111 protein-coding genes, 1 tRNA gene and 4 pseudogenes (2 of these 116 only partly in view) are annotated in these 113954 nt (G+C 71.0%); 74 read left to right on the top strand and 42 right to left on the bottom strand.

The genetic code is table 11. The annotated features are described in order from the left end of the window. A protein-coding gene (locus tag RKD05_RS01135) for a hemolysin family protein (protein WP_424707504.1) crosses the window boundary here: on the top strand, positions 1–814 show its 3' portion. Its footprint begins 248 nt before the window's first position; the window shows 814 of its 1062 coding nt (coding positions 249–1062); its start codon lies beyond the left edge, outside the window; it ends in the stop codon at positions 812–814. A gap of 111 nt (positions 815–925) precedes the next feature. Here the strand turns inward: RKD05_RS01135 and RKD05_RS01130 are convergent, their stop codons facing one another. Beyond that, positions 926–1984, bottom strand: a complete 1059-nt coding sequence (locus RKD05_RS01130; RefSeq protein ID WP_424707502.1) for an NADH:flavin oxidoreductase/NADH oxidase — start codon at positions 1982–1984, stop codon at positions 926–928. A 29-nt stretch (positions 1985–2013) separates the two neighbouring features. On the opposite strand from RKD05_RS01130, the gene RKD05_RS01125 reads away from it, so the two are divergent. The 7 genes from RKD05_RS01125 to RKD05_RS01095 all read left to right on the top strand — a co-directional run bounded on the left by RKD05_RS01125 (position 2014) and on the right by RKD05_RS01095 (position 11318). Beyond that, positions 2014–2865, top strand: coding sequence for an ADP-dependent NAD(P)H-hydrate dehydratase (locus tag RKD05_RS01125; protein ID WP_424707501.1), 852 nt, complete (start codon positions 2014–2016; stop codon positions 2863–2865). Between the two features lie 114 nt (positions 2866–2979). Beyond that, positions 2980–4284 (top strand): hypothetical protein, encoded by a 1305-nt coding sequence (locus tag RKD05_RS01120; RefSeq protein ID WP_424707500.1) that lies wholly within the window; start codon positions 2980–2982, stop codon positions 4282–4284. Positions 4285–4293: 9 nt separating this feature from the next. Then, entirely contained in the window at positions 4294–4617 is a 324-nt protein-coding gene (locus RKD05_RS01115) for a thiamine-binding protein (protein WP_424707498.1), read from the top strand. A 184-nt stretch (positions 4618–4801) separates the two neighbouring features. Next, the gene (locus RKD05_RS01110) at positions 4802–6082 is read left to right on the top strand and encodes an MFS transporter (RefSeq protein WP_424707497.1); all 1281 of its coding nucleotides are present in this window, start codon (positions 4802–4804) and stop codon (positions 6080–6082) included. A 245-nt stretch (positions 6083–6327) separates the two neighbouring features. Further along, positions 6328–7437, top strand: a complete 1110-nt coding sequence (locus RKD05_RS01105; RefSeq protein WP_424707496.1) for an NAD(P)-dependent alcohol dehydrogenase — start codon at positions 6328–6330, stop codon at positions 7435–7437. A 2-nt stretch (positions 7438–7439) separates the two neighbouring features. After that, positions 7440–8930, top strand: a complete 1491-nt coding sequence (locus tag RKD05_RS01100; protein ID WP_424707494.1) for an aldehyde dehydrogenase family protein — start codon at positions 7440–7442, stop codon at positions 8928–8930. A gap of 18 nt (positions 8931–8948) precedes the next feature. Next, positions 8949–11318 (top strand): acetyl-CoA acetyltransferase, encoded by a 2370-nt coding sequence (locus tag RKD05_RS01095; protein ID WP_424707492.1) that lies wholly within the window; start codon positions 8949–8951, stop codon positions 11316–11318. A gap of 16 nt (positions 11319–11334) precedes the next feature. Here RKD05_RS01095 and RKD05_RS01090 read toward each other — a convergent pair whose 3' ends face one another. Further along, positions 11335–12240, bottom strand: coding sequence for a LysR family transcriptional regulator (locus RKD05_RS01090; RefSeq protein ID WP_083896697.1), 906 nt, complete (start codon positions 12238–12240; stop codon positions 11335–11337). Positions 12241–12482: 242 nt separating this feature from the next. On the opposite strand from RKD05_RS01090, the gene RKD05_RS01085 reads away from it, so the two are divergent. Beyond that, complete coding sequence (locus RKD05_RS01085) at positions 12483–14885, top strand: CoA transferase (RefSeq protein WP_424707491.1); 2403 nt, start codon at positions 12483–12485, stop codon at positions 14883–14885. Positions 14886–14906: 21 nt separating this feature from the next. Here RKD05_RS01085 and metX read toward each other — a convergent pair whose 3' ends face one another. After that, on the bottom strand, positions 14907–16112 hold the full coding sequence (gene metX / locus RKD05_RS01080; protein WP_424707490.1) for a homoserine O-acetyltransferase MetX: 1206 nt from the start codon (positions 16110–16112) through the stop codon (positions 14907–14909). A gap of 95 nt (positions 16113–16207) precedes the next feature. On the opposite strand from metX, the gene RKD05_RS01075 reads away from it, so the two are divergent. Further along, complete coding sequence (locus RKD05_RS01075) at positions 16208–16906, top strand: SDR family NAD(P)-dependent oxidoreductase (RefSeq protein ID WP_424707488.1); 699 nt, start codon at positions 16208–16210, stop codon at positions 16904–16906. Positions 16907–17176: 270 nt separating this feature from the next. On the opposite strand, the gene RKD05_RS01070 is transcribed toward RKD05_RS01075, so the two are convergent. Next, positions 17177–18499, bottom strand: coding sequence for a bifunctional o-acetylhomoserine/o-acetylserine sulfhydrylase (locus RKD05_RS01070; RefSeq protein ID WP_424707487.1), 1323 nt, complete (start codon positions 18497–18499; stop codon positions 17177–17179). Positions 18500–18646: 147 nt separating this feature from the next. Here RKD05_RS01070 and RKD05_RS01065 point away from each other — a divergent pair, with 147 nt between their 5' ends. Together RKD05_RS01065 and RKD05_RS01060 are read left to right on the top strand one after the other, a co-directional pair. Beyond that, a complete protein-coding gene (locus RKD05_RS01065) occupies positions 18647–19429 on the top strand; it encodes an SDR family oxidoreductase (protein WP_424707486.1) in 783 nt (260 codons plus the stop codon). Further along, the gene (locus RKD05_RS01060; RefSeq protein ID WP_424707485.1) at positions 19430–20533 is read left to right on the top strand and encodes a hypothetical protein; all 1104 of its coding nucleotides are present in this window, start codon (positions 19430–19432) and stop codon (positions 20531–20533) included. Positions 20534–20557: 24 nt separating this feature from the next. On the opposite strand, the gene RKD05_RS01055 is transcribed toward RKD05_RS01060, so the two are convergent. Continuing rightward, positions 20558–22045, bottom strand: coding sequence for an MFS transporter (locus tag RKD05_RS01055; protein WP_424707484.1), 1488 nt, complete (start codon positions 22043–22045; stop codon positions 20558–20560). A gap of 60 nt (positions 22046–22105) precedes the next feature. On the opposite strand from RKD05_RS01055, the gene RKD05_RS01050 reads away from it, so the two are divergent. The 3 genes from RKD05_RS01050 (at position 22106) to RKD05_RS01040 (ending at position 23967) form a co-directional block, all read left to right on the top strand. Then, positions 22106–22609, top strand: a complete 504-nt coding sequence (locus RKD05_RS01050; protein WP_424711756.1) for a phosphoribosyltransferase — start codon at positions 22106–22108, stop codon at positions 22607–22609. Then, positions 22606–23292, top strand: coding sequence for a uracil-DNA glycosylase (locus RKD05_RS01045; protein WP_424707482.1), 687 nt, complete (start codon positions 22606–22608; stop codon positions 23290–23292). The genes RKD05_RS01050 and RKD05_RS01045 overlap by 4 nt, the downstream gene beginning before the upstream one ends. A 63-nt stretch (positions 23293–23355) precedes the next feature. Beyond that, a complete protein-coding gene (locus tag RKD05_RS01040; RefSeq protein ID WP_424707480.1) occupies positions 23356–23967 on the top strand; it encodes an N-acetyltransferase family protein in 612 nt (203 codons plus the stop codon). Between the two features lie 7 nt (positions 23968–23974). On the opposite strand, the gene RKD05_RS01035 is transcribed toward RKD05_RS01040, so the two are convergent. The 9 genes from RKD05_RS01035 to RKD05_RS00995 form a co-directional block, all read right to left on the bottom strand. Continuing rightward, positions 23975–24301 carry a protealysin inhibitor emfourin gene (locus tag RKD05_RS01035; protein WP_424707479.1) on the bottom strand — a complete coding sequence of 109 codons (327 nt, stop codon included), beginning with the start codon at positions 24299–24301 and terminating at the stop codon, positions 23975–23977. Then, a complete protein-coding gene (locus tag RKD05_RS01030; RefSeq protein WP_424707477.1) occupies positions 24288–25346 on the bottom strand; it encodes a M4 family metallopeptidase in 1059 nt (352 codons plus the stop codon). The genes RKD05_RS01035 and RKD05_RS01030 overlap by 14 nt, the downstream gene beginning before the upstream one ends. A 74-nt stretch (positions 25347–25420) precedes the next feature. Beyond that, a complete protein-coding gene (locus RKD05_RS01025; RefSeq protein WP_424707476.1) occupies positions 25421–25882 on the bottom strand; it encodes a hypothetical protein in 462 nt (153 codons plus the stop codon). A gap of 38 nt (positions 25883–25920) precedes the next feature. Next, positions 25921–26712, bottom strand: a complete 792-nt coding sequence (locus RKD05_RS01020) for an ABC transporter ATP-binding protein (protein ID WP_424707475.1) — start codon at positions 26710–26712, stop codon at positions 25921–25923. After that, entirely contained in the window at positions 26709–27515 is an 807-nt protein-coding gene (locus RKD05_RS01015) for an ATP-binding cassette domain-containing protein (protein WP_424707473.1), read from the bottom strand. Before RKD05_RS01015 ends, RKD05_RS01020 begins: the two co-directional genes overlap by 4 nt. Further along, a complete protein-coding gene (locus RKD05_RS01010; protein WP_424707472.1) occupies positions 27512–28381 on the bottom strand; it encodes an ABC transporter permease in 870 nt (289 codons plus the stop codon). Before RKD05_RS01010 ends, RKD05_RS01015 begins: the two co-directional genes overlap by 4 nt. Continuing rightward, positions 28378–29328, bottom strand: a complete 951-nt coding sequence (locus RKD05_RS01005; RefSeq protein WP_424707471.1) for an ABC transporter permease — start codon at positions 29326–29328, stop codon at positions 28378–28380. Before RKD05_RS01005 ends, RKD05_RS01010 begins: the two co-directional genes overlap by 4 nt. Then, positions 29325–30836: an ABC transporter substrate-binding protein gene (locus RKD05_RS01000; protein WP_424707470.1), complete on the bottom strand. Its 1512-nt coding sequence runs from the start codon at positions 30834–30836 to the stop codon at positions 29325–29327. The genes RKD05_RS01005 and RKD05_RS01000 overlap by 4 nt, the downstream gene beginning before the upstream one ends. A gap of 122 nt (positions 30837–30958) precedes the next feature. Beyond that, positions 30959–31876, bottom strand: coding sequence for an alpha/beta fold hydrolase (locus RKD05_RS00995; RefSeq protein WP_424707468.1), 918 nt, complete (start codon positions 31874–31876; stop codon positions 30959–30961). A gap of 123 nt (positions 31877–31999) precedes the next feature. On the opposite strand from RKD05_RS00995, the gene RKD05_RS00990 reads away from it, so the two are divergent. From RKD05_RS00990 to RKD05_RS00980, 3 genes are all read left to right on the top strand, one after another. After that, a complete protein-coding gene (locus RKD05_RS00990; RefSeq protein ID WP_424707467.1) occupies positions 32000–32515 on the top strand; it encodes a carboxymuconolactone decarboxylase family protein in 516 nt (171 codons plus the stop codon). After that, positions 32512–33222, top strand: a complete 711-nt coding sequence (locus RKD05_RS00985) for a tyrosine-protein phosphatase (protein WP_424707466.1) — start codon at positions 32512–32514, stop codon at positions 33220–33222. The genes RKD05_RS00990 and RKD05_RS00985 overlap by 4 nt, the downstream gene beginning before the upstream one ends. Positions 33223–33289: 67 nt before the next feature. Continuing rightward, complete coding sequence (locus RKD05_RS00980) at positions 33290–33754, top strand: SIP domain-containing protein (protein WP_424707464.1); 465 nt, start codon at positions 33290–33292, stop codon at positions 33752–33754. Positions 33755–33784: 30 nt separating this feature from the next. Here the strand turns inward: RKD05_RS00980 and RKD05_RS00975 are convergent, their stop codons facing one another. From RKD05_RS00975 to RKD05_RS00960, 4 genes are all read right to left on the bottom strand, one after another. Beyond that, complete coding sequence (locus tag RKD05_RS00975; RefSeq protein WP_424707463.1) at positions 33785–34240, bottom strand: Fe-S oxidoreductase; 456 nt, start codon at positions 34238–34240, stop codon at positions 33785–33787. Next, positions 34237–35049 carry an arginase family protein gene (locus tag RKD05_RS00970; protein ID WP_424707461.1) on the bottom strand — a complete coding sequence of 271 codons (813 nt, stop codon included), beginning with the start codon at positions 35047–35049 and terminating at the stop codon, positions 34237–34239. Before RKD05_RS00970 ends, RKD05_RS00975 begins: the two co-directional genes overlap by 4 nt. 62 nt (positions 35050–35111) lie before the next feature. After that, a complete protein-coding gene (locus RKD05_RS00965; protein WP_063258075.1) occupies positions 35112–35864 on the bottom strand; it encodes a PspA/IM30 family protein in 753 nt (250 codons plus the stop codon). Between the two features lie 91 nt (positions 35865–35955). Continuing rightward, positions 35956–37974 carry a TPM domain-containing protein gene (locus tag RKD05_RS00960; RefSeq protein ID WP_424707459.1) on the bottom strand — a complete coding sequence of 673 codons (2019 nt, stop codon included), beginning with the start codon at positions 37972–37974 and terminating at the stop codon, positions 35956–35958. A gap of 123 nt (positions 37975–38097) precedes the next feature. Between RKD05_RS00960 and RKD05_RS00955 the strand changes: the two genes are divergently transcribed. The 4 genes and pseudogenes from RKD05_RS00955 to RKD05_RS00940 all read left to right on the top strand — a co-directional run bounded on the left by RKD05_RS00955 (position 38098) and on the right by RKD05_RS00940 (position 42189). After that, entirely contained in the window at positions 38098–38931 is an 834-nt protein-coding gene (locus RKD05_RS00955; RefSeq protein WP_424707457.1) for a DUF3097 domain-containing protein, read from the top strand. A 74-nt stretch (positions 38932–39005) separates the two neighbouring features. Continuing rightward, positions 39006–39726: pseudogene (gene trmB / locus RKD05_RS00950) on the top strand (tRNA (guanosine(46)-N7)-methyltransferase TrmB). Beyond that, entirely contained in the window at positions 39723–40595 is an 873-nt protein-coding gene (locus tag RKD05_RS00945; protein ID WP_424707456.1) for a CPBP family intramembrane glutamic endopeptidase, read from the top strand. The pseudogene trmB and the gene RKD05_RS00945 overlap by 4 nt, the downstream one beginning before the upstream one ends. 268 nt (positions 40596–40863) lie before the next feature. Continuing rightward, on the top strand, positions 40864–42189 hold the full coding sequence (locus RKD05_RS00940; protein WP_424707455.1) for a hypothetical protein: 1326 nt from the start codon (positions 40864–40866) through the stop codon (positions 42187–42189). A 60-nt stretch (positions 42190–42249) separates the two neighbouring features. Here RKD05_RS00940 and RKD05_RS00935 read toward each other — a convergent pair whose 3' ends face one another. Beyond that, a complete protein-coding gene (locus tag RKD05_RS00935) occupies positions 42250–42516 on the bottom strand; it encodes a hypothetical protein (RefSeq protein ID WP_424707454.1) in 267 nt (88 codons plus the stop codon). 110 nt (positions 42517–42626) lie between these two features. On the opposite strand from RKD05_RS00935, the gene RKD05_RS00930 reads away from it, so the two are divergent. From RKD05_RS00930 to RKD05_RS00920, 3 genes are all read left to right on the top strand, one after another. Next, positions 42627–43802, top strand: a complete 1176-nt coding sequence (locus RKD05_RS00930) for a sensor histidine kinase (protein WP_424707453.1) — start codon at positions 42627–42629, stop codon at positions 43800–43802. A 135-nt stretch (positions 43803–43937) separates the two neighbouring features. Continuing rightward, positions 43938–44441 carry an SRPBCC family protein gene (locus RKD05_RS00925; protein WP_424707452.1) on the top strand — a complete coding sequence of 168 codons (504 nt, stop codon included), beginning with the start codon at positions 43938–43940 and terminating at the stop codon, positions 44439–44441. Beyond that, on the top strand, positions 44438–45913 hold the full coding sequence (locus RKD05_RS00920; protein ID WP_424707451.1) for a phytoene desaturase family protein: 1476 nt from the start codon (positions 44438–44440) through the stop codon (positions 45911–45913). The genes RKD05_RS00925 and RKD05_RS00920 overlap by 4 nt, the downstream gene beginning before the upstream one ends. A gap of 62 nt (positions 45914–45975) precedes the next feature. Here the strand turns inward: RKD05_RS00920 and RKD05_RS00915 are convergent, their stop codons facing one another. The 3 genes from RKD05_RS00915 to RKD05_RS00905 all read right to left on the bottom strand — a co-directional run bounded on the left by RKD05_RS00915 (position 45976) and on the right by RKD05_RS00905 (position 47033). Next, the gene (locus tag RKD05_RS00915; RefSeq protein WP_022880282.1) at positions 45976–46137 is read right to left on the bottom strand and encodes a hypothetical protein; all 162 of its coding nucleotides are present in this window, start codon (positions 46135–46137) and stop codon (positions 45976–45978) included. Between the two features lie 181 nt (positions 46138–46318). Then, positions 46319–46663, bottom strand: a complete 345-nt coding sequence (locus tag RKD05_RS00910) for a hypothetical protein (protein ID WP_424707449.1) — start codon at positions 46661–46663, stop codon at positions 46319–46321. A 1-nt stretch (position 46664) separates the two neighbouring features. Continuing rightward, positions 46665–47033 (bottom strand): hypothetical protein, encoded by a 369-nt coding sequence (locus RKD05_RS00905; protein WP_424707448.1) that lies wholly within the window; start codon positions 47031–47033, stop codon positions 46665–46667. 115 nt (positions 47034–47148) lie between these two features. Here RKD05_RS00905 and RKD05_RS00900 point away from each other — a divergent pair, with 115 nt between their 5' ends. From RKD05_RS00900 to RKD05_RS00880, 5 genes are all read left to right on the top strand, one after another. Next, the gene (locus tag RKD05_RS00900) at positions 47149–47703 is read left to right on the top strand and encodes a MarR family winged helix-turn-helix transcriptional regulator (protein ID WP_424707446.1); all 555 of its coding nucleotides are present in this window, start codon (positions 47149–47151) and stop codon (positions 47701–47703) included. Next, a complete protein-coding gene (locus RKD05_RS00895) occupies positions 47700–47879 on the top strand; it encodes a hypothetical protein (protein WP_063258062.1) in 180 nt (59 codons plus the stop codon). Before RKD05_RS00900 ends, RKD05_RS00895 begins: the two co-directional genes overlap by 4 nt. 74 nt (positions 47880–47953) lie before the next feature. After that, the gene (locus RKD05_RS00890) at positions 47954–48307 is read left to right on the top strand and encodes a hypothetical protein (RefSeq protein ID WP_424707445.1); all 354 of its coding nucleotides are present in this window, start codon (positions 47954–47956) and stop codon (positions 48305–48307) included. 33 nt (positions 48308–48340) lie between these two features. Then, positions 48341–48973, top strand: coding sequence for a hypothetical protein (locus RKD05_RS00885; protein ID WP_424707444.1), 633 nt, complete (start codon positions 48341–48343; stop codon positions 48971–48973). Positions 48974–49216: 243 nt separating this feature from the next. Further along, positions 49217–51664: a bifunctional lysylphosphatidylglycerol flippase/synthetase MprF gene (locus tag RKD05_RS00880; protein WP_424707443.1), complete on the top strand. Its 2448-nt coding sequence runs from the start codon at positions 49217–49219 to the stop codon at positions 51662–51664. Here the strand turns inward: RKD05_RS00880 and RKD05_RS00875 are convergent, their stop codons facing one another. Further along, entirely contained in the window at positions 51665–51901 is a 237-nt protein-coding gene (locus tag RKD05_RS00875; protein ID WP_424711755.1) for a DUF5684 domain-containing protein, read from the bottom strand. A gap of 45 nt (positions 51902–51946) precedes the next feature. On the opposite strand from RKD05_RS00875, the gene RKD05_RS00870 reads away from it, so the two are divergent. The 4 genes from RKD05_RS00870 to RKD05_RS00855 all read left to right on the top strand — a co-directional run bounded on the left by RKD05_RS00870 (position 51947) and on the right by RKD05_RS00855 (position 54010). Further along, positions 51947–53182: an exonuclease domain-containing protein gene (locus RKD05_RS00870; RefSeq protein WP_424707442.1), complete on the top strand. Its 1236-nt coding sequence runs from the start codon at positions 51947–51949 to the stop codon at positions 53180–53182. After that, positions 53179–53619 carry a hypothetical protein gene (locus RKD05_RS00865; protein WP_424707440.1) on the top strand — a complete coding sequence of 147 codons (441 nt, stop codon included), beginning with the start codon at positions 53179–53181 and terminating at the stop codon, positions 53617–53619. Before RKD05_RS00870 ends, RKD05_RS00865 begins: the two co-directional genes overlap by 4 nt. Before the next feature lie 75 nt (positions 53620–53694). Continuing rightward, on the top strand, positions 53695–53868 hold the full coding sequence (locus RKD05_RS00860; protein WP_156496058.1) for a hypothetical protein: 174 nt from the start codon (positions 53695–53697) through the stop codon (positions 53866–53868). 66 nt (positions 53869–53934) lie between these two features. Further along, positions 53935–54010, top strand: a tRNA-Arg gene (locus tag RKD05_RS00855). A gap of 197 nt (positions 54011–54207) precedes the next feature. Here RKD05_RS00855 and RKD05_RS00850 read toward each other — a convergent pair. Together RKD05_RS00850 and RKD05_RS00845 are read right to left on the bottom strand one after the other, a co-directional pair. Beyond that, on the bottom strand, positions 54208–54708 hold the full coding sequence (locus RKD05_RS00850; protein WP_022878302.1) for a hypothetical protein: 501 nt from the start codon (positions 54706–54708) through the stop codon (positions 54208–54210). Positions 54709–54804: 96 nt separating this feature from the next. Beyond that, a complete protein-coding gene (locus RKD05_RS00845) occupies positions 54805–54969 on the bottom strand; it encodes a hypothetical protein (RefSeq protein ID WP_022878303.1) in 165 nt (54 codons plus the stop codon). 204 nt (positions 54970–55173) lie between these two features. Here RKD05_RS00845 and RKD05_RS00840 point away from each other — a divergent pair, with 204 nt between their 5' ends. Genes RKD05_RS00840 through RKD05_RS00825 form a run of 4 tightly spaced genes read left to right on the top strand, consistent with a single transcriptional unit; the run spans position 55174 to position 57932 of the window. Next, positions 55174–55428 (top strand): DUF6458 family protein, encoded by a 255-nt coding sequence (locus tag RKD05_RS00840; protein ID WP_063258056.1) that lies wholly within the window; start codon positions 55174–55176, stop codon positions 55426–55428. A 34-nt stretch (positions 55429–55462) separates the two neighbouring features. After that, positions 55463–56599, top strand: a complete 1137-nt coding sequence (locus RKD05_RS00835) for a serine/threonine-protein kinase (RefSeq protein ID WP_424707438.1) — start codon at positions 55463–55465, stop codon at positions 56597–56599. Beyond that, on the top strand, positions 56596–57078 hold the full coding sequence (locus tag RKD05_RS00830; protein WP_424707436.1) for a hypothetical protein: 483 nt from the start codon (positions 56596–56598) through the stop codon (positions 57076–57078). The genes RKD05_RS00835 and RKD05_RS00830 overlap by 4 nt, the downstream gene beginning before the upstream one ends. Positions 57079–57122: 44 nt before the next feature. Further along, the gene (locus RKD05_RS00825) at positions 57123–57932 is read left to right on the top strand and encodes a transglutaminase-like domain-containing protein (protein ID WP_424707434.1); all 810 of its coding nucleotides are present in this window, start codon (positions 57123–57125) and stop codon (positions 57930–57932) included. A gap of 126 nt (positions 57933–58058) precedes the next feature. On the opposite strand, the gene RKD05_RS00820 is transcribed toward RKD05_RS00825, so the two are convergent. After that, positions 58059–58601 (bottom strand): hypothetical protein, encoded by a 543-nt coding sequence (locus tag RKD05_RS00820; protein ID WP_424707433.1) that lies wholly within the window; start codon positions 58599–58601, stop codon positions 58059–58061. Between the two features lie 138 nt (positions 58602–58739). Between RKD05_RS00820 and RKD05_RS00815 the strand changes: the two genes are divergently transcribed. Then, positions 58740–60404: an arginine--tRNA ligase gene (locus RKD05_RS00815; RefSeq protein ID WP_424707432.1), complete on the top strand. Its 1665-nt coding sequence runs from the start codon at positions 58740–58742 to the stop codon at positions 60402–60404. Positions 60405–60406: 2 nt separating this feature from the next. Beyond that, positions 60407–61177 (top strand): DUF2993 domain-containing protein, encoded by a 771-nt coding sequence (locus tag RKD05_RS00810; RefSeq protein ID WP_424707431.1) that lies wholly within the window; start codon positions 60407–60409, stop codon positions 61175–61177. 5 nt (positions 61178–61182) lie between these two features. Here RKD05_RS00810 and RKD05_RS00805 read toward each other — a convergent pair whose 3' ends face one another. Continuing rightward, positions 61183–62274 carry a hypothetical protein gene (locus RKD05_RS00805; RefSeq protein WP_424707430.1) on the bottom strand — a complete coding sequence of 364 codons (1092 nt, stop codon included), beginning with the start codon at positions 62272–62274 and terminating at the stop codon, positions 61183–61185. A 251-nt stretch (positions 62275–62525) separates the two neighbouring features. Here RKD05_RS00805 and lysA point away from each other — a divergent pair. The 6 genes and pseudogenes from lysA to prfA all read left to right on the top strand — a co-directional run bounded on the left by lysA (position 62526) and on the right by prfA (position 70673). Further along, positions 62526–63957, top strand: a pseudogene (lysA, locus tag RKD05_RS00800) (diaminopimelate decarboxylase). Continuing rightward, positions 63954–65285, top strand: a complete 1332-nt coding sequence (locus RKD05_RS00795; protein ID WP_424707428.1) for a homoserine dehydrogenase — start codon at positions 63954–63956, stop codon at positions 65283–65285. The pseudogene lysA and the gene RKD05_RS00795 overlap by 4 nt, the downstream one beginning before the upstream one ends. Before the next feature lies 1 nt (position 65286). Next, positions 65287–66369 carry a threonine synthase gene (gene thrC / locus RKD05_RS00790; RefSeq protein ID WP_424707426.1) on the top strand — a complete coding sequence of 361 codons (1083 nt, stop codon included), beginning with the start codon at positions 65287–65289 and terminating at the stop codon, positions 66367–66369. Then, the gene (gene thrB / locus RKD05_RS00785) at positions 66366–67298 is read left to right on the top strand and encodes a homoserine kinase (protein WP_022879667.1); all 933 of its coding nucleotides are present in this window, start codon (positions 66366–66368) and stop codon (positions 67296–67298) included. The genes thrC and thrB overlap by 4 nt, the downstream gene beginning before the upstream one ends. Positions 67299–67451: 153 nt before the next feature. Continuing rightward, positions 67452–69578 (top strand): transcription termination factor Rho, encoded by a 2127-nt coding sequence (gene rho, locus RKD05_RS00780; RefSeq protein ID WP_424707424.1) that lies wholly within the window; start codon positions 67452–67454, stop codon positions 69576–69578. Positions 69579–69596: 18 nt separating this feature from the next. Continuing rightward, positions 69597–70673, top strand: a complete 1077-nt coding sequence (gene prfA / locus RKD05_RS00775; RefSeq protein WP_424711753.1) for a peptide chain release factor 1 — start codon at positions 69597–69599, stop codon at positions 70671–70673. Between the two features lie 41 nt (positions 70674–70714). Here prfA and RKD05_RS00770 read toward each other — a convergent pair whose 3' ends face one another. The 3 genes from RKD05_RS00770 to cysK form a co-directional block, all read right to left on the bottom strand. Continuing rightward, positions 70715–72118 (bottom strand): amidase, encoded by a 1404-nt coding sequence (locus RKD05_RS00770; RefSeq protein ID WP_424707422.1) that lies wholly within the window; start codon positions 72116–72118, stop codon positions 70715–70717. Between the two features lie 145 nt (positions 72119–72263). Beyond that, complete coding sequence (epsC, locus tag RKD05_RS00765) at positions 72264–72833, bottom strand: serine O-acetyltransferase EpsC (RefSeq protein ID WP_424707421.1); 570 nt, start codon at positions 72831–72833, stop codon at positions 72264–72266. 1 nt (position 72834) lies between these two features. Next, positions 72835–73773 carry a cysteine synthase A gene (gene cysK / locus RKD05_RS00760; protein WP_424707419.1) on the bottom strand — a complete coding sequence of 313 codons (939 nt, stop codon included), beginning with the start codon at positions 73771–73773 and terminating at the stop codon, positions 72835–72837. Between the two features lie 99 nt (positions 73774–73872). On the opposite strand from cysK, the gene prmC reads away from it, so the two are divergent. From prmC to RKD05_RS00680, 16 genes and pseudogenes are all read left to right on the top strand, one after another. Further along, positions 73873–74757: a peptide chain release factor N(5)-glutamine methyltransferase gene (prmC, locus tag RKD05_RS00755; RefSeq protein ID WP_424707418.1), complete on the top strand. Its 885-nt coding sequence runs from the start codon at positions 73873–73875 to the stop codon at positions 74755–74757. Between the two features lie 39 nt (positions 74758–74796). Then, positions 74797–75537, top strand: a complete 741-nt coding sequence (locus RKD05_RS00750) for an L-threonylcarbamoyladenylate synthase (RefSeq protein WP_424707417.1) — start codon at positions 74797–74799, stop codon at positions 75535–75537. Further along, positions 75534–76706, top strand: coding sequence for an MraY family glycosyltransferase (locus RKD05_RS00745; protein ID WP_424707416.1), 1173 nt, complete (start codon positions 75534–75536; stop codon positions 76704–76706). Before RKD05_RS00750 ends, RKD05_RS00745 begins: the two co-directional genes overlap by 4 nt. Then, positions 76703–77191, top strand: a complete 489-nt coding sequence (locus RKD05_RS00740) for a hypothetical protein (protein WP_424707414.1) — start codon at positions 76703–76705, stop codon at positions 77189–77191. The genes RKD05_RS00745 and RKD05_RS00740 overlap by 4 nt, the downstream gene beginning before the upstream one ends. Positions 77192–77496: 305 nt before the next feature. Beyond that, the gene (gene atpB, locus RKD05_RS00735; protein WP_022878096.1) at positions 77497–78216 is read left to right on the top strand and encodes a F0F1 ATP synthase subunit A; all 720 of its coding nucleotides are present in this window, start codon (positions 77497–77499) and stop codon (positions 78214–78216) included. 45 nt (positions 78217–78261) lie between these two features. Further along, positions 78262–78496: pseudogene (atpE, locus tag RKD05_RS00730) on the top strand (F0F1 ATP synthase subunit C). Positions 78497–78527: 31 nt separating this feature from the next. Continuing rightward, entirely contained in the window at positions 78528–79088 is a 561-nt protein-coding gene (locus RKD05_RS00725; RefSeq protein ID WP_424707412.1) for a F0F1 ATP synthase subunit B, read from the top strand. Further along, entirely contained in the window at positions 79088–79879 is a 792-nt protein-coding gene (locus tag RKD05_RS00720) for a F0F1 ATP synthase subunit delta (protein WP_063258035.1), read from the top strand. Before RKD05_RS00725 ends, RKD05_RS00720 begins: the two co-directional genes overlap by 1 nt. Positions 79880–79940: 61 nt before the next feature. After that, a complete protein-coding gene (gene atpA / locus RKD05_RS00715) occupies positions 79941–81572 on the top strand; it encodes a F0F1 ATP synthase subunit alpha (RefSeq protein WP_424707410.1) in 1632 nt (543 codons plus the stop codon). 25 nt (positions 81573–81597) lie between these two features. Continuing rightward, positions 81598–82497, top strand: coding sequence for a F0F1 ATP synthase subunit gamma (locus tag RKD05_RS00710; protein ID WP_022878091.1), 900 nt, complete (start codon positions 81598–81600; stop codon positions 82495–82497). A gap of 22 nt (positions 82498–82519) precedes the next feature. Next, positions 82520–83968 carry a F0F1 ATP synthase subunit beta gene (gene atpD / locus RKD05_RS00705; protein ID WP_424707409.1) on the top strand — a complete coding sequence of 483 codons (1449 nt, stop codon included), beginning with the start codon at positions 82520–82522 and terminating at the stop codon, positions 83966–83968. 1 nt (position 83969) lies between these two features. Further along, positions 83970–84230 carry a F0F1 ATP synthase subunit epsilon gene (locus RKD05_RS00700; RefSeq protein WP_424707408.1) on the top strand — a complete coding sequence of 87 codons (261 nt, stop codon included), beginning with the start codon at positions 83970–83972 and terminating at the stop codon, positions 84228–84230. A gap of 70 nt (positions 84231–84300) precedes the next feature. Further along, positions 84301–85050 carry a YaaA family protein gene (locus RKD05_RS00695; RefSeq protein ID WP_424707407.1) on the top strand — a complete coding sequence of 250 codons (750 nt, stop codon included), beginning with the start codon at positions 84301–84303 and terminating at the stop codon, positions 85048–85050. A gap of 114 nt (positions 85051–85164) precedes the next feature. Beyond that, the gene (locus RKD05_RS00690) at positions 85165–85851 is read left to right on the top strand and encodes a large exoprotein (RefSeq protein WP_424707406.1); all 687 of its coding nucleotides are present in this window, start codon (positions 85165–85167) and stop codon (positions 85849–85851) included. Positions 85852–86012: 161 nt separating this feature from the next. Further along, positions 86013–86786: a PP2C family protein-serine/threonine phosphatase gene (locus RKD05_RS00685; RefSeq protein ID WP_063258030.1), complete on the top strand. Its 774-nt coding sequence runs from the start codon at positions 86013–86015 to the stop codon at positions 86784–86786. Positions 86787–86833: 47 nt separating this feature from the next. After that, complete coding sequence (locus tag RKD05_RS00680; RefSeq protein WP_063258029.1) at positions 86834–88354, top strand: APC family permease; 1521 nt, start codon at positions 86834–86836, stop codon at positions 88352–88354. Positions 88355–88401: 47 nt separating this feature from the next. Here the strand turns inward: RKD05_RS00680 and RKD05_RS00675 are convergent, their stop codons facing one another. Further along, positions 88402–89385, bottom strand: a complete 984-nt coding sequence (locus RKD05_RS00675; protein ID WP_063258028.1) for an asparaginase — start codon at positions 89383–89385, stop codon at positions 88402–88404. 81 nt (positions 89386–89466) lie between these two features. Between RKD05_RS00675 and RKD05_RS00670 the strand changes: the two genes are divergently transcribed. Further along, entirely contained in the window at positions 89467–89937 is a 471-nt protein-coding gene (locus RKD05_RS00670; RefSeq protein WP_063258027.1) for an OsmC family protein, read from the top strand. A 26-nt stretch (positions 89938–89963) separates the two neighbouring features. After that, positions 89964–90443, top strand: coding sequence for a hypothetical protein (locus RKD05_RS00665; protein ID WP_424707404.1), 480 nt, complete (start codon positions 89964–89966; stop codon positions 90441–90443). Between the two features lie 87 nt (positions 90444–90530). Here RKD05_RS00665 and glpK read toward each other — a convergent pair whose 3' ends face one another. The 3 genes from glpK to RKD05_RS00650 all read right to left on the bottom strand — a co-directional run bounded on the left by glpK (position 90531) and on the right by RKD05_RS00650 (position 94725). After that, the gene (gene glpK / locus RKD05_RS00660) at positions 90531–92042 is read right to left on the bottom strand and encodes a glycerol kinase GlpK (protein WP_424707402.1); all 1512 of its coding nucleotides are present in this window, start codon (positions 92040–92042) and stop codon (positions 90531–90533) included. Between the two features lie 86 nt (positions 92043–92128). Then, positions 92129–92887 carry an MIP/aquaporin family protein gene (locus RKD05_RS00655; protein WP_022878081.1) on the bottom strand — a complete coding sequence of 253 codons (759 nt, stop codon included), beginning with the start codon at positions 92885–92887 and terminating at the stop codon, positions 92129–92131. 119 nt (positions 92888–93006) lie between these two features. Next, on the bottom strand, positions 93007–94725 hold the full coding sequence (locus tag RKD05_RS00650) for a glycerol-3-phosphate dehydrogenase/oxidase (RefSeq protein ID WP_424707401.1): 1719 nt from the start codon (positions 94723–94725) through the stop codon (positions 93007–93009). 110 nt (positions 94726–94835) lie between these two features. Between RKD05_RS00650 and RKD05_RS00645 the strand changes: the two are divergent. Together RKD05_RS00645 and RKD05_RS00640 are read left to right on the top strand one after the other, a co-directional pair. Continuing rightward, a pseudogene (locus RKD05_RS00645) lies at positions 94836–95231 on the top strand (sugar-binding domain-containing protein); the annotation flags it as partial. A gap of 133 nt (positions 95232–95364) precedes the next feature. Then, positions 95365–95802 (top strand): sugar-binding domain-containing protein, encoded by a 438-nt coding sequence (locus tag RKD05_RS00640; protein WP_424707399.1) that lies wholly within the window; start codon positions 95365–95367, stop codon positions 95800–95802. Between the two features lie 15 nt (positions 95803–95817). On the opposite strand, the gene dhaM is transcribed toward RKD05_RS00640, so the two are convergent. The 4 genes from dhaM to RKD05_RS00620 all read right to left on the bottom strand — a co-directional run bounded on the left by dhaM (position 95818) and on the right by RKD05_RS00620 (position 98950). After that, a complete protein-coding gene (dhaM, locus tag RKD05_RS00635; RefSeq protein WP_424707397.1) occupies positions 95818–96537 on the bottom strand; it encodes a dihydroxyacetone kinase phosphoryl donor subunit DhaM in 720 nt (239 codons plus the stop codon). Next, positions 96534–97169, bottom strand: a complete 636-nt coding sequence (gene dhaL, locus RKD05_RS00630; RefSeq protein ID WP_424707396.1) for a dihydroxyacetone kinase subunit DhaL — start codon at positions 97167–97169, stop codon at positions 96534–96536. The genes dhaM and dhaL overlap by 4 nt, the downstream gene beginning before the upstream one ends. Then, entirely contained in the window at positions 97166–98161 is a 996-nt protein-coding gene (dhaK, locus tag RKD05_RS00625) for a dihydroxyacetone kinase subunit DhaK (protein WP_424707395.1), read from the bottom strand. The genes dhaL and dhaK overlap by 4 nt, the downstream gene beginning before the upstream one ends. An 87-nt stretch (positions 98162–98248) precedes the next feature. Further along, positions 98249–98950, bottom strand: coding sequence for a lysophospholipid acyltransferase family protein (locus RKD05_RS00620; protein WP_424711751.1), 702 nt, complete (start codon positions 98948–98950; stop codon positions 98249–98251). 350 nt (positions 98951–99300) lie between these two features. Between RKD05_RS00620 and RKD05_RS00615 the strand changes: the two genes are divergently transcribed. Both RKD05_RS00615 and dxr read left to right on the top strand, forming a co-directional pair. Beyond that, positions 99301–100089, top strand: a complete 789-nt coding sequence (locus RKD05_RS00615) for an FKBP-type peptidyl-prolyl cis-trans isomerase (protein WP_424707393.1) — start codon at positions 99301–99303, stop codon at positions 100087–100089. Positions 100090–100098: 9 nt separating this feature from the next. Further along, on the top strand, positions 100099–101181 hold the full coding sequence (dxr, locus tag RKD05_RS00610; RefSeq protein ID WP_424707392.1) for a 1-deoxy-D-xylulose-5-phosphate reductoisomerase: 1083 nt from the start codon (positions 100099–100101) through the stop codon (positions 101179–101181). A gap of 174 nt (positions 101182–101355) precedes the next feature. On the opposite strand, the gene RKD05_RS00605 is transcribed toward dxr, so the two are convergent. Further along, the gene (locus RKD05_RS00605) at positions 101356–103014 is read right to left on the bottom strand and encodes a Mur ligase family protein (RefSeq protein WP_424707390.1); all 1659 of its coding nucleotides are present in this window, start codon (positions 103012–103014) and stop codon (positions 101356–101358) included. Positions 103015–103112: 98 nt separating this feature from the next. Between RKD05_RS00605 and RKD05_RS00600 the strand changes: the two genes are divergently transcribed. Then, positions 103113–104429, top strand: coding sequence for a M50 family metallopeptidase (locus tag RKD05_RS00600; RefSeq protein ID WP_424707388.1), 1317 nt, complete (start codon positions 103113–103115; stop codon positions 104427–104429). A gap of 85 nt (positions 104430–104514) precedes the next feature. On the opposite strand, the gene RKD05_RS00595 is transcribed toward RKD05_RS00600, so the two are convergent. After that, a complete protein-coding gene (locus RKD05_RS00595) occupies positions 104515–106413 on the bottom strand; it encodes an anthranilate synthase family protein (protein ID WP_424707386.1) in 1899 nt (632 codons plus the stop codon). A gap of 204 nt (positions 106414–106617) precedes the next feature. On the opposite strand from RKD05_RS00595, the gene ispG reads away from it, so the two are divergent. Further along, on the top strand, positions 106618–107769 hold the full coding sequence (ispG, locus tag RKD05_RS00590; protein ID WP_424707385.1) for a flavodoxin-dependent (E)-4-hydroxy-3-methylbut-2-enyl-diphosphate synthase: 1152 nt from the start codon (positions 106618–106620) through the stop codon (positions 107767–107769). A gap of 66 nt (positions 107770–107835) precedes the next feature. Next, positions 107836–109047 (top strand): benzoate/H(+) symporter BenE family transporter, encoded by a 1212-nt coding sequence (locus RKD05_RS00585; RefSeq protein ID WP_424707383.1) that lies wholly within the window; start codon positions 107836–107838, stop codon positions 109045–109047. Positions 109048–109054: 7 nt separating this feature from the next. Here RKD05_RS00585 and pcp read toward each other — a convergent pair whose 3' ends face one another. Further along, complete coding sequence (gene pcp, locus RKD05_RS00580) at positions 109055–109693, bottom strand: pyroglutamyl-peptidase I (protein ID WP_424707382.1); 639 nt, start codon at positions 109691–109693, stop codon at positions 109055–109057. Further along, on the bottom strand, positions 109693–110517 hold the full coding sequence (locus tag RKD05_RS00575) for an NADH:ubiquinone oxidoreductase subunit 4 (chain M) (protein ID WP_424707381.1): 825 nt from the start codon (positions 110515–110517) through the stop codon (positions 109693–109695). Before RKD05_RS00575 ends, pcp begins: the two co-directional genes overlap by 1 nt. A gap of 105 nt (positions 110518–110622) precedes the next feature. Here RKD05_RS00575 and RKD05_RS00570 point away from each other — a divergent pair, with 105 nt between their 5' ends. The 3 genes from RKD05_RS00570 to RKD05_RS00560 form a co-directional block, all read left to right on the top strand. Then, entirely contained in the window at positions 110623–111156 is a 534-nt protein-coding gene (locus RKD05_RS00570; protein WP_424707379.1) for an RNA polymerase sigma factor, read from the top strand. After that, on the top strand, positions 111153–112292 hold the full coding sequence (locus tag RKD05_RS00565) for a hypothetical protein (protein WP_424707378.1): 1140 nt from the start codon (positions 111153–111155) through the stop codon (positions 112290–112292). The genes RKD05_RS00570 and RKD05_RS00565 overlap by 4 nt, the downstream gene beginning before the upstream one ends. 70 nt (positions 112293–112362) lie before the next feature. After that, positions 112363–113954, top strand: the 5' portion of a protein-coding gene (locus RKD05_RS00560; RefSeq protein ID WP_424707377.1) for a proline--tRNA ligase. 205 nt of this gene lie beyond the right edge of the window; 1592 of the gene's 1797 nt are visible here — the first part of the coding sequence; it begins with the start codon at positions 112363–112365; the stop codon falls past the right edge of the window.

Below are 113954 nucleotides of genomic sequence, written 5' to 3'. Positions count from 1 at the left end.
CCACCTCATCGCCGAGCCGCTGGGGCTGACCGGGCTCTCCGAGGCCGCGGTGGACGTCGCAGGCTTCATCGTCGCGCTGCTGCTGGTGTCGTACCTGCACGTCGTGTTCGGCGAGATGGTGCCGAAGAACCTCGCGTTCTCGCTGCCCGACCGTGCCGTGCTGATGCTCGCTCCGCCGCTCGTGGCGGTGTCGAAGGCGTTCTACCCGATCATCGTCGCGCTGAACTGGACCGCGAACCACATCGTTCGGCTGTTCCGCGTCGAGCCGAAGGACGAGGCGACCTCGACCTACACGCTCGACGAGGTCGCGACGATCGTGAACCAATCGCGTCGCGAGGGCGTCCTGGACGATGCGGCCGGAACGGTCACCGCGGTGGTCGAGTTCACGGAGAAGAAGGCCGCCGACATCGCGGTGCCGATGGCGGACCTCGTCACGCTCCCCGAGACGACGACGCCCGCCGAGATCGAACGGGCCGTCGCCCTGCACGGGTACTCGCGCTACGTGATCGTCGATCCGCACGGACACCCCACCGGGTACGTCCACCTCAAGGACGTCCTCCGCGTCGCCGAAGGCCCGGAGGACGAGGCCCGCATGGCGCGGCCCATCCCGGCCAAGCGCATCCACCACATGGTGTCGGTGCTCGAGACGACCGACCTCGAGGACGCGCTCGCACTCATGCGGCGCTCGGGTCGGCACCTCGCCCAGGTCCGCGACGAGAGCGGCGAGGTGCGCGCGGTGCTCTTCCTGGAGGACGTCATCGAGGAGCTCGTGGGCGAGGTTCAGGATGCCACGGCCCGCCGCCGCTACGCCTGACGGCGGGGAGCGGCATCCGGGGTCCCTCGCACAAACTCAGCGATCCGCCCATCGTCAGCGCCCCATAGCGGGTCGCGGCGGAGGACGTGCGGATCGCTGAGGTTACGCGGCTCAGTAGGCGCGCAGGTACTGGGCCGGGGCGGGGAGGTCGGCACCGAGCTCGACCGCGGCGCGGAGCGCGTAGTGCGGGTCGCGCAGCCACTCGCGGGCCGAGAACACCGCGTCGGCGCGGCCGTCGGCGACGACCGACTCCGCGAGATGCGCGTCGTCGATCATGCCGACGGCGGCCACGAGGATGCCGGTCTCGCGGCGCACCTTCTCCGCCAGCGGCACCTGGTATCCGGGGCCGGGCTGGATGCTCTGATGCGGCACGAGTCCGCCGCTGGAGATGTCCACGAGGTCGGCGCCCGCCGCGGCGACGCGCTGGGCGGCGCGGACGGTGTCGTCGATGTCCCAGCCGCCGTCCGCGGCATCCGTGCCGGAGAACCGGACGAACACCGCCGCGTCGGGCGCGGCCTCGCGCACCGCGGCGGTCACGCGCTCGAGGAGGCGCACGCGTCCGTCGAACGATCCGCCGTACTCGTCGTCGCGGTGGTTGCTGAGCGGCGAGAGGAACTGGTGCAGCAGGTACCCGTGGGCGGCGTGCACCTCGAGGACCTCGAAGCCGGCCGCGACGGCGCGACGAGCGGCATCCGCGAAATCGGTGACGATCTTCTCGATGCCCGCGGCGTCGAGCTCCCGCGGCTCGGCGAAGCCGGGGTAGGCGATCGCCGAGGGGGCCACCGTCTCCCAGCCGCCGTCTTCGGAGGGAACGGATCCGCGGCCCCCGGTCAGCGGCGACGTCGTCGACGCCTTGCGCCCCGCGTGCCCGAGCTGGACGCCCGCGACCGCACCGCGCGCACGGATCGCGGCGACGATCGGCGTCCAGGCCTCGACCTGCGCGTCGTTCCAGAGCCCGACGTCGTCGGGGGAGATGCGGCCCTCGGGCGAGACCGCGGTGGCCTCGGCGATCACGAGCCCTGCACCGCCGGCGGCGAACTGCGCGAGGTGGACGTGGTGCCAGTCGTTCGGGATGCCGTCGACCGCGCTGTACTGGCACATCGGCGAGACCCACAGGCGGTTGCGCGTCTCGATACCGCGGATGGTCAGGGGAGTGAAGAGGGTGCTCACGTCGGCCTCTCTCGTTCTAGGGTGACGCCATGACGGCGAGGGACTGGACCGGGCACGATGCGGCCCGCACACTTCGAAGGCCAACGGACGCCGACGACAAGTATTCCCGCGGCGTCGTCGGACTCCGCACGGGCTCCACGCGGTACCCGGGGGCCGCGGTGCTCGGCGTCGAAGCCGCCTGGCGCACCGGCACCGGCATGGTGCGGTACATCGGTCCCTCGCGGGCGCAGGACCTCGTCCTGCAGCGGCGGCCGGAGACCGTGACCGCGGACGGCCGGGTGCAGGCGTGGGTGATCGGATCGGGCACGGATGCCACCGAGCGCGATGCCGAGGAGACGGCGGCGCTGCGCGGCATCCTGTCCGGAGTCGTGCCGGTGGTGACGGATGCCGGTGCGCTCGACCTCGCGCCCGGGGCCTCGGCGCCGGTCGTCGTGACACCGCACGCGCGGGAGTTGGCCCGGCTGCGTGAGGCGCTCGGTCTCGACCCCGAGGCGGCCGAGGGCGACGACGCGCGGGAACGGGCGGCCGCGGAGACGGCGGACGCCCTGCGCGGGGTCGTGCTGTCGAAGGGGGCCGTGACGATCGTGGCCGCGCCGGGCGGGTGGGCGCGGCGCATCGCGACGGGGACGCCGTGGCTCGCGACCGCGGGCACGGGCGACGTGCTCGGCGGCGTGCTCGGGGCCGTGGCGGCGGGGGCGAGCGCCGCGGGGCGCACCTCGCTCGACGATCTCGCGGCGTGCGCGGCGACCGCCGCGTGGCTGCACGGCACGGCGGGAACCGTCGCGGCCGCGGGCCGGGGCGCGGCCGGCGGGCCGATCACGGCGCTCGACGTCGCGGAGGCGCTGCCCCGGGTGATCGCGGGCCTGCTCGTCGCCCCCTGACGGACTCGATCCCATAACGGTTGCCCGCCGCCAGGCCCGGGACGCCGCGTCCGCGGGCGGTCGACGGCGTCCGCTCGTCCGGGTCGTTCAGGGACGCCCGCTTAGGATGATCCGGTGGTGAGGCGTGTCGTCGTTCTGTTGCTGGCGTTCGTCGCCGTCCACGTCACGGTGGGGATTCTGGGCTTCCAACAGCCCAACGAGCCCATGGGCGACGTGTATCTGGTGTACGAACCGTGGTCGCGCTGCGCCCTCTTCGGCGGTGTCGACGTCACGTCGTGCACGCGGTCGATCGGGTGGGAATGGCCCGGCATCACCGAGAAGTGGATCTACCCGCAGCTCGCGTTCCTGCCGATGACGTTCGCGTGGGTGTTCGCCTGGGCGACCGGCTACACGCAAGCCTGGGCGATCACCGTGTCGCTCGCGAACCTCGTGGCCTTCGTCGTCCTCGTCGGCTCGGGGCGTTCGCGCGGCCGCGTCATCGCCGCGGTGTTCTGGCTCGCCGCGATCCTGCTCATCGGCCCCGTCGGCCTCTACCGCATCGACGGGATCACGGTTCCGTTCGCGATCCTCGGCAGCATCTGGCTGGTGCGGCGGCCGTTCGTGGCATCCGTCCTCCTCTCCATCGCGATCTGGATGAAGGTGTGGCCCGCGGCGATCCTGGCCGCCGGGTTCGTCGCCATCCGCCGGCGCCTCGCGCTGGTGTGGGGAGCGGTCGCGGTGTCGCTCGCGACGATCATCCCCGTCGTGGCCCTCGGCGGCGCGCCGTACGTCTTCGGGTTCGTGGGGGATCAGACCTCGCGCGGCATCCAGATGGAGGCCCCGGTCGGCGGGCTGTACATGTTCCTGGCGTCGTTCTACGTCCCCGGATCGCAGGTCTACTACGACGGCACCGTCCTGACCTTCCAGGTCTCGGGCCCCTTCTCCGACATCGTCATCGCGGCGATGACGCCGATCATGCTGCTCGTGATGCTCGCCGTCCTCGTCGTGGGGGCGCGGAAGATGTGGCTCGGCGCGACGTTCCTGAGCGTCTTCCCGCCGCTCGCCCTGGCCCTCGTCACGGCGTTCATCGCCCTGAACAAGGTGGGCTCGCCGCAGTACTACGTGTGGCTCTTCCCGCCGGTGGTGCTGGGCCTGATGCTCGACCGCCGTCGGTGGTACGGATTCGCGGCGCTCACCCTCGCGATCGCCGGGGTGACGCAGTGGGTCTACCCGCTCGTGTACGACGGGCTCATGGCGACCAACCCGGCGCCGTTCCCCGTGTTCCTGCTCGAGCTGCGGAACCTCCTCGGCGTCGTGCTGATGGTGTGGGCCATCGTCCGCGTCGTGCGCGTCCGCACCGGCCGCGTCGCGCGCCCCAAGGATCTGCGCGAGTGGGTCATCGGGCGCCGCTCGGTTCCCGCGCGGGTCTCCGCGACCTAGGCTCGGACCATGCTCATCGCGTTCTCTGTCGCCCCGTCCGGAGTCGGTGCCGTCTCGTCGGAGAACCCCGACGGATCCGTGCACGATGCCGTCGCCGCCGCGGTGTCGGTCGTGCGCGCGTCGGGGTTGCCCCACCGCACGACCTCGATGTTCACCGAGATCGAGGGGGAGTGGGACGAGGTGTTCGACGTCGTGAAGCGCGCGACGGACGCCGTGCTGCCCTACGGCTCCCGCGTCTCGCTCGTGCTGAAGGCCGACATCCGCCCCGGCCGCACCGGCGAGATCGACGGGAAGATCGAGCGCCTCGAGCGCGCGATCGACGACGCGTCCTGAGGGCCGGCGCCGCGTCGGCCCGCTGCGCCGCGTTCCGGCATCCCGCATAAACGCCGGTTCTCGGCAGAAACGCTCGGTCCGGGCGTTTCTGCCGGGCGATCGCGTTTATGCCGATGAAGACCGGATGCCAACGGCGCTCCGAATCGATTCGACACAGGTGGCCGCGGGCCGCTAGCATCGCGGAGTGACCTCTTCGACGACCTCGAAGGGCGCGGCGACGCGGGCGCTCCTTTCTCTCGCCATCGGCAGCTTCGGTATCGGCATGACGGAGTTCGTCGTGATGGGCCTTCTGCCCAACATCGCGCGCGACCTCCTCCCTTCCGCCTGGGCCGCCTCGCCCGACGACGCCATCGCGCAGGCGGGCTGGCTCGTGTCGCTGTACGCGCTCGGCGTGGTCGTCGGTGCGCCGACGATCGCGGGGTCGGTGGCCCGGTTCCCGCGGCACCGCGTGATGATCGTGCTCGCCGCCGCCCTCGCCTTCTTCACCCTGCTGACCGTCATCGCCCCGACGTTCGAGCTGGTCGCGGCATCCCGGTTCCTCGCGGGGCTCCCGCACGGCGCCTACTTCGGCATCGGCGCGCTCGTCGCGGCCGACGCCCTCGGCCCCGGCAATCGCGCCAAGGGCGTCGCGTTCGTGCTCACCGGTCTCACGATCGCCAACGTCGTCGGTGTGCCCCTGGGCACGCTGCTCGGTCAGCAGGTCGGGTGGCGCGCGGCGTTCGCCGTCGTGGCCGGCATCTTCCTGCTCGCGACGCTCAGCATCGCCCTCTTCGTGCCCGCCCATCCCGGGATGCCAGGACGCCGACTCCGCGACGAACTCCGGGTGTTCCGCCTCGGCCAGGTGTGGTTCGCGCTGGGCATCGGCGCCATCGGGTTCGGCGGCTTCTTCGCGATGTACAGCTACATCGCGCCCATGATCACCGAGGTCGCGGGGCAGCCGGAATGGGTCGTGTCGTTGGTCCTCGTGATCGTCGGGCTCGGGATGACCGTGGGGAACGTCGTCGGCGGCAGCCTGGCCGACAAAGACCTGCGGTTCTGGCTGCGCGTGGGGCTCATCTCGCTCGCCGTGGCATCCATCGGTCTGGCGCTCACGGCCGAGTGGATCGTCAGCCTCGTCGCCTTCGCGTTCCTCGTGGCATTCTGCGGAGCGGCGCTGAGCCCGGCCATCCAGACCCGGCTCATGGACGTCGCGGAAGACAACCAGTCGATCGCGGCGGCACTCAACCACTCCTCGCTCAACATCGGCAACAGTCTCGGTGCGTTCCTCGGCGGCCTCGTCATCGCCGCCGGCTTCGGCCTCGTCGCCCCCGCGTGGGTGGGTGCGGCGCTGGCGCTCGCGGGCCTCGTGGTCGCGCTCGTCTCGTACCGCGTGGAGGACCGCAGCGGTCGTCACCCTGGACACCGGATGCCGGCGGCCGAGGCCGCGACCACGGCGATCACCGGCTCGATTCCGACGCAGGGTTGACCCCGGCGCGCGGCCCCTCCCGACGGGGCCGGTCGGCGTCGTGCAGGATCGGTCCGCTGCGTCGGACGTGAGCGCACGGCATCCACGTGCGACCCGCGGAGCGGGCGTCTGTCCCTCTTTGCGCTGGGCGCGCACCGCGAGCGCGACGAGAGTGAACGCACGGTCGCGGTCACCCGGGGCCGTTCAGTTCCCGCGTCGGCGGGGCCCGCCCGAGGCCCCGCCGCGCCATCGAAGGAGAGGGATCGATGAAGATCGCCGCCGTTGTCTCCCGCGGAGCAGACACTCCGCTCTCGGTCGAGAGAGTCGTCCTCGACGACCCGCGCCCGGACGAGATCCTCGTCCGTATCGTGGCGGCCGGGGTCTGTCACACCGACATCGTCACGCGCCACTACTTTCCGGACGGGGTTCCGGTCGTCCTCGGCCATGAGGGCGCAGGGATCGTCGCCGCGGTCGGGAGCGATGTCACGAGCGTCGGCGTCGGTGACAAGGTCATCCTCAGCTATCGCAGCTGCGGGTCGTGCGATCCGTGCGCGCAGGGTCACCCGGCGTACTGCGCGCGTTTCGCCGAGATGAACGTCTCGGGCGGACGCGGCGACGGCACGACACCGCTCCACGGCGCCGACGGCTCGCCGATCGCGGGCGGCTTCTTCGGGCAGTCCAGCTTCGCCGGATATGCGCTTACGACCGAGGCCAACACCGTCCGGGTGCCCGCGGACACCGACCTCGCCGTCACCGCGTCGTTCGGGTGCGGCATGCAGACCGGAGCGGGAGTCGTCGCGAACGTGCTCCGGCCCGGGCCCTCCGACAGCCTCGTCGTCTTCGGCACGGGTGCGGTCGGCATGGCGGCGATCATGGCCGCCCGCGCCCTGGGGGTCGGCACGATCGTCGGGGTCGACCTGTCGGAGCAGCGGCTCGCGCTCGCTCGCGAGCTCGGCGCCACGCGCGTCGTCTCCGGTCTCGCGGACACGCTCGTCGAGGACCTGCGCGCGGCGACCGGCGGGGGCGCGACGCACGCCCTCGACACGACCGGCAATGCGGGCGTCATCCGCAGCGCCACCGAGGCGCTCGGCCCTCTGGGCCAACTCGTGCTCGTCGGAACGGGCGGGGCGGAGTTCGCCGTCGACTCGACCGCCTTCATCGGGGCGGGCAAGACCGTCCGCGGGAGCATCGAAGGGGATGCCGATCCCCACCGCTTCATTCCTCAGCTGCTGCGCTGGCACGACGAGGGACTCTTCCCCGTCGAACGCCTCGTTCGCACCTACCATTTCGACGCGGTCGAGGACGCCATCGCCGACAGCGTCGCCGGAACGACGATCAAGCCCGTCCTGGTCTTCAGCGAAACCGAAGGAGAGTGACCATGTCCACGACCGTGTCGACCACCGAAATCCTCGTCGATCCGTCCGGGGAGCGCCTCGCCGACGTGCTCGCCCGTCAGCGCGCCGCGCACCGTCGCGACGGCATCCCGGATCTGGAGACACGACTGTCCCGCATCGACCGCCTCGCCCTCGCGATCCTCGAGCACGTCGACGAGATCGTCGAAGCACTCGACGCCGACTTCGGCAACAGGCCGGCGCTCGCGAGCCTGCGGTCCGACATCATCGGCGGGGTGAGCGAGGCGGAGTACCTCCGCGCCCACCTCGAGGAGTGGATGCGCCCCTCGGCCTCGCAGGCGGGTCCCGAGATGGGGATCCCGGTGACCCTCGAGCCCCGCCCGGTGGGGGTCGTCGGCGTCATCGGGCCGTGGAACTTCCCCGTGGGTCTCGTCATCCAACCGGCGCTCGAGGCGCTCGCCGCCGGAAACCGGGTGATGATCAAGTTCTCGGACATCCCCGAGCGGACCGGGGCGGTGGTGGCGCGGGCGGTGGCCTCGCGTCTGGACCCGGACGAGGTCACCGTGGTCCTCGGCGGGCGCGAGACCGCGGTGGCGTTCTCGGAGCTCCCGTTCGACCACCTCTTCTTCACCGGTTCTCCCGCCGTCGGGCGGGTGGTCGCCGCGGCGGCCGGACGCAACCTCGTGCCGGTCACGCTCGAGCTCGGTGGGAAGAACCCCGTGCTCGTCTCGGCCGAAGCCGACATCGCCGAGGCTGCGGCTCGCGTCGCGGCGGCCCGGATGAACAACGGCGGCCAGCTGTGCCTGTGCCCCGACGACGTATACGTTCCGCGCGCGCAGGCCGACACCTTCGTCGAGGCCTACTCCGCCGCGATCCGCGCGGCGCTTCCGGAGTACGCCACCAACCCGGACGCGATCACCATCATCAACGACGCGAACTTCGCCCGCGTGACCCGCCTCCTCGACGACGCGCGCGCTCGCGGGGCTCGGGTCGACGCCGTTCCGACCGGCGCCGGTGACGACACGCTCCCGGATGCCACGACCCGGCGCATCGCGCCCACCATCGTGCGGGATGCCACCGACGACATGCTCATCTCGCGCGAGGAGATCTTCGGACCCGTCATCGTCGTGCGTCCCTACGACGATGTCGCCGAGGTCATCGCCCGCATCGCCGACGGCCCGCACCCCCTGGTGGCGTACTACTACGGCCCGGAGGGCACGGAGTTCCGCCGCTACGTCGACGAAACGGCATCCGGGGGCGTGACTCGGAACGACCTGGCGCTGCACCTGATGGTGCCCGATGTGCCCTTCGGGGGGATCGGGACCAGCGGTACCGGCGCGTATCACGGCAAGGCCGGCTTCGACACGTTCAGCCAGGTGCGTCCCGTGGCATCGCCCCTGCTGCCGTTCTCGATCGCGCAGACCGTCGGAGCCCCGTTCCCGGAGCCGGCGCGGGAGGAACAGCGCGCACAGATCGAGGCGCTGCGGGCGACCGTCGCCTCACGGGTCGCACGGTAACGGAGAGAGGAAGAGCACATGGATCGGATCGACGAACGCACCCCCGTCCTCATCGGCGTCGGACAGGTCATCGACCGCCTCGACGGCGACGGCTACGAGGCCCTCTCCCCGGTGGACCTGGCCGCGCGGGCGTCCGCGCGCGCACTCGCCGACACCGGGATCGACGCGGCCGCCGTCGCCGCGGCGATCGACACGGTCGCCGGCATTCGCCAGTTCGAGATCTCGGTCCCCGGTGCTCGTGCACCGCTCGGGAAGTCGGACAACTACCCGCGATCGGTGGCCCGGCGCATCTCCGCCGAGCCTCGCCGCGCGATCCTCGAGGTGGGGGGTGGGCAGGGGCCGCAGCACCTGGTCACCGAGCTCGCCGCCGAGATCGCGGCGGGACGCAGCCGGGTCGCCCTCGCGTTCGGCTCTGAGGCGATCTCCACCGCGCGGGCGCTCGCGAACGCCCCCGAGCGGCCCGACTTCACCGAGCACGTCGAGGGCGACCTGGAGGATCGGGGCTACGGGCTTGCCGGTCTGGTCTCGATGGAGGGCACGAACCACGGTCTGAGCGACGCCCCCAGCCAGTACGCCGTCGCCGAGAACGCCCGCCGTGCGCGACTCGGCCTCTCGCGCGCGGAATACGCGGCGCGGATCGGCGAGCTGTTCGCCCCCTTCACCCGCGTCGCCGCCGACAATCCCTTCGCGGCAGCCACTGTCGAGCGTTCCGCCGCCGAACTGGTCACGCCCACCGCCGCGAACCGTCCGATCGCCGATCCCTACACGCGGTACGTCGTGGCCCGAGACCAGGTCAATCAGGGGGCGGCCGTGCTCCTGGCATCCGTCGAGGCCGCCCGCGCGCTCGGCGTGCCCGAGAGCGCCTGGGTCTACATCCACGGCCACGCCGATCTGCGCGAGCGCACGCTGATGGACCGGGTCGATCTCTCGAGCAGTCCGGCCGCGCGGCGCGCGACCGCCCTCGCGCTCGACATGGCCGGCGTCGGCACGGGCGACGTGGACGCGTGGGACTTCTACAGCTGCTTCCCGATCGCCGTCTTCAACGTCGCCGTCGACGCCCTCGGCCTCGAGCCGGACGACCCGCGCGGGCTCACTGTGACCGGCGGCCTGCCGTTCTTCGGCGGAGCGGGCAACAACTACTCGATGCACGCCATCGCGGAGATGGTGCACCGGGTCCGGAGCCGCCCCGGATCCTTCGGGTTCGTCGGGGCCAACGGCGGCATCCTGAGCAAGTATTCGGCGGCGGTGTACTCCACGACGCCGCGGAACTGGCAGGACGACCGGTCGGCCCCCGTGCAGAGAGAACTCGACGCCGTCCCCGCGGTCCCGCAGACCTCCCGCCCCGCGGGGGCGGCGACCATCGAGACCTTCACGATCGTCCACGCGCGCGACGGTGCGGCCACCGGCATCGTCATCGGCCGCCTCGACGCGACGGGCGAGCGTTTCCTCGCGCGCGGGTGGGACGGCGACGACGCCCTGCTCGCTCTCCTGTCGTCGGAGCAGCCGATCGGGCAGTCGGTGTGGGTCACGCCGACGGGCCCGGGGAACAGGGTCGCGGTCGATCGACGGGATGCCGAGCGGTTGCAGCCCCCGCGCACGCCGGCGCTGCGCGACGACTACGCGTATGTGCGGGTGGAACGCGACGGGCATCTGCTCACCGTCACGATCGACCGCCCCGACGCCCGCAATGCGCTCTTCCCCCCGGCGCACGAGGAACTCGCCGAGGTGTTCGACGCGTTCTTCGCCGACCCCGACCTGTGGGTGGCGATCCTCACCGGCGCGGGGGAGCAGGCCTTCTGCGCGGGCAACGACCTCGTCTACTCCGCGACGGGCAAGCCCAACTACCTCCCCCTGAGCGGGTTCGCCGGGCTGACCAGTCGCCGGGGGATGACGAAGCCCGTCATCGCCGCGGTCAACGGCTTCGCGATGGGCGGGGGCTTCGAGACCGCTCTCGCCTGCCACCTCGTGGTCGCGGACGAGACCGCGCAGTTCGCCCTCAGCGAGGTGCGCGTGGGGCTGATCGCGGGAGCGGGGGGCGTCGTCCGGCTGCCGCGGATGCTCCCCGAGAAGCTCGCCAACGAACTGATCCTCACCGGACGCCGGATGGGAGCCCTCGAGGCGCAGGATCGCGGCGTCGTCAACCGGGTCGTCCCGGCGGGCCAGGCCCTGGACGGGGCGCGCGCGCTCGCGGACGAGATCCTCGGCGTGTCCCCGACGTCGGTCCGGTTGTCGTTGCAGGTGATGGAGGAGACGCGCGGGATCGCGGACGTCGTCGACGCGGTCGTGCATCGATCGGGCGCGTTCGACGAGCTCATGTCCAGCGCGGATGCGATCGAGGGGATCTCCGCCTTCGCGCAGAAGCGCGCCCCGCAGTGGAGCAACCGCTGATCGGCGCCGTGCCGGCTCAGCCGATGTAGGGGAGGGCGCCGTCCCGGGGACGCAGTCGATCGACGATCCGGCGGAGCGGGGCGGCGTGCACGGTGTCCCGCTCCCGCCAGGCGAGTCCGACCACGGTGTCGAGTTCGCCGTCCGCGAAGGGATACACCTCGAGCTGGTCGAAGTCGAACAGCCGTGACGTCGGGAGGTCGCCGCCGCGGCTGATCAGCATGATCTGGCCGGTGCGGGCCATGCGGCCCTGGATGCCGACGATGTCGCGCAGATCGATCTCCTCGACGGATTCGATGCCGGCGCGTTCGAACGCGTCGCGCATCCGTCGCATGGATGTCGGCTGCATGAGGAGGGGCAGCGTGAGCACGCGCCGACCCGCGAGGTCCGCGAGGCGCAGGGGGCGCCCGAGGTCGAGCGTCGGGTCGGCGAGCGACGCGACCGCGAACGAGTACTGCGCGAGCGGGACGCTCGCGATGCCCGCGGCATCCACGGGCAGATGTACGAGCGCGATGTCGATGTCGCCGTGCCGCAGCGACTCCAGGAGCACCGACGACAGGTCCGAGACGAGGTCGTTCGTCTCGCCCCCGACCTCGGCGACGGCGGCGATCAGGCTGTCGGTGAGGCTGCGGGACGTCCACGGCGTGGCCCCGAACCGCAACCCGCGCCGCGAGCCCGAGACGAGGGATGCCGCTTCGTCGGCCTGCGCCACGATCTCGACCGCGAGCGGGAGGAACCGGTCGCCGAGGTCCGTGCGGTCGAACTGGTGGTAGTTGCGGCGGAACAGGTCGCCGCCGACCCTTCGCTCCAGATCGCGGATGGTCCGGCTGAGCGGCGACGGGGTCACGTGCAACTCCTCGGCCGCAGCCGCGATCGTGCGCTGCCGTGACACGGCCACGAATGCCCTCACCTGCGAAAGCTCCACGCGCTCACTTTACGGACGCGCGGCCCTCCCCGCGTCCGCCGTTCCGCCCCGCGGCGCGCAGGATTCGTCCGCTGCACCGTGCTCCGATCGGCAGGTCCACCCGCGTCCGACAGCACGCCGACGCGTACCGGTGCGCCCGGTCGGCGCAGTCGTTGTTTGCGCTGGGCCTGGGCGTCCGGCGGCGAGAGGCTCCCTCCGCAGCCCGTGATGACGCGGGCCGGAACACGCACAAGGGAGTGGCCATGGCCGAACGGCGCACGGCAGGAGCGAACCTGCCTCTCACCGGCATCCGTATCCTCGACGCGGTCGACGGACCGCTCCAGACGGTCGGGAGGATGCTGTCCGATCTCGGTGCCGAGGTGCTCCGCGTGGAGCGCCCCGGCGGTTCTCCCGCCCGCGGCGCCGGCGTCGTCGTCGAGGGGCAGAGCCTGACGTTCGCGCTGCGCAACGCCGGCAAGCGCAGCGTCGAACTCGATCTTGCCGACGACGCGGGGGCGGAGACCTTCGCCGCGCTCGCCGCGACCGTCGACGTCGTCCTGCGCGACGGCGAGACCATCGCCCGGTCACCGCGCGCCGACGACCTGCGCGCGCGGAATCCCCGGCTCGTGGTCATCGATCTGAGCGACTTCGGCGTCACCGGGCCGCACGCCGGGTGGCGGGCGACGCCCGACGTCCACGCCGCCCTCAGCACCGTGCTGTCGCGGTCCGGTCTCCCCGATGTGCGCGAGCCGCTGCTGCCGCCGGAGTTCCTGCTGTACGAGTCCGCCGCCGCGCAGGCCGTCTGGGTGGTGCTGCTCGAACTCGCGCACGTGCGCGCGACCGGTGAGGGCGACGTCGTCGACTTCTCCGTGCAGGAGGCGCTGATCCAGATCCTCGATCCGGTCTTCGGGGTGGGCGGTTCGGCTCGGGCCGGCGTCCCGCTGAGCGATCTCCCGCGCGGCCGCCCGGACGCGCGCCACCTCTACCCGATCTTCCCCGCGAAGGACGGCTGGGTGCGCATCTGCGTCCTCGCGACGCGCCAGTGGCGCGGGATGTTCGAGTGGCTCGGGCGCCCCGAGGAGTTCGCCGACCCGTCGTTCGACCAGATCCGTCACCGTTTCGCCGCGGCCGGGCGGCTCTATCCGCTCATCGGGCGCCTGTTCGCCGGGCTGACGGTCGCCGAGGCCGTCGCGCAAGGTCAGGAGCTGGGCGTTCCCACGGCGGGTCTCTCGGATGCCGCGGCGGTGCTGCGGGAGCCCGCTTTCCGCGAGAACGGATCGTTCCGCGACGATTCCGCCGTCCTGCCGGGAACCCTCGTCCACGACGGGTGGTTCGAGATCGACGACGAGCGCGCCGGCGGACGAGGTCCTGCGCCGGTGCCGGACTCGACCGTTCCGCCGGGGGAGCCGGGACTCCGGATCGCGGCCGACGCTGAGCGGGGGCGGCGCCCGTTCGCCGGGCTGCGGGTGCTGGATCTGGGCGTGATCGTCGTCGGGTCCGAGCTCGGCCGGCTGTTCGCGGACTACGGCGCCGACGTGATCAAGATCGAGTCGAGCGCATTCCCCGACGGCGCGCGCCAGTCGATGACGGGCGACGTCATGAACGAGAGCGTGGCGTGGGGTCTGCGCAACAAGCGCAGCCTCGGCCTAAACCTGCGCTCGGACGAAGGCCGCGCGCTCTTCGCCCGACTGGTCGCGGTGAGCGACGTCGTGCTGACGAACTTCAAGCCCGGGACCCTGGCATCCCTGGGCTTCGACATGGAGGCGCTGCGCCGACTGAACCCCGGGATCGTGCTGTCCGAATCGAGCGCCTTCGGGAACCACGGCTCGTGGAGCCGGCGCCTCGGGTACGGGCCGCTCGTGCGGGCCAGCGCGGGGCTGTCGACACTGTGGGCCTACCCGGGCGACGGCGACGGCTTCAGCGACGCGATCACGATCTTCCCCGACCACGTCGTCGCGCGTCTGAACGCCGCGGCGGTGGTCGCACTGCTCCTGCGGCGCGACCGCACGGGCGAAGGCGGGCGCGTCAGCTCTGCGCAGGTGGATGCGATCTTCGGCGCGATGGCCGACCACCTGGCCGCGGCGGCCGCCACATCTGGCAGCGGGCCGCGGGCGGAAGGCAACGACCGTTCCGGCGATGCGTTCCGCGGTGTCTTCCCCGCCCGGGGGGACGACGACTGGGTCGTGATCGACGCCGAGGGGGATGCCGCCTTCGCCGCAGTCGCGACCGAGATCGGCCGTCCCGACCTCCTCGCCGACCCCGCCCTTGCGGCCGCCGCCGACCGGTGGGCCGCTCGGGACCGACTGCGCGATCTCCTGGGGGCGTGGACGGCGGATCTTCCCGCGCGCGAGGCCGCCGAACGGCTCCAGCGCGCCGGTGTGCCCGCGGGTGCCATGCTCCGCGCGGACGACATCCGCGAGGACCCGCACCTCGTCGAGCGCGGGGTGTTCGGTCGGCTCGTGCAGCCGCAGCTGGCGAGCCCCGTCGTGACGAATCTCGGCGAGGCGCGCACCCGGACGCTCCAGCCGCCGCTCACCGGACCCGCACCGCTCGCCGCCGAGCACACCCGCGAGGTCCTGTCCGAGGTCCTGGGGCTCTCCGATGCCGAGATCACTGCCCTCCTGGCGAGCGGCGTCCTCGAGGAGGCCCTGGAACCGGCGCGGTGACGCGGCCCCGCGGCATCCGGATCAGGCGGAGAACAACCGCCGCAGGTGATGGTCGACGGCGGCGGTCTCGATGAGGAAACCGTCGTGGCCGAAGTCGCTCGAGAGGACCACCGCCTGATCCCCGTCGAGCGTGTTCCGGATGCCACGGGCGATGCGGTGCTGCCCGTCGACGGGGAAGAGTCGGTCGGTGTCGACCCCGAGCACGAGGGTCGTGGCCGTGACACGGCGCAGGGCGTCCTCGACCCCGTCGCGATCGCGTCCCACGTCGTGGGAGTTCATGGCCTCGGCGAGCGTGAGGTAGCTGTTGGCGTCGAAGCGGCGGGTGAACTTGTTCCCGTGGAAGTCGAGGTACGACTCCACCGCGAAGCGCCCGCCGTGCCCGAGCGGACTCACGCCCGACTGCCACGACCGCTGGAACCGCTGGTTCAGCTCGGTGGGGCTGCGGTAGCTCAGCATCGCCATGCGCCGGGCGAGGGCGAGCCCGCGGTGCGGCCCGTCGCCGTCGGCGGCGTCGTAGAACGCCCCGCCCGCGAAGCGCGGGTCCATCCGGATCGTGTCGGCCTGCACCGTGTTGAGGGCGATCTGGTCGGCCGTCGTGACCGGCGGGGAGGAGAGGATCGCGGCGCGCTCGACCCGGTCGGGGTGTCCGACCGCCCATTCCAGGGCGTGCATACCGCCCATGGATCCGCCGATGACCGCGGCCCAGCGGTCGATCCCGAGGGCGTCGGCGAGCAGCGCCTGGGCGCTCACCTGGTCGCGGATCGTCAGATACGGGAACCGCGCGGCCCACTCGTAGCCGTCGGGCGCGATGCTCGCCGGTCCCGTCGAGCCCTGGCATCCACCCAGCATGTTCGGGGCGATCACGAACCAGCGGTCGGTGTCGATCGCGGCGCCCGGCCCGACGAGGTCGCTCCACCAGCCGGCGGTGGGGTGTCCCGGACCCGCGGAACCGCGGACGTGGCTGTCGCCGGTCAGCGCGTGGAGGACCAGGACCGCGTTGTCGCGGGCGGGGGAGAGCTCGCCCCACGTCTCGTACGCCAGGCGGAAGCCGGGCAGGCGCTCGCCGTTCTCGGTCCGGAACTCGCCGAACGCCGCGAAGCGCCGATCGCCGACCGGGTCGCCGTCGCGCCACGCGCCGGTCGCCGGCGGCCGGCCAAGGAGGGACCGGGCGTCGGCCTCCGTGATCGGCGCCGACGGCACCGTGTCTTCGGAGATCTGCCAGTCCATGGCATCCATTCTCCCGGGTCGCATTGCCCGCGAAGCGACTGTTACGGGCTTGTCCAGCCCCCGTTCGCGGCGCGCCGTGTCGGCATGATCGGGGCATGGCGAACTTCCTCCTCATCGCGGCCTCGAGCGACATCGGCGGGGCCACGGCCCGACGCCTGCGCGACGCGGGCCATCGGGTGATCACGACCGCCCGAGATTCGTCGGTGATCGAACCCGACATGATCCTGGATGCCACCGACTTCGACGCCGTCGACCGTGCCGTCGCCGACGCGGGGGAGCTGGACGGCATCGCGGTGTTCGCGGGCTCGATGCTGCTCAAGCCCGCGCACCTGACGTCACGCGAGCAGTACGACGGCATCGTCGCCGCGTCGCTGACGACGGCCTTCGCGGCGGTGCGCGCGGCGGGGAAGCGGATGCGCGGCGGCGGTTCCGTGGTGCTGACGTCGTCGGCTGCGGCGCTGGCGGGGCTCTCGAACCACGACGCCATCGCGGCGGCGAAGGCCGGGGTGATCGGCCTGACGCTGTCGGCCGCGGCGAGCTATGCGAGCCAGGGGCTGCGGATCAATGCCGTCGCCCCGGGACTCGTGCAGACGCGATTGACCGAGGGCCTGACGGCGAGCGAGACGTCGCGCAGGGTGTCCGAGGCGATGCACCCGCTCGGCCGGCTCGGCGAGCCCGACGACGTCGCCCGGGCCGTGGAGTTCCTCCTCGACCCCGCCAACGCGTGGGTCACGGGCCAGGTGCTGGGGGTCGACGGCGGCCTCGGCAGCCTCCGCCCGCGACAGCGCGTCTGACCCGGGGCTGCAGCCGCGCCGGATCGGTGACGAGCGGAGGACATGGGAGGAAGGGAGGACGCCTCCCGGCGTGTCTGTCCTCCCTTCGCCGAATCTCCTCCCTTCGTCCCCGGGTCGCGAGCCTTCGCGCGGGCCTTCGCCCCGGGCAGGGAGGGACCGTGGATGCCGTGCAGCCCGGGTCCCGCGGGGCGGCCGATGCCCCGCGCGCCGGGCGGGAACGCGACGACGCCCCGACCCGGCGGACCGGGGCGGGGCGTCGCAGGGGGCGCGTCAGGCGCGGGCGGCCTCGGACAGGCGCCGCGCGGCGGCGAGGGCCTGGTCGAGGTCGGCCTTGAGGTCGTCGATGTTCTCCAGACCCACGGACAGGCGCACGAGGCCGGGCGTGACGCCCGACGTGAGCTGCTGCTCGGGGGTGAGCTGCGAGTGCGTCGTCGAGGCGGGGTGGATGACGAGCGAACGCACGTCGCCGATGTTGGCGAGGTGGCTGAACAGCGTCAGCGAGTTGACGAACTCGCGACCCGCCTCCACGCCGCCCTTGAGCTCGAACGACAGCACCGCGCCGACGCCCTTGGGGGCGTAGTTGTTGGCGGCGGCGTACCAGGGCGAGGTGGGCAGGCCCGAGTAGTTCACGCTCGCGACGTCGTCGTGCGCCTCGAGCCACTCGGCGATCTCCTGCGCGTTCTGCACGTGGCGCTCGATGCGCAGCGACAGCGTCTCGAGGCCCTGGATGAGGAGCCACGCGCTGTTCGGCGAGATGGCGGCACCCAGGTCGCGCAGCAGCTGCACGCGCGCCTTGATGATGTACGCCAGGCCGTCGCCCACGGCCGTCGTGTACGAAGCGCCGTGGTACGACGGGTCGGGCTCGGTGAGGCCGGGGAACTTCTCGACGTTCTGCGACCACGCGAAGGTGCCGCCGTCGACGATGACGCCGCCGATGGTCGTGCCGTGTCCGCCGATGAACTTCGTGGCCGAGTGGATGACGATGTCGGCACCGTGCTCGAACGGACGGATCAGGTACGGGGTCGCGATCGTGTTGTCCACGATGAGCGGCACGCCGCTCTCGTGCGCGACGTCGGCGACCGTGCGGATGTCGAGCACGTTGATCTTCGGGTTGCCGATGGTCTCGGCGAAGAAGAGCTTCGTGTTCGGGCGGACCGCCGCGCGCCACGCCTCGGGGTCGTCCTGGTTCTCGACGAACGTCGTCTCGATGCCGAGCTTGGCGAGGGTGTACTTGAACAGGTTGTACGTGCCGCCGTAGATCGAGCTCGACGAGACGATGTGGTCGCCCGCCTGCGCGATGTTCAGGACCGCGAACGTCTCCGCCGCCTGGCCGCTCGCGACCAGGAGGGCGCCGGTGCCCCCCTCCAGCGCGGCGATGCGCTGCTCGACGACGTCCTGCGTGGGGTTCTGGATGCGGGTGTAGATGTTGCCGAACTCCGCCAGCGCGAACAGGTTCGCGGCGTGGTCGGCGTTGTCGAACACGTACGACGTGGTCTGGTAGATCGGCGTCGCCCGGGCCTTGGTCACGGGGTCGGGCTGTGCGCCGGTGTGGATCTGCTTGGTCTCGAAACGCCAGTTCTCGGGTGCCGACACGGCTGCTCCTCAAGTCTTCGGTGACCGCGACGGATGCCACGGCCTCCAGCGAGCGTAGGCACCCCGGATCAGCGCGACAACAGGCGGGACACGGGCCGTAATGTACGCGCGCGACCCGTGTCATCGGCCGCCGGTAGCGTGGATGCCATGACGAGACGTGCTGTGGTGACCGGGGCCAGTTCGGGGATCGGCGAGGCGACCGCCCGCGAGTTGCGGGCGCGCGGCTGGGACGTGGTGGGCGTGGCCCGGCGCGCGGAGCGGCTGGCGGCGCTGGAGGCCGAGACCGGGGTCGTGGCGCACGTCGCCGACCTCACCGACGGCGACGCGGTGGCGACCCTCGCCGGGTGGCTGGAGGAGACGGGCGGCGTCGACGCGCTCGTCCACGTCGCCGGCGGCGCGCGCGGCACCGACCGTGTCGAGGACGGCGACCCCGAGCAGTGGCGCTGGATGTTCGAGGCGAACGTCCTGTCGGGGCAGCGGCTCGTGGCATCCCTTCTCCCGCTCCTGCGGCGCGCGGCCGACACCGAGGGCCACGCCGACCTGCTGTTCGTCACGTCCACCGCCGCCCAGACCGCCTACCCCGGCGGCGCCGGCTACAACGCCGCGAAGGCGGGCGAGCACATGCTCGTCGCGGCCCTGCGGCAGGAGCTGAACGGCGAGCCGTTGCGCGTCATCGAGATCGCGCCCGGCATGGTGCGGACCGAGGAGTTCACGCTCAACCGACTCGGGGGCGACCAGGAGGGGGCCGACAAGCTGTACGAGGGCGTCGAGGCACCGCTCGTGGCGGAGGACGTCGCGGACGTCATCGCCTACGCGCTCGACGCTCCCGGTCACGTCAACCTCGACCTCGTGACCGTGCGGCCGGTGGCGCAGTCCGCGCAGCACCTGCTGGCGCGCGGGCCGCTGCGCGTGCGTGGTGCGGAGAGCTGAGTGGGGTCGGGCGCCGAGGCCACCCGCCCGTTGAACGTCGACGCGCTCCTGGCGCGGCCCGACCGCGGCGAGGTACGGCGCTTCTGGTCCGCGTTCCGTGCGAACCACCCGCGGGTGAGCGGCGTGGGATCCCGCGTGCGGCGGGCCGTCCTGCGCATCGGCGCAGCCGTCGGTGCACTCGCCACCTTCACGATGGTCTTCGGCACCGTGCGAGCGCTGAGCGGTGGCGCACAGCGGAGTCCCGAGCAGGTGATCGGCATGGTCACGGTCGGCGTGCTCGTGGTCATCGCGTTCTGCGTCCTGCTGTGGGCGGCCGTGCGCACGAGTGGGCGCCGCCTGAGTCCGCGTCAGCAGTGGGCGCTGAGCCGGTTCGCCTCCGACAACGCTCTCGTCTACGCGCCTGAGCCGGTCGTCGGGGGACTGACGCCGTGGCAGCGGCGCGGGCGCCTCGTCGTCGACCGCGCAATGCGGTCGACGGCGCCCGCCGGGCGCACCATCGAGTGGGCCGACTACGAACTGCGCCGCGCCACGAGTGCGTCGACGCACACTCAGTTCGGCGGGTGGATCGCGATCGGACTGCGGCGCCGATTGCCGCACATCGTCGTGCGCGCGACGGATCGGGGCGCGCGGATGCTGTCGACCGCCGCCGTGCCCGACGACTCGCAGCGTCTGTCGCTCGAGGGCGACTTCGATCGGCACTTCACGCTCTACTGCCCGTCCGGCTACGAGCGCGATGCGCTCTACCTGTTCACCCCGGACGTCATGGCGACCGCCATCGACGACGGGGGCGGGTGGGACATCGAGATCGTCGACGACGTGCTCCTGCTGGTGCGCCCGCGGGGCGTCATCACGACCGATCCGGACGAGTGGGTGCGCCTGGTGCGCACGGCCAACGCCTTCGCTGGTCAGGTCGAGCAGTGGGAGCGGTGGCGCGACGATCGCGTAAGGGTCGTGTCGCCGCCCGTGACCGGACTGGACCCCCGGGACACCGCCGTCGCCCGCCGCGGCCGGCGCCTGCGGACGAGGTGGAGCCCGGCGACCTGGATGTGGATCGCCTTCGCCGTCCTCATGGTCGCGACGATCGTCGCGGGCAGGTACCTCTGACGACCCGGTCGGGATCGGATGGACTCAGCCCACCGCGGTCGGGGCGACCGTCTCCGACTCCGCGTCGGCGAAGGCGACCTTCGGCACGAAGAAGAGCAGGACGGCGGCCAGGAACCCGCCCGCCGCGCAGATCGTCCACACGGTGATGTATCCCGCGAGCGGTGCCGCGGTCGCGGCGACGGCCGCGCCCGCTCCACCCGCGAGCACCACTCCGAAGACCGCCGACGACATCGTCCCGCCGATGGTCTTGGTGGTGTTGGTGAGCGCGGATGCCACGCCCGTCTGCCCGCGCGGAGCCGCGGCTGCGGCCGCCGCCGGCATGGCCGCGACGAGCGCGCCCGAGCCGAGGCCGGCGATCGCGAGGCACAGCAGCACCTCCCACAGCTCGGTGTGGAGGGGGAGGAGCAGCAGGTAGCCCAGGCCGACCAGGGCCGCGGCGCCGATCAGCACCACGCGGGGACTGGCGCGGCGCGAAGTGACGGCGAACACGATCGCGCCGACGATGAGCGAGACGAGGTACACGCCGATCACGTTCGAGCGGTCGGTGGCATCCAATCCGAGTCCGTAGCCGAGCGAGCGGTCCGTGCCGGCGTACGTCGCGAGCGGACCCTGGGCGCCCAGGAGACTGATGCCGACCAGGAACGACGTCGCCTGGACCGGCCACATCTCGGGGCGGCGGAGCACGCGGATGTCGACGGTCGGGTCGGGGCGCCGCAGCTCGAACCGGACGAACACGACGAGCAGCACCGCTCCGACGACGAGCAGCGGGACGATGACCGCGGGACCGGGACCGGCGGGAAGCCGCACGAACGACAGCGCGCCGGTGAGGCACAGCAGGGCGGCCGCGAGGAGCACGAACCCGCCGATGTCGAGGCGCCGGGTACCCGGCATCCGCTCCGACTCGGGCACGCCGAGCCAGATCACGAGCGACACCAGCGTGACGGCGATCGCGGGGATCATCAGCGCCACCCGCAGGTTGCCGCCCGTGGCTGCGAAGAGGCGTCCGGCGGCGAGGGCACCTGCGATCGCGCCGACCTGGAGGCCCACGACGAGGAGTCCCGCGGCGCGGCGCGTCTGGGAGACGCCGCGGCTCTGCCGCCGGCCGCGGTCGAAGATCAGCGCGATCTCCAGCGGCAGCCACACGACGTAGAAGCCCTGCAGCGCCCACGCGGCGAGGAACGTCGGGAACGTGTCCGCGAACACCAGCCACCAGCTCGCCGCCGCCGTCGCGAGCGCGGAGATCAGCAGGATGCGCTTGTGTCCGAACACGTCGCCGAGTTTGGCGAGCACGGGGAGGACCAGCGCCGACAGCAGCAGCTGCGCCGCCTCGAACCAGTTGACGTCGGCGTCCCGGATACCGAGGTGCACGACGATGTCGGGGAGGAGGGGCACGTAGTACCCCTGCAGGATGCCACTGGCGAACTCGACCAGCACGAACCACCCGATGAGTCCCGCGGTCACCCCGAGCGCGGACCCGCGCACCCGACCGACCGCGCCGGAGACGCGCGACATGGCGCGAGGCTAGCACCGCCCGGGGGACACCCTAGGGTGAAAGGCACACGAAGAGAGGGGATCCGCGTGGCGGAGACGACGACCGACGAGCGCGAGCGACTGACCTGGGACGACTTCGGGGTCGCGACGCGCGACATCTCCCGGGCGATCGTCGCCGACGGCTTCCACCCCGAGGTGGTGGTCGCGATTGCGCGCGGCGGACTGCTGCCCGGCGGTGCCATCGCGTACGGCCTCGGCGTCAAGAACTGCGGCGCCCTCAACGTCGAGTTCTACACCGGCATCGGTACGGTGCTCGACGCCCCCGAGGTGCTGCCGCCCGCGCTCGATCTGTCGTACCTCGCGGGTCGCCGCGTTCTTCTCGTCGACGACGTCGCCGACAGCGGTCGCACGCTCGACCTCGCCGTGAAGCTCCTCGACCGACACGGCGCCGAGGCCCGTTCGGCCGTGATCTACACGAAGCCGACCACCATCATCACGCCCGACTACGCGTGGAAGGACACGTCGCTCTGGATCGACTTCCCGTGGTCGTTCCAGGGATCGGTGCACGAGGAAGACGCGGCGTGACGGCCAAGTCGCTCGCCGAACTCGCCGACGCGGGCCTGATCGACTCCTCGTGGGTCGAGCCGCTCGCTCCGGTGGCGGGCGACATCGCCGATATCGGGGCACGGCTGCGCGCCGAGGGGAAGCCGTACCTGCCGGCCGGTGACCTCGTGCTGCGGGCGTTCCGGACCCCGATCGACGCCGTTCGCGTGCTGATCGTCGGTCAGGACCCGTACCCGACGCCGGGGCACCCGATCGGCCTGTCGTTCGCCGTGGACCCGCACGTGCGGCCGCTGCCCCGCAGCCTGTCGAACATCTACCGCGAACTGTCGGAGGACCTCGGCATCCCTCGCGCGCCGCACGGCGACCTCTCGGCGTGGGCCGGGCAGGGCGTGATGCTGCTGAACAGGGTGCTCACCGTCGCCCCCGGCGCCCCGGCATCCCACCGCGGGTGGGGGTGGGAACGCGTCACGGAGCACGCGATCCGCAGCCTGGTCGCGCGGGACGCGCCGCTCGTCGCCGTGCTGTGGGGGAGGGATGCCACGAACCTCACGCCGCTCCTCGGCGACACCGCGATCGTGTCATCGGCGCACCCGTCGCCGCTCTCGGCCAGCCGCGGGTTCTTCGGTTCCCGGCCGTTCTCGCGGGTGAACGCGCTGCTCGAGGAGCAGGGCGCCGCGCGCGTGGACTGGCGCCTGCCCGCCTGACGCGCGGATCCGCGATCCGCGGGGTTACCCGCGCGAAACCGGCGCCCCCGTAGAGTGGCTCGCGTGCTGGAAGAGGAGTACGAGAAGAGTCGGCGGAGGCTGCCGACGCACCTGCGGCGTGCACCGGAGCCGGAGCGACCGTTCTCGTACGTGATCCGACCGGCGACCGAGGGCGACATCCCCGACATCCGCGAGATCTACAACTACTACGTCCGCAACTCGGTCGTGACGTTCGACGAGAAGCCCTGGTCGATCGCTAAGTGGCGCGAGAAGTTCGAGAAGCTGAAGCAGATCGACCTGCCGTTCCTCGTCGCCGAGGCGCCGAGCGGGCAGATCCTCGGCTACGCGCTCGTGCAGCCCTGGCAGTCGAAGTCGGCGTACCGGTACACCGTCGAGAACTCGATCTATCTGGGCCAGGCGGCCTCCGGCAAAGGCCTCGGACGGGCTCTGCTGGAAGCGCTGATCGACGCGTGCGCCGAGAAGGGGATCCGCGAGATGGTCGCGGCCATCAGCGACAAGGGGGCGGAGGCGTCGATCGCCCTGCACGAGAAGCTCGGGTTCACCGAGGTCGGCCGGATGGGGCGCGTCGGCTTCAAGTTCGGCCGATGGCTCGGCGTCGTCTACCTCCAGAAGAGCATCCCGTCGAAGAAGAAGCGCCGGAAGCTGTTCGGCTGACGTCGGGTCAGCGCCCGCCCCTCTTCGGCGTCGCGGACTGACGGACCTCGTCGACGAGCGCCCGCCACGGCCCTTCCACCTGTCCGTCGCCCAGCTGCGCCCGGTGTGCCCGAGCGTCGCCCTCGTCGACTTCGATGCGCCACTGGTAGCGGTCGGCGCCGGTGGATGCCGCGGGCACGGCGTCCCACGGGCAGCTCTCGACGAGCCGCCGCCAGTGCGGTCGGTGATCGGGTTCGGGTTCGGCCCGCCACTGCTTCGACAGGCCGGCGATGCCGCCCGAGCGCACCACGACGATGACCATCCGGTCGTCGCCGCTCGTGTCAGGCTCTGGCATCCTTCGCGACGCCCACCCCTGCCCACGCGGCGCGGACGGCGTCGACCTCCTCCGACGTCCCACCGTACTCCGCGGTCGCCGTGGCGAGCGTGGCCGCCGCGAACGCTGCGAAGTCGGCGGCGGGCAACAGTGACCCGGAGGTCAGCGTCCGGTACCAGATCGACCCTGCCCGCTCCCACGCGTGGCCGCCGAGCCGGCTCGCCACGAGGAAGAACGCGCGATTGGGGATGCCGGAGTTGATGTGCACGCCGCCGTTGTCGTCGGAGGTCTCGACGTAGTCGCGCATGTGCCCGGGCTGCGGGTCCTTGCCCAGCACGTCGTCGTCGTACGCGGTGCCCGGCGCCGACATCGAGCGCAGGGCCGTCCCCTGAACGGCCTCGGCGAAGATGCCGGCGCCGATGAGCCACGAGGCCTCGTCGGCGGTCTGCCCGAGGGCATGCTGTTCCGCGAGAGCGCCGAACACGTCCGAGAGGGACTCGTTCAGCGCGCCCGACTGCCCCTGGTACTCCAGGCCGCCGGCGGCCTCGGTCACGCCGTGACCGAGCTCATGGGCGATCACGCTGAGCGACCGCGTGAAGCCGGTGAACACGTCGCCGTCACCGTCGCCGAAGACCATGCGCTCGCCGTTCCAGAACGCGTTGTCGTAGTCGTCGCCGAAGTGCACCGTCGCCAGCAGCGAACCGCCCGCGCCGTCGATGCCGTCGCGCGCGAACGCGTCCCAGAAGAAGTCGAACGTCGCGCCGAGCCCGTCGTACGCCTCGTCGACCGACCGGTCGCCGGTGGGGCCGTCGTCCTCGGTGCGCACCCGGCGGCCGGGCAGCCGCTCGGTGTTCGCGGCATCCGAGATCACGCGATCGGGCGCGGGGACGGTCTCGGCCACGAGCGCCCCCTCGTCGATGGACAGGCGCAGCCGTGTGCGGACGGGGCGCGCGGGACGCGGGACGGTGAGGGTCTTGCGGGCCGCGGCCGCGGCCCGCGCGAGGCGCGGATCGTCGGTTGTCGCGAGCCGATCGAGGAGGAAGGGGGGAACGATGCCGGGGGTCATGCGGCGAGGCTAACGCGGGCCACCGACACATCGGTACTCACGTGGCATCCCTTGTGGAGAACCGGCGAGCGAGGTCAGGCGTACACCTCGGCGAAGAACGTCGTCGTCGCGGCGGCGCGCACGTCGATCCTCACGGAGGTCACGCCGGACAGAGGTGCGGCGTCGTCGCCGATCTCGATGCGGTGGGCCTGTTCGTCGCACGCGATGTCGGTCTGGAGGCCGACGCCGGAGCCCTCGGCGCTCACGGCGATCTCGACGGATGCCGTTCCCCCGCCGAAACAGCGGATCTCGGCTGCGCTCGCGGTCGTCGGCTCCTCCGACCCGAGGGTCACTCCTTCGGGTGTACCGCCGACCGACGCCGTCGTGTCCCCCGTGAGCCCCATGACCGAACCCCAGACGCCGGGACTGTCCGAGCGCGCCGCGGAGACCTGCGCCAACCACGTCTGCGCCGCGGCGTCGTCGACGTCGTCCGCCGCGCATCCGGAGAGCAGGACGGCGAGCGCGCAGACCGGGCCGACGCGGAGGAAGCGCTTCATGCGCTCACCCTAACGCCCCGTCCCCTCGCCGTCGGGCCTCACGCGGGGAGGGTGGGCACCGACGCGAGCAGCTGTCGCGTGTACGCCGCCTGCGGCTGCAGGAGGACCTTCTCGGTCGGTCCCTGCTCGACGATCCGGCCGTCCTTCATCACGACGACCTCGTCGCACACGTTCTGCACCACCCCGATGTCGTGCGAGACGAGTACGAGCGTCAACTGCTGCTCGGCACGCAGGTCGGCGAGGACCCGCAGGATCTGCGCGCGCACCGTGACGTCGAGGGCCGACAGCGGCTCGTCGCCGACGAGGATGCGCGGGCGGTGCACGATCGCGCGGGCCAGGGCGATGCGCTGGCGCTGGCCCCCCGAGAACTGGTGCGGGAAGCGGTCCGCGGCATCCCGGTCCAGACCGACCTGCTCCAGCACCTCGCGCACCCGCGCGCGTCGGTCGCCCTCGACGCCGAGCGCCCACAGCGGCTCCCCGACGATGCGGCCGACGCTCATGCGCGGGTCGAGCGAGGCGTACGGGTCCTGGAACACGATGCCGGTGCTCCGCCGCAGCCAGTGCAGCGAGCGCGCCGAGCCGCGGGCATCGACGGGGCGTCCCTCCACCTCGACGGTGCCGCCCGTGGGGATGTCGAGCCCGAGCAGGAGGCGCACGAGGGTGGACTTGCCCGACCCGGATTCGCCGATGATCCCGACCGCCGTGCCCGCGCGGACCGAGAGATCCACATCCTGCAGGCCGGCGGTGCGTTCGGCGCGGCCGAATCCGCGTGTGCGGGGAGTCAGGTACGTCCGGGACAGGCCCCGGGCGTGCACGATCACGTCGCTCACGGTGCGCCCTCCTCCCCGCGTCGGATCTCCGGATGCCACAGCGTCGCGGTCGCGTCCCGCAGCAGCGCCCGCGTGACCGGCGACGCGGGGGAGCGCAGCAGCTCCGCCACCGCGCCCTCCTCGACGACGCGTCCGTGCTCCAGCACGACGGCGTGGGTCGCGACCTGCGCGAGGACCGCGAGGTCGTGCGTGATGAAGACCAGCGACATCCCGGCATCCTGGACAAGAGAGCGCAGGAGCGAGAGGATGCCGGCCTGGATCGTCACGTCGAGCGCGGTGGTCGGCTCGTCGGCGATGAGCAGCCGGGGACGGCACGCGAGGGCCATCGCGATCGCGACGCGCTGGCGCTGGCCGCCGGAGAGCTGGTGCGGATACCGCGACACGATCCGCGCGGGGTCGGGGAGCGCGACGCGTTCGGCCTCCGCGACGGCGCGGCGGAGCGCCTCGCGCCGCGAGACGCCCTCGTGGATCCGGATCGACTCGCCGATCTGACGCCCGACGGTGCGGATGGGGTTCAGGGCCGTCCGCGGCTCCTGGAAGACGATGCCGATGTCGTCGCCGCGCAGACGGGCGAGCTCGCGGTCGGGGAGCCCGAGGATCTCGCGGCCGTTCCAGCGGATGCTTCCCGTGGCGCTCGCGGCATCCGGGAGCAGGCCCAGCACCGCGAGGGCCGTCAGGGACTTGCCGGACCCGGATTCGCCGATGAGTCCGACCCGGGCGCCGTCCGCGACGGTGAAACTCACGCCGTCGACGACCGCACGCCCCCCGATCTCGATGCGCAGGTCCTCCACCTCGAGGCTCACGCGACCACCCCCGGGACGTGCGTCCGGGCCTGCGGCGTCCGGTCGGAGAGGGTCGGATCCGCGGCCTCGCGCAGCGCGTCGCCGAGCAGGTTCAGACCGAGCACCGTGAACGTGATCGCGAGGCCGGGCCAGACCACCGTCAGCGGGTGGACCGAGATGTACGACTGGAGGTCGCTCAGCAGCACTCCCCACGACGGCTGCGTGATCGGCGCACCGAACCCGAGGTAGGACAGACCGGCCTCCGCCAGCACCGCGACGGCCATGCCCCACGACAACTGCACGATGAACACCGGCGCGACGTTCGGGAGCAGATGCCGGACGAGGTTCTGCGCGGGGCTGAGCCCGCTCGCGCGCCCGGCCAGCACGAAGTCGCTCTGCAGCACGCGGCGCAGCTCCGGTCGCGTCACGCGCGCGATGTTCACGCCGAACCCGATCCCCACCGACCAGATGACGACCGCGAGCGATCCGCCCCAGACGGCGGTGATCATCATCGCGATGATCAGCACGGGGAACGCGACGAGGATGTCGACGAGCACCGCCACGCTCTCCCGCACCCACCGCGCCGTGAGAGCGCCGAGGGCTGCGAGCGCGAGACCGAGGAGGGATGCCACGACCCCGGCGCCCACCGCGACGACCACGGTCGTCCGAGCCCCCGCCATGAGCAGGCTCAGGAGGTCGCGCCCGCTGCCGTCGGTCCCGAGGACGTGCGGCCAGGACGGGTCGGTCCAGCGGGCGCGCGCGTCGACGGTCCCGGGATCGAACGGGGTCCAGACGAGCGAGACGATCGCGGTGAGGAGGATCACGGCGACGACCAGGATGCCGAAACGCCCCGTGCCGATGCCCCACAGGCGACGCAGCGTCCTCATGAGGCCTCCCGCTGACGGGGGTCGAGCAGACGGTGCACGAGGTCGACGAGGAAGCCCACCACGAGGACGAAGCCGGTGAGGGCGAGCAGCTCGCCCTGGACCTTGGGGAGATCCCGGGCCGCCACGTCGGCGACGAGCATCCGCCCGATCCCGGGGAGCGTGAACAGCTGCTCGATCACCACTGCGCCCACGATGATGCCCGCGATCTGCAGGCCGAGGACGGTCACGACGGACAGACCGACGTTGGGGAGGCCGTGCGACAGCAGGGCGCGCGTGCGCGTGAGGCCCTTCGCTGCGGCGGTGCGGACGTAGTCCTGTCCCATCGCCTGCAGCGTCGCGCTGCGGACGAACCGCAACAGCATCGCGCCCTCGACGACGCCGATCGTGACGGCGGGGAGGACGAGCGCGCGGATCGCCGCTGCCGGGTCGCGCCACCCCGAGCGCGGGAAGCCCTGCGGCGGCAGCCACCCGAGCCACACGGCGAAGACGACGACGAGCATCATGCCGGCCCAGACCACCGGGACCGCGGCCAGCGCCTGCGCCCCGACGCTCAGGGCCGTCCCGTCCGCGCGACCGCGGCGCAGCGCCGACAGCACGCCGAAGGGGAGACCGACCACGAGGGCCACCGTGAGCGACATCGCGGCCAGCGGGACGGTGACCTGGGCCTTGTCGGCGAGCTCGGAACCCACCGAGACGCCCGTGATGAGCGACGTGCCCAGGTCACCGCGCAGCACACCGCCGATCCAGTCGCCGTACTGCTGCCAGAGCGGCAGCGTGAGCCCGAGCTTCTCGCGCAGCGCGGCGATCTGCTCGGGCGTCGCCTGCGTCCCGCCGAGGAGCAGCGCGACATCACCGGGGAGGACCCGCAGCGACAGGAAGATCAGCACGCTCGACACGGCCAGGCCCAGAACGAGCAGGCCCAGCCGTGTCAGCGCGTAACGGGTCACTCCGACGAGACCGTCACGCCCGCCAGCGGCAGACGCACGTTGAGGGAGTTCTTCGGGAAGTTCGCGACGTTGTCGGCCACCGCGGTGAGCGGGGTGGAGAGGAACAGCCAGTCCGCGGCATCCTCGTCGGACACGATGCGCGCGGCCTCCGCCAGGTAGTCGGACGACTGCTGCTCGTCGGTCGTGGCGAGGGCCTGCGCGTACAGGCTCTGCACCTTCGGGTTGTCGTAACCGAAGTAGTACGTCGGGTTGGCGAAGTTACCGAAGTCGCGGGCCTCGACGTGGCGCACGAAGCTCAGGTCGTAGTCGTGGTTGGTGTAGACGTCCTTCAGCCACGTGGGGAAGTCGACCGACTTCACCTCGAGCTTCACGCCGACGTCGGCGAACGACGACACCAGGAACGTGGCGATCGTGCCCGGGTAGACGCTCGGGATCGTCAGCGTCAGCGACAGGTTCGAGGCGCCGGCCTCGGCGAGGAGCTGACGGGCGCGGTCGGGGTTGTACGAGATGCTGCCGGAGAGGTCCTCGTAGCCCGGGTCGAGCGGCGGGATCGGGCCGTACAGCGGCTGGCCCGAGCCGAGCGTATCGATGAGCGCCTGGTGGTCGATCGAGAGGCGCAGCGCTTCGCGCACGCGCTGATCGTTGAGGGGCGCACGCGCGTTGTTGAAGGCGAGCGTGCCCTTGTCGGTGGTCAGACCCGACTCGATGTGGAAGCCCGCGGCTCCGTCGAGCTGGCCCTTCAGCTCGGGGTCGATCTCGAGCGCCGCGTCGACGTCGCCGCTGACGGCCGCGTTGATGGCGGCGCTCTGGTCGGGGATGTAGTCGAGCACGACCTCGGCCACGCCGGCCTTCTCGCCCCAGTAGGCGTCGTTCCGGGTGAGCGTCAGGCTCTGACCGGTGTTCCACGACGAGACGGAGAAGGGCCCGGTGCCGTTCGTCGAGGTCTCGAAGTTGGTGGTGTCGTTGCTCTTGAAGATCAGCCCGGCCCGGCCGGTGAGCGCGAAGAGGAAGTTGATGTCGGGCTGCGCGAGCGTGATGACGACCGTCGTCGGATCGGTCGAGGTGATGGAGGCGACCCCGGCGAGGTCGCCGCTGCTCTGGACGGACGCGTCGTCCTTCGCGGTCTGGAGCGACGTGACGACGTCATCGGCGGTCAGCGCGCTGCCGTCGTGGAACGTCACGCCCGGACGCAGGGTGAAGGTGTAGGTGAGGCCGTCGGGCGACACCTTCCAGTCCGTCGCGAGCTCGGGGACGATGGCGTTGCCGTCATCGCCGTTGCGGGTCACGAGGCCCTGGTAGACGTTGTCGACGAGCGCCTGGTCGAGCGCGGCGCCGCTGGTGTGGCGGATGTCGAGGTTCGACGGTTCCAGCGACAACCGGACGGTCAGGGTGGCGTTCGGGTCGGGGACGCCGGTCGCCGTGGGCTGGGACGTCGTCCCGGTGCAGGACGTCAGCAGGAGAGCTCCGATCAGGAGCGCGCTCGTGGCGAGAGCGGTACGGCGCAGCATTGCGGGAGTGTCCTTTCGCAAGACCCACGGCATCCGAGTGCTGTGGAGCCGTGGGGTGGGGTGGATCCAGCCTACTTTCACCCGTTGCTCCGGGTGCCCGTGTGACCTCCCGCGACGCGCTCTCAGGCGCGCTCGAGCCGTTCGCGCACCAGCGCCGCGAGGCTTATGGGGTCCTCCTCCTGGACGTTGTGCCCGGTCGCCACCGTCCGGACTTCCGCGTCCTGCGCCCGCCGGACGAGTTCGTCGGCGTCGTCCGCCGTGACGAAGCCGCGCTCGCCGCGGACGAAGAGGATCGGGGCGCGGACCGCCTCGATGTCGTCCCAGCCGGTCGATGCGAGCACCGCCCGCACGGCATCCGGGGTTCCGAGGTCGGCACCGCTCGCCGCGGCGGCCGCGGCCAGGTGGGCGAAGTGATGCTTCCACTCCACACGCCCGTCCGGGCGCACGCGGGTGTTCAGGAAGACGCCGCGTTCTGCGGCCTCGCGCGCGCCTCCGAGCCCGAACGACAGCGCCTTCTCGACGAGTTCGTCGCGCGTGGCCCAGTCGGTGGGGCCGGCGAAGAAGGCGCGCAGCTGGGCCGGGCCGCCGCTGGGATCGATGCCGGGCGTGATGTCGACGATCACGACCTGCGCGACGAGATCCGGACGGGATGCCGCCAGGGCGGCGGCCGTGAGGCCGCCCAGCGACTGCCCCACGACGACCTGCGGACGGTCCGTCCACGCTTCGAGCGCCGCGGCGACATCGGGCGCGAGCACCCGACCGACGTAGGCGGCATCGTCACGCCACGACGAGTCGCCGTGCCCCGCGAGGTCGAGCGCGAGGGCCGGCACGCCCAGGTGGAGGAGCGTCGTGTCCCACGTGTGCGCGTTCAGTCCCGCGCCGTGCAGGAACGTGACGACCGGCGGGGCGTCGCCCCAGCGCAGCCCGCTGAGGGTGCGTCCGTCCGGCAGCGTGAGGCTCACCCGGGCGACGGGCAGGACGTCGACGCCGGCGCCGGCGGCCTGGGCGGGGAGGAAGGAGAACTCGTCGGTCTCGGGCATGCCGCCCAGCCTTCCACCCGGTTCCGTCGGTCGCCAGCGCGCGGACTCCGACGGACACACGGGACCCTCCGGGATTCGGATGCCGCCCGGCCCGGCGTCCGAGGACCGCCCTAGGCTGTCCGCATGAGCGAGGAACGACGCGTGCACCTGTCGAAGAAGGCTCCCGAGGCGTATGCCGCGCTGCGGTCGTTCTCGAAGGCCGTCGGGGGCGTCGCGGCCGCCGCGGGCATCGACGCGCGGCTCCGCGAGATCGTGCAGATCCACGCGTCGCAGCTCAACGGCTGCGCGTATTGCGTCCGCGTCCACGTGGACGGGGCGGTGGCGGCGGGGGTGGATGCCGACACCATCGCGCAGATCGCGACCTGGCGCGAGTCGGGGGTGTTCGACGAGCGGGAGCGCGCGGCGCTCGAACTCACCGAGTCCTTCACGTTCATCCACGAGGACGGCATCCCCGACGAGGTGTACGACCGGGCGGGCGGCATCCTGAGTGAAGCGGAGTACGTCGCGCTGAGCTGGATCCTCGTGGCCATCAACGCCTTCAACCGCGTCGCGATCGCCGGGCGGTACCCGGTGCCGCCGCGCGGCGGCGCCGGTGCCGCGCCATCGCCGGTGGCGCCGGGGGACGGGCGGAGCGCGTGACCTCGCTCGTCTCGGGTGCGCTGAACTTCCGCGACGTCGGCGGACTGCCCGCCGGCGAGGGACGCACGCGTTCGGGGGTGCTCTACCGCTCCGGCAACCTCGTGCGCGTCGACGACGCCGGACTGCGCACGCTCGACGGCCTCGGCCTGCGGCGCATCGTCGACCTCCGTGACGACGACGAGGTGAGGTGGGAACCCAGCCGGCTCGACGGCCTCGACGTCGAGGTGCGACGGGTTCCCCTGTTCCTGGGGTCGGTCGAGTCGTTCTTCGAGCGGGACGTGAGTCTGGGCGAACTGTACGACGAGCTCGTCGAGGGTTCCGCGGACCGCATCGTCGACGCCGTGCGCCAGATCGCGGGCGCGCAGCCCGTGCTCATCCACTGCACCGTCGGCAAGGACCGCACCGGCGTCACGGTCGCGATCGCGCTCGCCGCCGCCGGGGTGGACCGGGACGCCGTGGTGGAGGACTACGCCCGCACCGAGGGGCTCCTCCCCGCAGAACGCAATCGTCGGGTGGTGGCCGGCATCCGGTCGCTGCATCCCGAGATCCGGCACGCCGAGGAGCTGGCCACCCGCTCTCCGGCACCCGTCATGCGGGCGCTGCTCGAACGACTCGACGCGAGGTACGGTTCGCCCGCCGACTTCCTGCGGACGCACGGTCTGACCGAGGTCGAACTCGATCGACTGCGAGCCGCGCTCATCGAGTGACGGCCGCGCCTCCAGGGGCTCTACACAGGTTAGGCAACCCTTCATCGCGGGTATAGTGGATGCCATCATGTCCACCTCCGCCGAGCACAACACCACCGCCTGCCGCTCCTCGCGCCACACGCGCGTGCAGCACCTCATCACGGCCGACGAGACGTCGCTCGCCGAGATGGAGGCGCTCCTGGCGACGCTGCCGATCTGCTCGACCGGCCGCATCTTCGTGGAGGTCCCCGACGCGTCGTGGATCACCACGATCTCGGCGCCGGCGCGGATGACGGTGACCTGGCTTGACCGCTCGCGTCGTGCGGGGGCTCCCGGCACGGGTCGGGCGTGCGCGCCCGGTCAGGCTCTGACGCGGGCCGTCTCGGGGTGGGCCGGCGAGATGCTGTGCTGCGACGATGACGCCACCCGCATCTTCCTGACCGGCGGGTACCTCGGAACGGCGGAGATCGTCGACGACCTCACGTCGCGTCACGGCGTCGACGCAGCCGCGATCCACACGCCGGAGCGCTTCGGTCTCGCTACCGCCCGCTGAGGTCCTGCGCCGCGACGCGCGGCCCGCGTTTCACGCTCCGCGCGGGACGTAGTTCCCCTCGACCAGCCCGGCTTCGATCTCGAAGCGGTTTCGCAGCGGATCCCGCCCCGCGAAGAGGTACAGCACCGGCATGAGGAAGCCGTAGCGGCGCCACTGGCGCGCGTGCACGGCCTCGTGCCCGAGGACGGCGTCGCTCGGGGGCACGTCACCGGTCAGGAAGCAGTCGCCGACGCACACCCCGCCGCGCGGGAACGCCCACGACGGGAGCCCGCGGAAGACCCAGAGGCCGTTGCGGCGCTCGATGCGCCCGGTGCTCCACAGCGAGCCCCAGACCCAGCCGACCGTGCGGCCGTACCAGAACCCGACGCGGCTGACGGGGGAGTCCAGCAGCACCGACGGGATGAAGCGGTCGAAGCGGCGGCCTCGGGCGACCGCGCGGTCGGCGCGCTCGCGCCACCCGGCGGGCGGACGGGGGATCGGGCTCACGCGAGCGCGCCGATCAGCCGAAGGATCGTGCCGAGGTCGTCGACCGCCGCGGCCGGAGACGACGGGAAGAACTCCGAGATCGTGGCGCCCGCGAGGGGCACCCGCTCGCGAAGACGGCGGAGGGATGCCACGATCTCGGCCGCCGTGACACCGAAAGGCACGGGGCTCGCGACGCCCGTGATCTCCGACGGATCCAGGACGTCGAGGTCGATGTGGACGAAGACGCGGGAGGCGCCCGTCGCGGCGACGGCCTCGGCCAACGCCTCGGGGTCGGCGAGATCTGTCACGCCGACCGTGCGGATGCCGTGCTCCTGCACGAACCGCTCCTCCTCGGCATCCCAGGCCCGGGTGCCGGCGAGCACGACGCGGCCCGGGTCGATGCCCGGGGTGAGGCGGACGACCGGCTCTCCCTCACCGAGGATGCTGCGCAGCACCATTCCGGTGAAGGCGCCGCTGGGGGAGGACGCGGCGACGTTGAGGTCGGGATGCGCGTCGATCCACACGAGGGCGAGGTCGTCACCGGCGATCGCGGACACCGCGCCCAGCGCGACGCCGCAGTCGCCCCCGATCGTCACGACGGGCTCGGAGCTCGCGCGGACGGCCTCCTCGATGCGCTCGCGCATGCGCACGACGGCGCTCAAGCGGTGGATGCCGCTGCCCTGGGAATCGCCGGCCTCGCGCGGGGCCTCCAAGAAGGTCGTTGCGGCGCGCGGCAGGTCGCCGGCGATGGCTTCGGCCCCGTCGATCAGCTGCATCGCGCGCGAGGACGACGAGCCCTGCCACTGCGGGGCGATCACGAAACGCGTCATGGCCTGCCTGTCGGAAGGAAGGGAGGAGCGCACCGCCGGACGGCGGTGCGCTCCGGGGGTGATCAGATGTCGGTGCTGGGAGCGTCGATCGCGGCGCGCTGCGGGCCGCCGGTCTTCAGCGCGGCCAGACGCGCCTCGACCTCGGTGAGCTCGCCCACGTCCTCGAGCGCGTTGAACTGCGCGTCGATGCTGGACGCGGCCAGTTCCTGCTTGCCGGCCGCGAGGGCCTCCTCGCGGCGGATCTTGTCCTCGAAACGCCCGAGTTCGCTCGTCGGGTCGAGGACGTCGATCGACTTCACGGCGTCGTGGACCTTGTTCTGGGCCTCGGCGACCTTGGCGCGGGCGAGGAGCTCGCTGCGCTTCGACTTCAGCTGCTCGAGCTTGGTCTTCATGCCGTTGAGGCCGTCCTTGAGCTTGTCGACGACCTCGGTCTGCGACGCGATCGTGGGCTCGGCGGCCTTGGCCTCGGTCTCGGCGGTGATCTGGCGCTGCAGCGCGATCTTGGCGAGGTTGTCGAACTTGTCGGCCTCGCTCGCGTTGCCGGCGGCGCGCAGTTCGTCGCCCTTGCGGCTCGCGGCGAGCGCCTTGTTGCCCCACTCCGCGGCGGCCTGGACGTCTTCCTGGTGGTCGCGCTCGAGCAAGCGCAGATTGCCGATGGTCTCGGCGATCGCGGACTCGGCGTCGGCGATCGAGTTGGAGTAGTCGCGAACGAGCTGATCGAGCATCTTCTGCGGGTCCTCGGCCTGGTCGAGGAGCGCATTGATGTTCGCGCGGACGAGGGTCGAGATCCGACCGAAGATGGACTGCTTGGCCATGCGGGATTTCCTTCCTGAGGCGACCCTGTCGAGTCTGGTGCCGGTTTCTACGAGTTTTCTGTGACGACCCGGGGAAGTCGGGGGAGGAGCTTCAGAAGCGACCCCCTCCCGCGCGAGAGCGTGAGCCGCCGGACGAGAAGCCGCCCGAGCGCCCGCGCGATCCGCCGCCTCCGCCACCGAAGCCGCCGCCGCCGAGCATTCCGCCCAGACCTCCCAACCCGCCCCCGCCGAAGCCTCCACGCGATCGCGATCCGCCGAGGAGCGCGTTGACGGCGATGCCGCCGAGGATGGCGCCCATCATGTCGCCTCCGCCTCCGCCGCTTCCGCCGCCGAACGCGCCGACGTCGTTCTGCGCCAGCGACGCGGCCTGCCCGGCCAGGGTCGCGGCGCGCTGGGCCGACTGCAGTGCGGCCGCGGGGTCGGCGGCTCGCAGCTGCTCGGCCTGCACGAGCGCGGCGCCGGCTTCGGCCAGCCGCGTCCGCGCGGTCGGCCCGACGGCGCCGCGACGCGCGGAGATGAAGTCCTCGGTGGCGGACACCTGCGCCCGGGCCTGCACGAGAACGCCGTCGAGCTGCGACTCCGCGCGCTGACGCCGCTCCGCCTCATCGCGCGCGGCGCCGAGCACGGCGTCGATCGCGGTGTTGCCCTGCTCGAGCGCGGCCAGCGCCTGGAGTGGAGACGTCCTGGGCGGGGCGAGCGCTGCGCGGCCGGCGTCGAGCTGCGCCCGTGCGGTCGCGACCGCGCCGGCGATGCGGCCGTCCGCGTCGGGGAGGGCCGCGGCGGCGGCGAGATCGCCCTCGATCTCGGCGATCAGATCCGCGGCGCGCTGCTCGGCGGCCGCGAGATCGGTCGCGAGCGACGGAATGGCCTTCTCGAGCACTTCCGCCTGGGCGACGGCGGCCTCGCCCGTGCGGATGGCGACCGCGGCCTCACCCGTCGAACCCGCGGCTATCGCCTGATCGGCCGCGGCGAACTGCTGCGTCGCCACGTCGAGGCGCGCCCGTGCCTGGCTCGGGTTGTCGGCGATCGATCGCAGGGCGTCGTCGGCGTACCTCTCGCCGAGGGCTGCCAGAGCGCTCGCCGCGCCCTCGAGGGCGGCCGTCGCAGCGGCCTGCCGCTCGCGCGCACGGGCCAGCGCGGCCGGAGCGTCGGCCTCCAGGGCGCGGAGCTCGTCGAACGCGGCGGCCTTGGCATCCAGGGCTTCGTCCGCCGAGCCGCACAGGTGGAGGATCTCGGTGTATCCGGCGCGTCGCTGGTCCTCGGTCTCGGGGACGTCGTCGTCGAGCTGCTGCTGGATCGTGAAGGCGCGGTCGAGGTCGGCCTTCGCCTGGGCGAGCGCCTCGGCGTACGGCGCGGCGGCCGCATCGCCGAACTGGGCGCGCGCGAATCCGAGCTCCTGCTCGCTGGTCTTGAGGGCGTCGTCCGTCGCGACGAGCGCGGACCCGGCGCGGCGCGCGAGGTCATCGGTGCTCTCGGCGGGGGCCGTCTTCGCGGTCGCGCGGCGGCGTCGGAGGAACAGCCACAGCAACCCGCCGCCCAGGGCCAGCACGAGGAACACCACGAGCGCGATCAGCGCGACGTCGGGTCCGCTGCCGGCCGGGGTGGGCGGCGTCGGCTTCGTGGCCTGGGCGGCCGCGGTGATCCCCGTCGCCGCCGCTTCTGCGGCCCCGGCGTAGTCCCCGGCTGAGAGGGCCGGTTGGATGCGCTCCTGCTCGATGGCGGTGAGCTGGTCCGCCGTAAGGGCTCCGGCATCCACGTTCCCGGAGAGGTAGTACGCCCGCCCCTGCACGGACACCGCCAACAGGTACTGGTGGGGGCCGAGGTTGTTGCGGTTCGCCGTCTCGTTCGCCCAGTCCGCCGCGGCCGTCGGTTCGGTGAAGTCGTCGACGAAGACGACCCACATGTCGAGCCCGGTCTGCTCCGCGAGGCGCAGCATCCGCGACTGCACCTCCGCCTCCTGCCCGTTCGTCAGCACGTCGGCCTGGTCGAGGACGTAGCTGGACCCGAGCGGAGGAGGCGGCACGGCCCACGCCGGTGCGGCCAGACCGAGGACGGACACCGCCGCGACCACCAGACCCGCAATGATCGACGCCGCCTTCGGCTTTCGCATGCATCCCCCTTCGGCGCTGAGGCCCCCACTCTATAAAGCCCCTCGGACACCCGGGAAGGCTCGGCGCGTCCGCCCTGAGCGCACGGGCGCGGCGCATAGGCTCGGGCGTTCGGAGGTACCCCCATGGACGATCGTTACGGCACCGACGTGCTCGCGCGCGGCTGGCGCGACGCCGGTCGGAAGAAGGCCGCCCAGGTCGCGGCATCCGTCGATCTCGTCGTCGAGGTCGCCGGCGACGGATTCTGCGGAGCGGTGACCCGTCTCGAAGGCATGCACGTCGAGCTGGAGGACCGCCTCGGCAAGCGTCGGCTCTTCCCGCTGGGCGGCGGGTTCCTCGTCGACGGCGAGCCCGTCGTGCTCGTCGCGCCCGCGGCGGCGCCGAAGGGACGCACACGGACGGCCTCCGGGTCGTTCGCCGCCTCGGACCAGCGCGCCCGCACGGCACGCGCGAGCCGGATCTTCGTCGAGGGCAAGCACGACGCGGAGCTCGTCGAGAAGGTGTGGGGCGCGGACCTCCGCGCCGAGGGGGTGGTCGTCGAGTTCCTCGAGGGCGTCGACCTCCTCGAGCAGACCCTGGATGCCGAGCCCCCGACGGCCGAACGCCGGTACGGCGTGCTCGTGGACCACCTCGTGCCGAACTCGAAGGAGTCGCGCATCGCGGAGAAGATCGCGCGGGGCCGCCACGGCGCCCACGTGCGCATCGTCGGCCACCCGTTCGTGGACGTGTGGCAGTGCGTCACCCCCCGCGCGCTCGGGATCGCCGCGTGGCCCGAGGTGCCGCGCGACATCGAGTGGAAGGTCGGGGTCTGCCGCGCTCTCGGCTGGCCGGCTGAGGAGCAGGCCGACCTCGCCCGGGCGTGGCAGCACATCCTGTCGCGCGTGACGACCTTCCGCGACCTGGAGCCGGCTCTGCTCGGCCGGGTCGAGGAACTCATCGACTTCGTGACCGTCCCGTGAGCGGCCGGAAGCCGCGCGAGCAGTCGCGCGACGAGCAGGGCGGACCCGACGGGGCCTCGCCTACCCTGGATGCTATGGAGACGCCCGTGTACCGCGACCGTCCGGTGTCGTTCGTGCGCCGCAGCGGTCGGATGTCCGAGGCGCAGGATCGCGCGTGGGCCGAGCTCTCGCCGTTCTACCTCCTGCCGGTGGAACGGGATGCCGCGGCCACCAGTGTCCGGCCCGGCTCGGCCGTCGACCCCGCCGAGGTCTACGGGCGCCGGGCTCCGCTGATCGTCGAGATCGGCTCGGGCCAGGGCCACCAGATCGTCGCGGCCGCGTCGTCGCGGCCCGACGCGGATTTCCTCGCCGTGGAGGTGTTCTCGGCCGGTATCGCGCGCACGATGCTCGATGCCGACCGCGCGGGGCGCCCGCAACCTGCGGCTCGTCGAGGCCAACGCCCCCGAGGTGCTCGAGCACCTGCTCCCGGCGGCATCCGTCGACGAACTGTGGGTGTTCTTCCCCGATCCGTGGCACAAGAAGAAGCACACGAAGCGCCGCCTGGTCGCGCCCGAGTTCGCGCGCATCGCCGCGCAGGCGCTGCGGCCCGGCGGAACGCTGCGGCTCGCCACCGACTGGCAGGACTACGCCGATCAGATGCGCGCGGTCCTCGACGCCGCGCCCGACTTCGCGCGCGCGTTCGCGGGGGAGTGGGCCGACCGCTTCGACGGCCGCGTCCTGACCGCTTTCGAGCGCAAGGGGATCCGGGTCGGCCGCGACATCCGCGACCTCGCCTACACGCGCCTCGCGCCGTGACCGCGCACGCCGCCCCGCCCGAGCGCGTCCGCCGCACGTGGACGTCCGCGCTCGTGCCGACGGCGTTCGTGTGTCTCGCCGCTCCCGTGCTGTTCGTCGCCCAGATCGTGTGGCTCGGGTGGATCGTGCTGGCGGTGGCCGTGGCATCCGCGGTGCTCGTCGACCGACGCGCGGGGACGCCGATCGTGCCGGATCGGGATGCCACGCCCCGGCCGAGCGTCGCGCGCGACGTGTTCCTGGTCGCGCTGGGCCAGTTCGTGGTGAGCCTCATCCCGCTGAAGGCCGAACTCGACGACGCCGCGTTCGTGCGGTTCACCCTCGGCCTCGGCGGCGCGGTCGTGCTGCCCTACGTGATCTCGCGGTTCGTGTTCCGCGACCGCGCGATCGGCTTTCCCTGGCGCGGCGGAGGCCGCTGGACGTGGTGGCAGTGGGCGTGGCTGGGAGGAGTGCTGGTCCTCGGCTGGCTGATCCTGCCGTTCTACTTCATCACCTCGGGCGTGTACACGAACTGGCCCGTGGTCGACACCCCGTCGCTCATCGGCCGGCTGTTCGTCGGCGTCGGCGCGGTCGGCATCTGGGACGAGCTCTTCTTCGTCTGCACCGTGTTCGTGCTGCTCCGCCGCCACCTTCCCGACCTCACCGCGAACGTTCTGCAGGCGGTCGTGTTCGTGTCGTTCCTGTGGGAGCTGGGCTACCAGGCGTGGGGGCCGGTGCTGACGATCCCGTTCGCCCTGGTCCAGGGTTTCCTCTTCCTGCGCACCCGCTCGCTCGGCTACATCGTCACGGTGCACCTGCTGTTCGACGCCGTGGTCTTCGGCGTCCTGGTGCACGCGCACAACCCCGGTTCCCCGTCGCCGTTCCTGCTCTGACGGCGCCCGCGCGAGGGTTCCCCCACCGATAAACGCGATCCCTGGCAGGAAACGGGTCGGGACGACGTTTCTCCCCGTGAATCGCGTTTATCGCGTGGGGGTGGGGGCAGCACGGGCGCCGCCACGGGGCCACTGACCAGGCCATTTCCTGAATGTCAACCGGGAAGACGGGTTGACGGCATCCGGTACGATTTGGGCCAATGCACTTGTCCGGGCCGGACACCGTCGTCAGTAGCCCACTTCTTCCTCCCTGTGTGAAAGGTTCCGAGTGAGCGCACCGCCGAGCGAGCTGGTCCCCACGGTCCGACCGGCCCCCACCGACGATCGCCTCGCGCCGCTGCGCGACCGCGGGCGGCGTCTCCTCGACTCGCGTTTCGCGCGCGCGCTGCGCCAGTACGGCGAAGACGTGCTGCGCGCTCCGCAGGGCGTGCAGCCCATCGAGCGCGGTTCCTTCACGCGTGTGCTGCTGCTGTGGGCCATCGCCCGTACGGTGAACTTCGGTCTCCTCTGGGGCTTCTACTCGATCGCCAAGGCCGCGCGCTGGGGCTTCGGTCCCGACGGCGAGCGTCTCGGCACGTTCTTCGACTACCTCACCGGGTGGGATGCCGATCGCTACGGCCAGATCGCGGCGCAGGGCTACCCCATGTCGCTGCCGATGAACGTCTCGGGCGACATCCTCCCGAACAACTGGGCGTTCCTCCCCGTCTTCCCCTACCTCGTGCGCTTCCTCTCCGGCGCGACGGGCCTCGGCTGGCAGCCGGTCGCGGTGCTGATCAGTCTCGCGGCGGGCCTCGGTGCCACGTGGGTGCTGTTCGTGCTGCTCCGCACCGTGACCAAGCCGCGCGCCGCCTGGTGGTCGGTGGTCTTCTTCTCCTTCGCCCCGATGTCGTTCCTGTTCGTCCTGGGCTACAGCGAGGGTCTGTTCATGCTGCTGGTCTTCAGCGGCATGCTCCTCGCAATCAAGCGCAAGTACCTGTGGATCCTGCCGCTCGGACTGATCGCCGCGTACACGCGCCCCGGCGTCCTCGCGCTCGGGCTTGCGCTCGGCATCCTGTTCCTCGTGCGGTTCTTCCGCCGCCGCGTCGACCCGTTCCCCGTGCGCGAGTGGGCGTCCCTGATGGCCGCGGGCCTGACGATCGCGGTCGCGGGTCTGTCGTGGAGCCACATCGCCCAGGAAGTCACGGGCACGAAGAACGCCTACATCCGCACCGAGTTGGGCTGGTGGCTGGACTACGTCGGCAACGACGGCTTCGTCCCCTTCACCCCGTGGTTCCGTCAGGCGGGCACGCACCTCGGTGTCGTCGGCATCATCCTGGTGATCGCGCTTCTCGTCGCCTTCGTGGCGCTGATGTGGTCGCGTCCGGTTCGCCGCCTGGGGCTGATCGTGGTCTCGTACATCTTCAGCTACGGCGTGTACATCTTCGCGGTGTTCCTGCCGCAGCAGAGCACGTTCCGTCTGCTCATGCCGATGGCCCCGATCCTGGCCGACGACCGGTGGTCGTCCACGCCGCGGCGGCGGACGGCGATCCTGGTGGGATGCCTCGTCCTCCAGGCCGTGGCGATCCTCCTGCTCTGGACGCGCGGCAACCCCTGATCGCGCGGAAATGACGAGAGGGCGGGCGCTGATGCGCTCGCCCTCTCGCGTTCCGGCGCGTCAGTCCGGACGGCCGCCCGGGTCGATGGCATCCACCATGTCCTGTTCGGCGGCGTTGTCCGCCTCGGGTTCGGCGGTCCCGGTCGGACCGTCGACCGCGTCGGCGCCGGACGGGTCGGGCGAGGGCTCGGGCGGGAGGGGGACCGTCGGCTCGTCGGGAGTCGGTGCCAGCGGTTCGGCGGGGATGCCGGGCGACGGTTCGTCGGGGGTGACGGGGGCGTCGGGAGCGGTGGGCGGGTCCAGGGGTTCCGGGGTGGAGAGAGTCATGCCTCCAGCGTTCGCGGTGGACGAGCACTTCGCGAGGGCCTACCGATCGAGGGCCGGAGGGTGTAGCCGTGCCGTTAGGCTCGTCGCGGGGACAAACGCGAGGGAGTGCCGTGTCCACAGCTCACGAGGTGACGCGCCGCGCAGCCATCGACCAGTACCGCATCGTCGGTGCGCTCCCCGAACCCGATCTGCAGGGCCTCGTGGAGCTCGCGGCGACCGTGTGCGGAGTCTCCACCGCGGTCATCAACATCATCGACGACCGCGCGCAGCACCAGGTGGCGGCCGTCGGCGTGCAGGCGGCATCCTGCTCCATCGAGGACTCGATGTGCGCCGCGGTCCTCGTCGATCCGCGGCGCGTGGTCGTGCCCGATGCGCGCGAGGACGCGCGCTTCCGCGACAACGCCTTCGTCACGGGGGTCATCGCGTCGGTGCGGTTCTACGCCTCCAGCCCGCTCATCACGCCGTCGGGCGTCGCGATCGGTACGCTGTGCGTCTTCGACGACGAGGTCGGACAGCTCTCGGATGCCAGCGCTCGGGCCCTCGATCTCCTCGCGCACCAGGTGATCGACGTGCTCGAGCTGCGCCGGTTGACGCGCGATCTCGCGGAGTCGAACTCGCAGCTCGAGCAGTTCGCGGCGCAGGTGAGTCACGACCTCCGGAACCCCCTGACGGCCCTGTCGGGGTTCCTCGAGCTCGCCGCCGACAGCCCCGAAATGGTGGACGCCCCGCGGGCCGCGCGCTCCCTCGCCCGCGCCGAGTCCGCGGCCGCGCGCATGACGTCCATGGTCACCGACCTCCTCGACTTCGCCCGCGTGGGTGGCGCCCGCCCGCGCTTCACCCGCGTCGACGTCGGCGAGATCGTCGACGAGGTGCTCGAGGACCTGGACGGCGCCGTGGTGGGCGCCGGTGCGGAAGTGATCGTGGATGCCTCGATGTTCGTCCGCGCGGACGACACGCTGCTGCGCGTGCTGCTGCAGAACCTCATCGCCAATGCCGTGAAGTTCACGGTGGCTGCCGGGCGCACGCCACGGGTCTTCGTGACCGTCCAGGAGATGCCCGACGGGTGGCGCCTCCTCGTGGACGACAACGGCGACGCGGTCGACCCGGCGCTGCGCGACCGGATGTTCGAGCCGATGCAGCGCGGACACGACGCCGAGGTGCAGGGCATCGGGATCGGACTGGCCACCTGCCGGCGCATCGCGCAGGCGCACGGCGGTCACATCGGACTGGACGAGTCGCCCGCGGGCGGCACGCGGGCGTGGGTCGTGCTCCCCGCGGCCGTCTGAGCGCCTAACGGTCCGTGTGCGCCCGCGCAACCACCGTGCTCCGGTACGGCTCGCGCCCGTAACGTGGACGTCATCCGGTCGGGAGTCCGGGCCCCCGGCCGTGCCTCCCCGCCCGGCGACCCGGAGGTGTTCCCGATGGCGCGCAACGTCCGCCTGCTCCACTGCCCGCCCGAGGCCGTTTTCGACGTGCTCGCGAACGGCTGGCTCTACCCGCTGTGGGTGGTCGGGGCATCGCGCATGCGCGACGTGTCGGAGGAGTGGCCGCGCGAGGGCGCGGAGCTGCACCACTCCTTCGGCTCGTGGCCCGCGCTCGTCAACGACACGACGGTCCTGCGCGTGTGGGATCCGCCGCGCCGAGCGGTCCTCGAACCGCACGGGGGCCCGATCGGCATCGCGCGCGTGGCGATCGACGTCAAGCGCCGGGGCGACGGATGCGTCGTCCGACTCCAGGAGGAGCCCGTGACCGGCCCGACGAAGCTTCTTCCCGACGTCGTCTTCGACGCGATCACACGGTGGCGCAACGCCGAGACGCTGCACCGTCTCGCGTACCTCGCCGAGGGCGGGGCGCCCGGGACCACGGGTGGCGCGGCGGCGATCGGACAGGCCTCGACCGCGGAGAAGGAGCCGATCCAGCGATGAGCGAACGGTACGACGCGATCATCGTCGGCTCGGGGCCCAACGGCCTCGCGGCGGCGGTCACCCTCGCCCGCGCCGGGCTCTCCGTCGCGCTGTACGAGCGGCAGACGTCGCTCGGCGGCGCCGCCGCGACCGGGGAGCTCACGCTCCCGGGGTTTCGACACGATCTGGGGTCGGCGGTGCACCCTCTCGCGCTGGAGTCCTGGTTCTTCCGCGAATTCGGGCTCGACCGTCGCGTGCCGTTCGTCCTCCCGGAGGTGTCGTTCGCGCACCCGCTCGACGGGGGTCGGGCCGGGCTGGGGTACCGCGACCTCGAGCGCGCGGCGGAGGCCATCGGACGCGACGGGGCAGCCTACGCGCGGCTCATGAAGCCGCTCGTGTCCCACGTCCGCGGAGTCGCGGACTTCACCGGCAACGCCCTGCTCCGCATCCCCGGCGACCCGCTCGCGGCGTTCTACTTCGGCATCCGGTCCCTCGAACAGGGCGGGCCCTGGTGGAACGCGCGATTCCGGGAAGACGTCGCACCGTCGATGATCACGGGGATCTCGGCGCATTCGATCCTCGCGCAGCCCGGTCTCGCCGCGGCGGGAGCGGGTCTCGTGCTCGCGACCTACGCCCACGCGCGCGGCTGGCCGATCCCGGTCGGCGGCAGTCAGTCGATCGCCGACGCCATGATCGCCGACTTCCGCGCGCACGGGGGTGTCGTGCACACCGGCGTCGACGTCGCGGACCTCCGTCAACTCCCTCCGGCCCGTGCGGTGCTCCTGGACGTCACGCCGCGAACGCTCGTCGGACTGGTGGGAGATCGGATGCCGTGGGCCTACCGCCGCGCGATGGAACGCTTCCGCTACGGCGGCGGGGTGGCGAAGATCGACTTCGCGCTGTCCGCGCCGGTGCCGTGGGCCGATCCGGACGTCGCACGGTCGGGCACGGTGCACGTCGGCGGTACCCGCGCCGAGATCGCCGCCGCCGAGAACGCGGTGGTGCGGGGCGAGATCCCGGACGCTCCGTACGTGCTCGTCTCGCAGCCGTCGCTCTTCGACGCCACGCGCGCGCCCGAGGGGCGCCACGTGCTGTGGGCCTACACTCATGTTCCCACCGGGAGCACGGTGGACCGGGAAGAGGCCGTGATCGCGCAGATCGAACGGTTCGCCCCGGGATTCCGGGACACGATCCTCGCCACGTCGTCGCGGACGGCGACGGACATCGCGACGTGGAACACGAACTTCCCCGGGGGCGACATCTCGGCCGGGGCGCCGTCCCTCCTGCAGCTCGTCGGCCGCCCGGTCTACAGCCCCGACCCGTGGCGGACGCCGCTGCCCGGGATCTACCTGTGCTCGGCGTCGACGAGCCCCGGTCCGGGTGTGCACGGCCTCGCGGGGTGGCAGGCAGCGCTCAGCGCTCTGCGGCACGAGTTCGGGACGCGCCTGCGTCCGGATCTCAGCCCGCGCCCGGACCAGCTCGCGCCGGTCTGATCCGCGCCCGGCCGTGCGGCGCGCACGCGCACGCGCACGCGCACGGCCGAGCGGGCGCTCGGTCAGCCGATCTCGCCACCGGGCGACGCGTCGGTGTCGGCGGATTCGTCGGCGTCCTGCTGTGCTGCGGCGCCCTCGTCGGGCGACTCCGACCCCGCGCCGTTCGAGTCGGGGTCGGGAGCCGCGCCGTCGTCGGGACGGTCGGATGCGGTGTGGTCGGTCATGGGAATCCCTTCGTCGAGCGCCGATCGTGGCGACGCGGGCGACGGTTCCACAGCGTCCGAGCGCTGTCCAGGGGGTGGCGCGGTCAGATCGGGGCGACGCCGTAGCGTTCCGCGAACTCCGCGCGGGCGGCATCCTCGATGTCGTCGGCCTCGTCGCGGAGGTCGACGATCGGGGCGGCGCTCACAGGTACGGCGCGAGCGCGCCGGCGGTCAGGGCGAACGCGAGGGCAGCACTGCCGGCCGCGGTGGCCAGGACGACCGTCGCTCGTTCGGTCCGGCGACGCCGTTCGGCATCGGCCGGGTCCTCGGTCGAGCGGAGCGAGCCCTTGGCCTTCTCGAGAGTGTCGTAGCGGCCGATCGGAACGCCGTGCGCGTCCCGCGCGACGAAGCCTCCGGTCACGCTGTCGACACAGCCGTAGTACTCGCCGCCGCGGTGCGCCACCCAGAACCCGGAGTCGACCTTGGCCCACAGGACGCGCGGGACCGCGAGGGGGACGAGCGAGGCCGCCGTCGTCGAGATCGACATGTCACGCCGCCGATCGGAGAGACGTGCGACGGGGCGCCGGCGCGGAAGCGCGCGCGGGTGCGGTCGGGGACGGGATCTCGACGTCGAGCGCCACGATGAGGCCCGCGGAGGAGTTGGCCATGTCGGCCATGTCCTTCAACGTCGGGGAGTGGAGCTGCTCCGGCTCCGCGCTCTCGAAGACGAAGCGGAGGGCGATCGCGGGCTGCAGCCACAGGGTGGAACGACCGGGGGTGCCGTCGACGTGCGTCCAGCTGAGCGTGAAGCTCTCGCCGCGGCGGAGCTTGGTCGCGACGACCACCTTGATGTGCGCGAGGAGACGGTCCGAGATGCGGACAGGCTCCGGCGTGGTGCCGTAGTAGAGGTGACCCACGAGGAACTCCCTTCGTTGCTTTAGCTGTATGAAGAACATACTCGCTTAGTAACTAGTTTGTCGAACTATTTGTTTCGTTGTATGATCGGCAGATCGAGAGCAAGGGGCCACCACCATGACAGACATGCGTGCGGTGTCACCGAGCCTCGCTCCCGGCGAATCTCGCGACGCGAACACCTACTGGTACGGCGAAGAGCCGGCCGACCGGCGCGTTCGCAGCAAGGCCGTCCTCGAGGCCCTTCGCGTGTATCGGGCGGCCGAGCTCGCCATGCGTCGTCGTACGCGCGAGTCGATGTCGATGGGGGAGAACGAGCTTCTCGTCCTGCGCTACCTTCTGCGCGAGCCGAACCGACAGGTGCGCCCCGGTGAGCTCACGCGGTATCTGGGGCTGTCCACGGCATCCACGACCGCCATCCTCGATCGGCTGGAGCGCTCGGGTCACATCACGCGCGTAGCGAACCCCGACGACCGCCGCAGCATCTTCGTCCAGGCGACCGACCGTGCCCACGCGGAGGTCCGCCAGACCCTCGGCAACATGCACGACCGCATGCTCGCCGCCGTGATCGACATGTCGCCGGAAGAGTCCGACGTCGTCGTGAACTTCCTCCACCGGATGAGCGATGCGGTCGACGGCGTGGCCGTCGACGCCGGATCCCCCGCGTCGCCGTGATCTACGTGCTCGTCGGCGGCCCGCGCGACGGACAGCATGTGGATGACCTGCCGCGCGGCTATCGCCTGAGTCTCGACGAACCGGCTCCCGAACGGTTCGCCGAGTTCGAAACGGTGCGCGCCGTGTGGTTCGAATTGGACGCCCGCATGTTCCGGTCCGCGCAGCGGCGTGATTGACGCGCGCGTATCCCACCGTTCGAGCCCGCGCAAGCCGCCCCCTCGCGTCCCCTCGGACCGGCGACGCTGGAACCATGAGATGCGTGACGTATGCCGGGGAAACCGTGATCACCACCGATGACGTCGCGACGTCGCTCGTCGAATTGACCGCCGCGGTGGCGAAGGAGGGACAGGCGGAGGCCGTCAGCATCCCCATCGTCACCGAGGACAAGAAGGTCGCCCAGGCGGAACTCGTGATCGGCGTCGGCAACGACGTGCTCTCCGCGCCGGTGGAGTGGTCGGGCGAGGAGCCCGACTTCGCCAAGTCCGCCGAGGATCTTCGCAACCACCGTCTCTTCCCGCGTTCGTCGCTCCGCCTGGTGGAGCCGGAGTCCGACGATGAGGACGAGCCGGTCGACTGGGATTTCGACCAGCCGACTCAGGCCTGACCGGAGCGGCGGCCCTTTCGTAGAGTGGGGCCCATGGGCAAGCGAAGCGTGACGTGGCGTGTCGGAGGCATCCTGCTGGGGGTCTGCGGTCTCCTCACCCTCGGCGGAGCGCAGGTGATCGGTCCGGGGTACGCGATGCAGCTGGTGATCGACGTGTCGTGGGCACTGGGCATCCTGGTGTTCGCGTTCGGGTTCAGCCGCGCGGCGAGCGTCGTGGCTCGACGGCCGCTCGGGGTGTCCGCTCTCGTCGTCCTTGCGTTCGCTCCGCTCACCGTGAACCTCGCCTACAACGTGGCCTCGCCGCAGGTGGTGTCGGCGGACGACTCCACCGCGTGGACGGCCTTCGCCGTGTCGCTGAGCGCGTCGGTCGTGTCGATTGCGGCCGGTGTGATCGCCGCGACGCAGATCGCCCGGCTCGGGGCGGTTCCCGCGCGCTGGCGCTGGGCGCCGATGTGGGCGCTCGGGATCAGCGTCGGCTGCGCGCTGCTGATCCAGGGAGTGTTCACCGCACTGGGCGCGGCGGGTGCGGATCAGAGCGTGATGGTCGCCGCCGGCGCGATCGGGAGGATCGGCCTGCTCGCCCCCACGCTGGGCCTCGGCGTCGTCGCTCTCATCGCCGCCTCGACCGACCGTCCCGAGGCCGTGGAGGTCTTCCGCTCCTCCTGAGCCTCCCGTCGACCGGCCCCCGCCGCTCAGCGGGGTCGGATACACCCGAGGGTGGATGACGTCCGCCCGGCGTGAAAGGGACGATGAGTCGTCGGATCGATTCCCGCGATCGACGCTCACCCGATCGGAGCCCTCATGCCGCCGACCGCCGTCACGCCCGCCCCGCCCCGCGCCGCGGCAGCCACGCACCCACGGACGGACTCCGCGCCCGTCGCGTTGTCGTCCTCCCGGGAGCGGAGGTGGATGCCACGGGCCACCGTCGCCCTGGCGGCCGTCATTCTGCTGGTGAGTCTCGTGCAGTTCCGCGGCGCCGTGCTCGTCGGGGACGGGCCGTTCGATGTCCGCGAACTGGCGCGGAGCATCTTCACGGTCGACCGTCCCGCGTTCCTGCCGGTCGTGATGCTCGCGGTCCTCGTCGTCGGCGGTCTCGCGGAGCGCGTCATCGGACCGGGTCGCCTGCTCGTCGCCTACCTCGCCGGTGGCCTGACGACCTCAGTGGCGGGGTTGGTGATCGGCGCTGTGGAGAGCGCCTTCCTCCCCGGTCTGCCGCTGAACTCCGAGGTGTTCACGGGTGCTCCGCCGGTCGCCGCGCTGCTGGTCGTCGCGATGACCGCGAGCGGGTTCGTCGGTGCGCTGTGGCGACGCCGGGTGCGGTGGGCCAGCGCCGTGATCGCGGTGACGCTCTTCCTCTACTCGGCATCCGCCAGCGATCTCTACACGCTCATCGCGCTCCCGGTCGGTCTCGCGCTCGGCGTGGTCCTGGGCGGCCGGCCCGTCACGCTGCGGGTGCACCGCAGCTCCCACCACGAGACGCGTGTCCTGTTGGCGGCCCTCACCGCGGTGACGGCCGTTGGCCCGATGATCGCGACGATGTGGGGGAGCGGTGCGGGTCTGCTGTCGGTGTACGGATGGCTGTCGTACGACCCGCTCACCGTCGTGGACGGGCGTGTCTGCGTGGCCGGGTCGGAACTGCTCGCCTGTCCCGCCGGTGGCTGGACGACGGGTCCCCTGCAGGCGTCCGCGGGCTGGATCGCCGCCCTCCCGCTGGCGGTGCTGCTCGTGGCATCCTGGGGCATTCTGCGCGGGCGCCGCGGCGCGCTGGGCATCGCGATCGCGGTGAACCTGCTCGTGTTCGTGGGGATGATGTACGTCTTCGCCGTGACCGAGCCCGACACGCTCGCGACGCTCGCCGTCACCCGGGACGCGGATGCCGCGTCCGCGGTGTGGCAGATCCTGGTCGGGGTGGCGGTGAGCGCGCTCGTCCCGCTCGCCGTCGCCGTGACGCTCTTCGTGTTCCGGCGCGCCGCGCGGGTCGGATCCGCGCCCGGTGCGCGGTCCCTGTTCCTCGGGACCGTCGGTTTCGCGGGCGTCGGAGCCCTCGCGACGGCGTTCGTGGGGACGATGGCGTTCTCGCACCACTTCAGCCCCGAGCCGGGGCCCGCGGCGATCTTCCGCGCCACCGTGCTGAGGCTGCTCCCGCCCTCGCTCCTCCCCACCGAGTCGATCGCTTTCGTTCCGACGACGGGGTGGGCGCAGGCGCTCTGGTACCTTCCGTCGGCGATCTTCTGGACCGTGTGCGTCATCGCATCCATCCGATTCGTCCTGAGCCCGGGATCGGCCGCGCACTCCGGCGACCGCGCGCGGGCACGCGCCGTCCTCGGGCGCGGCGGCGGCGGAGCGCTGTCGTTCATGACGACCTGGACCGGCAACGCCTACTGGTTCGCGCCGGACGTCGACGCGGCGATCGCGTACCGCGTCCGCGGACGCATCGCGGTGACCCTGGGTGGCGCCTTCGGGCGCGACCGGTTCGATCCGAGCGTCGCGCGGGCATTCGTGGACTTCTGCGGTGAACGCGGCTGGACGCCGGTCTTCTACAGCGTCGACGACGCCGAGAACGCCGCGCTCGACGGACTCGGCTGGAGCAGCACGCAGGTCGCCGAGGAAGCGCGACTCGACCCCGCCACGTGGACGCCCGCCGGCAAGAAGCGGCAGGACGTGCGCACGGCGACCCACCGCGCCGCGCGAGAGGGCGTGCGCGCGGAGTGGACCACGTGGGCGGAGCTGTCGTTCCGTGATCGCGCGCAGATCCGTGAGATCTCGGAGGCGTGGGTCGCGGACAAGACCATTCCCGAGATGGAATTCACGCTCGGCGGCGTGGAGCAGATGACGGACCCCGCCGTTCGCCTGATGATCGCGCGCGACGTGCAGGGGCGGGTCGTGGCGGTGACGAGCTGGATCCCCGTGCACGCGGCGTCCGGGGTCCAGGGATACGCCCTGGACGTCATGCGCCGCCGCCACGACGCGATGAACGGCGTCATGGAGTTCGTCATCGGCACCGTCGTCGAGCGGCTCCGAGCGGAAGGCTGCACCGTCCTGAGCCTGTCGGGTTCGCCGCTCGCCTTCCATCGCGACGCATCGGAGGTCGAACCGGATGCCGTGGAGCGCTTCCTCGGTCAGCTGAGCGTGCTGCTGGAACCGGCGTACGGTTTCCGCTCGCTGGCGAACTTCAAGAAGAAGTTCCAGCCGGACTTCGCACCGATGTGGATGGTGTACCCCGACCCGGCGCAACTGCCCGCCATCGGACTGGCCCTCATGCGCTGCTACGCGCCGGGTCTGACGGTCGCACGTGCCGCGCGGATCGCGGCGGGTCTCCGCGCCTCGGCGCGGGAGAGGGCCGCAGCGTCCGCCTGATCAGATGCGCTCGGGGCGGTAGCGGTCGTCGCTGAAGGCGAGGATCAGGTAGCCGATGACCCAGAACACCACGAGCAGGAAGAACGAGAAGAACCCGCCGTGGCCGAAGGCGCGACCGACCCGGATCGACACGATGATGTGGAAGATCAGGCCGACGATCGGGATGAGGTACAGCAGCGTCATCCAGCCCGAGTAGCCCGCGACCTTGACGAGGAAGACGGTGTTCACGACCGGGATGATGGCGAGCCAGCCCGGGGCGGACGCGCGCGTTACGCTCGGCGCATGTCGTTAGCTCCCGCGCCCGCCGCAGGCCCCGGTTTCGCTGTCATCGACTTCGAGACGACGGGTCTGCTGCCGGAATATCACCACCGTGCCGTCGAGGTCGCCGTCGTGCACGTCGATCCGGATGGCATCGTCACCGGGCAGTGGGACACGCTCATCAACCCGCGCCGTGATCTCGGACCGCAGCGGATCCACGGCATCGCCGCGAAGGACATCCTCGGCGCGCCGATCTTCGAGGAGGTGGCGGCGCAGCTGATCGAGCTCCTCTCCGGTCGCGTCATCGTCGCTCATAACGCGTCGTTCGATCTGCGATTCCTGGATGCCGAACTGGACCGCCTCGACTACTGGCGCGGAGACCCGTGGGTGTCGGCGTGCACGATGCTGCTCGCCCGTCGGCATCTGGGCGGTGGTCTGAGCCTCGCGGACTGCTGCGACGCTTTCGGCATCCCCGTCGACGGGGCGCACCGCGCCTCGGTCGACGCGCTCGCGACAGCGCGTCTCCTGGAAGCCTTCCTCGCCAGTTCCCCCGGCTCGGAATGGTCGGAGATGCTCGCGGCTGCTCCGGTGCTCCCCGAACTGACGGCGCCACGCGCTCAGTGGCTCGCGCGAGGATCCACCGCGGCGACGGCGGTCAGTTTCCTCGAACGGATCGTCGTGCGGATCCCGGATGTCTCCGACACCGAAGAGCAGGCGCAGTACCTCGCACTCATCGACCGCTGCCTGATCGACAGATACCTGTCGGAGCACGAGAAGGCCGAGCTGGTGGCACTCGCCGACCGGACCGGCATCGGCCGGGACACCGCGCTTCGGCTGCACCGGGAATACTTCATCGCCCTCGGGCACGCGGCGTGGGCCGATGGCATCCTGACCGAGGACGAGGCGGGCGATCTCGAGCTGGTCGCCGCTCTCCTCGACATCCCGGACGCTCTCCGTGATGAGGTGCTGTCCACACCCGACGTGCGGCTGACCTCATCGCCCGCTGTCGTGCTGCAGGGATTCGCGCTCGCGCCCGGAGACGAGATCGTGCTCACCGGGGACATGTCCCGGGTGCGGTCGGAGTGGGAAGACGATCTCCGGGCTGCGGGATACGTGCCCAAGGCCGCCGTGACCAAACGCGTCGCCGTGGTCGTCGCGGCAGACCCCGATTCGCTGTCGGGCAAGGCGCGGAAGGCCCGGGATTACGGCATCCCCGTGGTCGGTGAAGCGTGGCTGCGCGACCTGCTGGGGCAGCCATGACCCGTGAGCGGAAGTTCGAATGGGGCGGGCTCAGCGCGGGGCGGGAGGATTTCGTCACGGCTGCCGAGGCGCTGGCCGCTCTCGAGGAACTCGTCGGGGAGTATCCCGACCTCCCGTCGGAGACGGGCCTGTCGGACGGCGACGCGTTCGTCCGCCTGTCGACGGGGGAGCGGTGGGCGATCGTCTCCACTCCCGGCACGCGGTGGTTCTCGGTGCGGGTGGACACCGGGCACCGCGCGCGGCTGGACGACGCGACCTCCACGCGCGGCGAAGCCTTCATGCTGCTGCGGACATATGTCGCGGTCGGGGTCGCCTACGTCCGGGGCGAAGCGCTGGCCGACGGTGGTCGGCTCACCGTCGCGACCCACGGTCGCACCGTCTCGCTCACACGACCTCTCGGTGCGCGGCTGCGCGGGTGGGTCGGTCGAGCGCGCTGACGCGGCGGTCGTCAAGCCTCTTCGCCGGGTCGCCTCGCGCTGCAAGGCTGGGGTCACGCAACGGAAGGGATGACCATGAGCGATCCGCAGGACAACGCCCCGGCTGACGACGCCGAGGACCTCGGCGACGACCAGACGGTGGCGCCCAGCCAGACGAACGACGTCGACGAGCAGTCCAAAGCGCCGTCCGGCGATGACCCGAACGCCGACCATCAGGCGACCGGCATCGGAGTCATCGGCGAGGAGTGACGCCGTTCCGCCTCGCTCCCCGCGGGGTCGGGAGCGGCGGTGCCGCGATGCTAACCTTGAGCGTCCGCCTCCGTAGCTCAGGGGATAGAGCGTTGGTTTCCGGTACCAAAGGTCGCAGGTTCGATTCCTGTCGGGGGCACCAGTAGGGACAAGGGGTCGCGGGTCGTTTAGACCTTGTGGCCCCTTTCTCGTTCGACCGCTGGCGAGCGTCGGCCGGGTCGCTCGAACCTCAGACGGCTCCCGCGCCGGTTATCGGCGGACGCCCGTGCGGGTCGCCCCTCCCGCGCCCGAGGAACGCGGTGGTGCTGACGACCCGAACGAGATGTGGCGTGCCCGAGGTCACTCCGGCGTCGACGTGGTGCGGAATGTGATGCTGCCGACGCGCTGCAGGACGCTCTCGGTGCGCTTGTGCTCGATGTCGGCCGCGGCGGCAGCCTTGTCGAACGCCGCCGACTCCACCTGCCGCACCCGGCGCGAGATTCCCGCGAGAAGATCGGCGAGCACGGTGGAGAGGCCGCCTTCCAGCTCTTCGAGGTTCGAGTTGCCGATCTCGAGGCGCCGATCCGAGACGCGGAGCGTCACGTCCGGATACCCGGCCGCGAGGAGGGCGTCGTGCGGTGCGGACGAGGCGAGCGCGTCGAGTTCGGCGGGAAGGGGACGGCGCGTGAAGACGGCGTCCACCTGATACCGCTCGGGAGCGGCGGGCGTGCCGAGGGTCGGTGGCAACGACCCCGTGAGGACGGAGCTGAGGCCCAGATCCGCACCCGGCGATGAACCGTCCGCGGGCGTGGGGTGGGCGGGGATGCTGTTCCGGCTCGGAGCCGGGGTGTCGACGGTCATGGGCACAGCAGACGCCCTCGCGGGGGCCGAGCGCACGACCATTGACAGACGGGGGCGACCGTGAGTGGCGGCCGGCGGCTCCGGGTGGTGATGGAGCTAGGAAGCGCGTCGGGCGACGCTACGACGTACCAGTCCGAAGATCAGCGTGCCGACGAACAGGACGATCCCGATGATCCCCAGCCAGAGCAATCCCTGGAACGTGAACCCCACGATCGAGAGCACCGCCCACGCAACGAGCAGAATGATGAGTACGGTCCACATGTTCGCGACTGTACGCCCGACCTGTCTCGTTCCCGGACCGGTGCGGTCCGCCCGTTCGTTTCTCGGCCTGGTGAGGCCCGTCCGTACGAAAAGCGACACCTTGCCGGCGCCGGACCGACGACCGCCCGGGCGCGGTTGTCAAGACCTACGGCCCACTCGCGGGGTGAGTGTCATTCTGAACTCACCCTCCCGAAAGGACCTGTCATGAGCATCGGAGCCGGAATCGCGCTGATCGTCATCGGCGCCATCCTCGCGTTCGCCGTGGACCTTCCCAACGACTTCGTCGACTTCACCACGATCGGCTACATCATGATCGGTGCCGGCGTGATCGTCTTCATCATCGGACTCGTGCTCCTCGTCCGCCGTCGGCAGATCGACACCGTGACCCGCACCGAAGGGGTGGGTGGCGCTCAGGTCACCCGGTCCACCACGCGCTCGTCGAACGACGACCTCGTTTGACCCCGTCGGGGGCTTCCCCGATCCCAGGACCCGTATGACCGACACCGACACGACTCAACCCGCCGACGCGCCCGTCGGCGACCTCTTCGACGGGCGGTACCGTCTCGGGCGGGTGCTCGGCACGGGCGGATACGCCCGGGTGTACGAGGCCGTGGACACGCAGCTCGGTCGCACGATCGCCCTGAAGATCATGACGGGCGATGGAGCCGACTCGTCGGACATGGCGCGTGTGCGCTCCGAGATCCGGTTGCTCGCCTCCCTCTCGCATCCCTCGCTCGTCACCCTGTACGACGCGAAACTGTCGAGCACGCCGACGTACCTCGCGATGGAACTTATCGCGGGGCCGACGCTCGGCGACGTGATCGAACGCGGGACCGTCGCCCCGGCCGATGCGGCAAGGTACGGCCGCGAGATCGCCGAGGCGCTGTCCGTCGTCCATGCGCGCGGCATCGTCCATCGCGACGTGAAGCCCTCCAACATCCTGCTGCGCCCGCCCGCGCACACGGGGGAGCGCACACGAGCGACCCTCGCGGACTTCGGCATCGCGGCACTCGTCGGCGCGACGCGCGTCACCCGCGCGGACACCGTCGTGGGGACCGCGGCGTACCTCAGCCCCGAGCAGGCCCGAGGGATGCCCGCCGCCCCGGCGAGCGACGTCTATGCGCTCGGCCTCGTCCTGCTCGAAGCGCTCACGGGTCGCCGCGCCTTCGGCGGTCGGACTCCGCACGAAGCGCTCGCCGCGCGACTCGTGTCGCCGCCCGAGATCCCCGATCACCTGCCCGGACCGTGGCGGACGCTTCTCGCACGCATGACCGCCATCGACCCGGCGGAGAGACCGGATGCCGCTTCCCTCGGCGCGGAGTTCCGTGCCCTGCCCGGCGAGCCGCTGCCCCCGACACCCCTCGGCGCCGCGGCGCTCGTCGACGGCCCGCCGTCCGAGGCCGTCACGCGTACGCGCGTGCTGGCCCCGGTGACCGATGCGCCGCGGCGGCCGAACCGCCGGACCGCCGTCATCGTGGCATCCATCCTCGCCCTGTTGATCGCCGCGGGCGGCGTCACCGCGGTCGTCGCGCTCAATGCCCCGGCGGCCGCGTCCGACCCGGGGTTGCCGTCGCTTCCCGCACCGCTCGACCAGCACGTCGACGACCTCTGGAAGGAGGTCGGGCCGTGAGGCGTCGGTGGATCGGCGCGCCCGCGGTGGCGCTCGCCGCGGTCCTCGCCCTCGCCGGCTGCACGCCGCCCGCGTCGGAGGCGACGGCGTGGCAGGGGACGGTGCGGACGCTCGCGAATCAAGCGTCCGGCGGTGACTATGCTTCCGCGTCGGCGACGCTCGACCAGATCGAGGCGGACGTCGTCGCCCAGCGCGACGCCGGGACGATCTCGGCCGACGAAGCCACCGCGATCCTGTCGCGCATCGCGACCGTGCGTGCCGATCTCGCATCGCTCGCGCCGAGCCCGAGCCCCGAGCCGACGGTCGCCGACACACCCGAGCCGACGCAGGACACCGTCGTCGACGACGGCCCGTCGCAGCCGGAACAGCCCCCGCAGAACGACGACAAGGGCCCCGGAAACCCGGGCAAGGGCGGCGGTGGCAAGGGCGGTAAGGGCGAGTCCACGGGCCCGGGCGGCCCGGGCAAGAAGGACGGATGAGCGAGGCGCGCCCCGGCCCCCTTCCGCCGTGCGAGGATGGCCCGGTGCCGCGCCGAGTGACCGCTGAACTCGACCTCGATCTGGGGTCGTCCGTCGACCTCATCTTCCAAATCACCGCTGCCCAGGGGGTGCCCCTGGCGAGCGAGCATCTGACGTTCTCCAGCGGCGACCGCGTGTACACCCCGACCGAGATCGTCGACCAGTCCGGCAGCCGTCTGCACCGTCTCTCGGGAGAGCAGGGCCCGCTCTCCGTGCGCTACGAGGCCGTCGTCGCCGGCGCCTCTCCGACGTTGCACACGAGCGACCTCGAGACGATCACCTACCTCCGCCCGAGCCGTTACTGCCAGTCGGACGAGGTGTTCGCGCAGGCCCGCCGCCAGTTCCGCGGTCTCACGGGGGCGGACCTCATCGCCGCGGTGTCGACGTTCGTGGCATCCAGCGTCACGTACACCCCGGGGCTGAGCCTCGGCACGGACAGCGCCGTCACGACCCTCATGACCGGTCAGGGCGTGTGCCGCGACTACGCGCACGTCGTGATCGCGCTGCTGCGCGCCATGGACATGCCCGCGCGCTACGCCGCGTGCTTCGCGCCCGGGCTCGAGCCCATGGACTTCCACGCCGTCGCCGAGGCGTACCTCGACGGCGCCTGGTACGTCATCGACGCGACGCGGCTGTCCGACCGTCGCTCGCTCGTGCGCATCGCCACGGGCCGCGACGCCGCCGACTGCGCCTTCCTCAGCTACCACGGCGGGTACGTGGGCCTCGAGCGGATGTACGTCGACGCGGTCCTGGAGGACGAGACCCCGGATGCCATGTCCCCCGACGACCACGAATCCCTGGTGCAGATCGGCTGAGCGCCGCCTGGTCGAAGATCACCCGTTCGAGCCGCGAACTCGTAGCGTACTTCCAGTACGCTAGAGCCACGGCGGGCCTTAGCCCTCGGAGCCTGGCAGTCTTCCGGACGGTATGACGAGCCAGGCTCACGTGTTCAACAGGTGGGTCGCTCTGTGTTGGACGAGCGGCTCCACACGCCGCACCCATTCGCCTCCGCGTGAGTAGCACCAGGCGACCGCATCGCTCACCCACAGGAGTGGGTGTTCGTGAGGCGCGGCATGCTCGAACGGCACGGAGGCATCTAGGCGACGCAGGCTCTCGCTGATGATCCGGCGGTCGGCTCGTTCGACGGATTCGTCGCGTTCAACGATGAGACGTGTCGCTCCCGCCTGTGCCGCGCTTTCGACCAGGGCGCTCAAGGTCAACGGACGCGCAGCCTTGTCGGGGAGGCCCTGCGCGATCCACACCGCGCAGCGCACATCGAGCCGTGCCATGCACGACAAGAGGTGGCGTCGCCGGGAGTCGCTCTCGTTGGTGAAATGGATGCGACGCTGTCCAGGTTTGACGAGTGTCCGAATCGCGCGTTCGCACACGGGCACGTGCGCCGCCGATGCCCCGGTTCCGACGATGAAGTACCCGCGAGCTTTCGATTCGTCGACGTAGATGCGGTCGCCGGCGCGGAATGTCATCGGGTCACCGTAGAGCAGCCGGCGCAGACGTCGGCGCTCCCCGTCTGAAGGGCCGCGGGGCTGACTGTCGTCCACGAATCCCTGGTGCAGATCGGCTGAGCCGGGGGCCGCGAGCGCCTCGCCTAGAATTGCAGGGTTATGGATCCCGCAGCCCTCTCCGCCGCCCTGCTCGCCGTCATCGCCCCGCTCGCCGAGGCGCGACGCGAAGGGTCGTCCGCCGGGCTCACCGCCGCCGACCTGCCGCTCGAGCGGCCGAAGAACCGCGACCACGGCGACTGGGCATCCAACGCGGCGCTGAAGCTGTCGAAGATCGTGGGGGCGAACCCGCGCGAGTTCGCGGCCGACATCGCCGCGGGCCTCGAGAACGTCGACGGCATAGCGAGCGTCGAGGTGGCCGGCCCCGGGTTCATCAACATCCGACTGGATGCCGCTGCCGCCGGCGCCCTGGCGAAGACGATCGTCGAGCAGGGTGCGGCGTTCGGGACGAACGATTCCCAGCGCGGCAACACCATCAACCTCGAGTTCGTGAGCGCGAACCCCACGGGTCCGCTCCACATCGGCCACACCCGCTGGGCGGCGCTCGGTGACGCGATCGCCCGCGTGCTGCTCGCGAGCGGCGCCACGCTGGTCCGAGAGTTCTACATCAACGACGCCGGCGCGCAGATGGAGCGCTTCGGCCGCTCGGTCGTCGCCGCGCTCCACGGCGAGCCCACCCCCGACGACGGTTACGGCGGCGCGTACATCGCCGACCTCGCCGACCGGGTGGCGGCCGCGCGCGCCGACATCCGCGAACTCGACCGTGCCGAGCAGATCACGGTCGCGACCGAACTCGCCTACGGGTTCCAGCTGGGCGAGATCCAGGCCTCGCTCGAGCGGTTCAACGTCCACTTCGACGTGTGGTTCTCCGAGCGCACGCTCCACGCGCACGTCGACGGCCAGCCGAGCCTCGTCGACGAAGCCGTCGACCGCTTGCGCGAGCAGGGCCACGTCTTCGACGACGAGGGTGCGGTCTGGGTGCGCACCACCGACTTCGGCGACGACAAGGACCGGGTCATCCGCCGCTCGAACGGCGAGTACACCTACTTCGCCGCGGATGCCGCGTACTACCTCAACAAGGGCGACCGCGGGTTCGCGCACAAGATCTACCTCCTCGGCGCCGACCACCACGGATACGTGCACCGTCTGAAGGCGCTCGCCGGTGCCGCCGGCGACGACCCCGAGAAGGACATCGAGGTGCTCATCGGTCAGCTCGTGTCGATCAACGGCGCGAAGCTCTCCAAGCGGGCCGGCAACATCATCGAGCTCGACGACCTGCAGGAATGGCTCGGCACCGATGCGCTCCGCTACTCGCTCGCGCGGTACCCCGCGGACTCGCCGCTGACGCTCGACCCCGAGATCCTGCAGAAGCGCACGAACGACAACCCCGTGTTCTACGTGCAGTACGCCCACGCGCGCACCCACAACGTCGCCCGTAACGCCGCCGATTCGGGCGTCGACCGGTCGGAGTTCGCCCCCGAGCTGCTCGACCACGAGACGGAGTCCGCGCTGCTCGGCGCGCTGCAGGAGTACCCGCGGGTCGTCGCCTACGCCGCGGAGGTGCGCGAGCCCCACCGCGTCGCCCGCTACCTCGAAGAGCTCGCGGGTCTGTACCACCGCTGGTACGACAACTGCCGTGTCATCCCGCTCGGCGACGCCCCGGTCGAGCCCGTGCACCGCACGCGGCTCTGGCTCAACGACGCGACCGGTCAGGTGCTGCGCAACGGCCTCGCGCTGCTCGGCGTGAGCGCTCCGGAGCGCATGTAGCCATGACGGATGCCACGCGTCCCCGCCGTCGGACCGGACGCACGGTCGCGATCATCGCGATCATCGTCGTCCTGATCGCGGGGCTGCTCGTGGCGGCCGAGGCGATCGCCCGTTCCGCCGTGGGGAACACCGTGCGATCGCTCGTCGTGAAGCAGGTGGGGCTTCCCGCCGATCAGCAGGTCGACGTCCAGGTCCCGGGTCTCGTGCTGCCTCAGCTCCTGACGGGGCGCCTCGACCAGGTGGCGGTGTCGGCGCCCGACGTCTCGCTCGGGCCGCTGACGGGCGACGTCCGCGTCGACCTCCAGGGCGTTCCGGTGGCAGGCAACGCGCCGGCGGCCGGGGGATCGGCCTCCGTGCGCCTCGACCCCGACCAGCTGCGCGCGCTGTTGTCGCAGATCCCGAACTTCCCGTCCGACACCGTGGGCACGGCCGCCCCCGACCTGACGCTGTCGACGCAGTTCTCGGTGTTCGGCATCCCGATCCCGGTGGGGATCTCCGTCACGCCCGGCGCGGCCGACGGCGACCTCACGCTCACCCCGACGTCGTTCGAGCTGGGCGGGAACCGCGTGGATGCCGACACCCTCCGCGGTCAGCTCGGAGGTGCGGCCGACGCAGCACTGCAGACGTGGAACCTCTGCATCGCCGACCGGCTGCCGGCCGGTCTCACCCTGAGCGCGGTGAGCGTCCAGGGACAGGACGTGGTGGCGACGCTCGACATCGATGGGCGCATCCTCAGCGACCCCGCGCTGCAGCAGAACGGCACCTGCGGCTGACGCGATCAGTCGGCCACCCGGAGCAGTCCCGCCTCGACGAGTGACGCGAGGGCGGTGTCGGTCACCCCACCCGGATCCGGGCAGTCGAACCGCGCGTCCACCTCGGCCACCAGGGCGTCGCGGGGGACGCCGTCGGCGGCCTCCCACAGCGTGGGCGCAACGCCGGCGAGCACGCGCAGCATGCCGCTGCCGTCCGCGTTCGCGGTGAGCACCGCGAGCGTGCCGTCGGGGAGCGGCGACCAGTCCACGGCCTCCGTGCGTTCGTAGTGGGGCCCCGCGGTGTCCATCGGTGCGCGCCGGGTCGCTGCGGGCGACACGACCGAGGGAACCGCCGCGGGCGCCCCGGCGTCGAGCAGTCCGCGCACGAGGGTCGCGAGATCCTTGGCCTCGGCGTACTCCGCGCGCACGACACCGCCTGTCTGCCCGATGAGGCCCGCCATCGTACGCACCGCGCCGGGGAGCTGCGCGAGGGCGCTGGACTGCCCGGCCAGCTCCGCGATCGCCTCCGAGATCGGCACCGGCAGCAGGCGTGCGGGCGTCGGTTCCGTGCGCCGATCGAGCAGAACGATGCGCGCGAGCCGAAGGGGTGCCGTCGGCAGGGCGCCCAGGCCGAGATCGACGGGGGAGTGCTGCACCTTGTGCGCGACGCCGTCGGTGATGACCGACAGCGGCTTCCGGTAGGGCAGCACCGCACCGGTGGCATCCAGGGCGATCGTCTCGTCCGAGACGTATCCGGCTCGGGTGGCGAGGAGGCGGATCGCGGTCGTCTTCCCGGCACCCGACGGGCCGACGAGCACGACGACCGCCCCGTCGTGCCCCGCGACCCCGGCAGCGTGCAGCATCCACAACTGGCCGCGGCGTTCGTGGATCGCGCTGAGGGTGACGGCGCTCGAGAGGGCGGCGAGCATCGGTCCGGGACCGAGGGATGCCGTGGGCGTCACGGTCGCGTGCGGCTCGGCGTCGCCGTGGGCGAGCGCCCCCGTCCAGGCTGCACGCACCGCGATCCGGTCCGCGTCGTCGAGATCCCCGAGGTCGATGCCGATGCGGACGCCGAGAGCGTCGACGACGAGGACGGGGGAAGGGGAGGGGCTCGGCACCGGTTCACGGTAGGGGCCGTGGGGTGTGGCATCCGTTCTCCCGGTGACCGCGAGCGGGAAAGGGCGCGCGCGGTTCACCCCAGGCCTCACCAGGTGACACGTCCCGCCGATCCCGGCGGGCCCGGGCGTGGGACGGGGGCGGCATATGCCGTGCCCTAGACTGCAAGGACTGCCTGTCGCGTGACGCCCCGCGACGGCAGGAGCCGTGATCCGCGGCCGTCGCGTCGCCGCAAAACCCGATTGGTTCCTCCGTGTCCGCCTCGCACTCCGCGCTCGTGCCCGAGTGGCTCACCGCCCCGGCCGAAGCGAACGAGCTCGTCGCCTCCGTCTGGCCGTCCTCCGCGCACCGCGTCGACGACGGCTCCGTCGAGATCGCCGGGGTGTCCGTGTTCGACCTCCGCGACCGCTTCGGCACCCCGCTCTACGTGCTCGACGAGGACGAGGTCCGCGCCCACGCGCGCCGCGCGCGCGACGCCTTCGGAGCCGCGGCCGAGCGTCATGGCATCCGGTCCCGCGTGTACTACGCGGGCAAGGCGTTCCTCTCCGCCGAGGTCGTGCGCTGGGGTGACCGAAGAGGGTCTCGCCGTCGACGTGTGCACGCGCGGCGAGCTCGAGGTCGCCCTCGCAGGCGGTGCCGACCCCGCCCGCCTCGGCTTCCACGGCAACAACAAGAGCGTCGCGGAGCTCGAGCGGGCCGTCGAGGTCGGCATCGGTTCGGTCGTGGTCGACAGCCCCATCGAGATCGAGCGCCTCGCCGCGATCGCGGATCGCCGCGGCGCCGTGCAGTCGGTCCTCGTGCGTGTGCGCACCGGCGTCCACGCCGAGACGCACGCATTCCTCGCGACCGCCCACGAAGACCAGAAGTTCGGCTTCTCCCTCGAGGGGGCCGCCGACGCGGTCGCGCGCATCCGCGAGCTGCCGAGCCTGCGCTTCGTCGGGCTCCACGCCCACATCGGCTCGCAGATCTTCGACTCCGCGGGCTTCCGCGAGTCCGCGGCGCGCCTCGTCGACCTCCACGCCGACCTGCTCGCGGGCGGCGACATCCCGCTCCTCAACGTCGGCGGTGGCTTCGGCATCTCGTACACCTCGGTCGACGACCCGCGCCCCATCGAGGAGATCGCCGACGGCATCGTCGACGCGATCGCCGACGAGTGCGAGGTGCGCGGCATCCCGATGCCCGACGTCGCGTGCGAGCCCGGCCGCGTCATCGTGGGGCAGGCCGGAGTGACCCTCTACGAGGTCGGGACCGTGAAGAAGGTCACGATCGGCGAGGAGCGCGAGCGCACCTACGTCAGCGTCGACGGCGGCATGAGCGACAACGCGCGCCCGGCCCTGTACGGCGCCGACTTCTCCGCCCGGATCGTCTCGCGCACGAGTCCCGCCGCCCCGGCGCTGTCGAGGGTCGTCGGTCACCACTGCGAGTCCGGAGACATCGTGGTGGATGCCGAGTACCTCCCCGCCGACATCACTCCGGGCGACCTCCTCGCGGTGCCCGCCACGGGCGCCTACTGCTTCTCGCTCGCGAGCAACTACAACTACACCCCGCGTCCCCCCGTCGTCGCCGTGCGCGACGGCGAAGCGCGTGTGATCGTCCGCGGCGAGACCGTCGAGGACCTGCTCTCCCGCGACGTCGGTGTCGCGGCATCCGCTTCCCCCACCCCACCCCACGGAGACACCGAATGACCGACTACCGCACGCTGCGCGTCGCCCTGCTGGGCGCCGGTGCCGTCGGCTCGCAGGTCGCCGACCTGCTGCTCAAGCACCGCGCCGAACTGGCCGACCGTGCCGGCGCGAACCTCGAACTCGCGGGCATCGCCGTCCGCAACGTCGACGGGAAGCGCGACGCCGAGCTGCCCCGCGAGCTGTTCACCACCGACGCCGAGACGCTCATCAACGGCTCCGACATCGTCATCGAGCTCATGGGCGGCATCGAACCCGCGCGCACCCAGGTGCTGCAGGCGATCAACTCCGGCGCCGACGTCGTCACCGCCAACAAGGCGCTGCTCGCCACGCACGGGTCCGAGATCTTCGAAGCCGCCGACCAGGTCGGCGCCGAGGTCTACTACGAGGCCGCCGCGGCCGGCGCGATCCCGATCATCCGGCCGCTGCGCGACTCGCTCGCGGGCGACCGCGTCGTGCGCATCATGGGCATCGTCAACGGCACGACGAACTACATCCTCGACCGCATGGACACCGAGGGCGCCGACTTCGGCGACGTCCTCGCACAGGCACAGGCGCTCGGCTATGCCGAAGCCGACCCCACGGCCGACGTCGAGGGGTACGACGCCGCGCAGAAGGCGGCGATCCTCGCGAGCCTCGCGTTCCACACGACCGTTCCGCTGGATGCCGTCCACCGCGAGGGCATCACGCAGATCGATGCCGCGATCATCGAGTCCGCGCGGCACGCCGGATACGTCGTCAAGCTCCTCGCCGTGTGCGAGCGGCTCCCTGCCGCCGACGGCGAGGCGAGCGAGTCCATCTCGGTGCGCGTGTACCCCGCGCTCGTCGAGCGCACGCACCCGCTCGCGAGCGTCCACGGCGCGAACAACGCCGTCTTCGTGCAGGCCGAGGCCGCCGGCGACCTGATGTTCTACGGCGCCGGCGCGGGCGGCGTGCAGACCGCGTCCGCCGTGCTCGGCGACGTCGTGTCGGCCGCGCGCCGCCACATCGCCGGGGGCGTGGGCGTCGGCGAGTCCACACGCGCGAACCTCCCCACCGTGCCGATCGGACGCGTCATCACGCGCTACCAGATCACGCTCGAGGTCGACGACCAGCCCGGCGTGCTCGCCACGGTCGCCGGCATCCTGAGCGAGGGCCGCGTCTCGATCGCGACCGTCGAGCAGACCACCATCGAACCGGATGCCGAGAACCCCGCCGGGAGCGGATCGGCGCGTCTGGTCATCGGAACACACCAGGCCCGTGAGCAAGACCTGAGCGAGACCGTCGAGCGTCTCGCCGCGAGCGGCGTCGTCGAGCGCGTGGTCTCCGTACTGCGCGTGGAAGGGAACTGACATGGCACACGTCTGGCGCGGAGTCCTCCGCGAGTACGCCGATCGTCTGGGCGTCACCGACGCCTCCACCGTCGTGACGCTGGGGGAGGGCGGCACGCCGCTCATCCCCGCCCCGGCGCTTTCGCGGCGCACGGGCGCCGACGTCTACGTCAAGTTCGAGGGCATGAACCCGACGGGCTCGTTCAAGGACCGCGGCATGACGGTGGCGCTCTCGCGCGCCGTCGAGCACGGCGCCAAGGCGGTCATCTGCGCGTCGACCGGCAACACCTCGGCCTCGGCCGCCGCCTACGCGGCGCACGCCGGGATCACCGCCGCGGTCCTCGTGCCCGAGGGCAAGATCGCGATGGGCAAGCTGAGCCAGGCCGTCGCGCACAACGGCCGTCTGATCCAGATCCGCGGCAACTTCGACGACTGCCTCGAGATCGCGCGCGAGCTCGCCGACCACTACCCCGTGCACCTGGTCAACTCTGTCAACCCCGATCGCATCGAGGGCCAGAAGACGGCGGCCTACGAGGTCGTCGAGCAGCTGGGCGACGCCCCCGACTTCCACTTCATCCCCGTGGGCAACGCCGGCAACTACACCGCGTACTCGCGCGGATACCGCGAAGAGGCCGCACGCGGCGTCGCGACGCGCGTGCCGCGCATGTTCGGCTTCCAGGCGGCCGGGTCGGCCCCGCTCGTGACCGGCGCGGTCGTGAAGAACCCCGAGACGATCGCGAGCGCGATCCGCATCGGCAACCCCGCGTCGTGGGACCTCGCGCTGGAAGCGCGGGAGGCCACCGACGGCTGGTTCGGCGCGATCGACGACGAGCGCATCCTGGCCGCGCAGAAGATCCTCGCGGGCGAGGTCGGCGTGTTCGTCGAGCCCGCCTCGGCCATCAGTGTCGCGGGGCTCCTCGAGCAGGCGGAGGCGGGAGTCGTCCGCGCCGGGGCGAAGGTCGTGCTGACCGTCACCGGTCACGGCCTGAAGGACCCGCAGTGGGCGCTGCGCAAGGCCGACGGCACCCAGGTCGAGCCGACCGTGGTCGACGCGACCACCTCCGAGGTCGCCTCGGTCCTCGACCTGAAGCCGGTGGCCGAGTGACCGCAGCCCTCGGGCGTCGCGTCGCGGTCCGTGTGCCGGCGACCAGCGCCAACCTCGGTCCGGGGTTCGACACCCTCGGGCTCGCGCTCAGCGTGTACGACGAGCTGACGGTCGAAGCCCTCGAGCCCGGTCGCCTCGAGATCGAGGTGAGCGGCGAGGGCACGGCCGACGTGCCGCGCGACGCGTCGCACCTCGTGGTGCGCGCGATCGCGCACACGTACGCCTCGGTCGGTCGTGAGATGCCCGGCCTGCGCCTGGTGGCGCACAACGTCATCCCGCACGGGCGGGGGATGGGTTCCTCGGGTGCGGCGGTGGTGTCCGGCATCCTGGCGGCGAAGGGCCTGCTCGAGGGCGAGGTCGCATTCAGCGACGTCGACCTGCTGCGTCTCGCGACCGAGATGGAAGGGCACCCCGACAACGTCGCCCCCGGCCTGTTCGGCGGCCTGACGATCGCGTGGATGGATGCCACCGGCCCCCAGCACAAGCAGCTCATCGTGCACCGCGGTGTGTCGCCGCTCGTTCTCGTCCCGAGCTTCACGATGTCGACCGCCGTCGCCCGGAGCCTGCAGCCGCTGCAGGTGCCGCGTGAGGACGCGGTGTTCAACGTCTCGCGCTCCGCGCTCCTCATCGCGGCGATGACCCAGAGCCCCGAGCTGCTGATGGCCGCGACCGAGGACAAGCTGCACCAGAACTACCGCGCGCAGGCGATGCCCGAGACCGACCGCCTCGTGCGGGCGCTGCGCGCCGAGGGCTATGCGGCGGTCGTGTCGGGTGCGGGACCGAGCGTCCTGGTGCTCGCGGACGGTCCGGGCCAGCGCGTGGCGGCCGCAGACCTTACCGCATCCGTCGTCGACACCCCGTGGCAGGCGCTCATGCTCGCCGTCGACGTCAAGGGTGGTACAGTGAAGCCCGCAGAGGGTTCCGCTTAGCACGCGAATCTGAGCCTCTGCACCACCTGCGAAATCCGCAACAAATCGCGAACCCGGTCTCGGCTGCAGTCTCCCGAACCGCTGGTGTGATCTTCGTCTGCGCTCTGCAGCGATACCCGTGATTTGACCATGTTTCATTTCTGAGGAGCACTCGTGGAGTCCATCTCCGAGACCCAGCCCGTTGACGCGCCCGAGGGCGCTGACATGCCCACCGAGGAGCAGTCCGCCGCTCCCGCCGACGACACGCTGTTCGACACACCCGTCGACGCGGAGGGCGAGGACGCCCCCGCCGCGGAGGAGCCCGCCGTCGACGAGACCCCGGATGCCGAGGCGCCCACCGCCGAGGACGCGCCGGCCGAGGACGCCGCGCCCGCCGAGGCCGCTGCGCCCGCTGAGGACGCGCCCGCTGAGGGCACCACGCCTGCGGTCGAGCCCGCCGCGGAGGAGGCCGTCGCCGCTCCGGCCGAGCAGACCGCTGACGCCGAGGCGCCCGCGGACGCGCCCGCCGTGGAGCCCGCCGCCGAGGAGGCCGCTGCCGCCCCGACCGAGGCGCCCGCTGACGAAGAGGCCCCCGCCAAGCCCGCTCGCGCTCCCCGCAAGCGTGCGCCGCGCCGTGCGAAGAGCGCACCCGCCGACGAGACGCCCGCCGACGTCGTGGTCACCGAGGCAGAGGTGCCCGTCGCCGCTGACGCCCCGGCCACCGAGGCTCCGGCCACCGAGGCTCCGGCCGAGGCGCCCGCCGCCGACGCGCCGGCCGAGGCCGCGTCCGAGCAGGTCTCCGAAGCCGGCGACGCCCCCGAGACCGACGCCGCCCCCGAGGCCGTGGCATCCCCCTCCGAGGGCGAGAGCACCGAGGAGTCCGCCGAGACCCCGTCGCGCAGCCGCAGCCGCAGCCGGTCACGCAGCCGCAACCGCAACCGCGCCGACAACGCTGAGACCGCGACCGCCGCGGCGCCCGCCGCCGAGTCCGACGAGGCCGAGGCTCCCGCGCAGAACGGGCAGCAGGCCCAGCAGCAGAACCAGGCGAACAGCCGTAACCGCCAGCGCAACAAGCGTCGCGGCGGGCAGGCGACGACCGGCGACGAGTTCGAGAGCGAGATCGGCGAGGACGACGTCCTCATCCCGATCGCGGGTGTCCTCGACGTGCTCGACAACTACGCGTTCGTGCGCACCACCGGTTACCTGCCCGGCCCGAGCGACGTCTACGTCTCGCTCGGCCAGGTCAAGAAGTACAACCTGCGCAAGGGCGACGCGGTCGTCGGCTCCATCAAGCAGCCGCGCGAGGGCGAGCAGTCCAGCCGCCAGAAGTACAACGCGCTGGTCAAGGTCGACTCGATCAACGGCCTGTCGGTCGAGGATGCCGCCGCCCGTGTCGAGTTCGGCAAGCTGACGCCGCTGTACCCGCAGGAGCGCCTCCGCATGGAGACCGCCCCCGAGAAGCTCACGCAGCGCCTCATCGACCTGGTGGCCCCGGTCGGCAAGGGTCAGCGCGGTCTCATCGTCGCGCCCCCGAAGGCGGGCAAGACGATCGTGCTCCAGCAGATCGCCAACGCCATCGCGCACAACAACCCCGAGGTCCACCTCATGGTCGTGCTCGTCGACGAGCGCCCCGAAGAGGTCACCGACATGCAGCGGACGGTCAAGGGCGAGGTCATCGCCTCGACGTTCGACCGCCCCGCGGAGGACCACACGACGGTCGCCGAGCTCGCCATCGAGCGCGCGAAGCGCCTCGTCGAGCTCGGCCGCGACGTCGTCGTGCTGCTCGACTCGATCACGCGCCTCGGCCGCGCCTACAACCTGTCGGCGCCGACGTCGGGTCGCGTGCTCACCGGCGGTGTGGACGCCTCGGCGCTGTACCCGCCCAAGCGCTTCTTCGGCGCGGCGCGCAACATCGAGAACGGCGGCTCGCTCACGATCCTCGCCACGGCGCTGGTGGAGACCGGCTCCAAGATGGACGACGTGATCTTCGAGGAGTTCAAGGGCACCGGCAACAGCGAACTGCGTCTGAACCGTCAGCTCGCCGACAAGCGCATCTTCCCGGCGGTCGACGTCAACGCGTCGTCCACGCGCCGCGAAGAGATGCTGCTGTCGCCGGACGAGGTGAAGATCACCTGGAAGCTGCGTCGCGCGCTCGCGGGTCTCGACCCGCAGCAGGCCCTCGAGGTCGTGCTCGGCAAGCTCAAGGAGACGCAGTCCAACGTCGAGTTCCTCGTCCAGATGCAGAAGTCGATCCCGACTCCCGCGCGCGGAGACAACGGGCACGACAACGGCATCCGCTGAGCCGTGTCGGATTCCGGCATCCTCGAGTCCGTCCGCGGGCTGATCGACGAGCACCGGCAGGTCGAGCTCGAGCTCAACGACCCGGCTGTGCACGCCGATGCGGCGCGCGCGAAGCGCGTCAATCGGCGGTACGCCGAGCTGAATCGCATCGTGCACGCCTACGAGGCCTGGCAGGCGGCGTCGGACGACCTGGATGCCGCGCGCGAACTCGCCCGTGAGGACGCCGCGTTCGCCGAAGAGGTGCCGGCGCTGGAGCAGCGCCTGGACGAGAGCCAGGAGCGTCTGCGTCGCCTGCTCATCCCGCGCGACCCGGACGACGCCCGCGACGTGATCATGGAGATCAAGGCGGGCGAGGGCGGCGCGGAGAGCGCGCTGTTCGCGGCCGATCTCCTCCGGATGTACCTCCAGTACGCGGCATCCATGGGCTGGAAGACCGAGCTGCTCGAGCGCAACGAGTCCGACCTCGGCGGGTACAAGGACGTCCAGGTCGCGATCAAGGGCTCCTCGAGCGACCCGGCGCAGGGCGTCTGGGCACACCTGAAGTACGAGGGCGGCGTGCACCGCGTGCAGCGGGTGCCCGCGACCGAGTCGCAGGGTCGTATCCACACCTCGACGACGGGCGTGCTCGTGTTCCCCGAGGTCGACGAGCCCGAAGAGGTCGCGATCGACCCCAACGACCTCAAGATCGACGTGTTCCGTTCGTCGGGCCCCGGCGGTCAGTCGGTGAACACCACAGACTCGGCCGTCCGCATCACGCACCTCCCGACCGGGATCGTCGTGTCGATGCAGAACGAGAAGTCGCAGCTGCAGAACCGCGAGGCGGGCATGCGCGTGCTGCGCGCCCGCCTGCTCGCCAAGCAGCAGGAGGAGCGCGACGCGCAGGCCGCCGACGCCCGGCGTTCGCAGATCCGCGGTATGGACCGTTCGGAGCGCATCCGCACGTACAACTTCCCGGAGAACCGCATCGCGGACCACCGCACCGGCTACAAGGCGTACAACCTCGACCAGGTCATGGACGGCGCCCTCGGCCCGATCATCGAGTCGGCGATCACCGCCGACGAGGAAGCCCGGCTCGCGGCGCTCTCCGAGGGCTGACACTCAGGTCGGCCGCGCCCTCGTCCGCGACGGGTGCAGTGTCAGGCGTCCCAGGCCGGCGGGTGCGGAAGCGGGCCTCGACGAGCCTCCAGCTCGGCGCCGAGCGCCAGCAGCGCCGCCTCGCCGCCGGGGCGGCCGATCAACTGCACCGACACCGGATGCCCCTCGGCATCCCTCGTCACGGGCAGGGTCAGCGCGGGGAGCCCCGCGACATTGACGAAGCTCGAATACGGCGCGTACTCGACCTGCATCGCGAACGTGCGTTCCGGGTCGTGCCCCGCGTACCACCCGACCGGCCGCGGCGACTGCGCGAGCGCGGGGGTGAGCACCGCGTCGAAGGCCGCGAAGTCGGCGATCGTGCGTCGCTCGAACGCGCGGGCCTCGGTCAGCCCGCCGAGCAGCTCGGGCGCGGTGAGTGCACGTCCCTCCTGCACCAGCCATGCGGTGAGCGGCTCGACCAGCGTGAGGTCGTGGGTGCTCAGCGGGATCCGCGCGGCGCTCGCGCGCCACAGCACGCGGAACAGCGCGGGATAGCCGACCGGATGCCAGTCTGCATCGGTCACGGCGTGTCCGGCGTCGCTCAGCCAGGCGGCTGCCGTGTCGAACGCGACCCGGGCCTCGTCGTCGAGGGTGATGTCCTCGTCGTCGTCCCACGGCGAGACGGTCGTGACGCCGATACGCAAGCCGGCGGCGGGTCGGGTTGCGGCCTCCACGAACGGGCCGCTACCGGGCGCCGCGGTGGCGTACGTGAACGGGGCGAGGCCCACCAGTGCGTCCAGCAGCAGCCCGGCGTCCTCGACGGTGCGTGCGATCGGTCCCGTGACCGAAAGCCCGTCGGGGGCGTCGAACCCCGACCCGATCGGCAGCCGCCCACGTGACGGCTTCAGACCCACGACACCGACGGTCGCCGAGGGGATGCGGATCGAGCCACCCCCGTCCGAACCGACCGCGGCGGGCAGGAGTCCCGCCGCCACGGCGACGGCGGCACCGCCGCTCGAGCCGCCCGCGCCCGCGGAGGGTCGCCAGGGGTCGCGGGCGGGTGCGTGGATGAGCGGTTCGGTGAAGCCGGTGAGCCCGAATTCGGACGTACTCGTCTTCCCGACGTTGATGGCGCCCGCGACGTCGAGGGCTGTGGCCAGCGGATCGGATGCCGAGGGCACGATGTCCGCACGTGACCGGGAGCCGTACCGGGTCGGCACACCCGCGCGGGCCACGAGGTCCTTGTCCGCGAGCGGCACGCCCCACAGCGGACCGCGAGGAGAGGAAGCGAGGACTTCGTCGGTGCGCCGGCGGGCGGCATCCGGGGTGACCTCGGCGAACGCGCCGAGGTCCGCGAACCGGGAGACCCGCGCGAGGTAGTGCTCGACGAGGTCGCGAGGGTCCAGCGCTCCCTCCCGGAGAGCCGCGACCTGCGCGACGAGGGACAGGTCGTGCGGTCGCGTCATGCCTCGAGCCTACGGCGAGGGCGTGGGGATCAACCGGTCCGCGGGATCCGACCCGCTCGCGGCGGCCGAGAACCGTCTGTCGCTCTGACGAACGGAGGGCCGGTGCGGTCGCACCGGCCCTCTCCGTCGTTCCTGGGCGACAGTCTCAGATCCAGTACTCCGGTGCCGTCAGCAGGGCGCGGGTGTCTTCGTTCGCGCGGCGCAGACGCGCCTTCGCGGGGACGCCGACCAGCACGCTCTCCGGCGGCGCATCGCGCGTCACGACGGCGTTGGCGCCGACGAGGCTGTGTGCGCCGATCGTGATCGGCCCGAGGATCTTGGCCCCGGCGCCCACCGCGACCCCGTCCTGCAGCGTGGGGTGGCGCTTGCCGCCCTCGCGCTGCCGTCCGCCGAGGGTGACACCGTGGTACAGCATCACGTCGTCGCCGACCTCCGCCGTCTCGCCGACCACGACACCCATGCCGTGGTCGATGAAGAAACGGCGTCCGATCGTCGCGCCGGGGTGGATCTCGATGCCGGTCAGCCAGCGCGTGACCTGCGAGAGTGCCCGCGCCGGGAACCGGAAGCCGCGCACCCACAGGCGGTGCGCCACGCGATACGACCAGACGGCGTGCAGGCCCGGGTAGAGCAGCGCGATCTCGAGGCCGCCGCGGGCGGCGGGGTCACGGAACTTCGCCGCCGCGACGTCCTCGCGGATGCGGGAGAGGACCCCCACGTCAGTTGTCGCGCAGGTCTTCGTACAGGGCGGTGGAGAGGTAGCGCTCGCCGTACGAGGGGATGATGACCACGATGTTCTTGCCCTCTGCCTCGGGGCGGCGGGCGATCTCGAGAGCGGCCCAGATCGCCGCACCCGACGACATGCCGACCAGGATGCCGTCCTTCGCCGCGGTCTCGCGCGCCAGCCGGATCGCGTCGTCGAACTCGACGTCGATCACCTCGTCGATGATCTCGCGGTCGAGGATTGCGGGCACGAAGTTCGGGCCGATGCCCTGGATCTTGTGCGGGCCGGGGTGACCCTTGGTGAGGATGGGTGAGTCGGCCGGCTCGACCGCGACGATCTTGACGCCGGGGACGCGCTCCTTGAGGACCTGGCCCACACCGGTGATGGTGCCGCCCGTCCCGATGCCGGCGACCAAGTAGTCGACCTTGCCGTCGGTGTCGCGCAGGATCTCCTCGGCGGTGGTCTTGCGGTGGATCGCCGGGTTCGCCTCGTTCTCGAACTGCCGCGCCCACACGGCACCGGGCGTCTCCGCGACGATGCGCTTGGCCTCCTCGACCGCGAACGACATCCCCTTGGTCGGGTCGGTGAGCACCAGCTCGGCGCCGAACGCGCGGAGCAGCACGCGGCGCTCCTTCGACATCGAGGCGGGCATCGTGAGGATGACCTTGTACCCGCGCGCCGCGCCGACCATCGCGAGGGCGATTCCGGTGTTGCCGCTGGTCGACTCGACGAGAGTGCCGCCCGGCTTGAGTTCGCCCGACGCCTCGGCGGCGTCGACGATCGCGATGCCGAGTCGGTCCTTCACGCTCGAGGCGGGGTTGTAGAACTCGAGCTTGGCCAGGATCTGGCCCCCGGCGCCCTCCGCGACACGGTTGAGCCGCACCAGCGGCGTGTCGCCGAACGCGGAAGTGATGTCGGAGTGGATGCCGGGCATGGCTCGCCTTTCGCCGTCGGTCGGATCGCGACAATCCTAGGTGAGCGTCCGATCCCCGCGGCCGTGTATGACGCCGCGCGACTAGGCTCGTGATCCGTCATGCCCGACTCCGTACACTCCGCCCCGCCCACCGTCGCCGACGTCCTCCGCGACACGGCGGCGCGCTTCTCCTCCGCCGGCATCCCCGATCCCCGCGTGGATGCCGAACTCCTCCTCGCCCACGTCCTGTCGACGTCGCGCGGGGGAGTGCAGGCCGCCGCCATCCGCGGCGACCGTCTGCCCGAGGCCGCCGCCGCAGCGCTCACCCCGCTCGTCGACCGCCGCTGCGCCCGCGAGCCGCTGCAGCACCTGACGGGGCGCGCGCCGTTCCGCTCGATGGAACTCGCCGTCGGACCCGGGGTTTTCGTCCCGCGACCCGAGACCGAGATGGTGGCCCAGCTCGCGATCGACGCCCTCGGGTCCGCGGCATCCCCGTCTCCGATCGCGGTCGACCTCGGCACGGGGAGCGGCGCGATCGCCCTCGCGATGGCGACCGAGGTCCCGCACGCGCGGGTCTTCGCCGCGGAGAACTCCGTCGACGCCTTCATCTGGACGAAGGAGAACGTCGCACGGATCGGTGCCACGAACCTGACGCTGGCGTTCATCGACCTCGCCGACGCCTTCCCGGAGCTGGACGGCACGGTGTCGGTCGTGGCATCCAATCCCCCCTATGTCCCGGACGACGCGATCCCGCGCGATCCCGAGGTGCGCCTGTACGACCCGCCCGCAGCGCTCTACGGCGGTCCGGACGGACTGGATGCCGTGCGCGTGCTCAGCCGCGTCGGACTCCGCCTCGCGCACCCGGGCGGGACGATCGTCATCGAGCACGGCGAGTGGCAGGGCGCGGCGATCCGCGAGATCCTCACCGCCGACGGATGGCGGGCCGCCGCGACCCACCCCGACCTCACGACGCGGGACCGCGCGACGACCGCGATCCATCCGTGAGCGTCGGACCCGGTCGGCGTCGGTAGACTGTCGCGCGACATGTCACCCGTCTACGACTGCCGTGACGAGTCGCAGCTGCTCTCCGGGATGCGCCACGCGCGCCAGGCGATCGGTCGAGGCGAACTCGTCGTGCTCCCCACCGACACCGTCTACGGAATCGCCGCAGACGCGTTCAACGCGCGCGCCGTCATGGGTCTGCTCGAGGCGAAGGGTCGCGGCCGCCAGCAGCCGCCGCCCGTCCTCGTGCCCGGCGTCGGGACGCTCCGCGCCTTGGTCGCGGAGGTCCCGCCCGCAGTCGACGACCTCGTGCACGCCTTCTGGCCCGGCGGCCTGACCATCGTGCTCCCCGCGCAGCCCTCGCTGTCGTGGGATCTCGGCGACACGCACGGCACCGTCGCGGTCCGCATGCCCGCCCAGAACCTCACGCTCGAGCTGCTCGAGGAGACGGGGCCGTTGGCGGTGTCCAGTGCCAACCGCACGGGCATGCCCGCGGCGGTCAGCATCGACGAGGCCCGCGACATGCTCGGCGACAGTGTCTCCGTCTACCTCGACGCCGGACCCAGCCAGTGGGGCTACGCCTCCACGATCGTCGACGCGACGACGCTGGTGGGCGGTGCCGAGCCGCGAGTGCGCGTGCTCCGTGAGGGGACGATCTCCCGGGAGCGCCTGCGCGAGGTGCTCGGCGACCTCCTCGAGCCCGACCCCGAGACGGCATCCGCCCCCGAGGTCGCCTCCTCGCAGCCGACCGTCGCTCCGGATGCCGAGGCGCCGGGTCCGTGACCCAATACCTCCTCACCATCCTGTTCACGGCGGCGGTGACTCTCGCGCTGTCGTGGGTGGTGTGGAAGCTCGCGCTGCGCTTCAAGCTCTATCCCGGCATCCGGGATCGCGACGTGCACGACACCCCCACGCCGCGCCTCGGCGGCGTGGCCATGTTCCTCGGTGTGGTCGCCGCCTTCGCGCTGTCGAGCCGCAACCCCTACTTCGCGATCTTCTGGACCGACCCGGTCCCCGTCCTGTCGCTGCTCGGCGCCGTCCTGCTGATCGTCCTGGTCGGCGTCGCCGACGACCTGTGGGACCTCGACTGGATGATCAAGCTCGGCGCCCAGTTCATCGCGGCCGGCATCATCGCCTGGTTCGGCCAGCTGCAGATCCTGTCGCTGCCGATCGGCGCCCTCACGGTCGGGTCGAGCTGGGCCAGCTTCCTCCTCACGGTGTTCGCGCTCGTCGTGGTCATGAACGCCGTGAACTTCATCGACGGGCTGAACGGCCTGGTCGCCGGTGTGTGCCTCATCGCGAACGGCGTCTTCTTCGCGTACTCGTACCTCCTGGTCCGCGACACCGGAGCGAGTACCTACTTCAACCTCGCGTCGTTCATCGCGGCGGTGCTCATCGGCGCCTGCCTCGGGTTCCTGCCGATGAACTGGACTCCCGCGAAACTTTTCATGGGGGATGCCGGAGCGCTCATGCTCGGTCTCCTCATGGCGAGCTCCGCCGTCGCCATCACGGGGCAACTCGACCCCGCCGTGCTCGACCCCCAGCAGCTCGGCCGGTCGCAGCTGCTCGGTGCCTTCATCCCCATCCTGCTCCCGGTCGTGATCGTCCTGCTGCCGCTCCTCGACTTCGGACTCGCGGTCGTGCGGCGCCAGTGGGCGGGGCGCTCGCCGTTCTCCCCCGACCGGAAGCACCTGCATCACCGCATGCTCGACATGGGTCACAGCGACCGCGACGCGGTCCTGATCTTCTACGCGTGGACGGCCGTGGTGAGCCTGTCTTTCCTGCTCATGTACATCGGCACCCAGCAGAGCTGGCCCGGCGACTACGCGATCGGCATCGCTTTCGGGGCCGTCGGTGTGGTCGCCTGCCTCGTCCTCACGTTCCTGCCCTCCCAGCGCATCCTGCGCCTGCGTCGCCGCACGCAGCACACCTCCACGGAGACCTCCCCATGAGCACCGCTTCCCCCGCCGCCCGACGCCCTCTTTCGAGCACGCCGATCCTGCGGACCGCTCTCCTCTGGGGCGGGATCGTCACCGTCGTGCTCCTCGTCGCCGGCGCCGTGGTGGGATTCCTCGTCGCGGGCGGCGGGGGACTGGCGAGCGCGCTGAGTGGCGTCGCCGTGAGCGCGATCTTCCTCGCGGTGACGGCCGCGAGCATCCTGATCGCCAACCGGTGGTTCGGCGACCCGCTCTACGTCCCGATCTTCTTCGGCATCGTGCTCGGCGGATGGCTGCTCAAGCTTGTCCTCTTCATCGTCGCCATCGTGATCCTCCGGGGTCAGGGATGGGTCGACCCGGTCGTGTTCTACGTCGCTCTCGTCGTCAGCGTCGTCGCCTCCCTCGCCGTCGACGTCGTCGTCCTCCTCCGGATGCGGGTCCCCAGCGCGAGCGACGTGACGCTCCCGACGGATCCCGACGAAGGCGACCGGCGGGGCTGACCCCCCTATAACCCGCCGCCCGCGGGAGCGGGGCACGATACTCCGTCGGCGAGACGAACGATGGTCTCGTACTCATGGATCAGCCGGGAGTTTGATAGGGTGGGAGAAGTACCCACCCGCGACTGGGACTCTTTCCAGGCTCGCACTTCGGGTGCCTCTCACCGACCATCGTCGCAACGGTTCACACCGATGCCCCGAAGCTGGAGCCAGCGCTGTCCACTCAAGCTGCGACCCTGATCACGAACTTCGCGTCCGCGGGTGCTGAGTTTCACCCGCCCTCCATCAACGAGTTCTTCCCCGACGCGGTGCTGTTCGAGGGAACCGTCTTCGCGATCACGCGCATCAACCTGGTGCAGATGCTGGCGACCGCCGTTCTGGTCATCCTCCTGATCGTCGGCACGCGTCGCATGAAGATCGTCCCCGGCCGCTTCCAGAGCGTCGTCGAGATGGGTCTGGACTTCGTCCGCGTGAACATCGCGGAAGACATCCTCGGCCGCAAGGACGGCCGTCGGTTCCTGCCGATCCTCACCACGATCTTCTTCATGGTGCTGTTCATGAACATCACGGGTGTCATCCCGTTCCTGAACATCGCCGGCACGAGCGTCATCGCGGTCCCGATGCTCCTCGCGATCGTGGCCTACGTCACCTTCATCTACGCCGGTATCAAGAAGAGCCCCGGCGGGTTCTTCAAGAACGCGCTGCTCCCGTCGGGCGTGCCGTGGCCGCTGTACATCATCATCGTGCCGCTGGAGTTCCTCTCCACGTTCATCATCCGGCCGATCACGCTGACCCTCCGTCTGCTGATGAACATGATCGTCGGCCACCTGATGCTGGTCCTGTTCTTCTCGGCCACCCAGTTCTTCGTCATCGGCCTCAGCGGCTGGTGGACGGCGCTGGGCGCGGGTTCGCTCGCCTTCGGCTTCGCCTTCACCCTGTTCGAAATCTTCGTCGCCTTCCTCCAGGCGTACGTCTTCGCGATCCTCACGGCGGTCTACATCCAGCTCGCCGTCGCAGAAGAGCACTGAGCGGCCCGGCGCACGCCGAGCCACCCAACCGAAAGGAAAAAACCCGTGGACGCAACTACGGTTCTCGCCCAGGTCACCGGTAACGTCGCCACGATCGGCTACGGCCTCGCCGCCATCGGTCCCCGCCATCGGTGTGGGCATCGTCGTCGGCAAGACGATCGAGGGTGTCGCCCGTCAGCCCGAGCTGGCTGGCCGTCTGCAGGTGCTGATGTTCATCGGTATCGCCTTCACCGAGGCGCTCGCCTTCATCGGTATCGCGACCGGCTTCATCTTCCAGTAATCGCCCCGACCGACACAATTAAGGAGACAGGATGCTGAACGCTCTTGTCACCCTCGCTGCGGAGCCCGCGGGGGAGGAAGCGCACAACCCGCTGCTTCCGGCGGCGTACGACATCCTCTGGTCGGCCGTCTGCTTCGTCGTCATCATCTTCGTGGTGTGGCGCGTGGCACTGCCCCGCATGGCGAAGCTGCTCGACGAGCGCAGCGCTGCCATCGAGGGCAACATCGCCAAGGCCGACGAGGCCCAGCGCGAGGCCGAGGCCGCTCTGGAGCAGTACACGGCGCAGCTCGCCGAGGCCCGTAAGGAAGCCGGTGAGATCCGCGAGGCCGCCCGTGAGGACGGCAAGAAGATCATCGCCGAGGCGAAGGATGCCGCGTCCTCCGAGGCCGCTCGCATCACCGCCGCCGCGCACGCGCAGATCGAGGCCGAGCGTCAGTCGACTCTCGTGTCGCTGCGTGCCGAGGTGGGGACCCTCGCCGTCGACCTCGCCGGCAACGTCATCGGGGAGACCCTGACCGACGACGCTCGCGCGCAGGCCGTGGTCGACCGCTTCCTCGCCGAGCTCGAGGCATCCGAGAAGGCGGCTCAGTAATGGGCAGCGCGACCACTCAGGCGCGGACCGCGACGACGGAGGCGCTCACCACCGCCTCCGGCGTCGACCTCGACGTCGCCCGCGAGCTCTTCGCGGCCGTCGGCGCCGTGAACGGATCGGCGCAGCTGAGCGGCGCGCTCTCCGACTCGTCCGCACCGGCCGACGCGCGTGGTGCGCTGGTGACCGCGGTCTTCGGGTCCGGCTACCGCGACACCACGGTGGCACTTCTGCGTCGTGCGGCCGAGCAGCGCTGGTCGAACGCGCACGAGTTCGTCGAGGGGCTGGAAGAACTGGCCGTGCGCGCAGCCACCGTCGCCGACCCGTCGGCCGACATCGAGGGCGAGCTCTTCCAGTTCTCGCGCACGGTGGCCTCCAGCGGCGAGCTCGAGCTGGCTCTCGGCGGTCGCCTCGGCGATGCGTCCGGCAAGGCGGGGCTCGTGTCCACGCTGCTCGACGGCCGCGCCAGCGCCGCCACGGCGCTGATCGTCGCCTCGCTCGTGCAGAACTCGCGCGGTCGCCGCGTCCGCGCGCTCCTGCGCCGCGCCGAGTCCATCGTCGCCGACCAGCGCTCGAGCATCGTCGCCACGGTCTACGCGGCGGCGCCGCTGAGTACCGAGCAGCAGACGCGCCTCCAGAACGCGCTCCGTGCGCGCTACGGTTCGGCGGTCACCCTGAACACCGTGATCGACCCGACGGTGGTCGGTGGACTGCGTGTGCAGGTCGCCGACGACGTCATCGACGCGAGCGTGTCCGCACGTCTCGCCGACCTTCGCCAGCGCATCGCCGGCTAAGACTTTGCCGCCCGAGCGGGTGGAGATCTGGGGGCTCGCGCCCCACGAACGAAGGAAGACAATGGCAGAACTCTCTATCAGCCCCGACGTCATCCGTGACGCGCTGAAGGACTTCGTCAACGCCTACGAGCCGACGGGCGCGGGTGCGACCGAGGTCGGCACCGTCGTCGACGCGGCCGACGGCATCGCTCACGTCGAGGGACTGCCCGGCGTCATGGCGAACGAACTCATCCGCTTCGACAACGGCACCCTGGGCCTGGCCCAGAACCTCGACGAGCACGAGATCGGTGTCGTCGTGCTCGGCGAGTTCTCCGGCATCGAAGAGGGCCAGAGCGTCACCCGGACCGGCGAGGTCCTCTCGGTCGGCGTCGGAGACGGCTACCTGGGTCGCGTCGTCGACCCGCTCGGCAACCCGATCGACGGTCTCGGCGAGATCGCGACCGAGGGCCGTCGCGCGCTCGAGCTCCAGGCCCCCGGCGTCATGCAGCGCAAGAGCGTGCACGAGCCGCTCCAGACCGGCATCAAGGCCATCGACGCGATGATCCCCGTCGGCCGCGGTCAGCGTCAGCTGATCATCGGCGACCGCCAGACGGGCAAGACGGCCATCGCGATCGACACGATCATCAACCAGAAGGCCAACTGGGAGTCGGGCGACGTCAACAAGCAGGTCCGCTGCATCTACGTCGCCATCGGCCAGAAGGGCTCGACGATCGCGTCGGTCAAGGGCGCCCTCGAGGACGCCGGTGCCATGGAGTACACGACCATCGTCGCCGCCCCCGCGTCCGACCCGGCCGGCTTCAAGTACCTCGCGCCCTACACGGGCTCGGCCATCGGCCAGCACTGGATGTACGGCGGCAAGCACGTCCTGATCATCTTCGACGACCTGTCGAAGCAGGCCGAGGCCTACCGTGCCGTGTCCCTCCTCCTCCGTCGCCCGCCGGGCCGCGAGGCGTACCCCGGTGACGTCTTCTACCTGCACTCGCGTCTGCTCGAGCGTTGCGCAAAGCTGTCCGACGAGCTCGGTGCCGGTTCGATGACGGGTCTGCCCATCATCGAGACGAAGGCCAACGACGTCTCGGCGTACATCCCGACCAACGTGATCTCCATCACCGACGGCCAGATCTTCCTGCAGTCCGACCTCTTCAACGCCAACCAGCGTCCCGCGGTCGACGTGGGTATCTCGGTGTCCCGCGTCGGTGGTGACGCTCAGGTCAAGTCGATCAAGAAGGTCTCGGGAACGCTGAAGCTCGAGCTGGCGCAGTACCGCTCGCTCGAGGCGTTCGCGATGTTCGCGAGCGACCTCGACGCCGCGTCGCGTCGTCAGCTGGCCCGTGGTGCGCGTCTGACCGAGCTGCTCAAGCAGCCGCAGTACTCGCCGTACCCCGTCGAGGAGCAGGTCGTCTCGATCTGGGCCGGTACCAACGGCAAGCTCGACACCATCGAGGTCTCCGACGTGCTCCGCTTCGAGCGCGAGCTGCTGGATTACCTGCGCCGCAACTCGACGGTCCTCGACACGCTGCGCGAGACCAACGCGCTGGGTGACGACACGGTCGCCGAGCTCGAGCAGAAGGTGGACGCGTTCCTCCTCGAGTTCCAGCCCGGTGCCGAGCAGAGCGTCGTGGGCAGCGAGCAGGTCGAGCCGGCCGAGGCCGAGGACGTCAACCAGGAGCGAATCGTCAAGGGCCGTCGCTAAGAGCGACGAAACGAGAACGTAAATCATGGGCGCACAACTGCGGGTCTACAAGCAGAAGATCAGTTCTGCTCAGACGACCAAGAAGATCACGAAGGCGATGGAACTCATCGCGGCCTCTCGCATCCAGAAGGCGATGGCGCGTGTGCGCGCGGCATCGCCCTTCGCGAAGGCCGTGACGAGTGCCGTCTCCGCGGTGGCCACGCACTCCTCGATCGACCACCCGTTGACGACCGAGCGCGCGGACATCCGCCGCTCCGCCGTGGTCATCTTCACCTCCGACCGCGGTCTCGCCGGCGCGTTCAACTCGCAGATCCTCCGTGAGGGTCTCGAGCTGGCCGAGCTGCTCCGCACCCAGGGCAAAGAGGTCGTGTTCTACCTCGTCGGGCGCAAGGCCGTCGGGTACTTCCAGTTCCGCCGCATGCCGAGCGCAGCGCAGTGGGTCGGCGACACCGACACGCCGCAGTTCTCCACGGCGGAGGAGATCTCGGATGCCGTGCTGCAGGCGTACCGCGCCGGTGGCGACAACGACGGCGTCGATGAGATCCACCTCGTGTACAACCGCTTCGTCAGCATGATGACGCAGTCGCCCGAGTCGGTGCGTCTGCTGCCGCTCGAGGTCCTCGAGGCCGAGGAAGCCCCCGCCCAGGCGGAGGTCTACCCGCTCTACGAGTTCGAGCCCGATGCCGAGACCGTGCTCGATGCGCTCCTGCCGGTGTACGTGCAGAGCCGTATCTTCAACGCCCTTCTGCAGTCCTCGGCGGCCAAGCACGCCGCCACGCAGAAGGCGATGAAGTCGGCCAGCGACAACGCCGACAAGCTCATCACCGACTACACCCGCCTGCGCAACAACGCGCGCCAGGCGGAGATCACGCAGCAGATCGCCGAGATCGTCGGCGGCGCCGATGCTCTGTCATCCGGCAAGTAAGTTCCCAAGGAGAGAAGAAGCCATGAGCCTCACCGCCGAGAAGACCGACGCAGCCGTCGTCGGCCGCGTCGCGCGTGTCACCGGGCCCGTCGTGGACATCGAGTTCCCGCACGACGCGATCCCCGAGATCTACAACGCGCTCAAGACCACGATCACCATCGGTGACGACTCGACCGAGATCACGCTCGAGGTCGCTCAGCACCTCGGTGACGACCTCGTCCGCGCCATCGCCCTGAAGCCGACGGACGGCATCGTCCGCGGTCAGGAAGTGCGCGACACCGGCGGCCCCATCTCGGTGCCGGTCGGCGACGTCACCAAGGGCAAGGTGTTCGACGTGACCGGCGAGGTGCTCAACGCAGCTCCCGGCGAGACGATCGAGGTCACCGAGCGCTGGGGCATCCACCGCAAGGCGCCGAGCTTCGACCAGCTCGAGTCGAAGACCGAGATGTTCGAGACCGGCATCAAGTCGATCGACCTCCTCACGCCCTACGTGCAGGGTGGAAAGATCGGCCTGTTCGGTGGCGCCGGCGTCGGCAAGACCGTCCTCATCCAGGAGATGATCCAGCGCGTCGCGCAGGACCACGGTGGTGTCTCGGTGTTCGCCGGTGTCGGTGAGCGCACCCGCGAGGGCAACGACCTCATCGGTGAGATGGAAGAGGCGGGGGTCTTCGACAAGACGGCCCTCGTGTTCGGCCAGATGGACGAGCCGCCGGGGACGCGTCTGCGCGTCGCGCTGTCCGCTCTGACGATGGCGGAGTACTTCCGCGACGTCCAGAAGCAGGACGTGCTGCTGTTCATCGACAACATCTTCCGCTTCACGCAGGCCGGCTCCGAGGTCTCGACCCTTCTCGGTCGTATGCCGTCGGCCGTGGGTTACCAGCCCAACCTCGCGGACGAGATGGGTGTGCTCCAGGAGCGCATCACCTCGACGCGCGGTCACTCGATCACCTCGCTGCAGGCGATCTACGTGCCCGCCGACGACTACACCGACCCGGCTCCGGCGACCACGTTCGCGCACCTGGACGCCACGACCGAGCTCTCGCGTGAGATCGCGTCGAAGGGTCTGTACCCGGCCATCGACCCGCTCACCTCGACGAGCCGCATCCTGGACCCGCGCTACATCGGCGCCGACCACTACCGCGTGGCCACCTCGGTGAAGCAGATCCTCCAGAAGAACAAGGAACTGCAGGAGATCATCGCGATCCTCGGTGTCGACGAGCTCTCCGAGGAAGACAAGATCGTCGTGTCGCGTGCGCGTCGCATCCAGCAGTTCCTCTCGCAGAACACCTACATGGCCAAGAAGTTCACCGGTGTCGAGGGCTCCACGGTCCCGATCAAGGAGACCATCGAGTCGTTCGACGCGATCGTCAAGGGTGACTTCGACCACGTCGCCGAGCAGGCGTTCTTCAACGTCGGCGGCATCTCCGACGTCGAGGCCAAGTGGGCGCAGATCCAGAAGGAGAACGGCTGACATGCCGCTGCGCGTGAACCTCGTCTCGGCCGACGCCGCGGTCTGGACCGGAGAGGCGTCGCTCGTCGTCGCCAAGACGGTGGAAGGCGAGATCGGCTTCATGCAGGGCCACGAACCCGTGCTCGCGATCCTCGCCCAGGGCGAGGTCCGCATCACGGGTGTCGACGGCACGAAGGTCCTCGCCAACGCGCAGGACGGGTTCCTGTCGATGGCGGGAGACGAGCTGACCATCGTCGCCGGCCACGCGTCGCTCGTGTCCTGACAGCTTCTTCTCTCGACGCGCGTCGTCCGGTTCGCCGGGCGGCGCGCGTCGTCTGTTTCCCCGGAGTCTCATGCTCGTTCTGCTGCCCCCGTCCGAAACCAAACGTCCCGGCGGTGACGGGCCGTCACTCGACCTCGACGGGCTCGCGCTGCCCTCTCTCCGCGAACCGCGCGAGCAGGTTGTGGCGGGTCTCGTGGAGCTCAGCGCCGACGAGGAGGCATCCGCTCGCGTTCTGAAACTCAGCGCTCGCCGTCTGCACGAGGTGGCGGACAACGCTGCGCTGCGGTCCGCGCCGACACTTCCCGCGGTCGATCGCTACACCGGTGTCCTGTTCGACGCGCTGGATGCCGAGACGCTCGACGAGCCTGCTCGCGCATGGTTGGGTGCGCATGTGCTCATCCACTCCGCGCCGTTCGGTCCGGTGGGGGCGCTCGACGGCATCCCGCCCTATCGTCTCGCCGCGTCGACATCCCTTCCCGGCCTGCCGTCCCTTCGGAAGATCTGGGCGGATGCCGTGACGGCGGCGATCCGCGACGCGCGTCCGGAGTTCGTCCTCGACCTGCGCTCCGAGGCGTACGCGGCGTTGGGGCCGGTGCCCGCCGACGTCGCGAGCGTATACGTGCGCGTGGTGTCCGAGGGGGGCGACGGGGTCACCCGGGCACTCAATCACTTCAATAAGAAGGCGAAAGGGATGTTCACGCGCTCTCTCGCCACGGCGGGCGCGCGGGTACGGTCGCTCGACGATCTCCTCGGTTGGGCCGCCTCGACCGGCCACTCCGTCCGCGTGGCGAGTCCGGGAGAGATCGAGCTGATTGTCTGACCCGCATCGTCAAGGGCTTTCAGCCAACATTCAGCTTCGCTACGATGTCGTGCGCGGGACAGACCCGTCGGTGACGTGGGACTGCCCACGTCCGGCTCGAGAGGAACCTCGTAAATGATCCATCTGGCATACACCGACTACGGAACCAGCAGCGCTGCCCAAGCCGCGGTCCTCGCCGTCCTTTCCGTCGTCTTCTTCCTGTTCGCGATCGTCGGCTACGTCATCAGCGCCTTCCTGCTCTCGAAGGTCTTCGAGAAGGCGGGCGTGCAGGGGAAGTGGCGCGCCTGGGTCCCGGTCTACAACTACCTCGTCCTGGCCAAGCTCGGCGACTTCTCGCCGTGGGTCATCCTGGGCCTGGTGGTCGCGTCGGTCATCCCCGTCCTGCAGTACCTGTCGGGTCTCGCGCTCTTCGTGGCGATGATCATGATCGCCTACCGCGTGAACGCGAAGTTCGGCCGCGAGTGGCCGATCCTGCTCCTGTTCATCCTCGGCCCGCTCGGGCAGTGGATCTGGCTCGGCATCCTGGGCTTCGGCAGCAACCCGTGGAACCCGAACGTCCAGCCGTCGCCGTGGGCGAACTCCTTCCTCGCCGACAAGACGGTGTGGAACGGTATCCCCGTCCAGCCGGGGCAGCCCACGCCGGCGGCACCCGCCGGAGGATACGGGGCACCGGCGGGCTACACCCCGCCCGCGCAGCCCTACACGCCGCCTCCGGCCCCGCCCGCCGCCGGCCCCACGCCCCCGCCGGCGCCTCCGGCCGGCACCACGCCTCCGCCGCCGCCCGCGGGTCCGCAGGTCTGAGCACAGCGACGGGCTCCTCGCATCGCCGCGAGGAGCCCGTCGTCGTCCTCGCACGTGTCGCCGCGCCCACGGCATCCCTGAGGACCGTGTCCGCGTCGACTAGGATGACAGGGCCGCGCGGTTCCGCCGGCGAAGATGTCGGCCAACCGGAGGATCTGTTCGTGCCCGAGGTGACCACGCACACGCGTACCGTTCCGCTGTCGGATGGAGCGCTCGATCTCTCGTGGGCCGCGATCACCGACACGGGTAAGCGGCGCGAGGTCAATCAGGACGCCGTGCTCGCGGAGTTCCCCCTGTTCGTGGTCGCTGATGGCATGGGCGGTCACCTCGGTGGGGAGATCGCCAGTGCGAGCACAGTTGATCGGCTCCGCGCTGTGGTCGAGGGCGGTTCCGTCTCGCCCAAACACATCGAGAAGGCTCTCGCCCGCGCGGTGAAGGACATCGTCTCCCACCCCGAGACGACGGATGAGGGAACCGGGACGACGTTGACCGGCCTCTACCTCGAGGCCTCGGGCGACGAGCCGCACTGGGTCACCCTCAACATCGGGGACTCGCGCGTCTATCTCCTCCGCGACGACGACATCGTGCAGATCACGACCGATCACTCGGTAGTCCAGGAACTCATCGCCGCGGGGCGGTTGAGCCCGGAAGAGGCCGAGAACCACCCGTACGGCAACGTCATCACCCGCGCGGTCGGGCCCAGCGACAGCGTCAAGCCCGACTACCTCCGGCTCGAGGTGCTCGACGGCGATCGCTTCGTGATCTGCTCGGACGGGCTGACGAAGGAACTCACCGATTTCGGCATCCGTCATTTCCTGGATGCCAATCCCGACCCGTCCGCAGCGGTGGAGGCCATGATGGCCGCCGCGCTGGAAAACGGCGGCCGCGACAACATCACCATCGTCGTGCTCGACGTCGCCCGCCGCGGGGCCTGACGGCGCAGAACTTGACCGGGGAGCGTCGCTGCTCCTACGTTCAGCACATGACCACCGCACCCGAACGGACGGCCGGCAAAGGCCTCGCCGCAGGTACCCTGGGCCTCTGGGGCTCGACCGTCATCGGCTTGGCATCCACGGCCCCGGTGTACTCACTCGTCGCGACGCTCGGCTTCGTCATCGCGGCCGTCGGCGGGTCCGCGCCCATCGCCTTCATCCTCGCGTTCATCCCGATGCTGTTGATCGCCTTCGCCTACCGCGAGCTGAACAACGAGGTGCCCGACTGCGGCACCACGTTCACATGGGGGACCAAGGCGTTCGGCCCGTGGGTCGGCTGGATGGGCGGCTGGGGTGTGGCCGTCGCGGGGACCGTCGTCCTGGCGAACCTCGCGCAGATCGCCGGCATCTATGTCTGGACGCTGATCGGCGACGGCTCACTCGCGGAGAACGTGCCGCTGGTGACCGCCACGGGTGTCTTCTTCATCGCCGCGATGACCTACGTCAGCTACCGGGGTGTGGAGATCGGCGAGCGGATCCAGAACATCCTCCTCGGGCTGCAGTACCTCGTGCTGGCGCTGTTCGTCGTGCTGGCCCTCTGGAAGTTCTTCGACGGCACGGCCCCCGACCCGACGCCGTTCGACCTTCAGTGGCTGAACCCCTTCGGGTTCCAGGACCGGGAGGGCTTCACGGAGGCCGTGCTGCTGGCGCTCTTCATCTACTGGGGCTGGGACACGTGTCTCGCCCTCAACGAGGAGACGAAGGATCCCAAGCGCATTCCCGGCCGCGCAGCGCTGCTGACCACCGTGATCCTGCTCGGCACCTACGTCGCGGTGACGATCGCCGCGATGATGTACGCCGGCGTCGGCGAGGAGGGCGCGATCTACAACGTCGACGACGTGTTCTTGGCGCTTAAGGACGGGCTCTTCGGACCGTTCGGGTGGCTCCTCGTCCTGGCGGTCATCGTGTCCGCCGTGTCGTCGACGCAGACCACGATCCTCCCGACCGCGCGCGGCACGCTCGCCATGGCCGCCTACAAGGCGCTGCCGAAGCGGTTCGCCGAGGTGCACCCGCGATTCCAGACGCCGTCATTCTCCACCATCGTGATGGGTATCGTCGCGAGTCTCTACTACATCGGGATGACGCTCATCAGCGACAACATCCTGCAGGACTCCATCTCGTCACTCGGGCTCGCGATCGCCTTCTACTACGGCCTGACCGGCTACGCGTGCGTCTGGTACTTCCGCCGCGACCTGTTCACCTCCGCGCGGAACCTCATCTACCGCGGCATCCTGCCCCTCCTCGGGGCGCTGATGCTCACGTACGCGTTCATCCAGTCGGCGATCGACATGTTCGCGGTCGATTACGGCAACACCGAGCTGCTCGGCGTGGGCGGGACGTTCGTGCTGGGTATCGGGTCGCTGGCGTTCGGCGTCGTCCTGATGGTGCTGTGGTACCTGTTCCCTGCCGCCAAGGCGTTCTTCCGCGGCGAGAGTCTCAACCGAGACACCGAGGTTCTGGTGCCCGAGGAACCCATCACGTACCCGCGCTCGGTGGACGGCGGGATCTGAGCTTCTCGCCGGTCCGTCCTCGAAAGGGGCGGACCGGTGAGGCGGCTTCAGACCGCGGCGCGGATGACGCCGACGGGCTGGCCGCCGCCGAGAACGCTCAGCGGGAGAGCCGCCAGGGTGTCCGCGACCGCCGCGGACTCCAGTGCACCCGCTCGCTCGAGCAGGCGCAGGGCGACGGCGTGGGCGGCACGGTTCGAGCCGTCGAGCATCTTTAGCGCGACGGTGGTGCCGTCGGGCGCCGTCATGACCTGCACACCCTCCGCGCCCTTCTTCGAGAAGACGCCGAGCCGTTCGATGACGACGGCGTCCTCCAGGCCCGGTCCGTCGATGACCCACGGGTTCTCGCGCACAGCGCGGACGAGAGCGCCCGCGCTGCGGTGAAGGGCGAACGGCGAACGCTCCGACGCGGTCCCGATGCGCTGAATGGCGCGGGCCAGTCCGATCAGACTCAACGCGTAGACCGGGGCGCCGCAGCCGTCGACCGCGGTGGCGGTGATGCGTTCACCCACCAGCCGCTCGATGACCTCGCGGATGTGCACCTGGAGCGGGTGCTGCGGGTCGAGGTAGCCCGCCGTCGGCCACCCGTTCGTGACGCACGTGAGCAGCATCGTGGCGTGCTTGCCGGAGCAGTTCATACGAAGCGGGGAGGGCCCGCCGTGATCGCGAACGAGCTCGTCGCGCGTCTTCTGGTCACCCGGCCACGCGGCCGGGCACCCGAGGTCGTCTTCGGTGAGCCCGACGGACTGCAGGATGCCGCGAGCCACCTCGACGTGACGGTCCGTGCCGGAATGGCTCGCCATGGAGATCGCGAGGCGTTCGCCGGTCAGCTCGGCGCCCGCGGAGAGGCATGCCAGGGCTTGCAGGGGCTTCATGCTCGATCGGGGCAGGAACAGCGCCGCCGGGTCGCCGAGAACGAGATGCTCGGACCCGTCAGGCGAGAGGACCACGGCGACGCCGTGGTGGCGCGACTCGATGAATCCGCTGCGTTCCACGACGGCGAGTTCGACGGCATCCGGTGCGGTGTCAGGCATCCCTCCATGGTATCCGCCGGGTCTCCGCGCCGCCGGGCCCGCTGGCGCGCCGGGCGCCGGGGAGAGGGCAGGATGGAGACCATGATCGGAGAGCACCAGTACCGCTTGCACGCGACGTGGACCGGCGACCGAGGGACCGGGACCAGCGGGTACCGCGACTACGACCGCTCCGTCTCTCTCGAGGTCGACGGCAAGCCACTGCTGGAAGCGTCGGCCGACAAGCCGTTCCGCGGCGATCCGGGGAAGTGGAACCCGGAAGAGCTCCTGCTCGGCGCCCTCAGTGAATGCCACCTGCTGTCCTACCTGCACGCGTGCGTGACGACCGGCGTGACGGTCGTCTCCTACACCGACGAGGCGACCGGGACCATGGTCGAGGACGGCAAGGGCGGGGGAGCGTTCACCGACGTCCTCCTGCGCCCGCGTGTCGTGGTGGCGGAGGAGTCGATGATCGAGGCCGCGGTCGCCGCGCACCGGCAGGCCCGCGAATGGTGCTTCATCGCGAACTCCGTGAACTTCCCGGTGCGGCACGAGCCGGTGGTGACTGCGGCCTGACGCTGCCGCGGTCGTAGGGTAAGCGTGTGCAGCTCGAACCCGCCCTGCGACGCCTCGACCGTCTCGCCGGCGGCCGTCAGGCCGATCATCGTGTCCCGCCGTCGGAGGACCCCCGTGTCCGCCGCGCTTTCATCGCCGTGACGATCCTGCTGGCGGCCGGCTTTCTCCTCGGGGTGGCGACCGTCGTTGTCGCCGCGGTGATGACTCTCGGCGGAGACGACGTCGGATTCGCCGTATGGATGCGATGTCTCGTCGTGCTCGCCATCACCACCACGCTGTTCTACTTCCTCTGGCGTGCGCGGGCGGGCTGGTATTGGGCGTTCCGTCGCCTGCAGCTGTTCAGTCGCATCTTCCCGGTGGTCGCTCTCGTCCTGGCGGCGATCCCGGGCCTGTATCCGTTCTGGGTCGTCACCGAGCAGATCCTGTTCGCGATCCTGCTCATCGGCGTCTCCGACTATCTGCAGTCGGATGCCGTGCGCGCGGCCTTTCCGAAGCCGGGTCGGTGAGGCGGCGGCATCCGGATGCCGAACTTCCCGGGAACGACGGAACCCCGCCGGCACGCAGCCGACGGGGTTCCGTGGTGACGGGAGCGCTCAGCGCACGTCGTCGTCGACCCAGTCCATCGACTTGGTGACAGCCTTCTTCCACAGGCGCAGCTCGCGGTCGCGCTCGTCGGAGTCCATGTCGGGCTCCCAGCGCTTGTCCTCCTGCCAGTTGGCGCGGAGGTCGTCGAGGTTGTCCCAGAAACCCACCGCGAGGCCGGCCGCGTACGCGGCGCCCAGCGCGGTGGTCTCGGCGACGACCGGACGCACGACGGGCACGCCGAGGATGTCGGCCTGGAACTGCATCAGCGCGTCGTTGGCGGTCATGCCGCCGTCGACCTTGAGCTCGGTGAGGTCGACGCCGGAGTCGGCGTTGACCGCGTCGAGCACCTCGCGCGTCTGGAAGGCCGTGGCCTCCAGCGCGGCGCGGGCGATGTGGCCCTTGTTGACGTAGCGCGTCATACCGACGATCGCGCCGCGGGCGTCCGGACGCCAGTACGGAGCGAACAGACCCGAGAACGCCGGCACGAAGTAGACACCGCCGTTGTCGTCGACCGAGCTGGCCAGCGCCTCGACCTCGGGGGCGGAGGAGATGATGCCCAGCTGGTCGCGCAGCCACTGGATCAGCGAACCGGTCACCGCGATCGAGCCCTCGAGGGCGTAGCGGGCAGGCTGGTCGCCGAGCTTGTAGCCGAGCGTCGTCAGGAGGCCGTTCTTGGAGTGGACGATCTCCTCACCCGTCTGGAAGATGAGGAAGTTACCGGTGCCGTAGGTGTTCTTGCTCTCGCCCGGATCGAACGCCGCCTGACCGAAGGTCGCGGCCTGCTGGTCGCCCAGGATGCCGGCCACGGGGGTCTCGCGCAGGAGCGACGAGGACTCGACCTGGCCGTAGACCTCGGAGGAGGAACGGATCTCGGGGAGCATGGACTTCGGAACGCCGAAGTCGGCGAGGATGTCGTCGCGCCATTCGAGCGTCGCGAGGTCCATGAAGAGCGTGCGGCTGGCGTTGGTGACGTCGGTCGCGTGGACACCGCCGTCGACGCCGCCGGTGAGGTTCCACAGCACCCAGGTGTCGGTGGTGCCGAACAACAGGTCGCCGGCTTCGGCCTTCTCGCGCGCACCCTCGACGTTCTCGAGGATCCAGACGATCTTGGTGCCCGAGAAGTAGGTCGCGAGCGGCAGGCCCACGATGCTCTTGTAGCGCTCGGTGTCGCCGTCGGCGAGGCGGTCGACGATCGACTGCGTGCGCGTGTCCTGCCAGACGATGGCGTTGTAGACGGGCGTGCCGGTGTTCTTGTCCCAGACCACCGCGGTCTCGCGCTGGTTGGTGATGCCGACCGCGGCGATGTCGTGGCGGGTGATGTCGGCGCGGCTGAGGGCCAGACCGATCACTTCCTGGGTGTTGCGCCAGATCTCGAGGGGGTCGTGCTCGACCCACCCGGCCTTCGGGAAGATCTGCTCGTGCTCCTTCTGTCCGACGGAGACGACGCCGCCGGACTTGTTGAAGATCATCGCGCGCGTCGAGGTCGTGCCCTGGTCGATGGCGAGGACGTAGTCGGCCATGGATGGACTCCTTTGTCAGTGGGTGGAGGTGGTGGGAAGGAGAAGAAGAGGGGCGGGGGCGCCGGTCGCGACGCCCCCGCGGAGGATCACTTCGAGGCGAGGTGCAGGAGCACCGGGGCCAGCAGTCCCGCGAGGAGACCACCGACGAGGGGACCGACGACCGGCACCCAGGCGTAGCCCCAGTCGCTGGAGCCCTTGCCCTTGATGGGAAGGATCGCGTGGGCGATGCGGGGACCGAGGTCACGCGCGGGGTTGATCGCGTAGCCGGTGGGGCCACCGAGGGAGGCGCCGATACCGACCACGAGCAGAGCGACGGGAACGGCGGCGAGGCCACCGATGCCGCCCGGGACGCCGATGTCCGCGACGCCGTAGTCGGCGAATCCGAAGATCACGAAGACCAGGACGAAGGTCGCGATGATCTCGGTGAGGAGGTTCCACCCGTAGGAGCGGATGGCGGGTCCGGTGGAGAACACGCCCAGCTTGGCGGCGGGGTCGGGCTCGTCGTCGAAGTGCTGCTTGTACGAGGCCCATGCGAGCACGGCACCCACGATGGCGCCGACCAACTGGGCGGCGACGGCCACGAGGAACTGGACGAAGCCGATCTTGCCCGCGACGAGGAGTCCGATGGAGACGGCGGGGTTGAGCTGTGCACCGGAGTAGGCGGACACGATCACACCGGCGAAGACGGCGAGACCCCACCCCCAGTTCACCAGCAGGAATCCGCCGGCATTGCCCTTGGTCTTGGCCAGCGCCACGTTGGCGACCACACCGCAACCCAACAGGATCAGCATGGCGGTGCCGACCACCTCGGAGAGGAAGTACAGCCCCAGATTCACATCTTGCATGTCGTCATCGACCTTTCTGTTTTACCCGGCCGCCATCGGCTCGGACGTAATGCGGCTCGGTATCCCGAATGTATGACCGCCGTGCGGGCGCGCAACAGAAGGCGCGCCCGCACGTTCTCTCAGATTCGGGCGACCCCGGCCTCGGCCAGATCGACCCGGTGAGCGGTGCGCAGCGACTCCGTCGCGGCGGCGATCTCCTCGTCGACCCGAGCGGCGTCCCAGCCGAGCGGACCCGCGACGGCTTCCGCGACCTCGCGCAGCGTGCGCTCGGTCATTCCGCCGACGAACGCGAGGTGCGTGCGGCGCAGCAGCACGTCGATCAGGTGGACGACCTGCTCGTTCTCGGCGATCCAGACCAGCTCTTCGCGGTAGTAGCCCGGCACGTTCTCGAGTGCGGTGGGCTCGGCGGGGAGGACGGCGAGGATCGCGTCGGCACGCGTGCCGTAACGCTCGAGCATGGCATCCACGAGTTCGGCCGAGTGAGCATTCGTGCGGGCGGCGACCCAGCGGCGCCGCTCCTCGCGCGACGCGGGGAAGCCCTTGCCGCCGCCGATGGGCAGGCCCTGCGTGCTCACGCGGTGCGGGCGGCGCAGCTTCTGCAGCGTCTTCATGCTCAGGTGCTCGGCCAGCGCGCGGAACGTGGTCCACTTCCCGCCGACGAGGCTCATGGCCGGGATTCCACCGATCTGGTCGTCGACGATGCGGTAGTCGCGCGAGACGAAGCCGGGAGCGGTGTCGTCGTGGCGGGGGAGCGGACGGATGCCCGAGAACGTGTAGACGATCTGCGAGCGGTCCACGGCGACGGTGGGGAAGACGTGGCCGATGAGGTCGAAGAAGTACTCGATCTCGTCGTCGGTGCAGACGACCGGGGTCGACGGGTCGGCGTCGATGTCGGTGGTGCCCACCAGGACGCGGTCCTTCAGGGGGTAGATGAGGACGATGCGACCGTCGGAGTGCTCGAAGAAGATCTCGCGTCCGCCGGTGGCGGCGAGCAGCTCCGGGTTGTCCAGCACGATGTGCGAGCCCTTCGTGCCGCCCATGAACTGCGTCTGGAGGCCCAGCGCGCCGTTCGTGAGGTCGGTCCAGGGACCCGAGGTGTTCAGGATGACCTTGGCCTTGACCGAGAACTCCTCGCCGGAGACCTCGTCGCGAACGCGGACGCCGTTCTCGTCGGCGCCGACGGCCGAGACGTAGTTCACGGCCTGCGTTCGGCCGCCGCCCGCGACGATGCCGTCATGCAGCACGTCGAGCGCGATGCGCTCCGGATCGTGCATGGAGGCGTCGAAGTAGGTGGCCGTGTAGGCGAGGTCGGGGTTCAGGCGGGGGAGATCGGCGAGCGACTTCTTCTTGCCGAGGAACTTGTGTCGGGGGACCGTGCCGCCATCGCGCGAGAAGGTGTCGTACATGATCAGGCCGACCTTGATCAGCAGCGCGCCGCGCTCGTTGGGCTTGCCGCGACCGTGCGTGACCAGCAGCCGGAACGGAGCGGACAGGATGCCGGAGAACGTCTTGTAGATCGGGATCGTCGTCTCGAGCGGCTTGACGTAGTGGGGCGCGGTCTTGAGCAGGTCGTTGCGCTCGGTGACCGCCTCCTTCACGAGGCGGAACTCGCCGTTCTCGAGGTAGCGGATGCCACCGTGCACCATGTGGCTCGAGGCCGACGACGCGCCGGAGACGAAGTCGCCGCGCTCGACGAGCGCGACCTTCACGCCCTGGAGGGCGAGGTCGCGGAGGGTGGCGATGCCGTTGATGCCCCCTCCGATGATGAGGACGTCGAGGTCTTCGGCGTCACGGAGCGCCTGGACGTCGGCGCGGAGCGGAGAAGAGGGGGACGACATGTCGACTGCGACCTTTCGTTGGAGTACGCCTGAAAGGATGCGCGCCACTGCACGTTGTTGCAAGCCCCTTGAACAAACGTGCAGAATGAGCATTCGACGAAAGGGCGGTCATGACGACCCAGACCGAGGAGCGCTCCCGGGACGCGTTGCGTGCCGCGCAGCTCTACTACATGCAGGACCTGACGATGGATGCCATCGCCCACGAGATGCGCGTCTCGCGGTCCTCCGTGTCGCGGCTGCTCCAGCACGCGCGCGACGTCGGGCTCGTCACCATCTCGATCAGCCCGCCCGATGACGCGCGCGGCCAGATGGCCCAGCGCATCGCCGACCGGTTCGGAATCACCGCGCACGTCGTGCCGACGCCGGCCCGGACGTCCGAGGCCGAGCGGCTCGAGCGCACCGCCCTGACCGCGGCGCGCATCCTCGCCGAGCGCATCGAGTCGTCGATGACGATCGGCATCGCGTGGGGGTCGACCCTCTCCGCCATCGCACGGCACGTGCCCTCGAAGGACGTGCACGACACCCACATCGTGCAGATGAACGGAGCGGCGAACCTCCGGACCTCCGGCATCCCGTACGCGGGTGAGATCCTGTCGAAACTCGGGGCGGCGTGGGTCCTCGTCGGTGCACCAATTCCCGGTGCCCGCCCTCTTCGACGATCCCCGCACGAAGCAGGCGATGTGGCGGGAACGATCGGTGCGGTCGGTGCTGGAGATCCAGCAGCGGGTCGGGCTGTTCGTCTTCGGCCTCGGGTCGCCGCACGCCGACGTGCCCTCGCACGTGTACAGCGGCGACTACTTCGACGAGCGCGATCGCGCGATCATCGAGCGGGAGGGCGTCGTCGGCGACTGCGCGACGGTGTTCTACCGCGTCGACGGATCGTGGGACATCCCCGAACTCAACGCGCGTTCGAGCGGACCGGACCTGGACACCGTGCGGCGGATCCCGCGCCGATTCTGCGTCGTGTCGAGCCTGTCGAAGCTCACCGCTCTCCGCGGTGCCCTGGCCGCCGGCCTCGTCACCGAGCTCGTGGTCGAGGAGGCGCTCGCGCGTCGTCTGCTCAGCGTCACCCGCTGAACAGACGACGCCGCGTCACACTTCGCCGAACCCCTCGTCGATCAGCCCGCGGAGTTCGTTCAGCGCGTCCTGAGCCTGCGGGCCGGACGCCGTCACCCGGACCTTGGTGCCCTGGCGGATGCCGAGGGCCATGAGGGCCAGCAGGCTCCGCGCCGACACCGGGGGCGTCTCGCCTCCCACCTCCGCGATCTGCACGTCCGCGTCGAAGCGCGAAGCCGCCTTGACGAACGTCGCTGCCGGGCGGGCGTGCAGGCCCGAGGGGTTGATCACCGTCGTCTCGAACGAGAGCTCGCCGGACGGAAGCGTCGGCGCCGGGGCAGGTACGTCCTCGGAGGCGTCGCCGAGCTGACGTCGCTTCGCCTCGGCCGCCCCCGCGACCTCGGCGGCGACCTGCGCGAGCGTTGCGCCGCCCGCCGCCGTGACGACGGCGCTGACGAGACCCTCGACGAACGGTGCGGGGCTCAGGACGACGCGGTCTGGCGTCGCGGCGAACTCGAGAGCCATCTCGGCGCTCAACAGCGCCGACCCGAGGTCCATCAGGACCAGGACGCCGTCCCCGGAATCGGCCTCGTCGAGCGCTGCCGCGATCGCCGTGGCATCCGTTCCGAGGTCGCCGTCCGGGCCGCCGGCGGCGACGCGGACGGTGGGCGGATCGTCTCCGCCCATCCGCAGCGCCAGGTCGACCGCGGCCTCGGCGAGCGGGCGGCTGTGCGAGACCGCGACGATGCCAATCACCCGCGGGCCGCCAAGGTGTCGCTCAGCGTGCGGAAGAGGAGCGCCGACGAGGCCGCCCCCGGATCGATGTGCCCGGCGCTGCGCTCGCCGAGGTAGCTCGCGCGCCCCTTCCGTGCGACGAGCGGCTCGGTGGCATCCCGACCCTGCTCGGCGGCTCGGGCGGCCGCCGCTGCGGCGCCCGCGGCATCCGCGCCCGAGGCGACGGCGTCCTCCCACGCCGCGAGGGCGGGGAGTTGCGCGTCGACCATCGTCTTGTCGCCCGGCTCGGCCTTGCCGCGGGCCACCACGCCCTCGGTCCCGGCCCGGAGGGCGGCGCCGAGCGCGGCGGCATCCGCGGGGTCGGTGAGAGCGGGGCCGATGCGCAGGAAGAACGTCCCGTACAGCGGACCGCTCGCACCGCCCACCGACGAGACGAGGGTCATACCGACCGTCTTGAAGAGCTCGGCCGGAGATGCGGGCGGCGTCTCGAGCTTGGCGACGACCGCGTCGAGGCCGCGGGCCATGTTCGAGCCGTGATCGGCGTCGCCGATCGCCGAGTCCAGAGCGGTGAGCTCATCGCGGTGCGCCTGCACGGCATCCCGGAACGCGCGGATCCAGGCGACGAGATCGTCGGTCGTGACGGCGTCGCTCATGCGCCCCACCGGAGTCCGGGGGTGACGACCGGCGCGTCCCACAGGCGCAGGAACTCCTCATCCGCCTTGACCACGGTGAGCGAGGCGCCCGCCATGTCGAGGCTCGTGATGTAGTCGCCGATCAGCACGCGCTGCACATCGACGCCCGCCTCCGCCAGGAGCGGCGCGATCTCGCCGTAGAGCAGGTACTGCTCGATGAGCGGCGTGCCGCCGAGTCCCGACAGCAGCACGATCGCGGGTCCGACGGGCTCGCCGAAGTCGTGCACGATCGGGTCGACCATGAGCTTCGCGATCTCGTGCGCGGAGGCGAGCTTGACGCGGGTGCGGCCCGGTTCTCCGTGGATGCCGACCCCCACCTCCATCTCGTCCTCGGGCAGCTCGAACGTCGGGTGGCCGACGGCGGGAACCGTGCAGCTCGTGAGGGCGACGCCCATCGAACGTCCGGCCTCGGACACCCGGCGGGCGAGCGCGGCCACGGCGTCGAGGTCGGCCCCCTCCTCGGCGAGGGCACCGACGATCTTCTCGAGGATCACGGTGGTGCCGGTGCCGCGGCGGCCCGCGGTCCACGTCGAGTCCTGGACCGCGACGTCGTCGGCGACCACCACGGACTCGACCCGGACACCCTCGGCGGCCGCGAGCTCGGCGGCCATCTCGAAATTCAGCACGTCGCCGGTGTAGTTCTTGACGATGTGCAGCACGCCCGCGCCGGAGTCCACGGCCTGCGTCGCCGCGAGCACCTGGTCGGGGGTGGGGGAGGTGAACACCTCGCCGGCTGCCGCGGCGTCCAGCATGCCGCGCCCGACGAAGCCGCCGTGCATCGGCTCGTGACCCGAACCGCCGCCGGAGACGAGCGCGACCTTGCCCTCGCGCGTGGGCTCACCGCGCAGGATGACGCGGTTCTCGGTGTCGATCCGAAGCTCCGGATGAGCGGCGTGGATCCCTCGCAGGGCTTCCGCCAGCACGTCGGCCGGGTCGTTGACGAACTTCTTCACGGGTGCCTCCTCGTCGTGGCTGAGGCGGGTTCGGGCCCGCCTCTTCAGACCCTGCTCGCCGGGAGGCGCCGCGTCAAGGGCGTCCGCTCAGATGCGTTCGTGCGGCAGCACCTGCTTGATGCGCTCGAGCGGAGTCTGCGCAGGAACCTCGTTGTAGGCGTTCGCCAGTTCCTGCTCGCTGAGGGCGTGGATGGCGGCCATGATCTCGTCCGTCGCACCGCGGCGGGCGCGTCCGGACGAGGCGGCGCCGTGCGGCGAGAGGTCGAGGGGAGTGCCGAATCGCACTGTGATGCGCTCCTTCGTCGTGGGCACCTTCGCCCCGACCGGCATGACCTTGTCGGTGCCGATGAGGCCGACGGGCACGACCGGGGCACCGGTCTGCAGTGCGAGGAACGCGACGCCGGTCCGGCCCTTGTAGAGCCGACCGTCGAGCGAGCGCGTGCCCTCGGGGTACAGGGCCACCGCGCGGCCGTCCTCGAGGAGTGCGCGCTGCTGATCGAGCGCGTCGAGGGCCGCTTGACCCGCGCCGCGCTCGACCGGGATCGCGCCGATGGCGGTGAAGAACTGGCGAGACGCCCACTTCTCGAAGTACGCCGACTTCGCGAGGAAGTGCACCGGCCGGGGCGAGGCGACGGGGATGGCGATGGAGTCGATGAACGACAGGTGGTTGCTCGCGAAGATCACCGGCCCGGTCCGCGGGACGTTGTCGCGTCCTTCGACGCGCGGACGGTAGACGGCGCGGGCGAGCGGGGCGATGAAGAAACGCCCGAGGCCGTAGGCCGCGCCCATCTGCTTCGGTGGGACGGCGGGGGTGCCGCCCGGTTCGTCGGAACTCACCCATCGAGGCTACTGTGCGCCGCATGCGCCCCCGTGCATGGGGTCGCCGTTCGTGGGCTCCCAGCGGCGGCAAAGGGGGATGGGGGATGATGGGACGGTTCCCATCGTCTTCGAGAGGTCTGCCGTGCGCTTCCGCCCGATCGCTTCCCTGTCCGTCGCCGCTGCCGCGGTCCTGCTGCTGGCGGGGTGCACCGGTTCGTCGACCGACGGCTCCACTCCGAGCGCCAGCGGCTCGGCGGACGCGGGTGCGTGCCAGAGCGCCCTCTCCCAGGGCGAGGTGTCCAGCGACGTGCAGGTGTCGGGTGACTTCAAGGGCAAGGTGCAGGTCACCCTGCCCTCCGCGCTACGCCCCCGACGGCCTCGAGCGCACCACGCTCATCGAGGGCACGGGCCAGCAGGTGCGCGCCGGTGACGTCCTGCGCGCCAACTTCACGCTGGTGGATGCCGCCACCGGTCAGGTCCAGCTGGACTCCCAGACCTCGGCGCCCAACGGCATGGACACCCTCATCTCGTCGCAGCAGATCTTCGGCGCGGCTCTGGAGTGCGCGACGATCGGTTCGCGCACGGTCTCGGCGTTCCCCGCCGGTGCGCTCGGCGAGGGATCGCCGGCGTTCGTGCTCGTGGCGGACGCCCTCGAGGAACTGCCGACGCGCGCCACCGGCACCGAGGTCGCCCCGGCCGAGGGCATGCCCACCGTGACCTTCGACGACAAGGGCGCGCCCACCATCACGATGCCGGACGCCCCGGCGCCCACCGAGACGCGCGTAGTCAACCTCCGCCAGGGCGACGGCGACGTCGTGAACCCCGGCGACCAGGTCATCGTGCAGTACACCGGCGCGCTGTACGACGACGGCACCGTGTTCGACTCCAGCTGGCAGCGCGGTCAGCCGGCCGAGTTCGCCACCACCGGTGTCGTCCCCGGCTTCAAGAAGGCGCTCGAGGGGCAGACCGTCGGTTCGCAGGTCCTCGTGGTCATGCCGGCCTCGGACGGCTACGGCGACAAGGGCCAGGGGAGCATCCCGGCCAACGCGCCGCTCGTGTTCGTGGTCGACATCCTCGGAGTCCAGCACGCGGACGCGTCCGGTCAGTAGTCTGATCCGATGCGTCGCGTCGTCATCCTCGGTTCCACCGGTTCGATCGGCACGCAGGCGCTCGACGTCATCCGCGCCAACCCCGACCGGTTCGAGGTCGTCGGCCTCGCGGCCGGTACCGACCGCGCGGGCGTCGAGGCGCAGGCGGCGGAGTTCCACGTCGACGACGTGGCGCTCGGCGCCGCCGAGGCCGAACGGCTCGTGCGCGACATCCCCGCCGACGTCGTGCTCAACGGCATCACCGGGTCGGTCGGGCTCGGTCCGACCCTCGCGGCGCTCGAGGAGGGCCGGTCGCTCGCGCTGGCGAACAAGGAATCCCTGATCGTCGGGGGCGACCTCGTGACGCGGCTGGCCGCTCCCGGTCAGATCGTCCCGGTCGATTCCGAGCACTCCGCGATCGCGCAGGCGCTGCGCTCGGGCGAACCCGAAGAGGTGCGACGGCTGGTGCTCACGGCATCCGGGGGTCCCTTCCGGGGTCGCTCCCGCGCCGAACTCGGTGACGTCACGCCCGCCCAGGCGCTCGCGCACCCGACGTGGGACATGGGGCGCGTCGTCACGACGAACTCCGCGACGCTGGTGAACAAGGGGCTCGAGGTCATCGAGGCGCACCTGCTGTTCGACGTGCCGTACGAGCGCATCGACGTCGTGGTCCACCCGCAGTCGATCGTGCACTCGATGGTCGAGTTCCTCGACGGCTCGACGATCGCGCAGGCCTCGCCGCCGGACATGCGGCTGCCGATCTCCCTCGGGCTGGACTGGCCGCACCGCATCTCGGGCGTGGGGGTGCCGCTGGATTGGACGACCGCGACGCAGTGGACGTTCGAGCCGCTCGACGAGGAGGCGTTCGGGTCCGTCGCCCTCGCCAAGCGCGTCGGCAGCGCCGGCGGTACCTACCCCGCCGTGTTCAACGCGGCCAACGAGCAGGCGGTGGATGCCTTCCACGAGGGGCGGTTGAGCTTCCTCGGCATCGTCGAGGTCATCGAACGCGTCGTGGAACGCCACGACGCCCCGGCCGAACTCACGCGCGAATCGCTCGCCGACGCCGAGGCGTGGGCGCGCCGCACGGCCGATACGGTCATCGCCGCGCTCTGAGCGACGGGCTGCTCGCGTCTGCCGGCGTCGGTCCTCGACCGGTGTCGACCGGTACCGGTACACAACGAAGGAAAATCCCGCGCCGCCTCCCGGTCGGCGCGGCCCATCGGCCCCCGAAGCTCGGATTTCCTTCGTTGTGTACCGAGACGCGCATCGCGCGCGGTGCAGGCGCGATCAGGCGGGGAAGTCGACGGGGCGCTCGGGGTCGGACGAGGGCGTCGCGTCGGCGGGGTAGGGGACCGGCCACTGCGGGTCGGGTACGGGCCAGCCGGCGGCGCGCAGGGCGCGACGCGAGAGCTCGCGGGCCGAATACGGCGTGCGCACCCCGCGGATGTCGCGATAGTCCTGGTGTCCGGGGCCGGCCCACAGGATCGCGTCACCGTCGCCGACGAGCTTCACGGCCTCGAGGATCGCGCGCTCGGGCGGGGTGAACTCGTGGATCTCGGCGTCGGGTCGCGTGCGGCGCGCGCCCTCGACGAGCACCGCGCGGATGGCATCCGGATCCTCGTGCCGGGGGTGGTGGTCGGTGACGATGAGGATGTCGCTGCCCTCGACGGCGGTGCGGCCCATGTCGTGGCGCTTCGTCGCGTCGCGGTCGCCGTCGGCGCCGAAGAGCATCACGACGCGGCCGGGGGTGACGCGCCGCACGGCGGCGAGCGTCTTCTCGAACGCGTCGGGGGAGTGGCCGAAGTCGACGTACACCGCGGGACCTTCCGGGCCCGAGACCAACTGCGTGCGGCCGGGGAGGGATGCCGCGATGCGGCCGCCGTCGAGGGCGGCGGTCAGCGCCTCCCACGTGTGGCCGGCCTCGAGCAGCATGACGATCGCGAGACCGGCGTTCGCGGCCATGTGGCGTCCGATGACCGGAACCACGGTCGTCAGTGCTCGTCCGTCGCGGTCGCGCAGCGTGAACTCGGTGCCGTCCTGCCGCTCGTCGACGATCTCGACGGTCCAGTCCGCCTCGGCGGTCGGATCCGCGGCGATCGCGGGCGTGATGATCGTGACCACCGGGATGTCGGCGCGCGCCGCGATCTCGGCGCCGGCCGGGGAGTCGAGGCACACGACGCCGCGACGCGAGCGGTCGGCGCGGAACAGCGGGAGCTTCGCCTCGAAGTACTCGCGCATATCGGCATAGTCGTCGAGGTGGTCGTGCGTGAGGTTCGTGAACCCCGCGACGTCGAAGAGCAGCCCGTCGACCCGGTGGCGCGTGAGCGCCTGCGCGCTCACCTCGACGGCGACCGCCTCGACGCCGCGTTCGCGCATGAGGGCGAGCAGCGCGTGGAACTCGGATGCCTCGGGCGTCGTGAGCCGCGACACGATGACCTCGCCCGCGATGTGGCGCTCGGCCGTGGACGACAGGCCCGTGACGACCCCGAGCTGCCCCAGGATGCCTTCGAGCAGGTGAGACACGCTCGTCTTGCCGTTCGTGCCGGTCGTGGCCAGCAGTTGCGGCAGGTCGTCGTCAGGGCCGGTGCCGTACACCCACGCCGACAGGTCGCCCAGGAGCGCGCGCGGGTCGGCGACCACGACGATGGGGAGTCCGGCCGGCGCAGCGATCTCGGCACCCGCCTCGTCGGTGATGACCGCGACGGCGCCGCGCTCGGCGGCGGTGGTGGCGAACTCCGCGCCGTGGCGGTTGACGCCGCGGATCGCGACGAACGCCTCGCCGGCGCGGAGATCCGCGGTCGCGAGGGTGATGCCGGTCAGGACGGTGCCCTCGACGTCACCGATGCTGCGCACGCCGAAACGGCGGGCCAGCTCCGAGAGATCGCGGCGCGGCGGGTGCTCCGGCCGGAGGACGGGCGGGAGGTGGGAAGGCGTGTCGATCGGCATCCCCGTCATTGTCTCATCCGACCCTGCACGGGCCCCGCATCGGCGTTGCATCGGCGCCGCACGGGAGGTTCCAAGGACGGCGGCGGTATCGTCGGCGGGTGACCGCGATCGCCTTCCTCATCGGCGTGCTCGTGCTCGTGATCGGCCTGGCCGTCTCGATCGCCCTGCACGAGATCGGGCACCTCCTGCCCGCGAAGCTGTTCGGCGTGCGCGTCGGGCAGTACATGATCGGCTTCGGCCCGACGCTGTGGTCGCGCCGGATCGGTGAGACCGAGTACGGCTTCAAGCTCCTGCCGCTCGGCGGATTCATCTCGATGTCGGGCATGTACCCGCCCGCCCCCGAGGGCGACGCCCAGCCGACGCGCCGCTCGCGGCTGTTCGCGACGATGATCCAGGACGCGCGGGATGCCAACGCCGAGACGATGATCGCGGGCACCGACCGCGTCTTCTACAAACTTCCCGTCTGGAAGCGGATCATCATCATGCTCGGCGGGCCGGTGATGAACCTGATCCTCGCCCTCGTGCTGTCGGCGATCGCCGTGAGCGCGATCGGCGTCACGACGGGCACCACCACCATCGCCTCGGTATCCCAGTGCGTCATCCCCGCGAGCGACAACCGCACGGATTGCACCTCGGCCGACCCGGTCGCCCCGGCGGCGGCCGCCGGCATCCTTCCCGGTGACGTCATCCTGTCGGTCGACGGCACCCCGGTGTCGACGTTCGACGACATGGCCGCGATCATTCAGCGCTCGCCCGGCCAGGCGCTGCCCGTCGTCATCGAGCGTGACGGCGCTCAGCAGACCGTGACCGTCACGCCGGCGACGTCGAACCGGGCCGTGACCGATGCCACCGGACGCCCCGTCCTGAATGCCGCGGGCTCGCCCGAGTACCAGACCGTCGGCTTCGCGGGCCTCAGCCCGCAGTCGGCGCTCGTGCCCCAGCCCATCTGGGCGGGACCTGCGGCCACGGTCCAGCAGGTCGGGCAGGTCGCGCAGATCATGTCCCAGCTGCCCGTGCGCGTCTACAACACGGCGGTGGACCTGTTCACCGGTCAGCCGCGCGACCCCAACGGGCCGCTCAGCGTCGTGGGCGCCGGGCGCCTCGCGGGCGAGTTCGCCGCGGTCGACGCCCCGATCCTCTCGCGGGTGCAGGCGATCATCGCGCTTCTCGCGTCGCTGAACATCGCCCTGTTCGTCTTCAACCTCATCCCGCTCCTGCCGCTGGACGGCGGGCACGTCGTGGTCGCCCTGTGGGACGGCCTCAAGCGCTGGTTCGCGCGCGTCCGCGGCCGGGTCGCCCGGCCGGTGGATGCCACCAAGCTCGTGCCCGTGACGTTCGTCGTGGTCATCCTGCTCGTCGGGATGGGTGGCATCCTGTTCCTCGCCGACGTGTTCAACCCGATCCAGCTGCTGTAGCGGCGGCACAACTCCTGCGCGGGCCTCGTTCCGCACGGCTTCGGGCCGGGCGCAACCGGATCAGCAGGAGTTGTGCACCAGCCGATCAGAGTGCGGCGGCGATCAGACGCTCGAGGGTGCGCATGCCGTCGCGCGACAGGATCGACTCGAGGTGCCCCTGCACGCTCGAGAAGCGCTCGCCGCGGAGGGCGTACACGTCGCCGGTGTCGGCGTCCGCCGCGATCTCGACGCCGTCGGGCCGCGTCTCGGGGAGTCGCGCGGTGAAGGTGTTGTAGAACCCGATGGACGCGGGCTCGCCGAACACGTCGACGCTCTTCTGCAGGCCCTGATGCGGCTGCGCGAGAGGCGCCAGGTCGAGGCCCACCTGATCGGCGAGGATCTGGTGGCTCAGGCACACGGCGAGCAGCGGGGCCTTCGCGTCGCGGCGGCGGGCGACGACCCCGCGCATCGCGGCGATACGGGGGCTGGCGTCGTCGCGCGGATCGCCGGGTCCGGGACCCGCGACGACGAGGTCGGCGGCGTCCACGTCGGCGTCGGTCGCCTCGGACCAGTGCACGATCCGGGCATCCAGGCCCAGGTGGCGCAACTGGTGCGCGAGCATCGTGGTGAAGCGGTCCTCGGCATCCACGACGAGGGCCGTGCGGCCCGCGAACGGGCCGGTGCCGTCGGGATCCTGCGGGTTCATCCAGAACGGCGCCAGTCGCTCGTTGCGGGAGGCCAGCAGGTCGGCGATCGCGGGATCCTCGGCGAGCGGGCGGCGCTCGGCCACCGGGGCGTCGGGGTCCGCGTCGGCCGGGAGAGCCGGCACGTCGCGGGGGATCGCGCCGATCGCGCCGAGAACCCCGGCGGCCTTGCCGTGCGTCTCCCCGACCTCGCCGTACGGGTCGGAGTGACGCACCAGCGTCGCCCCGACCGGCACGCGCAGGCGGCCGTCGACGAGGTAGGCGGTGCGGATGAGGATCGGGGCGTCGAGGTCGTGCGTGGGGCCCTCGGTCGCCCCGTTCGGCGTGAACAGGGCGGCGACGCCGGAGTAGTACCCGCGCGGGGTCGTCTCGTGGCGGGCGATCACCGTGCACGCGTTCTGCATGGGGGAGCCGGTCACGGTGGGCGCGAACATCGTCTCGCGCAGGATGTCGCGCGGGTCGAGCGTGCTCCGACCGCGCAGCATGTACTCGGTGTGCGTCAGGCGCGACATCTCCTTGAGGTGCGGACCCGTGATGCGGCCGCCGTCGCTGCAGACGGCGCTCATCATCTTGAGCTCCTCGTCGACGACCATGAAGAGCTCCTCGGTCTCCTTGGTCGACCGGAGGAATTCCGCGAGGGTCTCCGCCGTGGCGCCGCCCTGCGGGTGCCGGAAAGTGCCCGAGATCGGGTTCATCGTCACGATGCCGTCGCGGGCGCTCACGTGCGCTTCCGGGCTCGCGCCCACCGCGACGTGACCGGGCGTCACGACCGCGAACGTCCAGTAGGCGCCCTTCTCGTGCTCGAGGAGCGCGCGGAACCACGTCAGCGCGGCCACGCGCGGGTCGGCGTCCACCCCGGCGACGAAGTCGCGGCGGATGACGAAGTTCGCGCCCTCGCCCCGGCCGATCTCGTCCGCGATCACCCGGCGCACGATGTCGGCGTAGGCCTCGTCGTCGATGTCGAATCCGGCGTCCTGCAGGGCGACGGGGGACGAGGGGAGGGATGCCATGACCTCGGCGCGGGGGAGTGGCATCCGTTCCTCGATCACGAGGCAGCGGAGCGGCGCGCCGTCGTCGTGGCAGACGAACCCGCGCTCGCGGACCTGTCGGAAGGGGACCAGTGCCAGCACCTCGCGCGGTGCGCCGTCGGCGTCGACGAGCGGGATGTCGGCCAGCAGCTCGACGTCGACGACGGTGCCGGTGAGCACCTCGACCGTCGCGTCGTCGCGGGCGATCAGCGCGAAGGGCGCGTCGCTCGCGAGGAGGTCGTGGATCAAGGAGGAGGGGTCGGGCCCGGTCATCGAAATACTTCCGTCAGTGATCGAGGGTCCGGAGCGGCCGCCGGAAACACGAAGACCGCCCCGATCCCGAGGGAGGGCGGTCTGTCGCACGCGTGCTCACCGCCTAGACGGTGGGCCACCAGCCGGTATACGCGCGCATGGCGCCGAATTTATCACAGAGCGGCCCTCCGCCCCCGCCCGGGTGCGGCGGCGTAGGCTGGGGGCGTGCCTGCAGTGAACATCGGGATGCCCCGCGTGCCGGAGGTCCTCGCTCCCCGTCGCAAGACCCGCCAGATCCGCGTCGGCAAGGTCCTCGTCGGCGGTGACGCTCCCGTCAGCGTCCAGTCGATGACCACCACGCCCACGACCAACATCAACGCCACGCTGCAGCAGATCGCCGAGCTCACGGCATCCGGTTGCGAGATCGTGCGCGTCGCCGTCCCGTCGCAGGACGACGCGGACGTGCTGCACATCATCGCCAAGAAGAGCCAGATCCCGGTCATCGCGGACATCCACTTCCAGCCGAAGTACGTCTTCCAGGCGATCGACGCCGGGTGCGGCGCTGTGCGTGTGAACCCCGGCAACATCCGTAAGTTCGACGATCAGGTCGGCGCGATCGCCAAGGCCGCGAAGGACGCGGGAGTCTCGCTCCGCATCGGCGTCAACGCCGGCTCGCTCGACCGGCGCCTGCTCGAGAAGTACGGCAAGGCCACGCCCGAGGCACTCGTCGAGAGCGCCGTGTGGGAGGCCTCGCTGTTCGAAGAGCACGACTTCCACGACTTCAAGATCTCGGTCAAGCACAACGACCCCATCGTCATGGTGAAGGCCTACCGCCTCCTCGCCGAGCGGGGCGACTGGCCCCTGCACCTCGGTGTCACCGAGGCCGGGCCCGCGTTCCAGGGCACCATCAAGAGCGCCACCGCCTTCGGCATCCTGCTCTCCGAGGGCATCGGCGACACGATCCGCGTCTCGCTCTCGGCGCCGCCGGCCGAAGAGGTCAAGGTCGGCCACCAGATCCTGCAGTCGCTGAACCTCCGCGAGCGCAAGCTCGAGATCGTCTCGTGCCCCTCGTGCGGTCGCGCGCAGGTCGACGTCTACACCCTCGCCGACAACGTCACCGAGGGCCTCAAGGAAATGACGGTGCCGCTGCGCGTCGCCGTCATGGGCTGCGTCGTCAACGGTCCCGGTGAGGCCCGCGAGGCCGACCTGGGTGTCGCGTCCGGCAACGGCAAGGGACAGATCTTCGTGAAGGGCCAGGTCATCAAGACCGTGCCCGAGGCCGACATCGTCCAGACGCTCATCGAAGAGGCCAACCGCCTCGCCGACGAGATGGGCCCGAACGCCGCCCCCGGCACCGCGCAGGTCATCACGGCCTGACGAGGCCACCCGTGCGGCGGTGGCCCGCGTTCGGCGTGCGCGGAACCCGATAGCGTCGGAAGTCGTATGTCCGCTTCCGCCGCCGCAGCCGCATCCCCCCACCCCGACGCGTTCGCGATCCGTCCGATCGTCGCCGGTGTCGTCACCGCGCTCGTCGGGTTCACCAGCACGTTCGCCGTCGTCCTCACGGGTCTCCGGGGCGTCGGAGCGACCGCCGACCAGGCTGCGAGCGGTCTGCTGGCCCTCTGCGTCGTCATCGGCTTCGGATGCCTCTTCGTCGGGGCCCGCTACCGGATGCCGATCACGATCGCGTGGTCCACGCCCGGTGTCGCGCTGCTCGCCGCCACCGGCGCCGTCGACGGTGGCTGGCCCGCTGTCGTGGGCGGGTTCCTGGTCTCGGCGGTCCTGATCCTGCTCGCGGGCTTCTTCCCGCCGCTCGGCGCGCTCATCGCCCGCATCCCGCCGTCGATCGCGCAGGCGATGCTCGCGGGAGTCCTGCTGCCGCTGTGCGTCGCGCCGTTCACCGGCCTGCTGTCGGACCCGTGGGGTGTGGCGCCGGTGCTCGTCGTGTGGCTCGTCGCCGCGCGGTTGCTACCGCGCTGGGCCGTGCCCCTGGCGTTCGTGGCCGCGACGGTCGTGATCGTGATCGGGATCGTCCGGTCGGGCGCGCAGGTGGACCCGGCGACTCTCGTTCCCCGCGTGGAGTTCGTCATGCCCACCCTCACGTTCGGCTCGGTGGTCGGCATCGGTATCCCGCTGTTCGTGGTGACCATGGCATCGCAGAACGTGCCCGGGGTCGCCGTGATGCGGAGCCTCGGGTACACCGTTCCGTGGCGGCCGGCGATGGTCGTCACCGGGCTCGGCTCGGCCCTGGCCGCGACCGCCGGCGGCCACGCTGTCAACCTCGGAGCCATCAGCGCCGCCATCGCGGCAGGACCCGACTCGCATCCCGATCCGAACCGCCGGTGGCTCGCGAGCATCTCGGTCGGCGGCTCGTACTTCGTGCTCGCCGGGCTCTCGTCGGCCTTCGCGGCGCTCGTCCTGCTCGCGCCCGCGGGCGTGATCCCCGCCGTCGCGGGCGTGGCGCTGTTCGCCGCGTTCGGCTCGGCGATCCAGCAGGCGATCGACGATCCGGGCGAGCGGATACCCGCCGTGGTGACGTTCCTCGTCGCCGCGTCGGGCGTCGCGGTGGCTGGGGTCAGCGCGGCCTTCTGGGCGCTGCTCGCCGGGCTCGTGGTGCGGACCGTGCTGCACGCGGGGCGCCGGCGCGCGGTCTGAGCGCCGTTCAGTGGAGCGTGCCGCCCGGGAGCGCCGCGTCGGTCGGAGCGTCGACCGCGGTCCGGAGGGCGGCCTCGAGCCCGCGGACGATGTCGTCGAGAGGCAGTGAGCTCACCCCGTCGGGGGCGTCCTCGGTCGCGTAGGGCACGTGGAGGAACCCGGCCCGGATGCCGTCGGCGCTGGCCGTCTCGTGCAGAGCCGTGAACATCACGTGGTTGCAGACGAACGTGCCCGCCGAGTGGGAGAGCGATGCGGGGATGCCCGCCGCGGCGATCGCGGCGGTCATCGCCTTCACGGGGAGCGTCGCGAAGTAGGCGGCGGGTGCGCCGTCGACGACCGGACGGTCGAGAGGTCGATCGCCCGCGTTGTCGGGGATCCGCGCATCGGCCAGGTTGATGGCGACGCGCTCCGGGGTGAGGCCCGTGCGGCCGCCGGCGAGACCGACCGCCAGGACGACGTCGGGGGAGTGCTCGCGAATGAGCGCACCGAGGCGGGCCGAGGCTTCCGTGAACACGACCGGCAGGACCTCGGCCACGAGCGTTCCCGGACCGGACCACCGTTCCGCGACGAGGCGCACGGCGTCGCCGGAGGGGTTGGTCGCATCACCGGCGAAGGGCTCGAAGCCCGTGAGGACGATCGTCGTCATTATCCTGTCCGCCAGTCGAGGTCGAATTCCGCCCGGATGCGTTCGCGCGCGGAGGCGTACTCCGGCAGCGAGTCGAAGAACGCGAACTTCCGCGCGACGACCGAGTCGGTGGCATCCACGTCCGGCTCCACCACGTAGGTGGCGAACGTCTCCGCGAAGTCCTCGGAGACGTTGGTCGCCGCGTAGTCGCTCACGAAGTCCTCCTCGTGCGCCTGGTAGAAGTCCCACGCGGTGTCGGCGTCGACGTTGTCGCGCGCGGGGGCGTCCGTGTACCCGGCCCAGAAGCGGTTGGCGAAGCGCTGGAGGTCGGAGTCGGGGAGCAGGCATCCCGCTCCCGCCCATTCCGTATCGCACTCGACGGCCGACGGGTCGGTGTCGTCCGCGCCGAGGCTCAGCATGTGCGCGTACTCGTGGATGAGCGTCACCATCAGCAGATCGCGGTCGCCGTCGTACGCGAGATTCGCCGCGAACACCCACTTCGTCGGGTCGTCGGCGCTCGCGACGTACGCGAGGGTGTCGCTGTCGGGGTCGTCTCCGGTCTGGTACTCCGTGATCATGGATGCCGCGAACTCCGGCGTCGTCACGCGGAGGAGTTCGCTCCAGACCCGGCTCGAGCGTCCGTCCGGCTGTGGGGTGAGTGTGCCGTCGGGCGAGACGGAGAAGACGTCGGTCGCGGCGAACTCGGGCGAGGCTTCGGCGCGCTCCCGCCCGAGCCCCCCGAGGGCATTTCCGACACTCACTCCGGCGCCGATCGCCACCCACGTCATCACGCCCACCAGGACGGCGACAGAGGCGCTCAGGAGAGCGATCCAGCGGGGACGCATGCCCTCACCCTAGAGCGTGCGACGGGGGCGGCCGCCGTTGTCGTTTCGTTATCGAATCGGCTCGGTGGGCGGGAACCGATCCGTGTGTCGCGGACACTACAGGGTGTGGAAGATGACGACGCCGGGCTGTGGGCCCGGGTGCGCCTGGGGGATGAGCTTGCGCTCGCGGGGTTGTTCGATCGGTATGAGGGGCGGTTGTTCCGGCATGCGTCGCGGTTGTTGACGCATCGGGAGGATGCGAAGGATGCCGTGACGGTGGCGTTCTTCGAGCTCTGGCGCAAGCGTGCGTCGGTGCGGCTGGTGGAGGGGTCGCCGTTGCCGTGGTTGTTGAACACGGTGGCGCATTGTGCGCGGAATCTGGAGCGGTCGGGGCGGCGATATCGGGCGCTGTTGGACCGGGCACCGGTCGCCGAGCCCTCGGGTGCGCCGGGCCATGACGACAGCGAGGTGATGGCGGCGTTGAAGCGTCTGCCGGAGCGGGAGCAGTCGGTGATGGTGCTGTCGGTATTGGAGGGGTATTCGGAGCGAGAGGTCGCTCAGGCCCTCGGCATCCCGGCGGGAACGGTGAAGTCGCGGCTGTCGCGGGCGAAGGCGCGATTGCGCGAGGATCTTTCGTCCCTGGAAGGGGCACGAGCATGAATGACGAATTGACTCCCAGCGAGCGGGCGGCTTTGCGCTCTCGCATTCTGGGTGGGGCTCGGGATATCAGGCCGGCGGGTGCGCATCGGAATGCGTGGATCGCGGGTTCGGTCGCGGCGGTGCTGGTCATCGCGATCGCGGGCGGGGTGGTGGCAACGTCGACGTTGTCGGCGCCCCAGATCGCGAACACGCCCTCACCTACGGCGACGACCGCACCCGTGGTGCCGACGCCGACGCCGACTCCGACGCCTACTCCGACGGCTGTACCGAGCGTTGGACGTGCGCCATTCGACAGTGACTGTGAGAACGTGCTCACATCCGACCAGCTGGCATCCGTCACCGGGCACGAGATGTCGGACGTCACCTTCGTCCCGCACGACAGTCGCTTTACCCTCGTGGGGGGTATCTTCTGCGACTGGGCATCATCCGACGAGTATCAGGCTGCGCAGATCACCGTCGCCGCGCTCCCGGCCGATCAGAACCTGCCAGCGGTGGAAGCGGGCCTGTTCGCCGGCCCGGAATGCCCGAGCGACATGACCTTCTGCACGTTCTCATGGTCGGACGGCACGGTGCAGATCCATGTCGCGATACGAGACAGGGCCCGAGCGGATCAGCGCGAGCAGACGGCCGCTGCCATCGCCAGCCTGGTACGCACGCGAATCGTCGACTATCCGGCGGGTGTCGCCGCAACCCCGACGGACGCGTGGTGGTCGCCGTGGAACTGCGACGACGTGTCGGCGTCGATCGACCCTGGGGTGTTCGGGTACGACACGGTGACGACGCAGGATGCCGGAAGCGGGACGTACCCGATGCCCGGGGTGTGCTTGGTCACCCTCTCTCGATCAGACGGGACGCTTTCGGCCAGTGTCAGCATCGTCCCGGGCGGTGCAATCGGACTCGACGACATGGTCACGTCGGTCTACACGAGCGAACCCGTGTCCGTCTCCGGCGCTACCGCGGCGTATTGGGTCGAGCTCCAGTCGAAGTATGACACCGGCGGGTTGCGCGAGCTGTGGGTGACCGATGGCGAGAACCTCCTGACCGTGGGTGCCGTCGTGTCCCCCTCCGTTCGATCTCTCGACGCGACACCCGACCTATCGATCGTCCTCGCCGAACAACTCCTGTCGTCGCTCTGACAGAGCACGGGTCCCCCTGACCTCGTGGTCGGGGGGACCCGTGGCATCCACCGCTCTAGACTCGATGATCGTGGTCACCCGTCTCTCGAACTACTTCCTCCGTACGCTCCGCGAAGATCCCTCGGATGCCGAGGTCACGAGCCACCGCCTGCTCGTGCGCGCCGGTTACATCCGTCGCAACGCCCCGGGCATCTTCGCGTGGCTCCCGCTGGGGCTGAGGGTCAAGGCCAAGATCGAGACGGTCGTGCGCGAGGAGATGGCGAACGCCGGAGCCTTCGAGGTGCACTTCCCGGCGCTGCTGCCCCGTGAGCCCTACGAGGTCACGGGCCGCTGGGAGGAGTACGGCGACGCGCTGTTCCGCCTGCAGGACCGCAAGGGCGCCGACTACCTGCTCGCTCCCACGCACGAGGAGATGTTCACGCTCCTGGTGAAGGACCTGTACTCGTCGTACAAGGACCTGCCGCTGACGATCTACCAGATCCAGGACAAGTACCGCGACGAGGCACGGCCCCGCGCGGGCCTCCTGCGCGGCCGCGAGTTCACGATGAAGGACGCGTACTCGTTCGACGCGACCGACGCGGGACTGGATGCCTCGTACCAGGCGCAGCGTGACGCGTACGAGCGCATCTTCCAGCGTCTCGGGCTCGAGTACGTGATCGTCGCGGCGGACGCCGGTGCGATGGGCGGGTCGAAGTCGGAGGAGTTCCTGCACCCGACGCCGATCGGCGAGGACACGTTCGTCCGCTCCGCGGGCGGGTACGCGGCGAACGTCGAGGCGTTCACGACCGAGGTGCCCGACGCCCTCCCCATCGAGGGGCAGCCCGAACCGGTGATCTTCGATTCGCCGAACACCCCCACGATCGCGACGCTCGTCGACCACGTCAACGCGCACCTCGACGCACCGGCGCCCGGCATCGCGGGCCCTGCCACGGCGGACGCCGCCGGGTGGACGGCCGCGCACACGCTCAAGAACGTCGTGCTGGCCCTCACGCACCTCGACGGCACGCGCGAGATCGTCGTCGTCGGCATCCCCGGCGACCGCGACATCGACGACAAGCGCGTCGAGGTGGCGTTCGCGCCGGCCGAGGTCGAGGCCGCCACGGAGGCCGATTTCGAGAAGAACCCGCTCCTCGTGAAGGGCTACATCGGCCCCTGGTCGGCTACGGGCCCCGTGCTCGGCGAGGAGTCGGCGACCGGCATCCGGTATCTGCTCGATCCGCGCGTGGTCGACGGCACCGCGTGGATCACCGGTGCCAACATCGACCAGAAGCACGTGCACTCGCTCGTCGCGGGCCGCGACTTCGTGGGCGACGGCTTCGTCGAGGCCGCGACCGTGCGCGCCGGCGACCCCGCCCCCGACGGGTCGGGCCCCGTGGAGTTGGCGCGCGGCATGGAGATCGGGCACGTCTTCCAGCTCGGTCGCAAGTACGCCGAAGCGCTGGGGCTGAAGGTGCTCGACGAGAACGGCAAGCTCGCGACGGTCACGATGGGGTCCTACGGCATCGGCGTGACGCGCATCCTCGCGATCATCGCCGAGCTCAACAACGACGACAAGGGCCTCATCTGGCCTCCGTCGGTCGCGCCGTTCGACGTCCACGTGGTCGCGACCGGCCGCGATGCGGTCGCGTTCGACCTCGCGGCATCCGTGTCCGAGCAGCTCGA

The sequence above is a fragment of the Microbacterium sp. SLBN-111 genome, from assembly GCF_049739645.1.
In the GTDB taxonomy this organism is placed as follows: Bacteria; Actinomycetota; Actinomycetes; order Actinomycetales; family Microbacteriaceae; genus Microbacterium.
The sequence above is the reverse complement of the archived record's forward strand: the minus strand, read 5'-3'. Positions and strand labels throughout refer to the sequence as shown.

Coding starts and splice junctions, on each gene's coding strand:
- RKD05_RS00995 (WP_424707468.1), bottom strand. CDS start 31,876: ATGCCCGAGACCGACGAGTTCTCCTTCCTCCCCGCCCAGGCCGCCGGC.
- RKD05_RS00970 (WP_424707461.1), bottom strand. CDS start 35,049: ATGACGCGTTTCGTGATCGCCCCGCAGTGGCAGGGCTCGTCGTCCTCG.
- RKD05_RS00980 (WP_424707464.1), top strand. CDS start 33,290: ATGTCCACCTCCGCCGAGCACAACACCACCGCCTGCCGCTCCTCGCGC.
- RKD05_RS00815 (WP_424707432.1), top strand. CDS start 58,740: ATGGATCCCGCAGCCCTCTCCGCCGCCCTGCTCGCCGTCATCGCCCCG.
- RKD05_RS00810 (WP_424707431.1), top strand. CDS start 60,407: ATGACGGATGCCACGCGTCCCCGCCGTCGGACCGGACGCACGGTCGCG.
- RKD05_RS00965 (WP_063258075.1), bottom strand. CDS start 35,864: ATGGCCAAGCAGTCCATCTTCGGTCGGATCTCGACCCTCGTCCGCGCG.
- RKD05_RS00915 (WP_022880282.1), bottom strand. CDS start 46,137: ATGACCGACCACACCGCATCCGACCGTCCCGACGACGGCGCGGCTCCC.
- prmC (WP_424707418.1), top strand. CDS start 73,873: ATGCCCGACTCCGTACACTCCGCCCCGCCCACCGTCGCCGACGTCCTC.
- RKD05_RS01125 (WP_424707501.1), top strand. CDS start 2,014: ATGACGGCGAGGGACTGGACCGGGCACGATGCGGCCCGCACACTTCGA.
- RKD05_RS01075 (WP_424707488.1), top strand. CDS start 16,208: ATGGCGAACTTCCTCCTCATCGCGGCCTCGAGCGACATCGGCGGGGCC.
- RKD05_RS00750 (WP_424707417.1), top strand. CDS start 74,797: ATGTCACCCGTCTACGACTGCCGTGACGAGTCGCAGCTGCTCTCCGGG.
- RKD05_RS00675 (WP_063258028.1), bottom strand. CDS start 89,385: ATGCCTGACACCGCACCGGATGCCGTCGAACTCGCCGTCGTGGAACGC.
- RKD05_RS00835 (WP_424707438.1), top strand. CDS start 55,463: ATGACCGACACCGACACGACTCAACCCGCCGACGCGCCCGTCGGCGAC.
- RKD05_RS00910 (WP_424707449.1), bottom strand. CDS start 46,663: ATGTCGATCTCGACGACGGCGGCCTCGCTCGTCCCCCTCGCGGTCCCG.
- RKD05_RS00860 (WP_156496058.1), top strand. CDS start 53,695: ATGAGCGATCCGCAGGACAACGCCCCGGCTGACGACGCCGAGGACCTC.
- RKD05_RS01055 (WP_424707484.1), bottom strand. CDS start 22,045: ATGTCGCGCGTCTCCGGCGCGGTCGGTCGGGTGCGCGGGTCCGCGCTC.
- RKD05_RS01095 (WP_424707492.1), top strand. CDS start 8,949: ATGGATCGGATCGACGAACGCACCCCCGTCCTCATCGGCGTCGGACAG.
- RKD05_RS00820 (WP_424707433.1), bottom strand. CDS start 58,601: ATGACATTCCGCGCCGGCGACCGCATCTACGTCGACGAATCGAAAGCT.
- RKD05_RS00955 (WP_424707457.1), top strand. CDS start 38,098: ATGGACGATCGTTACGGCACCGACGTGCTCGCGCGCGGCTGGCGCGAC.
- RKD05_RS00865 (WP_424707440.1), top strand. CDS start 53,179: ATGACCCGTGAGCGGAAGTTCGAATGGGGCGGGCTCAGCGCGGGGCGG.
- RKD05_RS00990 (WP_424707467.1), top strand. CDS start 32,000: ATGAGCGAGGAACGACGCGTGCACCTGTCGAAGAAGGCTCCCGAGGCG.
- RKD05_RS00840 (WP_063258056.1), top strand. CDS start 55,174: ATGAGCATCGGAGCCGGAATCGCGCTGATCGTCATCGGCGCCATCCTC.
- RKD05_RS00650 (WP_424707401.1), bottom strand. CDS start 94,725: ATGTCGTCCCCCTCTTCTCCGCTCCGCGCCGACGTCCAGGCGCTCCGT.
- RKD05_RS00885 (WP_424707444.1), top strand. CDS start 48,341: ATGGGCAAGCGAAGCGTGACGTGGCGTGTCGGAGGCATCCTGCTGGGG.
- RKD05_RS00870 (WP_424707442.1), top strand. CDS start 51,947: ATGTCGTTAGCTCCCGCGCCCGCCGCAGGCCCCGGTTTCGCTGTCATC.
- RKD05_RS00880 (WP_424707443.1), top strand. CDS start 49,217: ATGCCACGGGCCACCGTCGCCCTGGCGGCCGTCATTCTGCTGGTGAGT.
- RKD05_RS00585 (WP_424707383.1), top strand. CDS start 107,836: ATGTCCGCTTCCGCCGCCGCAGCCGCATCCCCCCACCCCGACGCGTTC.
- RKD05_RS00845 (WP_022878303.1), bottom strand. CDS start 54,969: ATGTGGACCGTACTCATCATTCTGCTCGTTGCGTGGGCGGTGCTCTCG.
- RKD05_RS00565 (WP_424707378.1), top strand. CDS start 111,153: ATGAATGACGAATTGACTCCCAGCGAGCGGGCGGCTTTGCGCTCTCGC.
- atpD (WP_424707409.1), top strand. CDS start 82,520: ATGAGCCTCACCGCCGAGAAGACCGACGCAGCCGTCGTCGGCCGCGTC.
- RKD05_RS00740 (WP_424707414.1), top strand. CDS start 76,703: ATGAGCACCGCTTCCCCCGCCGCCCGACGCCCTCTTTCGAGCACGCCG.
- RKD05_RS01100 (WP_424707494.1), top strand. CDS start 7,440: ATGTCCACGACCGTGTCGACCACCGAAATCCTCGTCGATCCGTCCGGG.
- RKD05_RS00670 (WP_063258027.1), top strand. CDS start 89,467: ATGATCGGAGAGCACCAGTACCGCTTGCACGCGACGTGGACCGGCGAC.
- RKD05_RS00935 (WP_424707454.1), bottom strand. CDS start 42,516: ATGACTCTCTCCACCCCGGAACCCCTGGACCCGCCCACCGCTCCCGAC.
- RKD05_RS01105 (WP_424707496.1), top strand. CDS start 6,328: ATGAAGATCGCCGCCGTTGTCTCCCGCGGAGCAGACACTCCGCTCTCG.
- RKD05_RS00605 (WP_424707390.1), bottom strand. CDS start 103,014: ATGCCGATCGACACGCCTTCCCACCTCCCGCCCGTCCTCCGGCCGGAG.
- RKD05_RS00595 (WP_424707386.1), bottom strand. CDS start 106,413: ATGACCGGGCCCGACCCCTCCTCCTTGATCCACGACCTCCTCGCGAGC.
- RKD05_RS01025 (WP_424707476.1), bottom strand. CDS start 25,882: ATGAAGCGCTTCCTCCGCGTCGGCCCGGTCTGCGCGCTCGCCGTCCTG.
- RKD05_RS01010 (WP_424707472.1), bottom strand. CDS start 28,381: ATGAGGACGCTGCGTCGCCTGTGGGGCATCGGCACGGGGCGTTTCGGC.
- RKD05_RS00850 (WP_022878302.1), bottom strand. CDS start 54,708: ATGACCGTCGACACCCCGGCTCCGAGCCGGAACAGCATCCCCGCCCAC.
- RKD05_RS00795 (WP_424707428.1), top strand. CDS start 63,954: ATGACCGACTACCGCACGCTGCGCGTCGCCCTGCTGGGCGCCGGTGCC.
- RKD05_RS00690 (WP_424707406.1), top strand. CDS start 85,165: ATGATCCATCTGGCATACACCGACTACGGAACCAGCAGCGCTGCCCAA.
- pcp (WP_424707382.1), bottom strand. CDS start 109,693: ATGACGACGATCGTCCTCACGGGCTTCGAGCCCTTCGCCGGTGATGCG.
- RKD05_RS00700 (WP_424707408.1), top strand. CDS start 83,970: ATGCCGCTGCGCGTGAACCTCGTCTCGGCCGACGCCGCGGTCTGGACC.
- RKD05_RS00655 (WP_022878081.1), bottom strand. CDS start 92,887: ATGCAAGATGTGAATCTGGGGCTGTACTTCCTCTCCGAGGTGGTCGGC.
- cysK (WP_424707419.1), bottom strand. CDS start 73,773: ATGCCCGGCATCCACTCCGACATCACTTCCGCGTTCGGCGACACGCCG.
- RKD05_RS00925 (WP_424707452.1), top strand. CDS start 43,938: ATGGCGCGCAACGTCCGCCTGCTCCACTGCCCGCCCGAGGCCGTTTTC.
- RKD05_RS00900 (WP_424707446.1), top strand. CDS start 47,149: ATGACAGACATGCGTGCGGTGTCACCGAGCCTCGCTCCCGGCGAATCT.
- RKD05_RS01035 (WP_424707479.1), bottom strand. CDS start 24,301: ATGCCAGAGCCTGACACGAGCGGCGACGACCGGATGGTCATCGTCGTG.
- RKD05_RS00890 (WP_424707445.1), top strand. CDS start 47,954: ATGAGATGCGTGACGTATGCCGGGGAAACCGTGATCACCACCGATGAC.
- RKD05_RS00725 (WP_424707412.1), top strand. CDS start 78,528: ATGCTGAACGCTCTTGTCACCCTCGCTGCGGAGCCCGCGGGGGAGGAA.
- RKD05_RS01000 (WP_424707470.1), bottom strand. CDS start 30,836: ATGCTGCGCCGTACCGCTCTCGCCACGAGCGCGCTCCTGATCGGAGCT.
- RKD05_RS00920 (WP_424707451.1), top strand. CDS start 44,438: ATGAGCGAACGGTACGACGCGATCATCGTCGGCTCGGGGCCCAACGGC.
- glpK (WP_424707402.1), bottom strand. CDS start 92,042: ATGGCCGACTACGTCCTCGCCATCGACCAGGGCACGACCTCGACGCGC.
- RKD05_RS00695 (WP_424707407.1), top strand. CDS start 84,301: ATGCTCGTTCTGCTGCCCCCGTCCGAAACCAAACGTCCCGGCGGTGAC.
- RKD05_RS00770 (WP_424707422.1), bottom strand. CDS start 72,118: ATGACGCGACCGCACGACCTGTCCCTCGTCGCGCAGGTCGCGGCTCTC.
- metX (WP_424707490.1), bottom strand. CDS start 16,112: ATGGACTGGCAGATCTCCGAAGACACGGTGCCGTCGGCGCCGATCACG.
- RKD05_RS01065 (WP_424707486.1), top strand. CDS start 18,647: ATGACGAGACGTGCTGTGGTGACCGGGGCCAGTTCGGGGATCGGCGAG.
- RKD05_RS01085 (WP_424707491.1), top strand. CDS start 12,483: ATGGCCGAACGGCGCACGGCAGGAGCGAACCTGCCTCTCACCGGCATC.
- RKD05_RS00575 (WP_424707381.1), bottom strand. CDS start 110,517: ATGCGTCCCCGCTGGATCGCTCTCCTGAGCGCCTCTGTCGCCGTCCTG.
- RKD05_RS01030 (WP_424707477.1), bottom strand. CDS start 25,346: ATGACCCCCGGCATCGTTCCCCCCTTCCTCCTCGATCGGCTCGCGACA.
- RKD05_RS00620 (WP_424711751.1), bottom strand. CDS start 98,950: ATGGGCGCGGCCTACGGCCTCGGGCGTTTCTTCATCGCCCCGCTCGCC.
- RKD05_RS00710 (WP_022878091.1), top strand. CDS start 81,598: ATGGGCGCACAACTGCGGGTCTACAAGCAGAAGATCAGTTCTGCTCAG.
- RKD05_RS01115 (WP_424707498.1), top strand. CDS start 4,294: ATGCTCATCGCGTTCTCTGTCGCCCCGTCCGGAGTCGGTGCCGTCTCG.
- RKD05_RS00960 (WP_424707459.1), bottom strand. CDS start 37,974: ATGCGAAAGCCGAAGGCGGCGTCGATCATTGCGGGTCTGGTGGTCGCG.
- dhaL (WP_424707396.1), bottom strand. CDS start 97,169: ATGAGCGACGCCGTCACGACCGACGATCTCGTCGCCTGGATCCGCGCG.
- dxr (WP_424707392.1), top strand. CDS start 100,099: ATGCGTCGCGTCGTCATCCTCGGTTCCACCGGTTCGATCGGCACGCAG.
- RKD05_RS00680 (WP_063258029.1), top strand. CDS start 86,834: ATGACCACCGCACCCGAACGGACGGCCGGCAAAGGCCTCGCCGCAGGT.
- thrC (WP_424707426.1), top strand. CDS start 65,287: ATGGCACACGTCTGGCGCGGAGTCCTCCGCGAGTACGCCGATCGTCTG.
- RKD05_RS00720 (WP_063258035.1), top strand. CDS start 79,088: ATGGGCAGCGCGACCACTCAGGCGCGGACCGCGACGACGGAGGCGCTC.
- atpA (WP_424707410.1), top strand. CDS start 79,941: ATGGCAGAACTCTCTATCAGCCCCGACGTCATCCGTGACGCGCTGAAG.